This is a genomic window from Erwinia wuhanensis, from assembly GCF_030484085.1.
Taxonomy (GTDB): domain Bacteria; phylum Pseudomonadota; class Gammaproteobacteria; order Enterobacterales; family Enterobacteriaceae; genus Erwinia; species Erwinia aeris.
Map to the genome: position 1 here is coordinate 57,672 of NZ_JAUJUH010000003.1, position 114,761 is coordinate 172,432.

The window sequence follows — 114,761 nt, forward strand, 5'->3', positions numbered from 1 at the left end:
GCAGCATGAGGCCGAGCAGCCTGCGGACGATATGCCGCTACCGGCGCTGCACGTCCTGCTGGTTGAGGATATCGAGCTGAACGTGGTCGTAGCGCGTTCGGTACTGGAGAAGCTGGGCAACAGCGTTGAAGTGGCCATGACGGGCGCAGAAGCGCTGACGATGTTCGATCCCGAAGAGTTTGACCTGGTGCTGCTGGATATTCAGCTGCCGGATATGACCGGCCTTGACGTGGCGAGGGAAATCCATCGGCGCTACGGCCATCAACAGCTGCCGCCGCTGGTGGCGCTCACCGCTAACGTGCTTAAAGATAAAAAAGAGTATCTGGACGCGGGCATGGACGACGTGCTGAGTAAACCGCTGGCGGTACCGGCGCTGACCGCCATTATCCAGAAGTACTGGGACTACCAGGAGCAGGAGGACGAGCCGGCGGAAGCTTCTCACTCTGACGCGCCCGTGCTGCTGGATATCACCATGCTGGAGCAGTATATCGAGCTGGTTGGGCCGCAGCTGATTGTGCAGAGTCTGGAAATGTTTGAAAAGATGATGCCAGGTTATCTGGAAGTATTGGATTTGAACATGACCGCGCGCGATCAAAAAGGCATTGCGGAAGAAGGGCACAAGATCAAGGGCGCGGCGGGATCGGTTGGTCTGGTCCATTTACAGCAGCTGGCGAAACAGATCCAAAGCCCTGAGCTACCGGCGTGGTGGGACAATGTGCAGGAGTGGATTGACGAGCTGAAACACGAGTGGCGTAACGACGTTGCGGTACTGCGGGAATGGGTATCAAAGGCCCAAAAAAAATGACCCCGACCGAGGCCGGGGTGCGCGAATACTGCGCCAACACCAGGGAAACTTGAGGCCTACGCTGTTCTTAAAGTAAGAGTATCGAAGCGCAGGCGCGGTATTGGGTAAAACGCTCAGGAACTACCTTAGCAAAACTCCCATCACATGTTACAAGATTCATTAAAATGTGTGATGTGGAGCAGCGTTTCCAGACAGAAAACATTAATTTGATGATACAGTCAAGCACGGAATGAATTTATTCGCGATCTTGCGCAAAAATTGTACAATTGTGCCAGTTTTTGTCCGGTTTTGATTGACGTATTCAGGTAACCGGTTCCATTGATCGCTAGCAGTGATGCTAAAAGAATTTCACCTCGCCTGGCAAATATTTAACTCCATGTAAAACATGTTCTTTTTGTGAGATTGGTGTCTCTCTTGTGAAACCGCACGGTACAACAAAATGGAAAGTGATATTGGAAGGAATTAACGATTGATAAACATGTTTTTATCGTAATCCTTTTAACTTAAGGCGCAATTTTCGCTCACCAACCGAAAAGCATAACCTGGGCCCACAGCCATTCTGAGGGGCCTTTAAGATAAAATTAGCAAAAGCTAACTCACGCAATTTATAAGGTTCATGAATGAATTGGCTGGCATTGCGCGGACGGACCGCGTTGATTGTTTCTTCATCGCTACAGGTTCGTTTACGGCATGGAACCGATTCCTAATGCGCGGAAGTGATTGAAGCACTTAATACATTTACAAAGTGCTTCAAGTTGTAAGCGCATGCAAACGTTTACATTAAGTCAAATGCGTTGCGCCCCGCATCGCTTTTTTACATTGTACGAACGGGTTCCTGTTACAGGAATTCATAAGATCATTATGGATAAATGTTAATGAAGCAGCGCAAAAAAACCAGCGGACAGCGGCTAAAAACCTGGGCGTTACGAGTGACGATCGGCCTGGCCGGGATCGCGATCGCCGGGATCCTACTTTTTTCTTTTTTGCCCGTCCCTTTCTCTGCCGTGATGGCAGAAAGGCAGATTGGCGCCTGGCTGAGCGGCGATTTCCGTTATGTCGCGCATTCAGACTGGGTAGAGATGAAAAATATCTCTCCCTGGATGCCGCTGGCGGTTATCGCCTCAGAGGATCAAAAATTTCCCGACCACTGGGGATTTGACGTACAGGCGATCCAGTCGGTGCTGGATGGTGAAGAGACCCGCATGCGCGGCGCTTCTACGCTATCGCAGCAGACCGCAAAGAACGTTTTTTTATGGGACGGGCGCAGCTGGATACGTAAGGGACTGGAAGCGGGCCTGACGGTTGCGATCGAAACCGTGTGGACAAAACGGCGCATTTTGACGGTCTATCTGAACGTAGCGGAGTTCGGCGAGGGCGTATTTGGCGTGGAAGCGGCATCGCAACGCTATTTTCATAAGCCCGCCAGTCGCCTGACAATGGCGGAAGCGGCATTGCTGGCGGCCGTGTTGCCGAACCCGATCCGTTTTCGCGCCGACGCGCCGTCGGCCTATGTGCGCCAGCGGCAGCAGTGGATCTTACGCCAGATGCGCCAGCTGGGCGGAGAAGGTTTTCTGAACGCGCATAAGCTACGCTGACAGAAAGGTAGCCTGAAAGAAATAACCATGCTCAGGGGCGCATAAGTGTGTGCAGAGCATCACGAGCAAGGACAGCGCTCAGGGGAGTAATAAGCCATGCCAAGAGGAAAAGGTACGCTGTGGAGAAAGCACCGTGCTTAGAGGTGCATAAGTGTGTGCAGAGCATCACGAGCAAGGACAGCGCTCAGGGGCGTAATAAGCGCCGCCGAGAGGAACGGTACGCTTGAGGGTCAAGAACCGCGCTCTGGGGCGCTGAGCGCGTCTGAGCGGCTGATTAATCCTCGTCGAAGCCAGCGTTAAAGAGTTCGATCACCGCCGCCAGCGCTTTTTCTTCTTCCGGCCCGCTGGCTTCAATCTCAATCTGTCCGCCTTTCGCCGAATCCAGCATCAGCAGTGCAATAACGCTGCTGGCTTCCGCTTCCGTGCCGCTCTCGTTGCGCAGCAGCACCTCGGCATCAAAGCTTTGCACCAGTTCAAACAGCTTCATCGCCGGTCTGGCGTGCATACCCAGCTTGTTTTTGATCTCAACCACTTGTTTGACGGTCATGATTTGCGCTTTTCCAGAGTACGATGACGGGACTGCACGTTCTTGCCGCGCGAGCGGAAATAGTCAGCAAGCTGTTCGGCAATATAAACCGAGCGATGCTTGCCGCCGGTACAGCCAATCGCCACGGTAAGATAGCTGCGGTTGTTGGTTTCCAGCATCGGTAGCCAGAGTTCAAGATAGCTGCGCGTCTGATAGATAAAATTGTGCACTTCGGTATGACGATCCAGGAAAGCGGCCACCGGACGATCCAGCCCCGTCATCGGCCGCAGTTTCGGATCCCAGTGCGGGTTCGGCAGAAAGCGGACGTCGAACACGTAATCGGCATCGATCGGAATACCGTGCTTGAAGCCGAAGGATTCAAACACCATCGTCAGTTCACGTTCCCGCTTGCCTAACAGGCGCGTGCGCAGCATTTCGGCCAGCTCGTGCACCGACATCTCCGAGGTATCGACGATCAGATCCGCACGCGAGCGCAGCGGCTCCAGCAGATCGCTCTCTTCATCGATGGCGCTTTCCAGCGAAAGATTTTTACTGGAAAGCGGATGCAGGCGTCGGGTATCGCTGTAGCGCCGGATCAGCGTATTGCGATCGGCATCCAGGAACAGCAGCTGCGGCGAAAAGCTGTCGGGCAGGCCGGTCAGCGCTTTCTCAAAGATTTCCGGCGACTCTGGCATATTGCGCACGTCGATACTGACGGCCGCCGAGATGTTACGATCCGCCAGTGACCTGGCCAGCTCCGGCAGCAGCACCACGGGCAGATTATCCACGCAGTAGAAGCCCATATCCTCCAGCGCCCTCAACGCGACGGACTTACCGGAACCAGAACGCCCGCTGACGATCATCAGCACCATGACTTATTCTCCTGATTTGAAGCCTTTCCAAAGGGACGGGGAACTTCCCTGTGCATACGCTCGGGCCGACAGACCGGCCCACTAAAGGCTTAAGAGGCGGCTTGTGGTTCCTCTGCCATGATAGCAAACAGCTCTTCATCGCTTTGCGCAGCGCGCAGTCGGCGGCAGACCGTTTTATCGGCCAGACGTTTTGCGACCAGCGAGAGCGTGTGCAGATGCGTTTTACACTGATCGGCAGGCACCAGCAGGGCGAAAAGCAGATCGACCGGTTGATTATCGATAGCGTCGAAGGCTACCGGCTGATCGAGACGGATAAACACGCCTACCGCGCGCAGCGTATCTTCCACCAGCTTGCCGTGTGGGATCGCGATGCCGTTACCTATGCCGGTACTGCCCATACGTTCACGCGTCAGGATCGCTTCAAAGATCGTCTGATGCGGCAGATTAAGCTGTTTGGCCGCCAGCTCGCTGATAATCTCCAGCGCCCGCTTTTTGCTCTGGCAGTGCACGCCGTTGCGGGTACAGGAAAGGCTCAGGACCGAGCTCAGTTCCAGTGTCAGGTCATTGTTCATCATAGGTTCACTTAGGTATTCACTTCCGCCTGGCAAAACGGCGCTGCCCGATCGTTCGGCAGGCCATCAGTCGAATGCATTATGCCCGTTGATTAACGGCCCGCCTTCTGCAATCAGAAGACGAGCCGGTTAGTTTACACCACATTCTTATCAGATAAGGGTGGCGAAAAAATAATCAATGCTGCAAGGGTAATTAATGCTGCTTCAGCTTGTCTTTATGTTTATTCAGCTGGCGTGTCAGCTTGTCAATCAGGCCGTCAATCGCCGCATACATATCTTTTTCTTCCGAGGTGGCGTGCAACTCACCACCGCTGACGTGCAGCGTCGCATCGGCGACCTGCGTCACCTTTTCCACCTTCAGCACAATATAAACCTGCCCGATACGGTCAGTGTATTGCTCCAGCTTGGCGAATTTAGCCACCACGAATTCACGTAAAGGCTCGGTAATTTCAACATTCTGCCCGGTAATATTGAGTTGCATAAGCTCTTCCTTATCTGTTCGTTCAGACCAGCTGCTTGCGCTGATTTGAGGGCGGGATGGATAAAGACTCTCGGTACTTCGCGACGGTGCGGCGGGCCACGATGATCCCCTGGTCGGAGAGCAGGGTGGTCAGCTTGCTGTCGCTAAGAGGCTTGGCGGGATTCTCCGCCGAGATCAATTTCTTCACCAGCGCGCGAATGGCCGTGGAAGAGGCTTCGCCGCCGCTTTCGGTGTTCACGTGACTGGAGAAGAAATATTTCAGTTCAAAAATACCGCGTGGGCTGTGCAGGTATTTTTGCGTGGTAACGCGTGAAATCGTCGATTCGTGCATCTCTACGGCGGAGGCGATATCCGCCAGCACCATAGGACGCATAAATTCTTCACCCTGCTCGAAGAAAGCCTGCTGCTGGTCGACGATGCAGCGCGTGACCTTCAGTAGCGTATCGTTGCGGCTCTCCAGACTTTTTATCAGCCAGCGGGCTTCCTGCAAATTGCTGCGAATAAACTGGCTGTCGCTGTCGCTGCGAGAGCTGCCGCCCAGCGAAGCATAGTGCTGGTTAATCTTCAGGCGCGGCACGCTGTCGGCATTCAGTTCCACCACCCAGCGGGCGCCGATTTTACGCACCAGCACGTCCGGGATGACATATTCCGGTTCGCTGGTATTAATCGACTGACCGGGACGCGGGTCAAGTGACTGGATCAGCTGCATGGCGTTTTTCAGCACGTCCTCTTTCAGCCGCGTGACGCGCATCAGGCTGCGGAAGTCGTGGTTAGCCAGCAGATCCAGATGGTCGCTGACAATAAGCCTGGCCTCTTTCAGCCAGGGCGTGTCATCCACGAACTGCGACAGCTGCACCAGCAGGCAGTCGCGCAGATCGCGTGCGCAGACGCCGATCGGATCGAACCGCTGAACGCGCTTCAGTACCGCTTCGACTTCTTCCGCAGAAAGCTCTTCGTTGCCGATACTCTCCTGGATCTCCTGAAGAGAAACGGTCAGATAGCCGGTCGGATCCACGGCGTCGACAATGGCGGTGGCGATGGCGCGATCGGTATCGGTAAAAGGCGTCAGCTCTACCTGCCACATCAGGTAGTCCTGCAACGACTGGGTGGTTTCGCCCTGATAAACAGGCAGCTCGTCGTCGTGGTAGTCGGTGCCGGTGCCCGACGGCGTGCCGGCGGTGTAGATTTCGTCCCAGGTGGCGTCGAGCGGCAGCTCTTCCGGCATATCTTTTTGTTCCAGCGCCTCGCGGGTATCCAGCGCCTCTTTTTCCTGATATTCGCGGCTGTCGACTTCTTCGTGAAGATCGGTTTGTTCAAGCAGCGGGTTGCTTTCCAGCGCCAGCTGAATTTCCTGCTGGAGTTCAAGCGTAGAGAGTTGCAGCAGACGTATCGCCTGCTGCAGTTGTGGCGTCATGGCAAGCTGTTGGCTAAGCCTGAGCTGCAAACCTTGCTTCATATTCAGGATACTTATTCCTTAAAAATCTTGACCGGTCTGAACACCTTATCAGAGTCTGAACTCTTCGCCCAAATAGACGCGCTTAACTTGTTCATCCTGGAGGATTTGCTCAGGCGAGCCGTGAGCGATCAGGTGTCCCTGACTGACGATATAGGCTCGTTCGCAGACGGCCAGCGTTTCACGGACGTTGTGATCGGTGATAAGCACGCCCAGGCCGCTGTCGCGCAGGTGTTCGATAATCTTTTTGATATCGATAACCGAAATCGGATCGACGCCTGCGAAAGGCTCATCCAGCAGGATGAATTTAGGGTTCGCCGCCAGCGCGCGGGCGATCTCTACGCGACGGCGTTCACCGCCGGAAAGCGCCTGACCCATGCTGTCGCGCAGGTGCGCGATATGGAACTCTTCCATCAGCTCGTTGGCGCGATCGGTTCGCTGTTCCGCCGTTAAATCTTCACGGATTTGCAGCACCGCCATCAGGTTGTCGTACACGCTCAGGCGGCGGAAAATAGAGGCTTCCTGCGGCAGATAGCCGATGCCCCGACGCGCGCGCGCGTGCAGCGGCAGAATACTGATATCTTCATCGTCGATAACGATGCGGCCCGCGTCGCGCGGCACAATGCCCACCACCATATAAAACGTGGTGGTCTTACCGGCGCCGTTCGGGCCCAGCAGGCCGACGATCTCACCGGATTTTACCTCCAGGCTGACATCTTCCACCACGCGTCGGCCTTTGTAGGCCTTCGCCAGATTTTGCGCAATTAAAGTCGCCATGGCTTAGTTACTCTTCTTGGGGGAGGAGGCGTTTTTATCCTGCAGCTGCGAAGGCACCAGCACGGTAGTGACGCGCTTGCCGGTATTGCCATAGGCCTGCATTTTCTGCTCTTTCACCAGATAGGTGATGCGATCGCCTTTGACGTTGCTGTCCAGCTGCTCCAGATAAGCGCTGCCCGTCAGCTCGACGAAGTCCTTCGCCAGCTCGTAGTGCATTTTCTGCGCATGGCCTTTAACGGGCTTGCCGTTGTCCTGCATCTGATAAAACGTCGCCAGATTGCCCCAGGCATCCACGATGGTTTTGTTGCTGTCGCCGTTCGGACGCGTGACCACAACCTTATCCGCGGTGATTTTGATCGAGCCTTGGGTCACGATGACGTTGCCGGTAAAGGTCGCCACGTTGCCCTGCATATCCAGCGCCTGATTTTCGGAGTCCACGTTGACCGGCTTATCCGAATCGCCCGTCAGGGCAAGAGCGGGCAGGCTGGCAGTCAGCAGCAGGCCGAGCGTCAAAAACTTAAGGTTGGTTCGCATTCTGAATTTCATAGGAGGTTTTGACCTTTTCAATCAACTCGGCGGTTTTCTTCCGTAAATTGCCACGCATCTTCATGCCGCTAGAGCTGAAGCTGTTGCCGTATAAGGTTACCCGATCTTCTGAGGTAACGTCCTGCGTGACAAGGTTCACTACGGCGTTATCGGTTTTAATTCGTTGTAGCTGGGCGTCCTGGGCCAGACTGTTGACCTCGACGTGGCCGTAAAGATAGAGCATACGGTCATTGGTTAGTTTGGCCTTGTCTGCCCGTACCGACCAGGTGGGCACTTTGTTTTCGTCATAGGTGGTCATGACCGGATTATCGAACCAGCTTACCGCGTCGGCGGAAAAGTAGGTTACTTTCTCGGACACCAGCTTGTAGCTCAGTCCACCTTCCGGGTTATACACCACCGTATTGGACGACTGGCTCGTATAGGTCGGCTCCAGCGCGTTGCTGGCCGCGGGCGCAGGCTTATCCGTATCGGCCAGGTTCCAGCCAATCAGCACGATCGCTACCAGCGCCAGCAGGAGCGTAATCCAACGCCTTGTTTTACTCATACAGACTGCCCTTTGGCCTTATCAAACTTATCCTGCGCGATTAGGATCAGATCGCAAATTTCACGTACGGCGCCGCGTCCGCCCGCGAGGCGGGTAACGTAGTCGGCACGAGGAAGCAGCACGGGATGCGCATCGGCTACGGTCACGCTCAGGCCGACTTCCGCCATTACCGGCCAGTCAATCAGGTCATCGCCAATGTAGGCGACCTGCTCCGGCATCAGCGACAGTTTATCCAGAAGTTCGCGGAAGGCCAAAAGCTTATCCGACTGGCCCTGGTAAAGATGCGTAATGCCCAGCGTGGCGCAGCGATCTTCCAGCAGCTTTGCCTTGCGACCGGTGATAATAGCGACTTCCACGTCCGAGGTCAGCAGGCAGCGAATGCCGTAGCCGTCCCGCACGTTGAAGGCTTTTAGCTCCTCGCCGTTATTGCCCTGGTAAATCACACCGTCGGACATCACGCCATCTACGTCACAAATCAACAGCTTAATTTCACGCGCGCGGGCCATCACGGTCTCGCTCACGTCGCCATAACAGGTACTTATCCAGCTTGCGCCAGCCATTTTTTATTCCTTGTTAAACCACGCCGGCACGCAGCATGTCGTGCATATGCACTACGCCAAGCAGCCGATCGCCGTCGGCTACCATTAAAACGGTAATATTACGGCTCTGCATCAGATTCAGGGCATCGACCGCCAGCGTATGGGGCCGCACTCGTACGCCGCCCGAGGTCATAACGCTGGCGATACTGGCATGTTGAATATCAATGCCCATATCAAAGACGCGTCGCAGATCGCCATCGGTGAAAATCCCTTCGATCTTCATCAAATCGTCACAGATTACCGTCATACCTAAATTCTTACGGGTGATTTCCAGCAGGGCGTCACGCAGCGAGGCGTCACGGCCGACGCGAGGAATTTCATCGCCGCTATGCATAATATCGTCAACGGTCAGCAGCAGCTTGCGGCCCAGTGCGCCACCCGGATGGGAGAGGGCGAAATCCTCAGCCGTAAAGCCGCGCGCCTTCAGCAGCGCTACCGCCAGCGCGTCGCCCATCACCAGCGTTGCCGTGGTGCTGGTGGTCGGCGCCAGCCCCAGCGGACAGGCTTCCTGCGGTACTTTAACACAGAGATGGATATCTGCCGCGCGGCCCATCGCGCTGTCGGGACGGCCGGTCATACAGATAAGCGAGACGCGCAGCCGCTTCAGCACCGGGATCAGCGCCAGGATCTCGGAGGATTCGCCGGAGTTGGAAATGGCGATAACAATATCGCCCGAGCTGACCATGCCAAGATCGCCGTGGCTGGCCTCTGCCGGATGCACGAAAAACGCCGGGGTGCCGGTGCTGGCGAAGGTGGCCGCCATCTTTTTGCCGATGTGGCCCGATTTCCCCATGCCCATCACCACCACTTTGCCGTGGCAGTTGTAAATTTGCTTACAGGCTTCGGTAAAGTCTTCGTTAATGTACCGATCGAGCTGTTCCAGTCCCTGACGTTCAATCGTCAGAACATCTTTCCCCGCCTGCTGAAAATCAAAGTCGGGCCGTAGAGTAACAGGTGACATAGGTTCTAATCCTTTTACCAAAAGGTGGCCGAAGGAAGCCAGTAGAGTAACGCGACCCAGGCAACAAAGCCTGTCAGCAGCAGCGCGCCCGCCACTCTGCCGATACAGCGGCTACGGCGCAGGCAGATAAGCGTAAACAGCGCGCTGACGCCCAGCATGATCCAGTAGTCGCGGGCAAAAGCATGCATATCCACCGCGCCCGGATGCAGCAGCGCCGGAATGCCAAGTACAATGGCAATATTGTAGATGTTAGAGCCGATCAGATTGCCGATGGCGATATCATCTTCGCCTTTCAGCGCGCCGGCAATCACCGTAGCCAGCTCCGGCAGGCTGGTGCCGACAGCGATCACCGTCAGGCCGATCACCAGTTGGCTGACGCCAAAAAAATTGGCGATAACCGTTGCGTTGTCGATAACCATACGGGTCGACATCGGTAAAATAATCAGCGCCACGCCCAGCCAGAGAAACGCCACCGTGTTGCCTGTATCGTCACGCGGCAGTTCGGCAAGCTGTTCGCGCGTCAGCGAATCCGTATCGCCACGCTCCGCTTTGCGGGCAATGTTGATAATAAACAACAGGTAGCCTGCCGCAAAGGCAATCAGGATCAGGCCGTCATTGCGGCTTAGCATATTATCAAACAGCAGCAGGCCGCTGATTAATGTAATCAGCAGCATCAACGGCAGCTCGCGCGCCAGCAGCCTGGAATACAGCCTTAAGGGATGCAGCAGCGCCGCGCCGCCGAGGATCAGCAGAATATTGGTGATATTGGAGCCGACCGCCGTGCCAACCGCTAAATCCATCTGGCCGTGCAGGGAAGCGGAGAAAGAGACGATCAGTTCAGGCAGCGAGGTGCCTATGCTGACCACGGTCATGCCGATAATCAGCGGAGGAACGCCAATTGCGCGGCACAGGATAGCCGCGCTGAACACCAGACGATCTGCACCATATACCAGCAGGACCAGGCCGATAATCAATAGTGCGGTAGCTACAAGCATGAAATGTCCTTTGATCGGGTATAATCGTCGGCTTGCCTTGCACGACGAGCAAAACGGGCCGGTAAAATGGCCGCGAACGCGCTGATTTTGACGGTCTGAAAGCAAAAAGTAAAACTTATGCCAACTTTCGCTACGTCAGACGGATAAGTTTCTGTAAAAGTGTCCAGTTCCGCTGGTTATACGTTACCATCGGTAGAGGATGAAATGCCTGGAAAAGAGGATAAGAGGTCACAATGAGCCAGACGGAGACGAATTTGGTGGACGTTCGGGGCGTCAGCTTCGCTCGCGGCGATCGCCCGGTTTTCGATAACATCTCGCTTACGGTGCCGAAAGGGAAAGTCACAGCCATTATGGGCCCTTCAGGCATTGGTAAAACCACGCTGCTGCGTCTGATCGGCGGTCAGCTGCGTCCCGATGCCGGCGAAATCTGGTTTAACGGGGAAAATATCCCCGCGCTTTCGCGCTCGCGTCTCTACGAAGCGCGTAAAAAAATGAGCATGTTATTTCAGTCCGGCGCGTTGTTTACCGATCTGACGGTGTTTGACAACGTCGCCTGGCCGCTGCGCGAACATACGCAGCTGCCGCCCGCGCTGCTGCACAGCACGGTGATGATGAAGCTGGAAGCCGTCGGCCTGCGCGGCGCGGCTCAGCTAAAGCCTTCCGAGCTGTCCGGCGGCATGGCGCGGCGCGCGGCGCTGGCCAGAGCTATCGCGCTGGAGCCGGATCTGATTATGTTCGACGAACCTTTCGTCGGGCAGGACCCGATCACCATGGGCGTGCTGGTCAAGCTGATTGACGAGCTGAACCACTCGCTGGGCATGACCTGCATTGTGGTTTCACACGACGTGCCGGAAGTGCTGAGCATTGCCGACTACGCCTACATTATCGCCGGACAGAAAGTTATCGCTCAGGGAACGGCCAGCGCGCTGCATGAAAATGAAGATGCCCGGGTTCGCCAGTTTATCGACGGCATCGCCGACGGCCCGGTTCCTTTTCGTTTTCCCGCAGGCGACTATCTGCAGGATCTAACCGGCTCAGGGAGTTAATCTGATGTTACTACGTGCACTGGCGTCCGTCGGACGTCAGGGGATCAATATTTGCGCCTCGTTTGGCCGCGCCGGGCTGATGCTTTTTCACGCGCTGATAGGCATTCCCCGCTTCCGCAAACATGCGCCGCTGGTGATCAAGCAGCTGTACAGCATTGGCGTGCTGTCGCTGCTGATTATCGTGGTTTCCGGCCTGTTTATCGGCATGGTGCTGGGTTTGCAGGGCTACCTGGTGCTGAATACCTACGGGGCCGACAGCAGCCTGGGGATGCTGGTGGCGCTGTCGCTGCTGCGCGAACTGGGGCCGGTCGTCACGGCGCTGCTGTTTGCCGGCAGGGCAGGCTCGGCGCTTACGGCGGAAATCGGTCTGATGAAGGCGACCGAGCAGCTCTCCAGCATGGAGATGATGGCGGTCGATCCGCTGCGCAGGATTATCTCTCCTCGCTTCTGGGCCGGTTTTATCAGTGTGCCGCTGCTGACGCTGATTTTCGTCGCGGTAGGTATTCTGGGCGGCGCTATCGTGGGCGTCAGCTGGAAAGGCATCGACGGCGGCTTTTTCTGGTCGGCGATGCAAAACGCCGTGGATATCCGTACCGATATCGTCAACTGCGTGATCAAAAGCGCCGTTTTCGCCTTTACCGTCACCTGGATTGCCCTGTTTAACGGCTACGATGCCGTGCCGACTTCTGAAGGCATTAGCCGGGCGACGACGCGTACTGTAGTACATGCTTCTCTGGCTGTGCTCGGTTTGGATTTTGTGCTGACAGCACTGATGTTTGGGAACTGATTCGATGCAAACGAAAAAAAGCGAAATTTGGGTAGGGGTCTTTTTACTGCTGGCGCTTTGCGCGGCGCTGTTTCTCTGCCTGCGCGTGGCGGATCTGAAATCCCTGGGCAGCGAACCCACCTGGCGGCTCTACGCTACCTTTGACAATATCGGCGGGCTGAAAAGCGGTTCGCCGGTGAAAATCGGCGGCGTGGTGATTGGCCGCGTGACGGATATCGGCCTGGATGAGAAAACCTATCTGCCGCGCGTCTCGATGGATATCGAAGACAAATATAATCAGCTGCCGGATACCAGCTCGCTGGCGGTCAGAACCTCTGGCCTGCTGGGCGAACAGTATCTGGCGCTCAACGTCGGTTTTGACGATCCGGAGATGGGAACGGCTATGCTTAAGGATGGCAGCACCATTCAGGACACCAAGTCGGCAATGGTGCTGGAAGATCTGATAGGCCAGTTCCTGTATAAGAGCGGCAACGGTAACGAGAGTAAAAACGCGGCGCCGGAGAACGGCGGCGAGCCTGCCCCGGCCGCAGCGACTAACCCTTAAGAGGAGCAGTAATGTTTAAACGTTTCCTGATGGTGGCCATGTTAATCATCGCCCCGGTCGCGGCTAACGCTGCCGCCGACCAGACCAACCCTTACAAGCTGATGAACGAGGCGGCGGAGAAAACCTTTACCCGTCTTAAAAACGAGCAGCCTAAAATCAAGCAGGATCCCAACTACCTGCGCCAAATCGTGCGTGAAGAGCTGCTGCCCTATGTGCAGATTAAATATGCCGGCGCGTTAGTGCTGGGACGTTACTACAAAGAAGCGACGCCTGCCCAGCGCGAAGCCTATTTCAAAGCCTTTAGCGACTACCTGGCGCAGGCTTACGGCCAGGCGCTGGCGCTCTACCACGGTCAGACTTACCAGATCGCACCTGAGCAGCCCTATGGCGATGCCAATATTATTGCCATCCGCGTCTCCATCATCGATCCTAACGGCCGCCCGCCGGTTCGCCTGGACTTCCAGTGGCGTAAGAACAGCCGCACCGGCGACTGGCAGGCCTACGATATGATCGCGGAAGGCGTCAGCATGATCTCCACCAAGCAGAACGAGTGGGCGGGCATTCTGCGTCAGAAAGGCGTCGACGGCCTGACTGACGTGCTGAAAAACGCGGCCAGCCAGCCGATTACGCTGGACAAGCAGCAGTAATGGATCAGCTTAACTGGCGCATCGAGGGCAACCGCCTGCATCTGGCGGGCGAGCTGGAGCGGGAAACGCTGGCCGCACTGTGGCAGCAGCGCGAAACGGTCATGAAACAGATTGATACCATTGATGTCTCCGCGCTGGACAGAGTCGATTCAGCCGGGCTGGCGCTGCTGGTGCACCTGCGTCAGATCGCGCTGGGGCAGGGGAAAGCGCCGGGATTTACCGGTATTACCGACAAACTGCGTTCGCTGATCGCGCTGTATAATCTGCAGCAGTTTATTACCGCCGAACGCTGACGGCCCGCGCCCGTTCCTGATGAAAAAGCCTCTGCACACGCGGAGGCTTTTTTGCCTGTTTAAGATAGCTCCGCTTTCCACTACTATGTAGGCCTGTTTATCCTCAACCGAATTTAGAAAATCCCATGGAAACTAGTGAAATCCAATCCGTGCTGATGGCCGCGCTGCCGCTGCAGGAAGCCATTGTAACCGGCGACGGCAGCCACTTTCAGGTGATCGCCGTAGGCGAGATGTTTGGTGAACTGAGCCGCGTGAAAAAGCAGCAGGCGATTTACGCGCCGCTGGCGGCCTATCTTGCCGACAACCGTATTCACGCGCTGTCCATCAAAACCTATACGCCGGAAGAATGGGCACGTGACCGTAAGCTGAACGGTTTTTAAGTCGCCGTTTTCATCGCTTCGGGCGGTGAAGCGGCCGTACTCTATTGCTGATTAATTGAGAGCAGGTTTAATGGATAAATTTCGTGTGCAGGGCCCGACCCGTTTAAGCGGGGAAGTGACCATTTCCGGTGCTAAAAACGCTGCGCTGCCGATTCTTTTCGCTGCTCTGCTGGCGTCCGATCCCGTAGAAATTCAGAATGTCCCGAAGCTTAAGGACATCGATACTACCATGAAGCTGTTGAGCCAGCTGGGCGTAAAAGCGGAGCGTAACGGCTCGGTGCACCTGGATGCCAGCAACGTCAATATTTTTTGCGCGCCTTACGATTTGGTAAAGACCATGCGCGCTTCGATTTGGGCGCTTGGCCCGCTGGTGGCGCGTTTCGGTCAGGGGCAGGTTTCTCTGCCTGGCGGCTGCGCTATCGGCGCGCGTCCTGTCGATCTGCACATTACCGGCCTTGAGCAGCTGGGTGCCGAGATCAAGCTGGAAGAAGGCTATGTTAAAGCGTCCGTCGACGGCCGCCTGAAAGGCGCGCACATCGTGATGGATAAGGTCAGCGTAGGCGCAACCGTCACCATCATGAGCGCCGCCACGCTGGCTACCGGCACCACCGTGATTGAAAACGCCGCCCGCGAGCCGGAAATCGTCGATACGGCGAACTTCCTGAATACGCTGGGCGCGAAAATCACCGGTGCCGGCAGCGATCGCATTACTATCGAAGGCGTTGAGCGCCTGGGCGGCGGCGTTTATCGCGTATTGCCGGATCGTATTGAAACCGGCACCTTCTTGATCGCCGCCGCGATTTCCGGCGGTAAAGTTGTCTGCCGCGACACGCAGCCGGCTACGCTGGACGCGGTGCTGGCCAAGCTGCGTGAAGCGGGAGCAGATATCGAAACCGGCGAGGACTGGATCAGTCTGGATATGCACGGCAAGCGGCCAAAAGCGGTCAACTTCCGCACCGCGCCGCATCCTGGCTTCCCAACCGATATGCAGGCGCAGTTCAGCCTGCTGAATCTGGTGGCGGAAGGCACGGGCGTGATCACCGAAACCATCTTCGAAAACCGCTTTATGCACATACCGGAGCTGATCCGTATGGGCGCGCATGCGGAAATTGAAAGTAATACGGCGATCTGCCACGGCGTGGAGAAACTGTCCGGCGCTCAGGTCATGGCCACCGATCTGCGCGCTTCCGCAAGCCTGGTGCTGGCTGGCTGCATCGCGGAAGGCACCACGATTGTGGATCGTATTTACCATATCGATCGCGGTTATGAGCACATCGAAGACAAGCTGAAAGCGTTAGGCGCTAATATCGAGCGCGTAAGCGGCGACGAATAACGCCGTTTGAAGCTGACTGGCAACGGGGCGGTAGAAATCTACCGCCTTTTCTTTATGAGCGAATAAGCTTTTTACGGTCGAGCAGGGCATGGGTGACAGGATCGTAATAGCGGCTGGGCCAGATCTCGGCCGGATGGATGTTCAGGGCATTGGCGATAATCCATTCGCCTTTAGGCCACGGCCTGAACAGCGCGTTAGCAAGCGTGGACGAGCTTAATCCGGCCTCTCGTGATACCTCGGCCAGCGTGGTGCCTTTCTTTTTCAGACCTGCAATAATATCCGCGTTATGCCAGTCCGCTTTCTTCTCTAGCATCTGCTTTTTCCTCCATGGACGCATCGCTATTTCTGGAAACATCAGGACGCAACATTGCCGTCTCTACGGCAGGGATTGCGAACATGATGTGAATATTTAAGGCGTTAGCCTTTAAATATCGCAGTCAGATTTATAACAATAATCGCTAAGATATTTCCAATAAAATTTAAGCAGCGTTTTGTTTTTGAGGCGTAATGCGCAAAAGTTACGTAACAGCGTGATGCATTACATTACAAAAAGGGATCCAGGAGGCGTTGTACAGAAGGGAAAAAGCGCGGCTGACCGCGCTCAGGGATTAAAATTCGCGCTGCACCGACATATGCGCCAGCGCTTCCAGCGCGCTGCGCCACGGCGATTCCGGTAGGGCATTCAGACAGGCGATGGCCTTGTCTGCTTCGCGTTCTGCCGATTCCCGTGTCCAGGCCAGCGAGCCGCACTGTTGCATGGTTTCCAGTACGGGTTCCAGCAGATGGCGACCGTTACCTTGCTCAATCGCGCTGCGGATCATCGCTGCCTGCTCCGGCGTGCCGTTACGCATGGCGTGCAGCAGCGGTAAGGTTGGTTTGCCTTCGCTAAGGTCGTCACCAACGTTTTTACCCAGCGTTTTACCGTCGGCGCTGTAATCAAGAAGATCGTCGATAAGCTGGAAAGCGGTGCCGATATAGCGGCCATAATCCTGCAACGCCTTTTCCTGCTCCGGCGTGGCCTCGGCCAGGATAGCGGAAGATTGGGCGGCGGCTTCAAACAGGCGAGCAGTTTTACTGTAGATCACCCGCATATAGCTCTCTTCGGTAATATCGGGATCGTTACAGTTCATCAGCTGCAGCACTTCGCCTTCCGCTATCACGTTAACCGCTTCCGACATCAGCTCCAGCACGCGCAGCGAACCAATGCTGGTCATCATCTGAAAAGCGCGCGTGTAGATAAAATCGCCGACCAGCACGCTGGCCGCATTGCCGAAAGCAGCGTTGGCGGTGGCTTTGCCGCGGCGCATATCCGATTCGTCCACCACGTCATCGTGCAGAAGGGTGGCAGTGTGAATGAATTCTATCAGGGCTGCTACGGTAACATGTTGTTTACCGGAGTAATTCAGCGCGCGCGCGGCCAAAACGGCGATCGTTGGGCGGATGCGTTTGCCTCCACCGCTGATGATGTAGTAACCCAGCTGATTGATGAGGGAAACCTCAGAATTCAACTGCTCGAGTATGGTTGCATTGACGTCCGCCATGTCCTGCGCGGTGAGTTCGTTTATCTGTTCTAAGTTCATCAGTCTTTTCAGCTATTGCCCACTTTGCGGCTATGATAAGCGTCTTTACCCGTGCCTGCGGCATGTAATGTATAACAGATTGTACTTGAAAATGGCGACTGTGAAACATTTGGCTGTGCTTTGCGTTTTTTTTCTGCAATACCCGCTACCTGGCACTTGTCATCGCGTGCGAAGTTGCGTAGAATTCGCGCCCTATTGTGAATATTTATAGCGCAGCCTGAACTCAAGACGGCAAGCGCGAGAGCGGAGTTTATATGTACGCGGTTTTCCAAAGTGGTGGTAAACAACACCGAGTGAGCGAAGGTCAGACCGTTCGCCTGGAAAAGCTGGACATCGCAACCGGCGAAACGATTGAATTCGACCAGGTTCTGATGATTGCCAACGGCGAAGAAGTAACGATCGGCGCACCTTTAGTTTCAGGCGGCGTGATCAAAGCAGAAATTATTGCTCACGGTCGTGGCGACAAAATTAAGATTGTTAAGTTTCGTCGTCGTAAACACTACCGTAAGCAGCAGGGTCACCGTCAGTGGTTCACTGATGTGAAGATCACTGGCATCAGCGCCTAAGAGGAGATCTGACAAATGGCACATAAAAAGGCTGGCGGTTCCACTCGAAATGGCCGCGATTCCAACGCAAAACGCCTGGGCGTTAAGCGTTTCGGTGGCGAAAGCGTTCTGGCAGGTAGCATCATCGTTCGTCAGCGTGGCACCAAATTCCACGCGGGCACCAACGTAGGCTGCGGCCGTGACCACACCCTGTTTGCTACGGCAAACGGCAAGGTCCTGTTTGAAGTGAAAGGCCCGAACAACCGTAAATACATCAGCATCGTTGCTGAGTAAGGTTTTCGTGCCTGAAGGCGGTACCTGATACCGCTTTCAGCAGCGAATCAAAAAGCCCCGCTATGATTGCGGGGCTTTTTACATTCTGCATCTGGCGCGCCAATCAGGTTGCCAGTAAAACCCTTTGCTGTACACTTTGTATTCAGCTGCATGATGTCTTAAGGCGGATCCCCTGTCTGGAAATGACGCGAGGGCTGCGCCCCCGGACAGCCGTCATAAGGCCTGCGAGCCACGACGGATCATCCTGCCAGCAGCGGGCAAATGATTTACGGAGAAGTAACATGAAGTTTGTTGATGAAGCGACGATCCTCGTTGCTGCGGGTGATGGCGGCAATGGCTGCGTCAGTTTCCGTCGTGAGAAATATATTCCCAGAGGCGGCCCGGACGGCGGCGATGGTGGTGATGGCGGCGACGTCTATATGCAGGCCGACGAGAACCTGAACACCCTTATCGATTATCGCTTTGAAAAATCTTTCCGTGCCGAGCGCGGGCAGAACGGTCAGAGCCGCGACTGCACCGGTAAACGCGGTAAAGACATTATTATTAAAGTGCCGGTCGGCACCCGTATCATCGATCAGGGCACTGGCGAAACGCTGGGCGATATGATGAAGCACGGTCAGCTGCAAATGGTCGCGAAAGGCGGCTGGCACGGCCTGGGGAACACCCGCTTTAAATCTTCCGTTAACCGTACGCCTCGTCAGAAAACTATGGGAACGCCGGGCGAGAAGCGCGATCTGCAGCTGGAGCTGATGCTGCTGGCCGACGTCGGAATGCTGGGCCTGCCGAACGCGGGTAAATCCACCTTTATCCGCGCCGTTTCCGCCGCGAAGCCTAAAGTAGCCGACTATCCGTTTACCACCCTGGTACCTAGCCTGGGCGTGGTGCGTATGGACAGCGAGCAAAGCTTTGTGATCGCCGACATTCCGGGCCTGATTGAAGGCGCTTCTGACGGCGCAGGTCTGGGTATTCGTTTCCTTAAGCACCTTGAGCGCTGCCGCGTGCTGCTGCACACCATCGACCTGGCGCCAATTGATGAAACCGATCCGGTAGAAAACGCCCGCATCATTCTGGGCGAGCTGGAAAAATACAGCGAGAAGCTTTTTAATAAGCCTCGCTGGCTGGTTTTCAACAAGGTCGACCTGCTGGATCAGGAAGAAGCGGAATCCCGTGCGAAATCCATTGCCGATGCGCTGGGCTGGACGGATAAATACTATCTGATTTCTGCCGCCAACCGCGTTGGCGTAACGCCGCTTTGCTGGGACGTGATGTCCTTCCTGAACGCCAATCCAAAAGAGGCGGAAGTGGAAGAGAAGCAGCCGGAAAAAGTGGAGTTCATGTGGGACGACTATCATCGCCAGCAGCTGGAAGAAGCTGAAACGGCGGTAGAAGAAGACGATGACTGGGACGACGACTGGGATGACGAAGACGACGAAGGCGTCGAAATCATCTACCAGCGTTAATCCCTGAAGGGCGCCAATTGGCGCCCTTTCTGTTATGGGAACCGCACGGAGTACCGATGGCAGTCTCACTGAGCAGGAACCCAGCTTCATGAGCGTTGACCTTCGCAGCAGTAATTATTTCTTCCCGCTAATAAAGATAATCATTATCATCTGCTCTATCCGATCCTTCGCGAAGCCCCGCGCTTTGCCCCGTCTGAATGAGTTGATCCATGCGTACTCCCATCCGAATGTTTCCCCTGATAATTTTTGCTCTCTCGCTGCTGTCGAGCGGTGCAGCGCGTGCCGAAGAAGGCTGGCCACGGCATATCACCAGCGTTAAGGGCGAAATGGTGCTAAAGAAGCAGCCTGAACGGATTGTCTCTACCAGCGTGACGCTGACCGGCTCGCTGCTGGCGATAGACGCGCCGGTTATCGCCAGCGGTGCCACCATGCCAGGCCATCGTATCGCCGACGGCCAGGGATTTTTCCGTCAGTGGGGGAACGTGGCGGCGGCGAAGGGCGTTAAGCGCCTTTACAGCGGCGAACCTAACCTTGAAGCGATTGCCGCAGAAAATCCGGATCTGATTATCGTCAGCGCGACGGGGAACGACTCCGCGCTGCCGTTTTACGATCGTCTGGCCGCGCTGGCGCCGACGCTGGTCGTTAACTACGACGATAAAAGCTGGCAGGAAGTAGAGCGCGTGCTGGCGCAGGCCACAGGCAAAGAAACCGAGGCGGAGGCATCGATTCAACGCTACGCGCAGCGGGAGAAAGAGGTCAAAGCGAAGCTGCAACTGCCGCCGCAGCCCGTCTCCGCGCTGGTTTATAATCCTCATATCCATCTGGTCAATCTCTGGACGCCGGAATCTGCCCAGGGAAAACTACTGGGATCGCTGGGCTTTACCCTGGCTGAGCCGACGGCCGTGGTACGCCAGGCCAGCCAGCGCCTTAAGCGTCGTGATATTATTCCCATAAGCGGAGAAAATCTGGTCACCGGCCTGACGGGGCGGTCCGTGCTGATGTTTGCCGCAGGTGATAAAGAGCAGGCGGCGCTGCTGGCCGAGCCGCTGGTCGCCAACTCCCCGGCGGTAAAAAACAGGCAGGTTTATGCGCTGGGCGAAGACAGCTTCCGGCTGGACTACTACAGCGCCAACAATGTCCTGACCCGCCTGGAACAGCTGTTTTCCGGCAAATAGTTTTTCATGCCTTCGCGTCCGCGAAGGCATCCGCTCTCCGCTGCGTTTTCCTGCCTGCTCACAAAATCATCACGCTAATAAGAATACGACAAACAATCGAATTGATAATTGTTTGCATTTGAAATAATGTATGGCCGCCTGGTCAGAGACGCCCGTGCGTACCGCAAACCAGGCGTGGGCGGACAGCAACGCCTGTTTATTTATCTACTTGCCTCTGTAGAGACTGGCGGAGGCGGATCTACAGGGAATGAGAACGTTGAACACATTATCAAGACTCTCACTGGCAATTTTGCTTGGCCTGGGCGCAATGGCAGGCGCAACGGCGGACGATAGCACCCAAACTAACGCTGAAGCAGGGGCGCCCGCGGCGGCGGCCTCCGGCGGACATGTCGATGCGGAAGGCGGCACCCTGATGGTCACGGCGGAGCAGCAGAACTTGCAGGCGCCGGGCGTATCCACCATCACCGCCGAGGAAATCAAAAAACGTCCGCCTTCACGCGATCTTTCTGAAATCATCCGTACCATGCCGGGCGTTAACCTTACCGGCAACTCCACCAGCGGCCAGCGCGGCAATAATCGTCAGATCGACATTCGCGGTATGGGGCCAGAAAATACGCTGATCCTGATCGACGGAATGCCGGTCGCCAGCCGCAACTCGGTACGTCTGGGCTGGCGCGGCGAACGCGACACGCGTGGCGATACCAACTGGGTGCCGCCGGAAATGGTTGACCATATCGAAGTGATCCGCGGCCCGGCGGCGGCACGCTATGGCAACGGCGCGGCGGGCGGCGTGGTGAATATCATCACCAAACAGACCGGCAACGAGTGGCACGGCAGCTGGAACACCTACCTGAATATGCCGGAGCATAAATCCGAAGGCTCCACCAAACGCTCTAACTTCTCTTTGAGCGGCCCGATGGGCGATGATGTCAGCTTCTCGCTGTGGGGCAACCTGAGCAAGACGCAGGCGGACGCGCAGTTTATTAACGAAGGTCATCAGTCGCTGCGCACCGGCACCTATGCCGATACCGTTCCGGCGGGACGCGAAGGCGTGGTGAATAAAGATATACACGGTAAGCTGCGCTGGGAGTTTGCGACCAATCAGAACCTGGAGTTCAGCGCGGGCTACAGCCGTCAGGGTAATCTCTATGCAGGCGATACCCAAAACACCAATACCAGCGCGCTGGTGCAGAGCAAATACGGCGACGAAACCAACCGCCTTTATCGTCAGGACTATGCGGTCACCTGGACCGGCGTCTGGGATAATGGCGTCAGCACGCGCAGCTATGCTCAGTATGAGAATACGCGCAACTCGCGGATGAACGAAGGACTGGCAGGCGGTACGGAAGGGATCTTCTCAGACAGCGGGTTCTCCACTATCGAGCTCAACGACGTGCTGCTGCACAGCGAAGTCAGCGTGCCCTTTGAGTTTCTGGTTAACCAGACCGCGACGTTTGGCGCCGAATGGAACCAGCAGCATATGAAGGATGGCGCCTCTAATACTCAGGCGCTCTCTGGCGGCGCTATCGACGGCATCAGCAGCAGCAACCGCAGCCCTTACTCCTCGGCAGAAATCTTCTCGCTGTTTGCGGAAGACAATATGGAACTGACCGACAGCACCACGCTGGTGCCGGGGCTGCGCTTCGATCATCACAGCATCGTCGGCAATAACTGGAGCCCGTCGCTGAATCTTTCGCAGATCCTGGCGGACGACTTTACGCTGAAGCTGGGGATCGCCAGAGCCTATAAAGCGCCGAGCCTCTACCAAACCAACCCGAACTACGTGCTTTACAGCCGTGGTCAGGGCTGTGCCGACAGCGCTGGCGCCTGCTACCTGATGGGTAACGACGACCTTAAAGCCGAAACCAGCATCAATAAAGAAGTGGGCGTGGAGTATAAGCATGAGGGCTATCAGGCCGGTTTGACCTGGTTCCGCAACGACTACCGCGACAAGATCGAATCGGGTTACGTGCCGACAGGCTCTACCGGCAGCACCGACATCTACAAATGGGAAAACGTGCCAAAAGCCGTGGTGGAAGGGCTGGAAGGAACGGTGAACCTGCCGGTGACGGAAGCCATCAGCTGGAACAATAACCTGACCTATATGCTGCAAAGCAAAAACAAAACCACGGGCGATCGCCTGTCTGTTATCCCGGAATATACGCTGAATTCGACGCTCTCCTGGCAGGCGACGCAGGATCTGTCGCTGCAAACCACCTTTACCTGGTACGGTCGGCAGACGCCGAAGAAGTATAACTACAAGGGAGAAGCGGTAAGCGGAACAGAAAAATCCACGGTCAGCCCGTATTCCATTTTGGGACTTAGCGGCACCTATGATGTGAATAAGTACGCCAGCGTGACCGTCGGTATCGATAACCTGTTTGATAAGCGTCACTTCCGCGAAGGCAATGCGCAAACCACAGGTAATTCGACGACCGGCGCCTATATGTATGGCGCAGGCGCCAATACCTTTAACGAGTCAGGCAGGACTTATTATATGAGTCTGAATACGCATTTTTGATAAAAAGGGCGGGAGATAATCCCGCCCTTAATCTTAGTAATTCTGATAAATATCTTTATAAAGGCGGCTTTCAAAGCGAACCAGCGGAATGCGACGCTGCTTGAAATTCTGCGGCGGCACCGCATAGCCCGAAAGATATTGCACAAAGGCGACCCGCTTGCCGCTGGCGGTGGTAATAAAGCCCGCCAGGTTATACACGCCCTGTAACGATCCCGTTTTCGCCGAGACTTTGCCGTCCACGCCCGCCTCATGCAGACCGCCGCGATAGCGCAGCGTACCGTCGTAGCCTGCCAGCGGCAGCATAGAAATATAGTTCAGCTGCTGATCGTTTTGCGCAATGTATTGCAGCACCTGCATCATGGTATCGGGCGAAATCAGGTCGTGACGTGACAGGCCGGAACCATCCACCTGAATGCTGTTGCCCATATCGATATTGGCTTTTTGCCGCAGGATCTGACGGATAGCATCAGAACCCGCTCGCCACGTGCCGGGAACGCCGAAACGCTCATGACCAATGGTGCGGAACACCGTATCGGCAATCATATTGTCCGACTTCTTCAGCATAATCCTCAGCAGATCGTGCAGCGGTGCGGACTGCGTCTCAGCCAGTACGGTAGCTGGCGGCGTCGCCAGCGTCTGCCGCACCAGATGCCCGGAATAGTCGATACCGGCCTGTTGCAGTTCTCCTTTCAGGATCGCACCGGCGTAGCTGGCACCATCCTGAATAGCAAAGGCCAGCGGCAGAGGTTCAGCGCGCTGGCTCATGCAGCCGGTCAGCGTAAAGCGGTTCAGCTCGCCAGGCACTACGTCCAGCTCACAATATTGCGCTTCCGACGAACCGCGCGCCAGCGTGCGTACCTGGCTGAACATATTGACCGGATAGAACGAAGCCACGCGAATAAAGGCTTTTTCGCCCGGCGTCTGCGCGCTGTAGAGCGAAACGGAGAAACAGTTACGATCCACGATAGCGGCCGCGGGCGGCGCGCTGAAGCACTGCGTCATATCGTTCCACGGCCAGCCCGGCGCTTTATCATGGCTGGCGAACACCGAGGTGTCGATCACCAGGTTACCCTGAATATGGTCGACGCCCTGCTTTTTTAAGACGGCAACCATATTGCGCAGACCCTGACGCGTTAACGTCGGATCGCCGCCGAATCGCGCCACAAGGTCGCCTTTTAGCGTCCCGTTGCTGATGGAGCCTTTACTTTCCAGCTGCGTATGAAAACGGTATTCCGGCCCAAGCTGGAGCAGGGCGGCCAGCGCGGTAATGACTTTCATCGTACTGGCGGGCAGCGCCATCTGCTTGCTGTGATAATCAATAGAAGGCGTATCCGCGCCGACTTTTTGCACAATCAGCGCCAGATTCGCGCCATCGGGCAGATACTGCATATAGTCTTCGACCGTGGCCGCGTTGGCATTCAGCATAAATGCGCAAGCTAAGCCGGTAACAATTCGTGAAAATCGCATAATCTCGCGTTTACTGGCAGGTGATGTTGCCATACTACGGTGCATCATGGTGGAAAGTAAACGATGACCCATAGGGAACTCTGGGGTAAAATACGTATCAAAATGCAAAACCACCAGGCCCTGGGTTTCCTCCGGGCCAGGTTTCTTTCGTTTGTAAATCAGTGGCAAGCGCCGCAGAACGCTTTTTCTGCACTTACCTGTCAGGATGACGAAAATTTTGCACAGGATCAGTTGACGAGGTATTGAGATGAATCAGATTCCGATGACGCTAAGGGGCGCCGAGAGACTGCGCGAAGAGCTTGAAGAGCTGAAAACCGTTAAACGCCCCAGAATTATTGCTTCTATCGCGGAAGCACGCGAGCATGGCGACCTGAAAGAAAATGCAGAGTACCACGCCGCACGCGAAGAGCAGGGCTTCTGTGAAGGTCGTATTCAGGAAATCGAAGCCAAGCTGTCCAACGCTCAGGTGATTGACGTCACTAAAATGAATGCGAATGGTCGCGTGATCTTTGGCGCTACCGTTACCGTATTGAACGTGGACACGGATGAGGAGTCGACCTACCGTATCGTGGGCGATGACGAAGCGGACTTTAAACAAAATCTGATTTCTGTTAACTCGCCGATGGCGCGCGGTTTGATCGGCAAAGAAGTGGATGATGTGGCCATCATCAAAACGCCGGGCGGCGACGTTGAGTATGAAATTCTGAAAATAGAGTATATCTGATTTACTCTTAAGCTATTTTTCAGACATAGTGTAAAGAAAAGAAAAAGGCCGCTTTGCGGCCTTTTCCTGACATCACGAGCGTGTCACTTTCTTCTGCGGCTAGCTTTTAGCGAGGAAGAGCGATTTTACGTTCCTTCGTCGGACGGTACAGCACCAGCGTCTTGCCGATAACCTGCACGTTTGCGGCTTTGGTTTCGCGCACGATAGCCTCTACCACCAGGGTTTTTGTCTCACGGTCTTCCGTCGCGATTTTTACCTTGATGAGCTCATGGTGCTCCAGTGCCTGTTCGATTTCGGCCAGCACCCCTTCGGTCAGACCGTTGTTGCCTAACATCACGACAGGCTTCAGCGGATGGGCCAGTCCTTTCAGGTGCTGTTTTTGTTTGGTACTCAGATTCATCGTATTTTTTACTTACATTGGGATTGAAAACGGGTCATTCTACCGCCATCTCGGGTATATCACCAAATCGGCATGCTGATTTGTGCGGTTTATTTATCGCATACGTTGAATCATAGTTGGAAATTGTATGACTGGTAAAAAGCGTTCGGCCAGTTCCAGCCGCTGGCTACAGGAACACTTTAGCGATAAATATGTGCTGCAGGCGCAGAAAAAAGGGCTGCGTTCGCGCGCCTGGTTTAAACTTGATGAAATACAGCAGGGTGACAAGCTGTTTAAGCCGGGGATGACGGTTGTCGATCTCGGTGCGGCGCCAGGCGGATGGTCTCAATATGTGGTGACGCAAATTGGATCAAAAGGTCGCGTGATTGCCTGTGATATCCTGCCGATGGATCCTATCGTCGGCGTCGATTTCCTTCAGGGCGATTTTCGTGATGAACTGGTGCTGAAAGCGCTTATGGATCGCGTTGGCGATACCAAAGTGCAGGTAGTAATGTCCGATATGGCGCCCAACATGACGGGAACGCCGGCGGTAGATATTCCAAGGTCAATGTATCTGGTTGAGCTTGCGCTGGAGATGTGCCGGGACGTTCTGGCACCCGGCGGCAGTTTTTTAGTGAAGGTGTTTCAGGGAGATGGCTTTGAAGATTACCTCCGGGAAATTCGCTCCCTGTTTACGAAAGTGAAAATTCGTAAGCCGGACGCTTCACGTTCTCGTTCACGTGAAGTGTACATTGTAGCGACAGGGCGCAAACTATAGTACCCTACGCTGTCTGTTAACACAGTTGTAATAAGAGGTTAATCCCTTGAGTGACATGGCGAAAAACCTGATTCTCTGGCTAGTCATCGCAGTCGTGCTGATGTCGGTCTTCCAGAGCTTTGGGCCCAGCGAGTCAAATGGCCGTAGGGTTGATTACTCAACCTTCCTGTCGGAAGTGAACCAGGATCAGGTCCGCGAGGCACGTATTAACGGGCGTGAAATCAACGTTGTCAAAAAAGACAGCAACAAATACACCACCTACATCCCCGTCAACGATCCTAAGTTGCTCGATAACCTGTTGACCAAAAATGTCAAAGTGGTAGGCGAACCGCCTGAAGAGCCAAGCCTGCTGGCTTCCATCTTCATTTCATGGTTCCCGATGCTGCTATTGATCGGCGTGTGGATTTTCTTTATGCGTCAGATGCAGGGCGGCGGCGGCAAGGGCGCGATGTCCTTCGGCAAAAGCAAAGCCCGTATGCTGACGGAAGATCAGATCAAGACGACGTTTTCGGACGTTGCAGGCTGTGACGAAGCGAAAGAGGAAGTCGCCGAGCTGGTGGAATACCTGCGCGAGCCGAGCCGTTTCCAAAAGCTGGGCGGTAAAATTCCAAAAGGCGTGCTGATGGTCGGTCCTCCGGGTACCGGTAAAACCCTGCTGGCGAAAGCCATCGCGGGTGAAGCGAAAGTGCCTTTCTTTACTATCTCCGGTTCTGACTTCGTTGAAATGTTTGTCGGCGTGGGCGCATCCCGCGTACGCGATATGTTTGAACAAGCCAAGAAGGCGGCGCCGTGCATCATCTTTATCGATGAGATCGATGCGGTAGGTCGTCAGCGCGGCGCGGGTCTGGGCGGTGGTCACGATGAACGTGAGCAAACGCTGAACCAGATGCTGGTTGAGATGGACGGCTTTGAAGGCAATGAAGGCATTATCGTCATCGCGGCAACTAACCGTCCTGACGTGCTTGACCCTGCGCTGCTGCGTCCGGGCCGTTTCGACCGTCAGGTTGTGGTCGGTCTGCCAGACGTGCGTGGCCGTGAGCAGATCCTGAAAGTGCATATGCGTCGCGTGCCGCTGGCTACCGACATTGATGCGCTGGTTATCGCACGCGGTACGCCGGGCTTCTCCGGTGCCGATCTGGCGAACCTGGTGAACGAAGCCGCTCTGTTTGCCGCCCGCGGCAACAAGCGCGTGGTTTCAATGGTTGAGTTCGAGAAAGCGAAAGACAAAATCATGATGGGTGCGGAACGTCGCTCCATGGTGATGACGGAAGCGCAGAAAGAATCTACCGCTTATCACGAAGCGGGCCATGCCATTATCGGCCGTCTGGTGCCAGAACACGATCCGGTACACAAAGTCACGATTATTCCACGTGGCCGTGCGCTGGGCGTGACCTTCTTCCTGCCGGAAGGCGATGCTATCAGCGCCAGCCGTCAGAAGCTGGAAAGCCAGATCTCCACGCTTTACGGCGGCCGCCTGGCGGAAGAGATCATCTATGGCGTAGAGCATGTGTCTACCGGCGCGTCTAACGACATCAAAGTAGCGACCTCCATTGCACGTAACATGGTTACGCAATGGGGCTTCTCCGAGAAGCTGGGTCCGCTGCTTTATGCGGAAGAAGAGGGCGAAGTGTTCCTGGGACGTTCCGTCGCGAAAGCGAAGCATATGTCTGATGAAACGGCACGCATTATCGATCAGGAAGTGAAAGCGCTGATCGAAGGCAACTACCAGCGCGCCCGCCGTATCCTGAACGAGAATATGGACATCCTTCACGCGATGAAAGACGCGCTGATGAAGTATGAAACCATTGATGCGCCTCAGATCGACGACCTGATGGCTCGCCGCGAAGTGCGTCCGCCAGCCGGTTGGGAAGATCCGGGCAGCAGCAGCTCTGACAACGGTACGCCTAAGGCGCCGCGTCCGGTCGACGAACCGCGTACGCCAAACCCTGGTAACACCATGTAAGCGTGACCGAGCAACAACAAACCCCGGCGATGACCGGGGTTTTTTTTTATGATTATCTCACCACACTGAAGGAGAACCGCCGCCATGAAGCTTCACGCCCGAGATTCCGTGCTCGATATGACTCATCCTCACGTTATGGGCATTCTGAACGTGACGCCGGACTCTTTTTCGGACGGCGGCAAGCATAACGATTTAGTGCAGGCCCTGACGCACGCTAACGGCATGATTAACGCTGGCGCGACCATCATTGATATCGGCGGCGAATCTACGCGTCCTGGAGCGGATGAGGTCAGCGTTGAACAGGAGCTGGCGCGCGTTATCCCCGTTGTGGAAGCTATCTCGCAGCGCTTTGAGGTATGGATCTCTGTGGATACCTCCAGCCCGGAGGTTATCCGGGAAGCCGCAAAGGCTGGCGCGCATATCATTAACGATATCCGCTCCCTGCAGAAACCCGGCGCGCTGGAAGCGGCGGCAGAGACGGGGCTGCCGGTCTGCCTGATGCATATGCAGGGCGATCCTAAAACGATGCAGCAGTCCCCGCAGTATCGTCATTTGTTGCAGGAAGTGGACGCCTTCTTCGTGGAGCAGATCGCTCGCTGCGAGGCGGCGGGGATCAAAAAAACGCAGCTGCTGCTCGACCCGGGATTCGGTTTCGGTAAGAATCTCTCCCACAATTACCAACTGTTAGCGCACCTGGCCGATTTTCACCGCTTTGGGCTGCCGCTGCTGGTCGGCATGTCACGCAAAAGTATGATTGGGCAGCTGTTGAACGTCGGGCCGACGCAGCGGCTGACGGGCAGCCTGGCCTGCGCGGTTATTGCCGCTATGCAGGGCGCGCATATTTTGCGCGTTCACGATGTTAAAGAAACCGTTGAGGCGATGCGCGTCGTCGAGGCGACACTGTCAGCGAAGGAAAAGTAGCATGAGCAACCGTAAATATTTTGGTACAGATGGCATTCGTGGCAAGGTCGGCGAAACGCCGATTACCCCAGACTTCGTTCTGAAGCTGGGCTGGGCGGCAGGCAAAGTGCTGGCGCGCAACGGCTCAAAAAAAATTATTATTGGTAAGGACACGCGTATTTCCGGCTACATGCTGGAATCCGCGCTGGAAGCAGGCCTGGCGGCGGCAGGTTTGTCAGCCGCTTTTACCGGCCCAATGCCGACGCCCGCTATCGCCTATTTGACCCGCACTTTCCGCGCGGAAGCGGGTATTGTGATTTCCGCGTCGCATAACCCTTTCGACGACAACGGCATCAAATTCTTTTCGATCGACGGCACCAAGCTGCCGGATGAGGTCGAAGAAGCGATTGAAGCGGAAATGGAAAAGCCCATTACCTGCGTTGACTCTGCCGAGCTGGGACGCGCCAGCCGTATTGTGGATGCCGCAGGCCGCTATATCGAATTCTGTAAAGGCACCTTCCCCAGCGAGCTGAGCCTGAACGGCCTGAAAATCGTGGTGGACTGCGCCAACGGCGCCACCTATCACATTGCGCCAAACGTGCTGCGCGAGCTGGGGGCGGAAGTTATTACCCTTGGCGTCAATCCGGACGGAATGAACATCAACAAGGAATGCGGCGCAACCGATCTTCGCCAGCTGCAGGCTCGCGTACTGGCTGAAAAAGCCGATATCGGGCTGGCCTATGACGGCGACGGCGACCGTATCATGATGGTCGATCACCTGGGTGAAAAGGTCGACGGCGATCAGATCCTCTATATCGTGGCTCGCGAAGGCTTGCGCCAGGGCCAGCTGCGCGGCGGCGTGGTAGGCACGCTGATGAGCAATATGGGGCTTGAGCTGGCGCTGAAACAGCTGGGCATTCCTTTCGCCAGGGCGAAAGTGGGCGACCGCTACGTGCTGGAGAAGCTGCAGGAGAAAGGCTGGCGGCTGGGCGCGGAAAACTCCGGTCACGTTATCCTGCTGGACAAGACCACTACCGGCGACGGCATTGTGGCAGGTTTGCAGGTACTCACTGCCATGGTACGCAACCATATGAGCCTGCACGACCTGTGCAGCGGCATGAAGCTGCTGCCGCAGATCCTGGTGAACGTGCGCTTTAGCGGCGCAACCGATCCGCTGGAAGATGCGCAGGTGAAAGCGGTGACGGCCGAAGCGGAAAAAGAACTGAAAGGGCGTGGTCGCGTCCTGCTGCGTAAATCGGGCACCGAGCCGCTGATCCGCGTGATGGTGGAAGGCGAAGACGAAGCGCAGGTCACGTCGCTGGCACACCGCATTGCCGATGCGGTCAAGGCTGTCTGAGGCAAATAATAACCGGGCCGGGCACGACAGGGTGCCCGGCTGAAAGCGTCGTAGCCGTGTGATAGTTGGCGCTTTTTTCAGCTTTGTCGTCGCTTTTGCCGCTTTTTTCTGCAATTGACGTGGCCGTGCTAAATTGCCCTTGCGCAATCAGGCCGCTTTGGTTAGTATTCACACCCGCTTCTGATGGGTAGCGACAACGCTATCTGCTCACTGGTTTTGAAGCTTAAATGCGCGATAACGCGCAAGGAAACAGGTTGATTATGTACGAAGCTCTTTTGGTAGTTTTCCTTATTGTGGCAATCGGCCTTGTAGGTCTGATCATGCTGCAGCAAGGTAAAGGCGCTGATATGGGCGCATCGTTCGGTGCAGGTTCTTCAGCAACGCTGTTCGGCTCTAACGGTTCTGGCAACTTTATGACCCGTATGACCGCAGTGCTGGCGACGCTGTTCTTTGTAATCAGTCTGATCCTGGGCAACCTGAACAGCAACAAAACGCAGAAAGGAAGCGAGTGGGAAAATCTGTCTCAGCCTGCACAGCAGCAGAGTCAGCCAGCGAAACCGGCCGCGCCGGGTAGCGATATCCCACAGTAAGCTGTAAATTTCGACGCGACAGAAAAGAAAAAGTCGCAACCTTTTAGTGCCGTGGTGGTGGAATTGGTAGACACGCTACCTTGAGGTGGTAGTGCCCGCATGGGCTTACGGGTTCAAGTCCCGTCCTCGGTACCAAATCTCAGTTTTGCTTGCATTTTATGCAAGATCGGCGTAGTATTTGCCACGTTTTCGGACGCGGGGTGGAGCAGCCTGGTAGCTCGTCGGGCTCATAACCCGAAGGTCGTCGGTTCAAATCCGGCCCCCGCAACCACTTTCCCTTAGAGTTCTTTTTCAAATATACTGTATGCATTGCACGGCGCTAACAGCGAATTTTGAAAAAAATTCTATGGATTGTGCCGAACCGCCATTTATGGCGTACAGGGTCCAGTCGCATAAAGCCCCGATTTATCGGGGTTTTTTGTTATCAGGAAACAGCATACTGGGCTATTAAGCCCTTTTTTTATGTCTTGGGGGTGGGATTGTCCACATTAGAGCAAAAATTAACAGAGCTGATTACGGCACCGGTAGAAGCGCTGGGCTACGAGCTGGTTGGCATTGAGTTCGTTCGCGGTCGCACATCTACGCTGCGCATCTATATTGATAGTGAAGATGGCATCAATGTTGATGATTGTGCTGATGTCAGCCACCAGGTCAGCGCGGTGTTTGATGTTGAAGATCCCATCACCGTGGCTTATAACCTTGAAGTCTCCTCGCCAGGCCTTGAGCGCCCACTCTTTACCGCAGAGCACTACGCGCGATTCACCGGCGAGGAAGTAAGCCTGGTGCTGCGTATGGCCGTACAGAACCGCCGCAAGTGGCAGGGAATCATTAAATCCGTAGATGGTGAAATGGTAACCGTTGCCGTTGAGGGTAACGACGAAGTGTTCGCGCTGAGTAACATCCAGAAGGCGAACCTGGTTCCCCACTTTTAAAAGTCCGGATTGAGGCATACCAGGATGAACAAAGAAATCTTAGCTGTAGTCGAGGCAGTATCGAACGAGAAATCCCTCCCGCGCGAGAAGATTTTCGAAGCGCTGGAGAGCGCGCTGTCCACGGCTACCAAGAAAAAGTACGAGCAGGAAATCGACGTCCGCGTCAGCATCGATCGCAAAAGCGGCGATTTTGACACGTTTCGCCGCTGGGTCATTGTTGACGAAGTCACCATGCCAACGCGTGAAATCACCCTGGATGCCGCGCGATTCGAAGACGAATCGCTGAATCTGGGCGATTATGTTGAAGATCAAATCGAATCTGTCACCTTTGACCGTATCACCACGCAGACGGCAAAACAGGTTATCGTGCAGAAAGTGCGCGAGGCAGAACGCGCGATGGTCGTTGACCAGTTCCGCGAGCAGGAAGGTGAGATCATCACCGGCGTCGTGAAGAAAGTGAACCGCGACAACATCTCTCTCGAAGTGCGCCCAACCGATGGTTCTAATACCAATGCGGAAGCGGTAATCATTCGTGAAGATATGCTGCCGCGTGAAAACTTCCGTCCGGGCGACCGCATCCGCGGCGTACTCTATGCAGTACGGCCGGAAGCGCGTGGTGCACAGCTGTTCGTTACGCGCTCCAAACCGGAGATGCTAATCGAACTGTTCCGCATTGAAGTGCCGGAAATTGCTGAAGAAGTGATTGAGATTAAAGCTGCCGCGCGCGATCCAGGCTCCCGTGCCAAGATCGCCGTAAAAACCAACGACAAGCGTATCGACCCGGTCGGCGCCTGCGTGGGTATGCGCGGTGCGCGAGTTCAGGCGGTGTCCAGCGAGCTGGGTGGCGAACGTATTGATATCGTGCTGTGGGATGACAATCCTGCGCAGTTCGTGATCAATGCGATGGCCCCGGCGGACGTCGCCTCTATCGTGGTGGATGAAGATAATCACACCATGGATATCGCCGTAGAAGCCGGAAATCTGGCTCAGGCGATTGGCCGTAACGGCCAAAACGTGCGTCTGGCTTCGCAGCTGAGTGGCTGGGAGCTGAACGTGATGACGGTCGACGATCTGCAGGCCAAGCACCAGGCTGAAGCCCACGCTGCCATCGACGTCTTTACCAAACATCTCGATATTGATGAAGATTTCGCAACCGTGCTGGTTGAAGAAGGCTTCTCTTCTCTGGAAGAGCTGGCATACGTGCCTATCAACGAGCTGTTGGAAATCGACGGTCTGGATGAAGAGACAGTAGAAGCGCTGCGCGATCGTGCGAAAAATGCGTTAACCACCCTTGCTCTGGAAAAAGCCGAGAGTCTGGGCGACAAACAGCCGGCAGAAGATCTGCTGAACCTGGAAGGTCTTGACCGTGAGCTGGCATTTAAGCTGGCAGCGATTGGCGTTTGCACGCTGGAAGATCTTGCCGAGCAGGGTGTTGACGATCTGACAGATATTGAAGGCCTGAACGACGAAAGGGCCGGCGAGCTGATTATGGCTGCACGAAATATCTGCTGGTTCGGCGACGACGCGTAATAAACTGTAGCAGGAAGGAACAGCATGACAGATGTAACTGTAAAATCGCTGGCGGCAGAGATTCAGACACCGGTAGAACGCCTGGTACAGCAATTTGCTGATGCAGGGATCCGCAAGTCTGAAACCGACTCTGTGACCCAGCAGGAAAAAGAGACGCTCCTGACGCACCTGAATCGCGACAACAATGGCGGTTCTGGTAAACTGACCTTACAGCGCAAAACGCGCAGCACCTTGAATATTCCGGGCACCGGCGGTAAAAGTAAATCGGTGCAAATCGAAGTCCGCAAAAAACGCACCTATGTAAAAGGCGATCCTGCAGAAGCCGCTCAGGCAGAAGCAGAAGAGCAGGCACAGCGCGAAGCGGAAGAAATGGCTCGTCGCGAGGCTGAAGAAAAAGCCCAGCGCGAAGCTCAAGAAAAAGCGCAGCGTGAAGCCGAGGAGCAGGCTAAACGTGAGGCGGCAGAGAAAGCCAGGCGTGAAGCAGCGGAAAAAGACAAAGTGAGCAACCAACAAACCGACGATATGACCCGCAATCAACAGTCTGATAAAGCCCGTCGTGAAGCGGAAGCCGCTGAACTGAAGCGTAAAGCTGAAGAAGAAGCGCGTCGCAAGATCGAAGAAGAAGCGAAGCGCGTAGCGGAAGAGGCCCGTAAAATGGCGGAAGAAAAAGGTTCAGAATGGGCGGAAGCGGAGAAAGAAGTGGAAGACACTTCTGACTATCACGTGACCACCTCTACCCACGCCCGTGCGGCAGAAGACGAGAACGATGCGCAGGTTGAAGGCGATCGCCGCACTCGCGCTGCTCGTCCGGCTAAAGCCCCACAGCGTAAGAAAGGCAACAAGCATTCCGAAGCGAAAACCGACCGTGAAGAAGCGCGTGCGCAATTCCGTGGCGGTAAAGGCGGCAAGCGTAAGAGTACGCTGCAGCAGGGCTTCAACAAGCCGGCTCAGGCTGTTAACCGTGACGTGGTTATCGGTGAAACCATCACCGTAGCGGAACTGGCTAACAAGATGGCGGTGAAAGGCTCCCAGGTCATCAAAGCGATGATGAAAATGGGCGCTATGGCCACCATCAACCAGGTTATCGATCAGGAAACTGCCCAGATGGTCGCGGAAGAGATGGGTCACAAAGTGACGCTGCGCCGCGAGAACGAGCTGGAAGAAGCGGTAATGAGCGATCGTGATACCGATGCGGCCATGGAATCCCGTGCGCCGGTCGTGACCATCATGGGCCACGTTGACCACGGTAAAACCTCACTGCTGGACTACATTCGCTCCACTAAAGTCGCCTCTGGCGAAGCGGGCGGCATTACCCAGCACATCGGTGCTTACCACGTCGAAACCGACAACGGTATGGTGACCTTCCTGGATACCCCTGGCCACGCCGCGTTTACCGCAATGCGTGCTCGTGGTGCTCAGGCAACGGATATCGTTATCCTGGTTGTCGCCGCCGATGACGGCGTGATGCCACAGACCATCGAAGCTATCCAGCACGCCAAAGCGGCGAAAGTGCCGGTTGTGGTTGCGGTGAACAAGTGCGATAAGCCAGAAGCCGATCCGGATCGCGTTAAAAACGAACTGACTCAGTACGGTATCATTCCGGAAGAGTGGGGCGGCGAGAACATGTTCGTTAACGTTTCCGCGAAAGCCGGAACCGGTATCGACGACCTGCTGAACGCTATCCTGCTGCAGGCTGAAGTCCTGGAGCTGACCGCTGTTCGTCAGGGTATGGCCAGCGGCGTCGTGATCGAATCCTTCCTGGATAAAGGTCGCGGCCCTGTTGCTACCGTGCTGGTACGTGAAGGTACGCTGAACAAAGGCGATATCGTGCTGTGCGGCTTCGAGTATGGCCGTGTGCGTGCGATGCGTGACGAGCTGGGCCGCGAAGTGCTGACTGCGGGTCCTTCGATCCCGGTCGAAATCCTGGGCCTGTCAGGCGTGCCTGCTGCCGGTGATGAAGCGACCGTGGTGCGTGACGAGAAGAAAGCGCGTGAAGTGGCGCTCTATCGTCAGGGCAAATTCCGTGAAGTTAAGCTGGCGCGTCAGCAGAAATCCAAGCTGGAGAACATGTTTGCTAACATGACCGAAGGCGAAGTTTCCGAGCTGAACATCGTGCTGAAAGCGGACGTACAGGGTTCTGTCGAAGCTATCGCCGACTCGCTGATGAAGCTTTCCACTGACGAAGTGAAAGTGAAAATCGTTGGCTCCGGCGTAGGTGGTATCACCGAGACCGACGCCACGCTGGCTGCGGCTTCCAACGCCATCCTGGTAGGCTTTAACGTTCGTGCCGACGCGTCCGCGCGCCGCGTGATCGATTCAGAAAGCCTGGATCTGCGTTACTACTCCGTCATCTATAACCTGATTGACGAAGTGAAGCAGGCGATGAGCGGTATGCTGGCGCCGGAATACAAGCACCAGATCACCGGCCTGGCCGAAGTGCGTGACGTGTTCAAATCACCTAAGTTTGGCGCGGTTGCCGGCTGTATGGTGACGGAAGGCAACATTAAGCGTCACAACCCAATCCGCGTGCTGCGCGACAACGTGGTTATCTATGAAGGCGAGCTGGAATCCCTGCGCCGCTTCAAGGATGACGTTAACGAAGTCCGTAACGGCATGGAATGTGGTATCGGCGTGAAGAACTACAACGATGTGCGTGTTGGCGATATGATCGAAGTCTTCGAGATCATCGAAATCCAGCGTACCATCGCTTAATGGTTGCCTGACCAACCTGTTCGGGAGGCCTTTGCGCCTCCCGTATTTATTTGGAGAGAATAATTATGGCGAAAGAATTCGGTCGCCCGCAGCGCGTCTCCCAGGAACTGCAGAAAGAGATCGCGATTATTTTACAGCGTGAGATCAAAGATCCGCGTCTGGGCATGATGGTCACGGTTTCCGGCGTGGAAGTCTCCCGCGACCTGGCCTATGCAAAAGTGTTCGTTACCTTTTTAAACGATAAAGACGAAGACGCCATCAAAGGCGGCCTGCGCGCGCTGGGCGACGCTTCCGGCTATATCCGCTCCCTGCTGGGCAAAGCGATGCGCCTGCGTATCGTGCCTGAACTGACCTTCTTCTACGACAACTCGCTGGTTGAAGGGATGCGCATGTCTAACCTTGTCACTAACGTGGTTCGCAACGACGCCGAGCGCCGTGGCCCTGCGGAAGACGACAAGGAGGAGTAATGAGTCGTCCTCGTCGTCGCGGACGCGATATTCACGGTGTCCTGCTGCTGGACAAGCCCGGCGGCCTGTCGTCTAACGACGCGCTGCAAAAAGTTAAGCGGCTGTTTAACGCCAACCGCGCGGGCCATACGGGCGCGCTCGATCCGCTGGCGACCGGTATGCTGCCAATATGCCTGGGCGAAGCGACGAAGTTTTCCCGCTATCTGCTCGATTCCGACAAGCGCTATCGCGTGATCGCGCGGTTAGGCCAGCGTACCGATACTTCGGATGCGGACGGTCAGATCATCAGCGAACGGCCGGTGAACTTCACGCAGGCGCAGCTTGACGCCGCGCTGGATAGCTTTCGTGGCGAAACGCAGCAGGTGCCGTCAATGTATTCGGCGCTCAAGTATCAGGGGCGCAAGCTCTATGAATATGCGCGTGAAGGCATTGAAGTTCCGCGTGAAGCACGCAGCATTACCGTTTACGAACTAAAATTTATTCGCCTTGAAGGCGACGAGCTGGAGCTGGAAATCCACTGCTCAAAAGGCACTTACATCCGCACCATTACGGACGATTTAGGCGAAATGCTGGGCTGCGGTGCGCACGTGATTTTCCTGCGTCGTTTGCAGGTCGCGACCTATCCGATCGACGCAATGGTCACGCTGGAGCAGCTGCAGGCACTTAGCGAAGAGGCCGTGCGTAACGAGCGTCCGGCGGCAGAGCTGCTCGACCCGTTGCTGATGCCGATGGACAGCCCGGCGGCGGCTTATCCTGAGGTAAACCTGCCTGTCAGCGCGGCGGCTTACTTTAAACAGGGCATGCCGGTGCATGCGGCGAACGTGCCGGACTCGGGGCTGGTGCGCGTCACGGAAGGCGAGGCGCGTCAGTTTATCGGCATGGCGGAAGTGGCGGAAGATGGCCGCGTTGCGCCGCGTCGGCTGGTTGTAGAATATTCCGATGCATCATTTGCGAAAGCCTCAGGCTCAGAGTAGAATGGCGCGGCTTTACATTGGGTGGCTGAATTAGAGATCGGCGCCTGTACATTTATCTTAAAATTTGGAGTAGTAAAATGTCTCTAAGTGCAGAAAACAAAGCGCAGATCGTTGCTGATTACGGCCGTGATGCTAACGACAGTGGTTCTACCGAAGTTCAGGTTGCTCTGCTGACCGCTCAGATTAACCATCTGCAGGGTCACTTCTCTGAGCACAAAAAAGACCACCACAGCCGTCGCGGTCTGCTGCGCATGGTTTCACAGCGTCGTAAGCTGCTGGATTACCTGAAGCGTAAAGACGTTGCACGTTACACCAGCCTGATCGAGCGTCTGGGTCTGCGTCGCTAAGTCTTACAGTCTGCTCTCCTCGCTTTCGTCGTCCGACGAAGGAAAAGGGGGAAAAAGGCAGATTTGTGCGAGTTTCGCTAAAAAGGGGCCTTTATGGCCCCTTTTTTCAGTCGGGCGGCAGCAATCCAGGCCAAACTATTGTATTGTTGCTGAGTGTGATCTTCAGTTGCAGAGATTCGCGCGGCTAATGAGAGGCTTTGTCCCATAAGGGATTAGGGTTGTCATTAGTCGCGAGGATGCAATGAAGATTTAAGAGTCACGGCAGGAGAAAGCTCTTGCCAGGAACGTTAAGGACATTATTTTGCTGAATCCGATCGTAAAAAAATTCCAGTATGGTCAGCATACCGTCACGCTTGAAACCGGTATGATGGCTCGTCAGGCCACCGCTGCCGTTATGGTCAGCATGGACGACACCGCTGTATTTGTAACCGTAGTTGGCCAGAAAAAAGCCAAGCCGGGTCAGGACTTTTTCCCTCTGACCATCAACTATCAGGAGCGTACCTACGCTGCTGGTCGTATCCCGGGCAGCTTCTTCCGTCGTGAAGGCCGTCCAAGCGAAGGCGAAACGCTGATTGCGCGTCTGATTGACCGCCCGCTTCGCCCGCTGTTCCCGGAAGGTTTTGTTAACGAAGTCCAGGTGATTGCCACCGTGGTTTCCGTTAACCCACAGGTTAACCCTGATATCGTAGCGATGATCGGCGCTTCTGCCGCGCTGAGCCTGTCCGGTATTCCTTTCAACGGCCCAATCGGCTCTGCCCGCGTGGGTTACATCAACGACCAGTACGTGCTGAACCCAACCACCGACGAGCTGAAAGAAAGCAAGCTGGATCTGGTTGTTGCCGGTACCGAAGGTGCCGTGCTGATGGTGGAATCCGAAGCGGAACTGCTGAGCGAAGATCAGATGCTGGGCGCCGTGGTATTTGGCCACGAGCAGCAGCAGGTTGTTATCGAAAACATTAAGGCACTGGTTGCCGAAGCGGGCAAACCTCGCTGGGAATGGCAGCCGGAAGCGGTTAACGAAGCGCTGAACAGCCGCATCGCCGCGCTGGCCGAATCCCGTCTGAGCGACGCTTACCGCATCACCGAAAAACAGGAGCGTTACGCTCAGGTTGACGTGATCAAATCTGAAACCACAGCGGCGCTGCTGGCGGAAGACGCAAGCCTGGACGAAGGCGAAATCAGCGATATCCTGCACGGTCTGGAAAAGAACGTGGTGCGTAGCCGCATTCTGCGTGGTGAGCCGCGTATCGACGGTCGTGAAAAAGATATGATCCGTGGTCTGGACGTGCGCACCGGCGTGCTGCCGCGTACTCACGGCTCCGCGCTGTTTACCCGTGGCGAAACTCAGGCGCTGGTAACGGCGACGCTGGGCACCGCGCGTGACGCACAGAACCTGGACGAGTTGATGGGTGAACGCACCGACAACTTCCTGTTCCACTACAACTTCCCTCCGTACTCCGTGGGTGAAACCGGTATGGTTGGCTCGCCTAAGCGTCGTGAAATTGGTCACGGTCGTCTGGCGAAGCGCGGCGTGCTGGCCGTAATGCCGAAAGGCGACGCGTTCCCGTACACCGTACGTGTAGTGTCAGAAATCACCGAATCCAACGGTTCATCGTCTATGGCTTCCGTATGCGGCGCTTCACTGGCGCTGATGGACGCGGGCGTGCCGATCAAAGCGGCCGTAGCCGGTATCGCGATGGGTCTGGTTAAAGACAACGATAACTTTGTTGTGCTGTCAGATATCCTGGGCGATGAAGATCACCTGGGCGACATGGACTTCAAAGTAGCCGGTAGCCGTGAAGGCATCACCGCGCTGCAGATGGACATCAAAATCGAAGGCATCACCCGCGAAATCATGCAGGTGGCGCTGAACCAGGCTAAAGGCGCGCGTCTGCATATCCTGGGCGTAATGGAACAGGCTATCAGCACGCCACGCGGCGATATCTCGCAGTTTGCTCCGCGCATCCATACCATCAAGATCAGCCCGGACAAGATCAAAGACGTGATCGGTAAAGGCGGTTCTGTTATTCGTGCGCTGACCGAAGAGACCGGCACCACCATCGAAATCGAAGATGACGGTACCGTGAAAATCGCTGCGACCGACGGTGACAAAGCGAAGTTCGCTATCCGCCGTATCGAAGAGATCACGGCAGAAATCGAAGTGGGCCGCATTTACAACGGTAAAGTGACCCGCATCGTCGACTTCGGCGCCTTCGTCGCTATCGGCGGCGGTAAAGAAGGTCTGGTGCACATTTCTCAAATCGCCGACAAGCGCGTTGAGAAAGTCACTGACTATCTGCAGATGGGCCAGGAAGTCCCGGTGAAAGTTCTGGAAGTTGATCGTCAGGGCCGCGTGCGCCTGAGCATCAAGGAAGCGGCCGAGCCGGAAGCGGCTGCGGCGCCTGCGCCAGAAGCTTCAGCAGAATAAGCAGCACACTAAGCTCTTCGCGGCGACGCGAAGAGCTGTTCCATCGCGAGGACAGGACGACACCTTGTGCACGGCAGGCGGATGAAAGGATGATCATCCCATTGTTTGTATTTGGGAGTGGTGAATGAAGCCTTTTTTGCGCTGGTGTTTCGTTGCGACAGCTTTAACGCTGGCAGGATGCAGCAACCCGGATTGGCGTAACAACGAGGTTTTGGCTGTTCCGCTACAGCCTACGTTGCAGCAGGAAGTGATCCTGGCGCGCATGGAACAAATACTTGCCAGTCGGGCATTAACCGATGATGAACGCGCACAGCTGTTATATGAGCGCGGAGTGTTGTATGATAGTTTAGGTTTGAGAGCACTGGCGCGAAATGATTTTTCACAAGCGCTGTCTGTCAGACCGGATATGCCGGAAGTATTCAATTACTTAGGCATATATCTGACGCAGGCAGGCAATTTTGATGCTGCCTACGAAGCGTTTGATTCTGTACTTGAGCTTGATCCAACTTACAATTACGCGCGTTTAAATCGCGGAATCGCACTCTACTACGGTGGAAGATTTAAACTAGCGCAAGATGATCTGCTGGCGTTTTATCAAGACGATCCTAACGATCCTTTCCGCAGCCTGTGGCTCTATCTCGATGAACGTGAGATGAGCGCCGACAAGGCAGAAGTGGCGCTGAAGCAGCGTTACGATAAGGCGGACAGAGACCAATGGGGATGGAATATTGTCGAGTTCTACCTGGGCCGTATCAGCGAAAAAACGCTGATGGAGAGGCTCAAGGCGGACGCAACGGATAACACCTCGCTCGCTGAACATCTCAGTGAAACCAACTTCTATTTAGGTAAGCACTACCTAAGTCTGGGGGAGAAGGACAACGCAGAAGCGTTGTTCAAGCTGACGGTTGCCAACAACGTCCATAACTTTGTTGAGCACCGATATGCATTGTTGGAGCTGGCGCTACTCGGCCAGACACAAGACGATTTATCAGAATCTGACCAGCAATAGCTGACGAACTTTTTTTGCCTGATTTTTGAAATGTCATCATCTTCACGGGTGAGGGCTTTCTTGTTCGTCGAAACCACTAATTTGAGCCGGTTCACACTTTTTGATGAAAATGACTGAATGTTTTCACGACGAGTTATGTAGACTGGCCGCCGCAATCTAAGAGGCACGTGTACTACATGACTGAAATTGAAACCACTTTTGCTGACCTGGGTCTGAACGAATCCATCCTCGAATCACTTAACGGCATGGGCTATGTTAAGCCATCTCCGATCCAGGCAGAGTGTATCCCACATCTGCTGGCGGGCCGTGACGTATTGGGTATGGCACAGACCGGTAGCGGCAAAACCGCAGCGTTCTCGCTGCCACTGCTACACAACATTGACAGCAACCTGAAAGCGCCACAAATCCTGGTGCTGGCACCAACTCGTGAGTTGGCGGTTCAGGTTGCGGAAGCCGTAACTGAATTCTCTAAACACATGCGCGGTCTTAACGTAGTGGCCCTTTACGGCGGCCAGCGTTACGACGTACAGCTGCGTGCGCTGCGCCAGGGTCCACAGGTTGTTGTGGGTACGCCTGGTCGTCTGCTGGACCACCTGAAACGCGGCACGTTAGACCTTTCTAACCTGCGCGGCCTGGTGCTGGACGAAGCCGATGAAATGCTGCGTATGGGCTTCATCGAAGACGTTGAAACGATTATGGCGCAGATCCCGGCCGATCATCAGACCGCGCTGTTCTCTGCCACCATGCCAGAAGCGATTCGTCGTATCACCAAACGCTTCATGAAAGATCCACAGGAAGTGCGTATTCAGTCAAGCCTGACCACGCGTCCTGATATCAGCCAGAGCTACTGGACCGCTTACGGTCGTAAGACCGACGCGCTGGTACGCTTCCTGGAGTCGGAAGATTTTGATGCGGCGATTATCTTCGTGCGCACCAAAAACGCCACGCTGGAAGTGGCCGAAGCGCTGGAGCGCAGCGGTTATAACAGTGCGGCCCTGAACGGCGATATGAATCAGGCGCTGCGTGAGCAGACCCTGGAGCGTCTGAAAGACGGCCGTCTGGATATTCTGATCGCTACCGACGTAGCGGCACGTGGTCTGGACGTTGAGCGTATCAGCTTGGTTGTGAACTACGACATCCCAATGGATGCCGAATCTTACGTTCACCGTATCGGCCGTACCGGTCGTGCAGGTCGTGCCGGCCGTGCGCTGTTGTTCGTTGAGAACCGCGAGCGTCGTCTGCTGCGTAACATCGAACGCACCATGAAGCTGACTATTCCTGAAGTAGAGCTGCCAAATGCAGAGCTGCTGGGTCAGCGTCGTCTGGCCAAGTTCGCTGCTAAAGTTCAGCAGCAGCTGGAAAGCAGCGATCTGGAACAGTACCGTGCGCTGCTGAGCAAAATGCAGCCTGCGGAAGAAGAGCTGGATATCGAAACGCTGGCTGCCGCGCTGCTGAAAATGGCGCAGGGCGAACGTCCGCTGATCGTACCGGCAGATCCGGCTCCACGTCCGCGTCGTGAGTTCAAAGAGCGTGACGATCGTCGCGGCGACCGTCCGGACCGTGGTCCTCGCGAAGCCCGTGATGGCGATCGTCCACGTCGTGAACGTCGTGACGTTGGCGATATGGAAGTTTACCGTATCGAAGTGGGTCGTGATGACGGCGTTGAAGTTCGTCATATCGTTGGCGCTATCGCTAACGAAGGCGATATCAGCAGCCGCTACATCGGCAACATCAAGCTGTTTGGTACGCACTCAACTATCGAACTGCCAAAAGGCATGCCGGGCGACATTCTGTCTCATTTCACCCGCACGCGTATTCTGAACAAGCCGATGAATATGCAGCTGATTGGTGATGCGCAGCCTCGCAGCAACGATCGTGGCGGTGAGCGTCGCGGTAGCGGTGCGCCAGGTCGCGGCGGTTTCGGCGGCGCGCGTAGCGAAGGCGGACGTAGCGAAGGCGGTCGTCGTTTCAGCAACGAGCGCAGCGGTAGCGGCGAGCGTCGTCCGGGCGGCTTCAGCCGTGACGGTCGTGCACCACGTCGTGAAGACGGCGCAGCGCCGACTCGTCGTCGTGATGCCTAATCACTGCTAGCCAGTCTGATGCCGGTCACTGAAAAGTGACCGGCATTTTTTTTGCCTTTAAGAAAGCGAATAGTTGCAGCGGGGCGAGTACGTCAGGCGGGAATCGTTTTAACAGCGGGCGAGGGAATGGCTTCCCCCGCCATTTTTGTTACAGCGAGCGGTAGGCTTCCATGGCCAGCGCAAACGAGCGCAGCCGCGCCTCTTTATCAAAAATCTGGCCGTTTACCATGATTTCATCCGCCTGGGTTTCCCGCATCAGTGCAGACAGGCCGTGACGCACTTTATCCAGATCGCCGACAATCGACATGCTTAACGCCTGCTGCACGCCATACTGCTCGGAAGGCGACCACAGGTTATCCATATTTTCCACCGGCGCAGGCAGCGGGCCCGGCTGACCGCGACGCAGATTGACGAACTGCTGCTGCATGGAGGTAAACAGGAAACGGGCATCGCGCTCGCTGTCGGCGGCGACCACGTTAACGCAAACCATCGCGTGCGGCTGCGCCAGGCGAGCCGAAGGCTTAAAGTTTTCGCGATAAAGGTGAAGCGCCTGGAACAGCATCTCGGGCGCAAAATGCGAGGCGAAAGCGAACGGCAGGCCCAGCTTCGCCGCGAGTTGGGCGCTGTAAAGGCTGGAGCCAAGCAGCCAGACGGGGATTTTCAGGCCCAGGCCCGGCACCGGCTGAACGGCAGGCGCCTCGCCCTGTTCAGCGTCGAACCAGCCGACTATCTCCGCCACGTCGGCCGGGAAGTTATCCACGTGACCGCCCATATGCCGACGCAGCGCCATCATGGTGCGCTGATCGGAGCCGGGCGCGCGTCCCAGGCCTAAATCAATGCGTCCCGGATAGAGAGATTCCAGCGTACCGAACTGCTCGGCAATCACCAGCGGTGCGTGGTTTGGCAGCATCACGCCGCCAGAGCCGAGCCGTAGCGTGCTGGTATTAGCGGCAAGATAGCCGATCAGCACCGACGTCGCCGCGCTGGCGATGCCGGTCATATTGTGGTGTTCAGCCAGCCAGTAGCGGTTGAAACCCAGTTGTTCCGCCTGCTGCGCCATCGCCAGCGAGGTATGAAAAGCGTCACGCGCGGTCGCGCCCTGAGGGATCGGGGCCAGATCGAGCACGGACAGAGAGGCAGTTTTTTTATCAGACATAATCGCTCACTTTATTTCCAGGCTACGCGCCTGCGCAAATACACAGCCTAAGCGATCTTCAGGAAAGCGGATTGGCAATTTGCAGCACTTTACGCGAGCCCGGGACGTGAAGAAAGATAAGTGTGCCTCTACTGCGCTAAACGAAATGGCGGCTGGCCGACGGCGCGTTACTCCACCAGCGTCAGACCGGCCATTTGCCGCCAGTAGCCGTTGCAGTGCTGCTGGTCAATCAGCGTTAACGGCGCATGGCCCGTTTCATTAGCGTGAAAGGCATTTATCACTTCCAGCGTGTCGGTTCCCTGCGGTGAGAAACGGACAATGTCCACCAATCCCTGCATGGAAACCAGATCGTTCCCCAAATTATAGCAGTAGCCGCTCATGGTCTGGATACCGTTCAGCACAAACACCTGCTGATCTTCCTGAGAGCGCACCGCTCTGCCGTGAGGGTAGTTAATACAACAGGTCTGGCAATCGTCTTTGCTGCGATCTTCTGCGCGGGCGGTAAAGCAGCGGGCGGAGAGCGCCAGCGGCAGATAGCCGTACCCCAGCACCTCTACGTCGAACCGGCCGCGGATCCCCAGCTCTTCGCACTGGGCTAACAGCGCGCAGAGCCAGTCGCGCGAAAGCTCGACCGGCATACACCAGCGCACCATACCCAGCTTATGCAGCAGGCGCAGCGTCATGGCGTTATAACAGTTCAGCGCATGACCGGCGACAAAAGGCAGGCCCGCTTCCGCGGCCATATGCACCGTGCCCATATCGTTGGCTTCAATCAGAAATTCGCCGTTATCGACATAGCGCTTCAGCTCGGTCAGCTCGGAAGGCGACTCAACCAGCGCCAGCGTGCTTAGCGCAACCTGCTTGCCCGCGCCGACCAGTTCTTTCGCCAGCGCCATCCAGTCGGCAAATTTAACGGCGCGGCGTTTGCTGCACACCGCCTCGCCCACATAGATAATGTCCGCCTGGCTGGCGGCGGCGGCCTGGTAGAAAGCGAACAGATCTTCTTTCGGCCAGTACCAAAGCACCGGCCCTAACGCATACTTCATGATTTTTCCTACTGCCATTGACGATGATAAGCACCCAGCGTGGTTTGCGTCCCTTCGCTCAGGGCGCTGAGCGCGGCCATCCAGTGCTGCTGCACGGCAAAATTCTGCGGATCGGCCTTGCAGCGATCGATTGCCTGTCGCCAGATTTGCGTCACCTGCTGCACATAGGCCGGGCTGCGCTGACGGCCTTCGATTTTCACCGAGGCGATATTCATGCCCAGCAGCGTGGGAAGCAGCTCAAGCGTGTTCAGGCTGGTCGGCTCCTCCAGCGTGTGGTAAGCCGTCTGCTCCACCTTATAACGGCCTTTGCACAGCGTAGGGTAGCCGGCGTTTTCCTGAGCGCCGTAGCGGTCAATCAGCACGTTATTCAGGCGGGATTCCAGCCCGTCTGGCGTTTGCTGCCAGCGAACAAAACGGGCGGGCGAGCAGGCGCCTACGGTATTAGGCGACTCGCCGGTCAGCCAGGAAGAGAGGTAGCAGCGACCTTCGGCCATAATGCACAGGCTGCCGAAAGCGAACACTTCCAGCGGCACGGGCGACGTGCGGGCAAGCTGGCGAACCTGATGCACGGAAAGCACGCGCGGCAGCACTACGCGCGCAACGTCAAAATGGCGCTGATAGAATTTTATCGCTTCGCTGTTGGTGGCCGAAGCCTGCACGGAAACGTGTCGCTCGATGTGAGGATAGCGGCTTGCTGCGTATTCCAGCATGGCGATATCGGCCAGGATCAGTGCGTCCACGCCCGCGTCGGCCGCGCTGTCTATGGCATTTTCCCAGCGGGCATAGCCGGATGGATGGGCGAAAGTATTAATCGCAACATGCAGTTTGCGTCTATGCTGATGAACGTAGCGAGCGGCCTCTTCCAGCCGTTTTGCCGTGAAGTTAAGGCCGGCGAAATGACGGGCGTTGGTATCATCTTTCAGCCCAACGTAGACAGCATCTGCGCCGCTGGCGATGGCCGCCTTCAGGGCCGGTAGATTGCCGGCAGGACAAAGCAGTTCCATATAAGATCCCGTAAGCAAGAGAACAAAGAAGTTTACGCTTCTCCACCGTGCCATTTTTTGATGCAGGGCAGTGAAAAGCGTAACGATCGCCATAATTTTTATGACGAAGCCGGCAAGGTTTGCGCACTTTGTTGATCCATCTGCCTTACAGGATCCTGCAATATGGCAAAATAGCTGAAATTTTATCTGAAGGAGTGATAATGGTGCTTAACCCGTTACGCGCGCAGCTGGTTCGCAAAGGCCCGCAGTGGCTGCGTCTGCCGCTACAATTTGCCCCCTTTGCCGCTAAAAAACATTTTTTGCAGCAGCTGCTGAGCTGGCAATTTCACTATGCACTGGCGGAAGGTGAGTTAAACTTTTTGCAGGGGCACTGGTTAGGTGTTGAAATCCGCGATCTGGGGCTGAGTTGGGCAACCACCGTTGAGCAGGGCGCGTTACGGGTGGCCGATCGGGCCGAGGCGGATGTGTGGTTTCGCGGCGACGTCAACGACCTGCTGCTGGTGGCGGCGCGTCGGCGCGATCCGGATACGCTATTTTTTCAGCGTCGGCTGGTGATTGAAGGCGATACCGAGCTGGGGCTGGAAGTCAAAAATCTGATGGATGCTATCGAGCTTGAGACTATGCCGAAGCCGCTGCGAATCGGATTGATGCAGCTGGCTGATTTTATTGAGGCAGGACTGACTGAGGACGCGGCTGCGACAGCAGATCGCGCAGGTGTAACATGTTAATTCGTACGGAAATCGGCGTCGATGCGGCCAGCATAGACAGTTTGTTGCGCCGCAGCTTTCCCACCTCCGCAGAGGCGGAGCTGGTACAGCAGCTGCGTGAAGATGGCTTACTGACGCTGGGCATTGTGGCGACCGATGATGAAGGACAGGTGCTGGGCTATGCAGCCTTCAGCCCGGTCACCCTGAATGGCGAAGACAAGCAGTGGGTAGGCCTGGCGCCGCTGGTGGTGGATGAAAGCGTACGCGACCAGCCGTTAGACAAGCAGCTGATTTACGAGGGGCTGGATACGCTTAACGAGTTCGGCTACGCCGCCGTAGTGGTGGTGGGCGATCCCGACTATTACGGGCGCTACGGTTTTGAACCGGCCGCCCGCCATCAGCTACGCTGCCGCTGGCAGGGCGGTGAAGCCGCTTTCCAGGTCTACAAGCTGGCGGATGATGCTTTTAGCGGCGTGGAAGGCCAGATCGATTTCGCGGCGCCGTTTAACCGCCAGTAAGATCGGTCAGCCAGGCTTCAAGTGAAACAGGCTGGTGCGTCACCAGCCTGATTTTTTCCTGCCGTTTCAGCTGCTTTATCCGGTATTCCAGCCTGGAGGCGCTGGCGCGGTCGCCCGCTTCGCAGTGAAACAGCAGCGTCAGCGGCCCTTTGCCGCGCAGCGCCTTCGCGCCCGTGCCCGCCTGATGCTGCTTAAAGCGTCGCGGCACATCATTAGTAATGCCGGTATAGAGCGCGCCGCCTGCTGTCTGCACGATATAAAGGTGCCATGGCGCTGTTGCCTGTGTTGCCATCCGTTATTGCCCGTCGCCAGTCGTGGCCGAAAGTTTATCAGCTCGCGCACGGCGCGAAAGGTTTTTTGCGTAGTTTTCAGGGAGTCATCATGTCCGAACCAGAGCCGTTACAGGCCATCACCCGCTATTTACAAAAGCAGCATGTGCTGTCGGTGTGCGGCGGTAGCCCCGTCTGGTGCGCCAACTGTTTTTATGTCTTTGATGCAGAGAACGTTGCGTTCTGGCTGATGACGGAGGAGAAAACGCGTCACGGCAGCCAGTTTGTCCGCGATCCGCAGGTTGCAGGCACGATTAACGGCCAGCCGAAGTCGGTGATGTTAATCAAAGGCGTGCAGTATACGGGGCAGGTCAGCCTGTTGACGGGGGCGGCAGAAGAGAAAGCACGTAGGGCCTATATCAAACGATTTCCGGTCGCGGCGGCAGCTTCAGCGCCCCTTTGGGAAATTGCCGTCAGCGAGCTGAAAATGGTGGATAACGCGTTGGGATTTGGCAAAAAGCTGAGCTGGCGGCGGGAATAAAAGAACGGCCAGGCGAACCTGGCCGCTACTCTCAAACGGTTTCGAGAATGCGCAGCGATTCACGGTTGAACGCAGGCAGGTCGTCCGGCGTACGGCTGGTGACCAGCTTGTCGTTGTCCACCACCACTTCTTTGTCGTAGAAGTCGGCACCGGCATTTTTCAGATCGATAGCGATAGCCTTCACCGAGGTCATTTTGCGGCCTCGCGTGGCGTTGGCGCTAATCAGCAGCTGTGGGCCGTGGCAGATAGCGAAGATCGGCTTACCGGCATCCACAAAGGCTTTGGTGAAGTTTACAAAGCGATCGTCGCCGCGCAGGCTATCCGGCGAATGACCGCCCGGCAGCAGCAGCGCGTCGAAGTCGTCCACGTTTACATGGTCGATATCTTTATCGATCTTCACCTGGGCTTTACCCTGCTTGCCGGTGACGGTGACGCCCGCTTTTTTATCAATAGTCACAACCTGGTGGCCAGCTTTGGTATAGGCTTCGGCTGGCGAAGTAAATTCGGAGTCTTCGAATTCATCAGTGATCAGGACAGCAATCTTCTTGCTCATCTTTTCCTCCGGTTATTATTGTGAAGTCAGTTAAGCCTGGTTGAAAACACTGAAAAATCAAGCCGCGTCGAAGTAATGCGCTGCATGTTACTGATTACAGGGGGGAGTTAGCTGCCGCTAACCGCTTTGGGAGGCGAAGGCTACACTCAGTAAAAAGGAGAAACGGATGAGAGTACTGATTACCGGTGCGACCGGCCTGGTGGGACAACATCTTCTGCGCCTGCTGATTGACGATCCGCGCGTCAGCGAGATCGTGGCGCCAACAAGACGTAAGCTGCCGGAGATGAACAAGGTAACTAACCTGGTGGAGGCCGATCTCACCGACGTGCTGGGCCCGCTGCAAACGCCGCTGGATATTGTCTTTTGCTGTCTGGGCACCACGCGGCGCGAGGCGGGCAGCAAGGCGGCCTTTATCCACGTCGACTATGCGCTGGTGGTGGATACGGCCATTGCCGGTCAGCGGCTCGGCGCCAAACATCTGCTGGTGGTCAGCGCGCATGGCGCAAATATGCATTCGCCTTTCTTCTACAATCGGGTGAAGGGCGAGATGGAGAACGCGCTGCAAAAGCAGGGCTGGCCGCGCCTGACCTTAATCCGGCCGTCGCTGCTGCTGGGCGAAAGAGAAAACAGCCGCGCGGGCGAGTCGCTGATGGCGCCGCTGTTTCGTCTGCTGCCGGGCAACTGGCGCGCCGTTGCCGCCAGAGACGTCGCCGCCGTGATGCTGCGCGAAGCTTTTGCGCCAGCACGGCAGGAGGTCACCGTCATCGAGTCGTCAGCGATCCCGCACGCGCGGTAAGCGCGACCGAAACGGCATAGTAATGTGACCGCTGCGTCAGCGATCTGCAAACACTGTGAGTAGCTGCTCCGCATGGAGCGGTCAGTTCGATATTTACAGCGTCCCGCCCGCGTCGGTAAATAAGATTTAGCCGTGCCGGGAAAGGCGAACGGGATAAGCAAGCCGCGCCGTCCTTAGCGCAGATAGTGGATAACCTGATTGCTGCTGCCTCGCCAGCGCAGCGCCGGATCGCGCAGCGCCTCAATAAATTTACCGTCCACCAGCACGTCGAGCAGCTCTACCACACGGCGCTGCTCTGCGCTCAGCTCCGCCAGACAGTAGCCCGTCCACAGCCAGATATCTTTTCCCGCACAGTCGCGACGCACCCGTTGTACCAGCCGGTAAATATCGGCCACGTTAGCCGGATGCAGCGGATCGCCGCCCGACAGCGACAGACCCTGGCGCGGGATGCGCGTATCGTTCAGATCGGCAATCAGCTGCTCTTCCATTTGCACGGTAAAGGGATAGCCGGAATAGAGCCGCCAGGTGCTTTTGTTATAGCAGCCGACGCACTGGTGCTCGCAGCCGGCCACGAACAGCGTGCAGCGCGTACCCGGCCCGTTAACGATATCGACCGGGTAATATTGATGAATATTCACCCCAGCTGGCCTGCGGCCAGATGCTTAACGCGGCGCTTCACTTCCTCCTGCTTGCCGGCGTTGAACGGCCGCGCGTCCGGGCTGCCCAGATAGCCGCAGACGCGCCGGGTGACGGAAACGCGTTCAGGATCGTGGTTGCCGCATTTGGGGCAGGTAAAGCCCTTGCTGGTGCAGTCAAACTCTCCGGTAAAGCCGCACTCGTAGCATTCGTCGATCGGGGTATTGGTGCCGTAATAGGGCACGCGGCTGTAGCTGTAGTCCCAGACATCCTCCAGCGCCTTCAGGTTATGCTGGATATTGGGATATTCGCCGTAACAGATAAAACCGCCGTTGGCGAGCGGCGGATAGGCCGCTTCGAAATCGATTTTGTCGTAGGGGTTAACCTTCTTCTCGACGTCAAGATGAAAGCTGTTGGTATAGTAGCCTTTGTCGGTCACGCCTTTGACGATGCCGAACTGCGCGCGATCCAGACGGCAGAAGCGGTCGCACAGGTTCTCGCTTGGCGTGCTGTAAAGGCTGAAGCCGTAGCCGGTTTCCTCTTTCCAGGCCTCGACCGTTTCGCGCAGGCGGCTGACGATAGCCAGCGCCTTGCGCCGCAGCTCCGCATCATCGTAAAGATGGGTTTTGCCGCCGCTCAGGGCGTTAATGGTTTCATGAATGCCGATATAGCCCAGCGAGATCGAAGCGCGTCCGTGTCTGAAAATTTCCGCCACGTTATCGTCTGCCTTCAGCCGCACGCCGCAGGCGCCTTCCATATAGAGGATCGGTGCCACGCGCGCTTTGACGTTTTCCAGCCTGGCGATACGGGTCATCAGCGCTTTTTTCGCCAGCCGCAGACGGCTGTCCAGCAGATCCCAAAAGCGAGCTTCATCACCTGCCGCCTCCAGCGCGATGCGCGGCAGATTCAGGCTAATCACGCCGATATTATTACGCCCTTCATGCACCTGTTCGCCGTTCTCTTCCCACACGCCCAGGAAGCTGCGGCAGCCCATCGGCGTTTTAAACGAGCCGGTCACTTTCACCACCTGCTCATAATTAAGGATATCGGGATACATGCGCTTGCTGGCGCACTCCAGCGCCAGCTGTTTGATATCGTAATTGGCGTCGCCCGGCGAGCGGTTCAGCCCCTCTTTGATGGCGAAGACCAGCTTGGGGAACACCGCCGTTTTATGGTTTTTCCCCAGTCCGGCAATGCGGTTGCGCAGAATGGACTGCTGCACCAGCCGCGCCGCCCAGCTGGTGCCAAGGCCGAAGCCAAAGGTCACAAAAGGCGTCTGGCCGTTGGCGGTATGCAGCGTATTCACCTCATACTCCAGCGACTGGAAGGCGTCGAAGCACTCCTTCTCCGTGCAGCTCTGCGCGTAGGCTTCCACATCGGCAATTTGCCATTTACGCGCCGCCTGCCGATGTTTTTCCCGGCTTGCCTCGACAAAAGGCGCCAGCACCTCGTCAATCCGGTTAATAGTGGTGCCGCCATAAATATGGCTGGCAACCTGAGCGATAATCTGCGCGGTCACGGCGGTAGCGGTCGAGATCGATTTAGGCGGCTCTATCTCGGCGTTGCCCATCTTAAAGCCCTGGGTCAGCATGCCTTTAAGATCGATCAGCATGCAGTTGAACATCGGGAAGAAGGGCGAGTAGTCCAGGTCGTGATAGTGAATTTCGCCGTGCTCGTGAGCCAGCACCACGTCGCGCGGCAGGATATGCTGGGTGGCATAGTGTTTGGCTACGATACCGGCCAGCAGATCGCGCTGCGTGGGGATCACCTTACTGTCTTTATTGGCGTTTTCGTTCAGCAGCGCCGGGTTGCTTTGCTCGACCAGCCCACGGATCGCCTTATTCAGCTTGCCGCGCAGCTCGCGGGCAATATCGCGGTCGTGACGATATTCTATATAGGTTCGGGCCAGCGCGGGATAGGGGCCGGGCATCAGCGCGTTTTCGACGGTGTTCTGAATAACATGGATATCCACTTCTTCCTGCGTCAGCTGCCGACAGATGTGTTCGGTCACCTGCGCGCAGTAATCATCATCATGAATAGCCGCCGCGCTGGCCGCGCCTTTTATCGCCTCCAGAATGCGTGCTTGCTCAAAAGGCGCGCGGCAGCCGTCCCGTTTAATCACTAATGAAGCCATAGCGTATCCCTGTTTCAATATCTACATATAGGTATAGTGTGGCATGATAGTATCTATATGTTGTGCTTTCCTGCGATTTAACCGCCTGGTTTTTGATTTGGAACAAAGATCGCAAAAGGGTGACGCAATGTCAGACACTTAAGCCGCTGGCCATTTTTCCGAACGCGCAAAAATCGTTCTGTGCAGGATGAAGGCAGCGTGATTAATCGATTTTCGCACGTTCAGCGCCTTTCCGGAGTTGCAATCACCCGCCCGGACTTCATATTATTGCCTGTTACGCAAAGCGGTTATCTGCTCAGGCCATTCCGGGATACAGACTGATGTCTTCTGTAACGTACAACGAAAAACAGGTGAGCCGCTGGCTGGGCGCGCGCACCGTGGCCAGAGCAAAAGAGCTGGTGGATAAAGCGCAGCACCTGCAATGGCAGAACAATCTGTTGACCGGCGAGGTGCCCGGCAGAAAAATCGAACCTTTTCAGGTTATGGTGCATTTCAGCCGGCCACAGGGCAAACTGCACGCCAGCGGCGAATGCACCTGTCCGGTTAAAAACAACTGCCGCCATGCGGCTGCGGTCATGCTGGCCTGGCTGCAACGTCAGCCCGTCAACAAGGCCGCCTCCGCGCCCGCGCTGGTGACTGCCGAGCCGCAGCCCATGCTACGGCTGGAATCGCGCGCGAAATTTATCAGCGGTTTTGGCCGTTACGGACATCGACAGAAACGGCTCGATTTTGCCGCGGTGCATTTTGACTACGCCGGTATTCTTGTGCCAGCTGGCAGCAGCGGCGAAGACTTTCCCGATCGTCACGGCAGGCTTTTCCGCGTCAGCCGCCGGATGGAGCAGGAGCAGCGCTGGCTAAGCGAGCTTAACGCCGCCGGGCTGAAGACCATTCCTTCCGGCCATATCTATACGCCGCATTCAGCGCCGCTGCCGCCTGCTATTTTCGCCCCGGACATGCCCGAACAGTGGCGCGATGTTATCCATCATGTGCTTCCCGACCTGCGCAAGCGCGGCTGGCAAACCAGCGTGGACGATGATTTTACCTGGAACATTACGGAAATTGCGGCCATCGATGGCCGCGCCGTGCAGCAGCAGGATGGCTGGTATGCGCTGGAGATAGAGGCCAACACCGGTGCGTATAAGGTGAATATGCGGCCGCTGCTGGCGGGGCTGTTCCGTCAGGATCGCCGCTGGCTGTCCAGCGACCTTTCGGTAATAGCCGATAACGAAACGGTAGAGCTGCGCAGCGAACGTAACGAACGACTGCATATTGGCGCCGGTCGCCTGAAAACGCTGGTGGGCAGCCTGGCCGATCTGCTGGCGCAGGATGAAGCCGCACCGCTGCGTATCGCGCCTTACGAGGCCGGCAGGCTGACGGCGCTAAGCGAAACGGGCCGCTGGCAGTTTAACGGCGACAACGGCGTCCTGCAGCTGGCGGAGAGCCTGAGGGCGGGGAAAGGGATCCAGCCCGTTGCGCCGCCTGCCGGTCTTGAGGCCCGGCTGCGCGACTATCAGCTCCAGGGCATCAGCTGGATGCAGTTCCTGCGCGCCAATAATCTGTCCGGCGTGCTGGCCGACGATATGGGGCTGGGAAAAACCATTCAGACGCTGGCGCACCTGCTGCTGGAGAAAGAAGCGGGCAGGCTGGATCGTCCGGCGCTGATCGTGGTGCCGACCACGCTGGTGTATAACTGGATGCAGGAAGCCAGCCGCTTTGCGCCGACGTTAAAAATGCTGGCGCTGACCGGGCCGCAGCGAAAATCCTTTTACGATCGCATTGAGCACTATGACGTGGTGCTGACCACCTATTCGCTGCTGTGGCGCGATCAGCCGCAGCTGCTGGGCCACAGCTATCATCTGCTGATCCTGGACGAGGCGCAGTACGTGAAAAACAGCGCGTCGCGGGCCGCCTCGGTGATCCGCACGTTAAAGTCGCGCTACCGGCTTTGCCTGACCGGCACGCCGCTGGAAAACCACCTGGGTGAACTTTGGTCGCAGTTTGATTTCCTGCTGCCCGGTTTTCTGGGCAGCGAAAAAGCTTTTACCCAGGAGTGGCGTATTCCCATTGAGCGCGACGGCGATCGGGTCAGGCGCGAGCTGCTGGCTAAGCGCGTGCGGCCTTTTATGCTGCGTCGTCGCAAGCAGGAAGTGGCGAAAGAGCTGCCGCCGAAGAACACCATTGTGCGCTCGGTAGAGCTGGAAGGCGCGCAGCGCGAGCTTTACGAAAAAGTACGCGGCGCAATGCAGGATCGCGTAAAGCTGGCGGTAGAGCAGCAGGGCGCGGGACGCAGCCATCTGCTGGTGCTGGATGCGCTGCTGAAGCTGCGGCAGATCTGCTGCGATCCACGGCTGATCGACAGCGACAAAACGACCAGAGTTAAACAGTCGGCCAAGCTGGCGCTGCTGCGGGAGATGCTCAGCGATCTGCTGGCGGAAGATCGCCGTATCCTGATCTTCTCTCAGTTCACCACCATGCTGTCGCTGATTGCGGAAGAGTTACAGAAGGCGCGTATTCCCTACGTGATCCTGACCGGCAGCACGCGCGATCGCAGCGAGCCGGTACGCCGCTTCCAGAACGGCGAAGTCCCGGTGTTTTTAATCAGCCTGAAGGCGGGCGGCGTGGGCCTGAACCTGACGGCGGCCGATACGGTGATCCATTACGATCCCTGGTGGAATCCGGCGGCAGAGAATCAGGCTACGGATCGCGCCTATCGTCTGGGCCAGGACAAGCCGGTATTTGTCTATAAGCTGATCGCCGCAGGCAGTATTGAAGAAAAGATCGTTGCGCTACAGCAGCGTAAAGCGGAGCTGGCCGAAGGGATTTTGGAAAACGACCTGAGCGAAACAACAAGTTTTACCAGCGAAGACCTGACCGCGCTGTTTGCGCCGCTGTAAATGCGGCATCTGCTAACGTCAGCCGTGCCTGATCTGAACGTGGCGTTACGTTTGTAGATGCCATGTCCGATAACGTCAGTCATGACTGTGCCGAACGCGGCGCTACGTATGTAGTCGCCGCAGCCTGCTTGCCACCGAAGCGGTTTACGCCTTGTTGGCGCCGCCGTCCCAGCGCTTCTGATACCACCACACCGCTTCCCACGGACGCAGCATCACCTCGCCAGGGGTAACGTGCGTATCAGGATAGTTACTGATCAGCACATCCCAGTGACCGCTGTAGGCCGGCGGGTGCCAGACCTGCGTTTCGCCGCTGAAGTTAGCAGCCACCACCAGCACCTCTTTCTCGAAGCGGCGGCAGTAGCACCACAGATAAGCGTGATCCGGCAGCAGATCGAGGTAATCGCCCCAGGTCAGGATCGGATAGGCTTTCCTGAGTTGGATCAGCTTCTGATAGGCGTAAAACACCGAGTTTTCATCAGCCAGCGCCGCTTCTGCGTTTATCGTTTCCATATTGTCACACATGCCGATCCACGGCGTGCCGCTGGTGAAGCCGCCGTTTTCTCCCGCGTGCCACGGGATCGGCGTTCTGCCGTTGTCGCGCGATTTGCTGGCGAGGATCTCCAGCAGGTTATCGCTGTCGCGTCCCTGCGAGCGCAGTTCGGCGTACATGTTGTGGCTTTCGATATCGCGATAGTCCAGGATGCGGGTGAAATGCGGGTTGGTCATACCCAGCTCTTCGCCCTGGAAAATATAAGGCGTGCCCTGCATCCCGTGCAGCACCAGCGCCAGCATCTTCGCCGACTGAACGCGATATTGCCCCTCGTCGCCCCAGCGCGAAACCACGCGCGGCTGGTCATGATTACACCAGAACAGCGCGTTCCAGGCCTTGTTATGCATGCCATGCTGCCAGTGGGTGAAGATAGCCTTCTGCGCCACCAGATCCAGCGGCGTCAGCGTCCATTTCTGGCCGTTAAAGAAATCGACCTCGACGTGATCGAAGCTGAACACCATCGACAGCTCTTCGCCCTCCAGCGAACCGTACTGCTGGCAGTGCTCCAGCGTGGCGGAAGACATTTCGCCTACCGTCATCAATTCACGCGGACGGAACACGTCGCGGCTCATTTCGCGCATATATTCGTGGATGCGCGGCCCGTCGGTATAGAACCGCAGCCCGTCGCCGTTGGGATCGTTGGGAAAATCCTGGTCCTTGGAAACCAGGTTCACCACGTCCAGCCGCAGCCCGTCGATGCCGCGATCGGCCCAGAAATTAACGATCTGCTTCAGCTCGGCGCGCAGATTATCGTTTTCCCAGTTGAGATCGGCCTGTTCCGGCGCCCACAGGTGCATATAGTACTGGTTGCTCTCCGGGTGCCAGCGCCAGGCATGGCCGCCAAACTTCGACTGCCAGTTGTTTGGCGGCTCGGCCGGCGTGCCGTCGCGCCAGATGTAGTAGGAGCGATAGGGGCTTTCGGGATCCAGCGCTTCGTGAAACCAGTGGTGCTGGGTGGAGCTGTGGTTAAACACCATATCCAGGATCAGCCGCATCCCGCGCCGGTGGGTTTCTTCCACCAGGTTATCAAAGTCGTTAAGCGTGCCAAATAACGGATCGATGGCGGTGTAGTTCGCCACGTCGTAGCCGTTGTCTACCTGCGGCGAGATATAAAACGGCGTCAGCCAGATGGCGTCCACGCCCAGCTTTTTCAGGTAGTCCAGATGTTGGATCACGCCGGCCAGATCGCCCGTTCCGCTGCCGGTAGTGTCCTGGAAACTCTTGGGATAAATTTGATAGATAACGCCGTTCTGCCACCACGGTGGATTTTTAGTCATTGCTCAATCCCGATATAAAAGGTCCGTTTGCGCTGTTATCGCCTTTTTGTTCTTTCCTAAGGTTAGCTATTAACTGGCAAGTGGAGATACGGGCGCAGTGAAAATTTTTTAGGCGAGGCCGAAAGGCGCACAAAGAGAGAATAAAAACTGACGGCCGGGGAAAACTTTCCTCTCCCGACGGGAGAGGAAAAGGCTTTAGCGACGTACGGCGATCGCTTCGATCTCGATTTTGACATCTTTTGGCAGGCGGGCCACTTCTACGCAGGAGCGTGCCGGGAAGCTGGCCTGGTGCTCGGTAAAGAAAGCTTCATAGGCCGCGTTCACGGTAGCAAAATCGTTAAGATCCTTCACAAATACCGTGGTTTTAACGATGTCGCCTACCTTGAGGCCTGCCGCTTCCACGATGGCCTTGACGTTTTCCAACGACTGACGAGCCTGCGCGGTAACGTCTTCTGCCACGCTGCCGGTTTTAGGATCGACCGGGATCTGGCCAGAAGTGATGATCATGCTGCCCAGATCGACGCCCTGCACGTAGGGGCCGATAGCCGCCGGTGCGTTTTCGGTGCTGATTTCGCGAGACATAATTTCTCCATATTAAATGAGGCCGGTAAAAGCCCGGATCCGCCCCATTATAAGCCGCCCGAAGCTGATTACCAGTTCGCCATGACCACGTGACGCGCGAACTCTTTCTCGCAGTATTTGCACTTTAACTGCACGTTATCGTTACGTTTTTTCACCGCAAAGCTGGAGTTGACCGGCTCGCTGCGGCTGATGCAGTTGCTGTTGGGACAGATCAGCACGCGTTCGATGGTGTCCGGCAGCGTCGGCGAAATTTTGCCGACCACGTCGTAGTTATCGATGCGGTTCACCGTAGCATGCGGCGCGTAAACCGCCAGCTGGTTGATTTGATCGTCCGTCAGAAACGTGTTTTCAATTTTGATCAGATCTTTGCGGCCCATCTCGCCGGAGGGCAGGTTCAGGCCGATGGTGATGCGCTGATCGGTTTCCGTCAGGCGAAACAGCGACAGCAGCTTAAAACCAATCTGCGCCGGGATATGATCGATTACCGTGCCGCGCTTAATTGCTTCAACCTGTAATTTATTATCTTGTGTCATCGTCAGTTCCTCTTACAGAGCCAGTTCGCTGTTCAACACCAGCGCCAGCAGCGCCTGGCGGGCAAAAATACCATTGCCCGCCTGTTGGAAATACCAGGCGTGCGGCGTGGCATCGACATCCGTCGTAATCTCATCAATACGCGGCAGCGGGTGCAGCACCTTCATGGTTTCGCGCGCGCCGACCAGGTCGGAAGCCCGCAGCACGAACTGCGCTTTGACGTTGGCGTACTCTGACGGATCCAGACGCTCTTTCTGCACGCGCGTCATATACAGAATATCCACCTGCGGCACCACTTCCTCAATGCTGTCGTGGCGGCTCCACGCAATGCCTTTCTCATCCAGCATATCGGTGATATAGGCGGGCATCGCCAGCGCGTCGGGTGCGATAAACAAAAAACGATTGCCTTCGAACTTCGCCAGCGCCTGCGTCAGTGAATGCACGGTACGGCCATATTTCAGGTCGCCGACCATGGCGACATTCAGATTGCTCAGGCGGCCCTGAGTTTCCTGAATAGTAAAGAGATCCAGCAGCGTTTGCGTTGGATGCTGGTTAGCGCCGTCGCCCGCGTTGAGGATCGGTACGCCGCCGGAAAACTCCGTGCCCAGACGCGCCGCGCCTTCCTGCGGATGCCGCATGACAATGGCGTCCACGTAGGTGCTGATAACGGAAAGCGTATCCGCCAGCGTTTCGCCTTTTTTACCCAGCGAGGTATTGCTGCCGTCGGCAAACCCCACCACGGACGCGCCCAGACGATGCATGGCGCTTTCAAACGACAGGCGCGTGCGGGTAGAGGCCTCGAAAAAGCAGCTGGCGATAACCTTATGCTTCAGCAGCTCCGGCTGCGGCTTCGCCTTCAGGCTGGCGGCGGTACGCAGCACCAGCTCCAGCTCTTCACGACTGAGATCGTTAATTGAAATGATATGTTTATGATACAGCGGGTTAGCCATGTTCATTCTCCTCTACGCGTGCCGATAAGCGGAAAAACGGGCAAAAAAAAGCCCCTCAATGAGGGGCTTTTTCTACAGATCGGGAAGGAGGAAAAACGGCACTGCCGGCCTGCATTCAGGCGCGTCATTTTTACTCTGTCAGCAGTGGTCAGTTTCATGCATCCTCCAGACAAACGGGGGGCATTATACGCATTCGGTCAGCGGCGGCAAGCAAAAGTAATCGATTGCCTGGCGCTGATTCAGGGTAACCGGGCCAGCGTGGCCACCATCACCGCCTTGATGGTATGCAGCCGGTTTTCCGCCTGGTCGAACACCACGCTGTGCCTGGATTCAAACACCTCATTGGTGACTTCCATGCCGCCGTGCAGATCGTATTGCTCAGCCATCTGCCGGCCCAGCGTGGTTTGATCGTCGTGAAAAGCGGGCAGGCAATGCAGGAATTTCACCGCAGGATTGCCGGTAAGCGCCAGCATCGCGCTGTTGACCTGGTAATCCCGCAGCAGGGCGATACGCTCTTCCCACACCGCTTTTGGTTCGCCCATCGACACCCAGACGTCAGTATAGATAAAATCCGCACCGTTCACGCCTTCGGCAATATCTTCCGTCAGCGTGATTTTTCCGCCGCTTGCCTGCGCCACCTGGCGGCACTCGCTTACCAGCGCCTCGTCCGGCCAGCAGCCTTTCGGCGCGACCAGGCGCAGATCCAGGCCCGTCAGCGCGGCGGCCTCCATCATGCTATTACCCATATTATTACGCGCGTCGCCCACGTAGGCGAAAACCATCTCGCTGAAGGGTTTTTCCGGCAGATGTTCTTCCATAGTCAGCAAATCCGCCAGCAGCTGCGTCGGGTGGAACTCGTCGGTCAGGCCGTTCCACACCGGCACGCCCGCATGTTCCGCCAGCGATTCCACCAGCGACTGCCCGTGACCGCGATACTGAATGCCGTCATACATGCGTCCCAGCACGCGCGCGGTATCCTTCATTGATTCTTTATGGCCGATCTGGCTGCCGCTTGGGCCAAGATAAGTGACGTTGGCGCCCTGATCGTAAGCGGCAACTTCGAAAGAGCATCGGGTACGGGTCGAGTCTTTTTCGAAGATGAGCGCGATGTTTTTGCCTTTCAGGTGCTGCACTTCCTCGCCATTTTTCTTATCGGTTTTAAGCCGTGCGGCCAGCGCGAGTAAAGCGGTAATTTCAGCCTGCGTAAAATCAAGCAGCCTGAGAAAGTGGCGTTGATATAACTGACTCATAAAGCGCTCCAGAGGATATTTAATGAATTTAAATTCAACTTAACTGTATTAATATGCATTTTCAACCCTGGCGTGCAGAAACTTTTGTATAAAGGTAGTGGCGCAGAGGACAGTGTGGGAAAATACTTAACAGATATGCCACACACAGAGGAACGGATCATGGCAAATGAAGCATTGCTGGAAGAGCAGCGTGAAGAGACGCGGCTGATTATTGAAGAGCTGTTGGATGATGGCAGCGACCCGGATGCGCTCTACACCATCGAACACCACCTCTCCTGCGACAGCTTCGACGCGCTGGAAAAGGCGGCGGTTGATGCGTTTAAGCTGGGCTACGAAGTTACCGAGCCGGAAGAACTGGAGCTGGAGGACGGCACGAAAGTGATGTGCTGCGATATTCTGAGCGAAGGCGCGTTGAATGCCGAACTGATCGACGCCCAGGTCGAACAGCTGATCGATCTGGCCGCGAAGTACAACGTGGACTACGACGGCTGGGGCACCTACTTTGAGGATCCGGACGCTGAGGACGAAGACGAAGGCGACGACGACGACCTTATCGACGAAGAAGACAACGGCACGCGTCACTGATGCCCGTGGGCGGACGCCGTTCCGCCCGTTTGCGCCGGTCTGCTCCCCGCAGAGCGGCGCAATGTTTTTAACCTGATTTTTACGGATTGTTTGCCCGCATGATCACCGAAGACCTCCTTGCTCCCGTTCACGCTTTTCTGCACTGCCGCACGCCGCAAAAGTGGATCGACGAAGCCCGCAAGCCGGAAAACCTGCCGCTGCTGCTCACCGACCATCTTGTTTGCGAGCTGAAGGCCGCCCAGACCGCCATGTGGCTGATCCGCAAATACGTGGCGGATAAAGAGAGCGGCGACGCGCTGCTGGCCTGGCTGAAACCGTGGGAGCAGTTTGTGCACAGCGAAAACGCGGATTTAGCCTTTCTGGAACAGCATAAAGGGCTGTCGAAAACGATTATCAGCCGTACGGATGTGCCCTACGGTGATACGCTGGTAGACAAAATGGTGCTGCTGATTAAAGAAGAGCTGCATCATTTTTATCAGGTACTGGAAATTATGCAGGCGCGCGCCATTCCCTACGTCAAAATTACCGCCAGCCGCTATGCCAAAGGGTTACTGCGAGAGGTGACCACGCACGAGCCGCAGACGCTGGTGGACAAGCTGATTTGCGGCGCCTATATCGAAGCGCGCTCCTGCGAACGCTTTGCCAGCCTGGCGCCTTATCTGGATAAGGAGCTGGCCGCGTTCTATCTTTCGCTGCTGCGTTCGGAAGCGCGCCATTATCAGGACTATCTGGCGCTGGCCGCCGAGATATCAGCCACGGATATTACTTCCCGCGTGCGTAAAATAGGCGAAACGGAAGCAAAGCTAATTAGCGAACCGGATAGCGAGCTGCGTTTTCACAGCGGGCTGCCTGCGTGGTGATAATATTGACAGCTTTATTCTGGCGTTATTATTTCAGGAAGCCGTTTATTAGCGTTGGCACCTTTAATAAATAATATTAATGGCGCTAATGGTTTAAAGGGAATAATAACGCCTACGCGTAACCTGTTTTTTTTCAATCTCCCCTCTTTTTTATTTTGCGGCGCGCTTCACATAACCTGATTTTTATTATGGCTGAAAAGATTTTCAGGCGTATATTCCTGCAATTATCAGGATTGTTACCAACCGGCAAAACCTGATCCCACTTGCGATATTATTACCGCAACGGGATCGGGTTTTTTTGTTTCTTTTAGATGGAGTCATTTATTTAACGGCTGACAAGGAAGGCTATAATGAAAAACAGGAACGTTTTTTTACTGGCGCTGCTCGCCGCCGTGGCCGCCCATGCTGAAGAAAGCGGCGGCGATTTCCAGCGATTTTTAAAGGAGACGCAGCTCGATCTTACGTTGCGCAGCCACTGGAAATACCTGAAAGAGAATGAGGCGCAGCCCAAAGCGGTGCACAACGCCTGGGGGGCCGCAACCACGCTGGATTTCCGCTCCGGCTGGCTGGGTGATACCCTGGGCTTCGACGCCAGCTACACCAGAGCCGCTAAGCTGGCGGCCAGCGACTACTTCGCCACGCGCGGCATCCTTTACAATCACGGCGCAGGCTTCGATAAAAGCAACGCCGGCGGCTTCAGCCGCTTCGGGCAGCGCTACCTTAAGCTAAAGCTGGGTGACGACGCGTTCGGGCTGAAAGCAAAAGGCGGCTGGCACCAGTTGAAAAACGTGGGCGTGCTGACCAACACTTACCGCCTGTCGCGCAACAGCTATCAGGGCTACAGCGGCTCGCTGCGCTGGCAGAACCTGCAGTTGGATATGGCCTGGGTAACGCGCTCCATCATGTATGATTCACCCGATAGCGTGCATTTTCTTACCCTTGATGGCAAAGAGATCGACAGTATCCTGACCGGCGGCCTGAGCTGGGAAAAACAAAATGCTGTGTTCTCCTGGGCATGGGGCGAGTCGAAGGATTATCTGCGCCGTCATCTGGTGGAAATTACGTATCCGCTGACGCCGAAATGGGCGCTGGCGTCACAGATTTACGGCAGCCAGGCGTTGGAAAAATATAAAGCGATGCCGCAAAGTAAAAAACAGTTTAACGACAGCGCCTGGCACTATGCCGGAGAAGTACGCTGGCAGGATGACAGCTGGATACAGAAAGTCGGTGTTGCCTGGACACGGGCAGAAAAGCGCAACGGGGTGGGCTATTACGATCGCTATATAGGGAAAAATACCCGTGGCCGGTTTAATGCCTTAACCTCCGCCGGAAAAGATTATCTGCGCGACGGCGAACTGGCGCTGACCTCTTTTACCGAATATCAGTTTACTGAAAGTTTAGCCAGCGGTATTCAGGTTAACTACGGCCAGTTTTCTTATAAAAATAATAAAATCCGCACCGGGGAAATTACCTGGCTGAACCGCTGGCAGCCACGTGAGGGTCAGCTAAAAGATTTAACGCTGGCCGCACAGTTAGGCTATGGCTGGTCATATAAAAATATTAACGCCACGCCGATCCTTAATTCTGCGGGCGAGTATCAGCGCTCGCCGAGCCTTTCTGCTGAAGTCGGTGTGACCTGGAAGTTCGGTCTTTTATAATCAGGGGGAAATATGAAAGGAATAACACAGGCGATGCTCTTTGCTTTTTTACTGTTAAGCAGCTGGGCCAGCTTTGCTGCTGACGTTGAGCTCTATGTGGTGCGCCACGGCAAAACCTTGTTTAACACCGTGCATCGCGCGCAGGGCTGGAGCGATACGCCCTTAACGGCGGAAGGCGTGGAGGTAGCCAAAAAAGCGGGGCGCGGGCTGAAGCCGGTAGACTTTATTGCCGCATGGAGCAGCGATTCGGGCCGGGCCAGGGAAACCGCAAAGCTGATTCTGGCAGAGCGTGATAAGTCGTTACCTCTTCAGGAGCGTGAGGCGTTAAGAGAAGTCTTTTTTGGCTCTTTTGAAGGCGACACCAATGAAAATATGCTGACGGTGGCGGGGAAAAAGAGCGGTTACGCCTCGTCAGCCCAGCTGATGGCGGCTTTCAACAGCAAGAAAGTCGACATTGTGGAGATCGTGCAGATGATCCATGCGGCCGATCCTTCCGGTCAGGCAGAAAGCTATCAGCAGGTGGCGCAGCGGGTTAACAAGGTAATTAAGGAAATTGCCCGACAGGCGCAGCAGCAGGGCGGCGGCAACGTGCTGATCGTCACGCACGGTATGACCATCATGACGCTGCTGCACGAGCTGGGCGATAAAGCGAAGACGCACTCGCTCAGCAATGCCAGCGTCACCCGTATCCGCTATACCGATGCCGGGAAGTTTATTATTGAAGCGATCGACGACCTAAGCTACGTGAAAAAAGGCTCGCAGCTGGCCGTGACGCAGTAGTCTGCGTCCGCTGTGCTACAGCGAACGAATAGCCTACATCTGGTGTGATACAGCGATGCCGCGAACGAATAGCCTGCGTCCGCTGTGATACAGCGATACAGCGAACGCAGTAGCCTGGATCCACTATGCTACAGCGAACGCAGCATAGTAACTTCGCAGTCCACGTGGCCGGTGTTGCCCATCGGCCCGTCAATATGCTGAAAGCCCAGATGCTCATAAAGGCGCACGGCGCGGGTCAACGACGCGGTAGTCTCCAGGTAGCAGCGCTTAAAGCCCAGCTCACGCGCATGTTCCATGGCCCGTAGCGCCAACGCTTTCGCCACGCCCAGACCGCGCAGCTCGGGCATAAAATACATTTTTTGCAGCTCGCAAACGTCCGCTTCGCTACCCTGGAGGGGAGCCACGCCGCCGCCGCCCATAATTTTTCCGTCCAGCTCAATCACCCAGTAGGCGCTGTTGGGCTGGCGATAGAGTTCGCAAAGCTGGTCAAGATTGGGATCGGCGACCGTAAAGCCTTTGTCGGCGGTCAGGCCAAATTCCGCCGAAACCTGACGGATAACGTGAGCGATATGCGGATTATCAGCGGGTTGAATAAGCCGAACCCGGATATCGGCTGAAGAGGTGCTGGTCATAACCTGGGGCCGTTTTTTAGATAGTTTGGCAGTGTAATACCATCCGTTGGCCGAGGATGCAATCTTCCGCTTCCATGCAAAAGGGAAACCTGGCCGGGAAAATAAGAGTGGGAAAGCAGGCGGTGATGGCGGCAGCGCAGGCCAAAGCCGCCTTTACGGCTTTGTGGCGCGCCGCGCGGGCATCATGCGCGCCAGCGTATCATCTTTCAGAAAATAGTGATGGAAGAGGGCGGCCAGCGCGTGCAGGCCAATCAGCCAGTAGCCAAGCGGCGCCAGCGTCTCGTGCCAGTGGATAAGCGTTCGCGCCAGCGCCGGATCGGGATTTGCAGATACCGGCATAGTCGCGCCAAACAGCCACCACTGCCGTCCGGAGAGATAGCGCGAAGAGAGGCCCAGCAGCGGCAGCACGATAAACAAGGCGTACAGCGTGGCGTGCACCAGGTGTGAAAGCCCTTTTTGCCAGCTCGCTATCGGCGGCGCAATAGCCGGGCTGCGATGGCGAAAGCGCAGAAAGATACGTGCCAGCATCACCAGCAGTACGCCAAACCCTGCGCTGAAGTGCGTAATAATCATGGCGAACCCTTGCCAGGAACCGCGCTGGGCAAAGCCCCGCAGTTCAATGGTGGCGTAGGCAACGGTGAGCAGGAGCACGGTCAGCCAGTGGAGCGCGATCTGCGGCCTGGCGTAGTTGTCAGACATGGTTTTATCCGTAAAAAATAACAGACCGTTAATGTATCACCGCTTTCTTAAAGATTTGTTTGGCTGCGTTTTTTAACGCATAAAAAAACGCTCCGTAAACAGGCTACGGAGCGTTCAGTATTAACGGCGCGGTTAACGCCGTCCGGCTGGCATGGTTACAGCGCGGCGATAACGGCCTGCTGCTCGATCAGCTTGAGCTTAGCCTGCTCGAACTCGGCCATGCGCTCACGCTCTTTCGCCACCACGGCTTCCGGCGCGCGCGAGACAAAGCCTTCGTTGGAAAGCTTGCCTTCGATCTTGCCGATTTCCACTTCCAGCTTGCTGACTTCTTTCGCCAGACGCTCCAGCTCGGCGGTTTTATCCACCAGGCCAGCCATTGGGATCAGCAGCTCCGCGCCGTCGATGATCTTGGTGACCGATACCGGTCCTTTCTCGCCGGCGGTCAGGCAGGTCAGGCTGTCCAGACGCGCCAGCGATTTCAGGAAGTTATGGTTGTCGGTCACGCGACGTACCACGTCAGCGCTTGCGCCGCGCAGCAGCACATCCAGCGGTTTGGACGGCGACAGGTTCATCTCGGCGCGAATATTACGCACCGCGACAATCGCCTGCTTCAGCCATTCGGTATCGCTCAGCGCCGCCTCATCCACCTTCGCCTCTTCAAATTCCGGCATCGGTTGCAGCATGATAGTGTCGTCGCTGATGTTCTTCAGCACTTTCACCTGCTGCCAGATGGTTTCGGTAATAAACGGAATAATCGGGTGCGCCAGGCGCAGCAGCGCTTCCAGAACCACCACCAGCGTATTGCGGGTGCCGCGCAGCTGGGCTTCAGAACCGCCGTTCATCACCGGCTTGGTCAGCTCCAGATACCAGTCGCAGAACTGGTTCCAGGTGAACTCATACAGGATGTTGGCGGCGATATCGAAGCGGTAGCTGTCCAGCGCGCCACGGTAAGCCTTCACCGTCTGGTTGAATTCGGCAAGGATCCAGCGATCCGCCAGCGACAGCTCCAGCTCGCCGCCGTTAAAGCCGCAGTCCTGCTCCTGAGTGTTCATCAGCACAAAACGGCTGGCGTTCCACAGCTTGTTACAGAAGTTGCGGTAGCCTTCCAGGCGCTTCATATCCCAGTTGATATCACGACCGGTAGAGGCCAGCGCCGCCAGCGTAAAGCGCAACGCGTCGGTGCCGTGCGGTTCGATACCGTTCGGGAACTGCTTCTCGGTGCGCTTGCGGATTTTCTCCGCCAGCTGCGGCTGCATCATATTGCCGGTGCGTTTCTCCAGCAGATCTTCCAGCGAAATGCCGTCAACCATATCCAGCGGATCGATGACGTTGCCTTTCGACTTGGACATCTTCTGGCCTTCTTCGTCGCGGATCAGACCCGTCATATAAACGGTCTTGAACGGCACCTGCGGCTTGCCGTCTTCATCTTTGATAAAGTGCATGGTCAGCATGATCATGCGGGCAATCCAGAAGAAGATGATGTCGAAGCCGCTGACCAGCACGCTGGTCGGATGGAAGGTGCTCAGATCCGGCGTTTTTTCCGGCCAGCCCAGCGTGGAGAACGTCCACAGCCCGGATGAGAACCAGGTATCCAGCACGTCTTCGTCCTGGTTCAGCGCTACATCCGCGCCCAGGTTGTTTTCCGCGCGCACTTCTTCTTCGGTGCGGCCGACGTAGACGTTGCCTTCGGCATCGTACCAGGCCGGAATACGGTGTCCCCACCACAGCTGACGGGAAATACACCAGTCCTGAATATCACGCATCCAGGAGAAGTACATGTTCTCGTACTGCTTAGGCACAAACTGAATATCGCCCTGCTCAACGGCTTCCACCGCGACTTTTGCCAGCGGCGCGGTACGCACGTACCACTGGTCGGTCAGCATTGGCTCGATCACCACGCCGCCGCGATCGCCGTAAGGCACGGTCAGGTCGTGCGGTTTGATTTCTTCGAGCAGGCCAAGCGCATCTACGGCGGCAACAATGGCTTTACGCGCGGCAAAACGCTCCAGCTTCTGGAACTCTGCCGGAATGTCGCTGCTGTAAACGTCAGACTCTTCGCCGTTGGTGTCATAAACCTGAGCGGCTTCACGGATGTCGCCATCAAAGGTCAGGATGTTGATCATCGGCAGCTGGTGACGACGGCCCACTTCATAGTCGTTGAAATCGTGCGCTGGCGTGATTTTCACGCAGCCGGTGCCTTTTTCCATGTCGGCGTGCTCGTCGCCCACGATCGGAATGCGGCGGTTGACCAGCGGCAGCACGACAAATTTACCAATCAGATCTTTATAGCGTGGATCTTCCGGGTTAACGGCTACGCCGGTATCGCCCAGCACCGTTTCAGGACGGGTCGTGGCCACCACCAGGTAATCTTTGCCGTCAGCGGTTTTCGCGCCGTCCGCCAGCGGATAGCGGATATGCCACATAGAGCCTTTGGACTCGCGGTTTTCCACTTCCAGATCGGAGATAGCGGTGCGCAGTTTCGGATCCCAGTTCACCAGGCGTTTGCCACGGTAAATCAGGTTCTCTTTGTAGAGGCGCACAAATACTTCTTTGACCGCGTTGGAAAGGCCGTCGTCCATGGTGAAGCGCTCGCGCTCCCAGTCCACGGAGTTGCCCAGACGGCGCATCTGACGGGTAATGGTGCCGCCGGATTCCGCCTTCCACTGCCAGATTTTTTCGATAAAGGCGTCGCGACCGTAGTCTTTACGCGTTTTCCCTTCTTCAGCGGCGATTTTGCGCTCCACTACCATCTGCGTGGCGATGCCCGCGTGGTCCGTGCCCGCCTGCCACAGGGTGTTTTTTCCCTGCATACGCTGGTAGCGGATCATGGTATCCATGATGGTTTGCTGAAACGCATGACCCATATGCAAGCTACCGGTGACGTTCGGCGGCGGGATCATGATGCAGAAGCTTTCCTGGCTGGTGTCGCCGTTTGGCTTAAAGTAGCCCTGCTGTTCCCAGTGCTCGTAGAGCGGCTGTTCGATATCTTGCGGGTTATATGTCTTTTCCATTTCTGCTATGTCGTTGGGGGCACGGGCGGCGTGGCCGTATTCAAGTGGAATCCGACGCTGCGATAGGCTTTATAGCGATCGCGCGCCAGCTGTTTCAATTCTTCTTCGTAAGGCACGAAGTCTATCACTTCCTGGAAAGCGGTGGCAAAATCTGCGAACTGCGGCAGCAGGCTGATCAGCAGATCTCTTGGCGCGTTGCCGCGGCGCTGCGGCCAGGCCAGCTCGACCGGCGCGCCGTATTTCGGCCCTTCGCCCGCCAGATTGTGCGGCACAAAGGCGCTGGCCGGACGGCGCCACAGCGCTTCATCCAGGCGGATCGCCTGCGCTTCATCTTCGCAGGCGACCAGCACGCGCTTTCCCTCGCGCCAGCGCGTTTCCGCCAGCTCGCAGACCAGCGCTTCCAGCGCGCTGAGCCCGTCAACCGGCGTATCGCTTTCCAGCAAATAGAAGGTGGCGTTTTTCATGATTTAGTCGTCGCCGTTCAGACCGGCGCGGTTCAGCAGGAACTGCGACAGCAGGGCGACCGGACGACCGGTAGCGCCTTTGGCCTTGCCGGAGCGCCATGCCGTACCGGCGATATCCAGATGTGCCCAGTTATATTTGCGCGTAAAGCGAGCCAGGAAGCAGGCTGCGGTGATTGCGCCGCCGGGACGGCCGCCGATGTTTGCCATATCCGCAAAGTTAGAATCCAGCTGCTCCTGATATTCGTCGGCCATCGGCAGACGCCAGGCGCGGTCGCCCGCCTGTTCAGAAGCGCCGATCAGCTCGTGCGCCAGCGGGTTATGGTTCGACAGCAGGCCGCTGACGTGATGGCCCAGCGCAATCACGCAGGCGCCGGTCAGCGTCGCCACGTCGATAACCACGTCCGGATCGAAACGTTCGACGTAGGTCAGCGCGTCGCACAGCACCAGACGGCCTTCCGCATCGGTATTCAGCACTTCAACGGTCTGGCCGGACATGGTGGTCAGCACGTCGCCGGGACGATAGGCGCGGCCGCCAGGCATGTTTTCACAGCCCGCCAGCACGCCAACCACGTTCAGCGGTAGTTTCAGCTCGGCCACCATGCGCATCACGCCGTAAACGGAGGCCGCGCCGCACATATCATATTTCATCTCGTCCATGGCTTCGCCAGGCTTAATCGAGATGCCGCCTGAGTCAAAGGTCACGCCTTTGCCGACCAGCACGATAGGACGGCTGTCCGCGTCCGGGTTACCTTTGTATTCGATCACCGACATCAGCGATTCGTTCTGCGAACCGGCGCCGACGGCGAGATAGGCATTCATGCCCAGCTCTTTCATTTGCTGTTCGCCAATCACGCGCGTGGTGACGTTGCTCCAGCCGTCCGCCAGCTGGCGCGCCTGAGAGGCAAGATAGGCGGCGTTGCAGATGTTCGGCGGCATATTGCCGAGATCCTTGGCGGCTTTGACGCCGGCGGCCACGGCCAGGCCGTGCTGGATGGCGCGCTCGCCGCTGGTCAGCTCGCGACGGGTCGGCACATTAAACACCATTTTACGCAGCGGGCGACGCGGTTCGACTTTGTTGCTTTTCAGCTGATCGAAGCTGTAAAGCGTCTCTTTCGAGGTTTCCACCGCCTGGCGGACTTTCCAGTAAGTGTTGCGGCCTTTCACGTGCAGTTCAGTCAGGAAGCAGACCGCTTCCATCGAGCCGGTATCGTTCAGGGTGTTAATTGTCTTCTGGATCACCTGCTTGTACTGACGTTCGTCCAGCTCGCGCTCTTTGCCGCAGCCGATCAGTAAAATGCGCTCGGAGAGAATATTCGGCACATGATGCAGCAGCAGCGTCTGGCCGACTTTTCCTTCCAGCTCGCCGCGACGCAGCAGGGCGCTGATGTAGCCGTCGCTGATTTTATCCAGCTGTTCAGCAATGGGTGACAGCCTGCGCGGCTCAAACACGCCTACCACAATGCAGGCACTGCGCTGCTTTTCCGGGCTACCGCTTTTTACACTGAACTCCATGCACTCTCCTGAATCTTAAAGACAACGGCGCTTGCTGCGGCTAGAATATAGCGCTTGTTAACCGCATAATGCCGGGGCAACGCGCCGTGTAGCGTTACGGGCGTCAGATTTTGTTCGGGTGATGCCCCTTAGGAATAATCGGGTAAACGTTTTTTTTTGCATCACCGGAACGCGATTATTGTCATACTAGTTTAGCTACGACCGAGGCCATTGATGAGAAAAAATGGCGTATAAGCGATGAAACTATCGATTTTCCTGCAAAAAGACAAGTTTTCACAGGCGTATTCAGCGTGATTATCATTAGATATCTGGTAAGAGAGACGCTCAAAAGCCAGCTGGCTATCCTCTTTATTCTGCTACTGATCTTCTTTTGTCAGAAGTTAGTCAGGATCCTGGGAGCCGCGGCGGATGGCGAAATTCCCACAAATTTAGTTCTGACACTGTTAGGCCTTGGCGTTTCAGAGATGGCGCAGCTCATTTTGCCGTTAAGCCTCTTTTTAGCCATTTTGATGACGCTTGGCCGTCTGTACACCGAGAGTGAAATCACCGTGATGCACGCCTGCGGCCTGAGCAAGGCCGTATTGGTGAAGGCGGCGATGGTGCTGATGCTGTTTACCGCAGTGGTCGCCGCGGCGAACGTCGCCTGGCTTGGCCCGTGGTCGGCGCGCTATCAGAATGAGGTGACGAAGAACGCTAAGGCTAACCCTGGCGCGGCGGCGCTGGCTGCCGGGCAGTTCCAGCAGTCGGGCGACGGTCAGTCGGTGCTGTTTATCGAAAACGTGAAGGGCAACAATTTCGGTAACGTCTTCCTGGCGCAGCTGCGGCCTAAAGGCAACGCGCGTCCTTCTGTCGTGATGGCGGATAAAGGCCATATGACGCAGCGCGCCGACGGCTCGCAGATAGTGACGCTGGATAAAGGCACGCGCTTTGAAGGCACGGCGCTGCTGCGTGACTTCCGCATTACCGATTTCCAGAACTATCAGGCCATCGTCGGGCATCAGGAAGTGCTGCTGGATCCCAACGACGCCGAGCAGATGAACTTCAGCGCGCTGCGCCATTCCGACAGGCCGGAGTTCCGCAGCGAGCTGCACTGGCGCTTTACGCTGGTGTTCTCGGTGCTGGTGATGGCGCTGATGGTGGTGCCGCTCAGCGTGGTGAACCCGCGCCAGGGCCGCGTGCTTTCTATGCTTCCCGCGATGCTGCTGTATCTGGTGTTCTTCCTGCTGCAAAGCTCGCTGCGCTCCAGCGGCTCGAAAGGACGTCTCGATCCGGCTATCTGGATGTGGGTGGTGAACCTCTCCTATCTGGCGCTGGCGATCCTTCTTAACCTGTGGGATACGGTGCCGATGCGCCGTCTGCGCGCCCGCTTCACCCGGGGAGGATCGGTCTGATGTTTGGCGTTCTCGACAGATATATCGGTAAAACGATTTTCAACACCATTATGGCGACGCTGTTTATGCTGGTGTCGCTCTCCGGCATCATTAAGTTTGTCGATCAGCTGCGCAAAACCGGACAGGGCGACTACACCGTGGTCGGCGCCGGGCTTTACACTATCCTCAGCGTGCCAAAAGATATTGAGATCTTCTTCCCTATGGCCGCGCTGCTGGGCGCGCTGCTGGGCCTGGGCACGCTGGCGCAGCGCAGCGAGCTGGTGGTGATGCAGGCTTCCGGCTTCACCCGGATGCAGATTGCCGCTTCGGTGATGAAAACGGCGATCCCGCTGGTGCTGCTGACCATGGCTATCGGCGAGTTCGTGGCGCCGCAGGGCGAGCAGATGGCGCGTAACTATCGTGCGCAGCAGCTGCTGGGCGGTTCGCTGCTCTCCACGCAGAACGGGCTGTGGGCGAAGGATGGCGATAACTTTATCTTTATCGAACGCCTGAAGGACAACAGCGAGCTGGGCGGCATCAGTATCTACAACTTTAACAAGGAGCGTCGTTTACAGACGGTGCGCTATGCGGCTTCTGCCAAATACAACACGGACAAAAAGCAGTGGGATCTGTCGGAAGTGGACGAGTCTAATCTGACCAATCCGCAGCAGGTTACGGGCAGCCAGACGCTGACCGGCGAATGGAAAACCTCGCTGACGCCGGACAAGCTGGGCGTGGTGGCGCTGGATCCGGACGCGTTGTCGATTAGCGGGCTGTATAACTACACCAAATACCTTAAGCAGAGCGGACAGGTTGCGGGCCGCTATCAGCTGAATATGTGGAGCAAGATCTTCCAGCCGCTGTCGGTGGCGGTGATGATGCTGATGGCGCTGTCGTTTATTTTTGGGCCGCTGCGCAGCGTCTCGATGGGGATGCGCGTGGTCACGGGCATCAGCTTCGGCTTCCTGTTTTACGTGCTGGATCAGATCTTCGGGCCGCTCAGCCTGGTATATAACATTCCGCCAGTGCTTGGCGCGCTGCTGCCAAGCGCCGCCTTTATGGCTATCAGCGTCTATATGCTGCTGAAGCGCCGTTAACGCTCCCGGCCGCAGGTGCTCCGCCTGCGGCCACGGTTCAGCCCCGCTTTTTATCCGCTTTTCTGCCTGCCAGCCGTCGTAGCTATCCAGTGGACTTTTCTTTGCACCAGCCGTCGTAGCCTTTTAGCCTCTTTTATCTGCACGACAGATATCCTGGCTCTTCCGCCGCCTTATCCTTTCTGGCAGCCGTCGTAGCTTTCCTGGCGGTTTTTCTTCACAGCAGCCGTCGTGGCTCTTCGGCCGCTTTATCCTTTCTGTCAGCTGTCGCATCTTTCCTGGCGATTTTTTTCACACCAGCCGTCGTGGCTGTTCAGCCGCTTTTTCAGTGCGTCAGCCGTTGTGGCTTTGTGGCTGTTTTTTCCTTTCAACGGGCGCCATCGCTGCTCGCTTTCGCTGGCCTTAACGCTTTACCGGCTGCTTTCTGCCTGCCGTTTTGCGCTTTCCGCTGGCAGCGTGCTGCGCCTTTCGTCAGTTTTGTCATCTCTGCGCGGCCCGTGGTCCATAAACATTGCCCAGACAGCGGCGTGCAGCAGCCTTCAGTACCGGCACCGCAAAAGAGAGGCGTACGTATTATTTACCAGTATTTTTATGCTGTTAGAAAGAAGGGGTTGCCACTTATATAAGTAGCGTGCGCGCAAGGCAATATAAAGCAGAAAAAGTTCAATCAATATTTAAAAATAGTTAATGTATATATAATTAAATCGCTTACAAAATCTGTTACATTTTGCCGCTTAATTGGGGAGGCAGTCTTGAAACAGTCTACTACTATTAATGGCGTGTGCAACAAAACGTGGCGCCGGATAAGAAGATTTTTTAGTCTGTGGGGCTTTAAATCTCAGGAGTTAATTTTATGGGAAATAAAAACGCGCCGCTTACTGAAAAAGTCAAAGAGGCCGTCTCGATGCCGCTTGCTGAAGAGCAGGCTACCATCTCTAAGCAGCGCAAGGTTCACAGTCGGATTAGTCTGACGCGCTCTACGCAACAGGTAGAGAAATTACTGGAAACCGAGCTAACGCATGAGCATGTTGAAATCGAGCACGTTCCTATGAATTATCAGGTTGCCGATGATTATTCTGCTGAGATCCGTCAGGAAGGGGATGTTTTTATTATTCCCGTGATTGAAGAGCAGGTAGAAATAATCACTAAGCGGGTGCTTAAGGAAGAAATTCATATTCATAAGCATACCAGTAAAGAAGAGTTTCAGCAGAAAGTCACTCTGCGTAACCAGGAAGTAAAAATTACGAAGCAGAAACTTTAAACCTATTAACGAGGATCTATTTATGTCACATGAAAAAATCGTCACCGCATTTAATGAAGTTTCACAGGCGGAAGCGGCAAAACAGAAATTGATCGTCGAAGGTATTGCAGAGAAAAACATCGATATCATCTCCGGGGAAAGATTACGCGTAGAAGATAAAGAAATCCGTCATCCAAGCTTCTGGCAGCGCCTGTTTGGCGATGACGTTGATGATGATTACGCAAGCGAATACAGCAAGGCTATCCGTTCAGGCGGTGTGCTGCTGACGGTTCGCGCTCCGAAAGATGAAGCTGACCACATTGAACAGGAGTTGAGCGCCTTTGCCGCCGACTACTCTTCACTGAGCCATACGGATCGCGACCCGATTAACCGTAACTATGCGGGTGAAACCAACGATCGCGGCCTGCTTACCGGTGACCAGACGGGTGCGCTGAATACCACCACCGCGCCGCTGTCCAATACCGGCACCACCGGCACGCTGGCAGACGATACGCTGCTTAACGAACGCGATTCGCTGCGTAACGAACAGGATTCACTGCTTAATCGTGACCGTACCGACCTTGCCGTTTCTGAAACCGACCGCGATTCGCTGAAGCTGGCGGAAGAGCAGGTGGATATCGGCAAACGCCAGATTAATGATGGTTCCGTACGCCTGCGTCGTTTCACCGTAGAAGATGAAGTCTCGGAAGATGTTTCGCTGTACGACCAGCACGCAGAAGTCTTCCGTCACGCGGTGGATGAGCCAGCCTATCTGAACGACGTGGACTGGTCAGAAAAAACCATCGAAGTTGAGGAATCTCATGAGATCCCAACCGTTGCGAAAACCGCGCGTATTAAAGAAGAAGTGGGCCTGCGCGGCGAAGAGACCGCTCGCGTCGAAACCGTGAAAGACAGCGTGCGTCGTCAGGAAGTGGAGGTTGAGCATACCAATGAAAATCGTACGCACAACACCAACGCCCTTAAAAACGACGTAACCCGCACCGAGACCAACCTGCGGGAAAACGAGCTGACCGACGACAAGCTGGCACCGAATAAACTGACCGATGCCGACAAGAAGTACTAATCGCTAAACTGACAACGTTTTAGTGAAAGGCATGTAAGCCCGCGTCGAAAGACGCGGGCTTTGTCGTTATAGCAGCGCCGGAAGCTGCGACAGCAGCCACAGCAGCAGGCCAATTACGCCGCCCACCACCGTGCCGTTGATACGGATGCGCTGCAAATCCTTGCCGATATTTAACTCTACCTGGTGCGACATATCTTTCGCATCCCAGCTTTTCACCGTATCGCTGATATGACGGCTTAAAAAGTCCGAGAACTCTGGTGCAACGCTTATCGCCGCCTCTTCCATATGCTGATTCAGCGACGCCCGCAGCTGCGCATCCTGGGTTAAGGTTTCGCCCAGCCACTGTGCGGAAGCGCTGACTTTGCCGTGCAGCACCGAGTCTTCTTTATCCAGATCCTGCTTCAGCCAGCTGCGTAAATCGCCCCATAGCTGCGCGATATAGCTGTTCAGCGTCTCGTCCTGCTTCAGATAGGTTTTGATCTCTTCCGCTTTCAGCTGCATCTCCGGATCGCTGCGCAGCCGCTCGATCAGACGCTGTACCGCACGATTGAAGCCCTGACGCAGCTCGTGCGCGCCGTCCTGCTCTATATCGTTAAGGATCGATTTCACCGCGTTGGCCGCCAGCTCGGCACTTTTTTCACCTACCCATTCCGTCGGCAGCATCTTCTCTTTAATAGGATGCTCGCGCTTCAGCCAGCGCATCACCTGCTGCGCAATAAACTCGTGCGTGCCTGGCTTGTTGATCAGATGCAGCAGCTGGCTGATAGCGTCGTCCAGCAGTGCCTGATGACGATTGTTTTTGGTCAGGCTCTCCAGCACCAGCGCCGCCGACTGCGTCAGATCGACCTTATCAATAGCCTTGTGGATAGCGCGCCGCATAAACGCCTGGATACGCGAGTCGTCAGCCAGATCGAGAAAGCCGCGCACGACTTTCAGCAAATAGCCGCTGATGCGGGCGGCGTTAGCCGGTTCGCTCAGCCAGCGGGCGATGATCTGCGCCGGATCGTGACGGCGGATTAACGTCAGCAGCGAATCGGTGTTCAGGAACTTATCCTGCACGAACAGCGCCAAATTATCGGCAATGCGATCCTTGTTGCGCGGCACAATCGCGGTATGGCGGCCAACCAGCGGGATCGGCACGCGCCTGAACAGCGCACTGACCGCGAACCAGTCCGCCAGCGCGCCGACCATCGCCGCTTCCGACACGGCTTTTAAAGCGCCGATCCACAGGTTCGTCGGTCGCCAGAGGGGATAAAGCACGGTGGCGATAAACAGCAGCGCCGCGAAGCATAACAGCAGCAGCGGCAGACGTTTGGCTTGCGCCAGTTCGGTTTCTTTATTCATAAAAGCTTGCCTGCTCCCGGGCGGATTTAGCAAAAATTAAACGAGGCGGTTCTGGTCGGGCCTCAGTATAGCTCTTCAATGGGATCGGTTTTCCAGGTGTAGTTGCTTAACTGCCAGCTGTTAAAATCGACGAGGAAATGCGCCTGTTCGCCGTTGACGATATCGGTGACGATGCCTTCGTGTACGCTACCGGTTTTCTCCCGCCAGCTGGCAATCAGCGCCGGCTGGCCCGCTTTTTCCTCCACGCGCAGCCAGACGCGATCCAGAATCTCATCACCCTGCGCTTTGCGGCCGTCGGCGAGGATCAGTTGGGTGGTGGCCGCTGGCGTCATCATCAGCGTGGTTACCCACAGGCCGCGATCGGTTGTCTGGAAAAAATCACTGACTTTTTGCAGGCGGCCCGCGGTCAGCGGCTGCGCTTTGACGATGGCGTCCACCAGCGCAGCGTTGCCGAACAGACTTTCCGGCTGCTTAACGGCGCTGCTGGTTTTATCCAGAGAGAAGTGGAGATAGGGTTTGCCGTTGCTAAAATCGGAAAGGGCCAGCTGCAAACCCTTATCCATTTGCGTGGAGATAAATCGCGCCAGCGCGGGAACATCCGGCGCGGCAGCTTTCAGCCCGTGTTCGATGCGGGCGAAAATCAGCGAAGGATAATAACCAGACCAAACATAGCTTTCCTGCTGCTGCTGTGCCTGCTGCTGCCGACGCAGCTCGGCGATCAGCTTATCGATCTCAGGGCCGTCGGCGCCGATATCGATCAGGTAGCTGGCCAGCTCAACACGGTTACGGGGTGACTTAAAGGTGTTCAGGTTCGCTTCGGCAAACTGGCGCGCGCGTTGCTCGTCAAACTGCCGCACGTTGGTGAAAGCATCGGTCAGAATACTTTCGTCATAGCGGCCACTGCGATCGTCCAGCATTTGCAGCGTCAACGGATAAAGCGAGCGTTCCGCTTTCATCGCCTCCAGCACAGCCACTTTTTTATCATTGTTGAATGCATTGTTACCGAGGATATCGGCAATCTTTTTGCCCGTGTCATCCGCCATTACCCGACCAAATATGCCCCGGCTGGCGATAATCAGATGCAACGCGTCTCTGAACTGATAGTCGTCGGAGGCGGGATTGAGGATGATGGCCATCAGGCGCTGTGTTTCAGCCGCGTTAAGATGGGGCTGGCTGCCGCCGCCACGGGCATTGTCTCTGGCAAAGCGCAGCGTCAGCGAGTCGAGCAGGGCGCTGGTGCGCAGCTCATCCATAACCCGATAACCGCCGCTGTTTTCATCGTCAAAGCGCAGCCAGCCGTTCACTTTATCGGTAACGATAGCCGTCATTTTGCTGCTTACGCCGGAGATACCGACAAAGCCCGCCAGCGTCAGCACGGTAGCGAAAACGGCGAACATGCCCAAAATCCATTTGCGGGTGTTATCCAGCACCGACAGGGTTTTGTTGATGGCGCTTTCGGTGATTTTTGCTTCAGCGTTATCAATTTTGTCGCTGACCTGTTGCAGCAGGCGAAGGTTTTCTTCGCGCAGCTTTTCCAGCTCGGCCTTGTGCTGCTGCGTATCCCGCTCTATCAGCAGCTTCGTTAGATCATGCATCGTTTTCTCACTACAGAAAAAGTTAACTGTTGGCGGTTAACGATAATGCAGGCTGGTGCCCGGAGATGCAAACCGTCGCGCTGTGGAGAAAAGTACATAGCGAAGGTGGCAGCCGCAGCAAACTTCTGTAATTTATTAATTTTGCGGCGAGGAAAAAAGATGGATGCGAACATTATTGCAGTAGCCACGATTGGCGGCGCGCTGGCGCTGGGTGCCATGAGCCCTGGCCCGAGTTTTATTATGGTGGCACGTACGGCGGTGGCGTCTTCGCGACGTGCAGGCATGGGCGCGGCGCTGGGAATGGGCACCGGCTCGATAGTGATTTCATTAATTGCGCTAATGGGCCTGCATACGCTGCTGGCGGCGGTGCCGTGGCTGTGGCTGGTGCTGAAGACCGGCGGAGGGCTTTATCTACTGTGGATGGCGTTTAAGATGTTCCGCCACGCGCGTGAGCCGCTGCATATGGAGAACAGCGGCAGCATGGGAAAAGCTTCCGCCGTGCCTTTTTAACTGCTTTTATTACGCAAATCAGTAACCCTAAAACGGCGGTGGTGTTTGCCGGGATTTTTGCCGCGCTGCTGCCGAGCCACATTACGCCAGCGATGTACGTGGCGCTGCCGGTGGTGTCGATGCTGGTGGATGGCCTGTGGTATGCCTTTGTGGCCTGGGCGCTGTCCTCCAGCGGGCCGCGTAATACCTATTTGCGCTATAAGGCGACGTTCGACCGTATCGGCGGCAGCGTGATGGCCGCGCTGGGCATTAAGCTGATAGTGAAATAGGCAAGGCGGGGACTTCGAAGGCCGGAGGCGTGTATGGAAGAAGCGGTTTGCTGTGGGCCGCGTTTTTGTGTGAGGAGTTTGTGTGGGGAGCGTGTTTAGAAACGGAGACGGGGCGAATTTTTGTGGCGCGGAGAGTGCGTCAGGAAAAGGGGCGGATTTCTGTAGTGCACAGAGCGCTCTGTAAGAAAAGGGCCTGCTTTCTGTAGTGCCTGGAGCGCTCTGTAAGAAAAGGGCCTGCTTTCTGCGGTGTATGGAGCGCTCTGTAAGAAAAGAGCCTGTTTTCTGTGAAATCGGGGAATGTGCCGGGAACCCGATCGGATCGTAAAGACGCAAAAAGCGTCGTCCCTGACAGCTCGGCCTGCGCCGTCCATGGCGCAGGACGCTTTACTAACCCGCTCGTGTTCCCGCCACTTCAGGTTTTAGCGTGGCCTGTAGGATTGATCGGGGGACGGCTGTGGCTTTGGTGTGGTTTATAAGTTTGGTCAGTGGGCTGTTGTGGCTTTGACGTGGTTTATAAGCCTGGTCTTTGGGCTATTGTGACTTTGACGCGGCCTGAAAGTCTGGCTGGTGAACGGTTGTGGGTTTGATGTGGTTTATAAGTGAGGCCGCTTTGGCTTTTGGCATTGTCTGCAAGCGGGAACGTTCGGCATTGTCTGCAAGGGTAGCTAGTGTTCTGCTGTAGCTTCGGTCTGGTTTACGAGCGTAACCAGGGGACGGCTGTGATTTTGGCGTGGTGAATGAGTCGCTGTAGCTTTTGGGCTGAAGTAAGGAGCAGCTTCTGCTTTGAGCACGACAGGACGCTTTCGCTAATCGGTTGATCTGTCTGTGCAGAGAGTGGAGGCATCTGCACCGTCCTTGGCGCAGAGGCTTGGTGATAATGGCCTAGGAGATAAACTGCTTGCTTTGTTTCAACACCAGATCGCAGGCTTTGGTTTTCACCTTCTTGCCTAATTCGGTGTTACCCAGGCTTTTCAGGTTTACCTGCTGATCGCTGCCGGTATTCAGCAAGCCCATCAGACCTTGTTTATAGTCGGTGGTTTCCTGTGCTTTCGCCGTGTCGGTCAGGCCCAGCTTGCTCAGCAGCTGATCCTTTACGGAACTCACATTGTTATTTACCACGTTGTTCTGCACGCAGTACTGCAACACGCCTGCGGCATTGGTCATGCTGTTAGCGCTGAGCTGCTGATTGCCGCCGTTCAGCAGGCCGGCCAGTGCACCCAGCGACATACCGTTATTCTGCGTGGTAGTTGATGCAGAGTTAGCATTGTTCTGGCTCAGCGTGTTGGCAGCATTGCTGAGCTGATCCTGCCAGCTTGCGGCCGAAGCCACGCCAGCGAACAGGGAAGATGAAACCGTTAATGCCAACGCTATCTTGGTTGTTGCTTTCATTTTTATACCTTCTTTAAATTGTCCGGCACGACCTGTTCCCGGCGCGCGCCGATCTCCACAGTGGGACTGTGGGATTAGCCTGGAGTTCCGTATCGGGCGACAGCCCGGCTCGGCAAACCCGGCTTTAAGAGTAGTCCTGGAGCTGCTTATTCAGTAAGGCGCTCCGTCTTTATGTTGAAACTGCGGTTTGCCATCTTCTGTCATGACTAACTGTAGGTCGTCATCAGGATAGCTGACGCTGTCGCCAGCGGAACCTCCAGATAATGTACTTCCTCGCTGCCTGGATTCATCATCTGATGCGCATTGCCCGTTCCCGCTTTAAAACAGTACACATACCGGGTGCCAGTTTCGTTTCGCCAGCGATCGGCACCGGGTGCCCGGAAAGGATATAGATAAACTCATCCTGCTTTGTATGCGAATGCCGCAGCGCCGACAGCCGCCAGGCAAAATGCGCGTAAGGTTAACGCCAAAGTTGCTAAGGCCAATCGCCAGGGCGATGCTTGATGTGTTGGTCGGCAAGTGCCGCAAAAGGCTGCGGATAAAGGGAAGGGCTGGTTACGGGAGTAGCTTCTGCTGCGGTGACAGCTGTGGGTAGGCTAAGAAAGGAGGAGTCGTGAGGTCGGAAGATTTGGAAGCGGCGGTCATAAAGTTTCCTTGTGACGATGATAAAAGCCAGGATAGACGTCAATACCGATAAGCCGCTTTCAGAAAGGTGAGGATGTCAGATAAATAGTGGTCGAGTAGCTGGCCACGTTAGTGAAACGATAGACGTCTCCCTTAACAGAGAGATGGATGGCGCTGCTGTTTATCTGCATTTTGACGCTTTCGTCAGAGGTAGACAAAAATGACTTATATTTATCGCCCGCCTGTTTTAAGAAATCGCTTTCCGCTACCTCAGAAGGAACGAGATAATATTGATAAACGTTTTTTGTAGTAGCGCCAGCGCTGCCTTCCGTTACGTACAGCGTAGTAGTAGAGTTGATCTGTTGCCGCTGTATAACTGACTCTTCGAAAGGCGAAAAATTCGCTACCTTCAGAATGCCGTATGCGACGATCGCCAGTAGTAATACCGCTATAACATACCGCTTCTTAAAATCCCGTGCGCTTCGCATAGTCTATCCCTGCTCTTATCCATGTTTGATCCTGGGGCTTCGCCGTATAGGGCGGGGCGGGGCGGGTAGTCCCGTTTCCTTGTATGAACGTGCGGTTAAAATCATAAGGAGAGTGTATTTATTGTGCCGTGGTGAGTAAATGAGCAGTTGTGGCAAAATACGTGATATAGCCTGAACGTTGCTTGAACGGCAAGGAAAGGGTAGCGCGACGTTTTTTTAAGCAGTTGCGCATTTGCCTGCTGATAGGGGTTGCGGAAACAGGGGGTAAAGGTATAATCCACAACGTTTTCCGCATACCCTTCAGTGCCGAAGTGGCGAAATCGGTAGACGCAGTTGATTCAAAATCAACCGCCGCAAGGCGTGCCGGTTCGATTCCGGCCTTCGGCACCATCGGAACATCAATAGACGTCAACGGACGTCTTTTTTTGTGCCTGAAATCCAGTATTTACCCATCATTCCCGCTATATTAACTCTCTCAAGGTCAACCGACTTCAAAGTACATCTACCAACAGATGTTGGTACAGATGATGGTATTTTCGGTTCGATAATGCTTGTACCAACAGGGAGGGGATAAGCATGGCTCTAACAGATATCAAAGTCAGAACAGCCAAGCCAATGGATAAGCAATATAAGCTGACCGATGGCAACGGTATGCATCTTCTCGTCCATCCTAATGGTTCTAAGTACTGGCGTTTGCAGTACCGTTTTGACGGCAAGCAAAAGATGCTGGCACTTGGGGTATATCCTGAAATCACATTGGCGGATGCTAGATCACGCCGCGACGAAGCGCGTAAGCTGTTGGCGAATGGCGTCGATCCAGGAGACAAAAAGAAAAGTGATAAGGTTGAGCAGAGAAAAGCCCATACTTTTAAAGAGGTGGCGATTGAGTGGCATAGCACCAATAAAAAGTGGTCTGAAGATCATGCCCATCGTGTGCTAAAAAGCCTGGAAGATAATCTCTTCGCAGAGCTCGGGGAGCGTAATATCACGGAATTAAAGACTCGCGATTTATTAGCACCTATTAAAGCCGTGGAGATGTCTGGACGTCTTGAGGTTGCTGCCCGTCTTCAACAGCGAACCACAGCAATCATGCGTTATTCTGTGCAGAGTGGATTGATTGATTATAACCCCGCTCAGGAGATGGCTGGGGCAGTTGCTTCTGGAAACAGGCAACATCGTCCGGCACTGGAGTTAAAGCGCATCCCTGAGTTACTTGAGAAAATAGATGGCTATACCGGCAGGCCGCTAACCTGCTGGGCAACAGAACTTACTTTGCTTATCTTTATTCGCTCCAGTGAGCTGCGTTTTGCTCGCTGGTCAGAGATAGATTTTAAAACGTCAATGTGGACAATCCCGCCGGAACGAGAGCCTATTCCTGGAGTGAAACATTCTCATCGCGGTTCAAAAATGCGCACACCGCATCTGGTTCCGCTTTCTAAGCAGGCATTGGCGATCCTGAAACAGATAAAACAGTTTTGTGGGGAGCACGAGCTGATTTTCATTGGCGATCACGACCCGCGTAAACCCATGAGTGAAAACACGGTTAACAGTGCCCTACGGGTTATGGGTTACGACACTAAAGCTGAGGTTTGCGGTCACGGCTTTCGTACAATGGCCTGTAGTTCGTTAATTGAGTCAGGGCTATGGTCGAAGGATGCGGTTGAAAGGCAGATGAGCCATATGGAACGCAATTCGGTGCGGGCGGCGTATATCCATAAAGCGGAACATCTGGATGAGCGCAAGTTGATGTTGCAGTGGTGGGCTGATTTTCTGGATACGAACCGGGAGAAAGGGATTACGCCGTTTGACTATGCGAAGATCAACCGGGGAGCAGGTCACTGGAGGAACATATCAAAAACAGGCAGATACACAATTTAAATTACAGTCTCTTTCATCGATTTTTGTCCATTATGATGACACTCTATATTCGTATTGAAATCACAGTAATACAGTGCATTTTTTAGTAATATTTAACCTATTGATTATTTCAAGGAATAATGACCGTTGAAATTTGCACAAGCTCTCAGCATTCTCTCAAAGTCTTCACCGTATGCGGTCAGTACCGAGAGAGAGCACTATCAAGATCACCTCGTTGGATTCAAGAGATACATATACATCACGACAGATATAGAAGCGGATTTTAAAAAAGCACTCCTATCTGCTAAGTCCAATCAAGTCATCTTCCTATGCGGAAGTAGTGGTGATGGCAAGTCTGAGATCTTGACGCAGTACAGCCAAAAGCACAAAGTGACTCATGACTTCCATTTGGATGCGACTCACAGCTTCAATCCAAGCCAGACAGCCATTCAAGCTCTTGATCAAAGATTCACCCAGTTCAAGCAAAGTCATAAACCACTTGTTGTGGGTATTAACGTTGGTATGCTCGGCAATTATGCAGAAGAAGGTTCCAAAGAGCATTGCGACATCAAAAAGGTGCTCAGAGACTTTCTCTCTCGTAAGCGATCAGCAATTCCAAAGCAGTACGTATTCTTGGATTTTGAAGACTATCCAAAATTCACCTTCAATGCTGAGGGCTGTGCATCAGACTTTGCAGAAAAATTTCTAAAAAGATTGACAGCACAAACGCTTGAGAATCCTTTCTATGCGCTTTATGACAAAGAGCTCAAATCTCTAGGTCATACTCGCCTGACGGCAAACTATGCGCTGCTGAGTCGCCCTTCAGTTCAGGAATCTCTGATCGGCTTATTACTCAAAGCCCGTCTTATCAAAGATCAGTTCCTCACGGCCCGAGCGTTACTGGATTTCATTTTCCAGTTGCTCGCGGCGGATGGCTACTTGTTCGACAACTTGTTTGCAGGCAGTGATAACGAGCTGTTATCCCGTATACAGGGTTTTGACCCAAGTAATCTGCACACGCGCACTGTCGATGAGTTTGTGCTTCAGCATGAGCTGGGCATTGAAGATGAGCGTTTCAATGCGTTTAGATCTAAAATTAACGAGCTTGGTTTTTACGAGGTAACCAAAGCAACGTCTTTTCTTCGCCTTTTCTATTTGCTTCGGGGTGACAAAGAGCTCAGCAATGAGTTTGTAACGCCTATCCAAAACGAGTTCACAAACAATCTGGTAGAAACCTATGCATCTGTCTGGATGCGACATCGTGATTTCGATGGTTCAGGAAAGATGCGCAAACTGCTTGGCAGTTTCTACAAAGAAACGCTGATCGCAGCGCTTCACCGCTATTGTAATCGTCATGCCCCAACACTCGACAAAGACGAGTATTTAGTTTCTGAGCTTAATGGCTACAAAACGGCGGTGTCTCTTGAAGTTAAGGCCGATTTTTCAGCAATACAAAACAGTACACTCGAAAAAATAGGCACCTTCAATGTGTATCTGAAAGTCGATGAACAATCGCTTAAGCCAATGCCAATTAGCGTCAAACTACTTGAGCTTTTGGTCAAGATTGGGCAGGGGTATCGCCCTAACAAGCACGACAAAAATGCTGTTTTGTTACTTGATGAAGCATTGGAACAGATGCTGACAGTAGCTAAGCAAAAAGAGACCTTTTTTATTCTCAAGGGTGATAAGCGCTACAAAATCGTGAAAGAAGAAAGTGACTATTTTGAAGTGAGTGGTATGCACTAATGACGACCGATAATTTCACATTACCGATAAAGGCCGGTTTGCCACAAACGGTAGCTGATAAGTTCCAAAATAAGAATACGTTGAGCAGTTACATTCCCATTCGTACGCAAGGCAATGATTTTGACTGGTCATCAGTCGTGGGCTTAGTCCTGCGTGGATTACTTTGTAAAAAAATAGAAAAATACAATTACCAAGATTTTACTGCGGATTGCAAAAACAACTTACAAAACAAATTGGGTGAAGAGGAATTTTGGAGTGTACTTGAAGATATGTATTTCACTAATGAAAATATATTCTCGGTAACCCCTGAGTTTCTGTTGTTTAAGAGCCAGAAGAGTCAAGATAACAAGTACACGCGCGACATGCGAATGGCATCCTTGTTTATTAACTTACTTCAAGGACAGCAAATTGAACGATTTGAATCTAACTTGAACTTCCTCGAAGAGGAGTTTCTTAAAACGCTTTTAGACAAAACAAAGTCAGATCGTGACAAGGACTTCCAAGTGACCGAGTCACCATATTTGCCCTATATAGCAGAGGCGTTTAAACGTGACCTCGAGTTTTTAACTGGTTATCCGAAATACCTGTTGGATGAGTTCGAGCGTTTCTTGGCATTCTATGGCTTTGCTTACACGGCTCAATTAAGCCTATCGTTGTCGGATTGGAAAACAGGTGAAGCCCCAACCGCGAAACCGCTGTATTTCATCATGGATCATGAGCGCGCCAGCAGTGAACGTATCCATATCAAAAAGCACGGTTACAAGCTTTTTAGCGAATCGTCTTTCAAGCTGTTTCCCTTCCTCTCTATGCTGGAAAATCTTCAACCAAACCCAGAAAAATTAAAAAAACCTTTGTGGCAATTGGCAAAGGATATTAAGAGTTCAGAGCGGAGTGATCTAGCTGGGTATATTGAAAATTACGCAAAAATGTTTCGCCACAACAGAAAACTTGAAACAGCAATACCTGAAAAAGCAGAAACCGCAATTGATTGGTTGGAATATGCTTTGAAGCTTGCTGAAGAACAGTTCAGAGACCCTAAAACCGACCGTCCGGGGACTATCAAAAAATATATTAAAGCGGTTGAAGAAAACATGGCTACTGGCTTCGTGCAAGCTCGTGGTCGCTCTGGTCGGGTGTTAGTACTCACTCAAGACCACATTATTTTGCTTACTAACCTGGTGGTGGGTAAGGAAGAAAAGCTTCGCTTCCATGAGCTGATAATTGGCTTACAGCAAAGGGGGATTTTTGTTGATAAGCAGACAGAACAAGAGCTTATTAAGTTCTATGAGCGAATTGGCAACGTTGAACGCATGAGTGATAGTGGAGATGCAGTGTATGTGCGCAAAACAATTTGAATCGTTTCTGGTTGAGCAGTTTTTACTGCACGCGAAAGGAAACATCCGCGCAGGCTATCGCTACCAGTTTAACTCTCCTGACCATGCTAATAGTCAGCGACTTTTCGATGCGCTCTTAGCGCGAAAAGGAGGAGAGAGCGAAGCTCGCAATGGTGTAGCGCTGAGCTATTTAGACCTAGAAGACTGCAAAGTGGTGCCAGTGCTTCATAGCGAAGATGCGTGTGAAACGGGCTTTACCGAAAACTACATCTCTAATTTGCGTGACGAAATAGCAAGCCAGGAAGGTCCGTTGAAGGGCTGTGCACTGGTGGTGATTCACAATAGTCGCCTAGATACTCTCATCAACTCGGCGGAAGATCTTGGCCAGTCTGGCCAGGTGTGGAGTCCAGGGAAAATCAAATTCGCTCTTAGTGGCTTTATTGAGCAAGCTGACAAATCTCGAGACGTTTCGCTTTGCCTTTTGGACGACCAATTTGACGCGATTTTGGAAGATGGTGCGACCATGTTCGGTTTCGAGTCTTTATACAAGGCAGTTGAGGATGGCGAGCTGTGTTTCAGCGAGCTAGGCATGTTTGAGGATCCTTTTGTTGCTGAGTTATCGGGCAATAAAAAACAGATCAAACAGCGCCTAGAAGAAAACCGTACGCTTTACCAAGAGTTGTCGTTTGAAGTAGAGCATTTTGGTCAGCAACTCGAAGAAAGGCTGAAAGGCTTTAGTAGTAGGTTTATCAAAGAACATTTTTCTGACGATGGTTGGAAAGATGTGGAGTTTGAAACTTATCGAGAAGAGATCAAAAGGAATAAGATTCAGAACCTTAAGCATGAAGGTGAAGACGAGACCAATAATGCGCAAGTGATTGGTCGCTACCCAAAAGAAACTAAAGCAGGATTGCGTGACCGTCACTTGATTATTGCACTGGAAGAAGGGCAAAGTGAGTTTGAACTTAAACTGAGCTTTTCTGGCATCAGCGATTTAAGAAAAGAGCAGTTTAAAGTCTCGCCAGCGAATGCACTTGGCAAACAAGAAGTCATCAGCACGCGCCTAACTAGTAAAGGGGCAAACGCTACTCTAGCAGCTAGTTATGCCAATGAGCCTTTGTTTTTCACGCTAGCATTGAAGCGTGACAATACCTCTGAACACCATAACTTCCGTTGCTTGGTTGTCAGAAAAGGCGAGTTTCACCTCGAGGCATTCAAAAACATTTTCGCCGTTGAGCCTTCAAAAAAACGCCTTACCTTGAAAACGGTAGACAACAGCTTGGTTATTAACCCGGCGCTAACTGCAAACCGAAGCCTAGATGATGTCGGTGAAGTGGTTGACCGCGCAGAATTTGGTGTTGTCGATTTTGAATCTTTGGCCAACGAGTCAGAAGAAATCAGCTTTGTGGTGAAATCAGGTGATAATTCCCTGACATTTTATATTGAGGGTGAACAGGTAGAAAGCAGCCTGTCCTTGCCATTGCTGCTTAACCAATCTCGCTTCCACAAATTGTTTGACGATCACGTGTTTGGCGAGCTTTATCCGAGTAAAGACGTTGTCGCGATCGATCATAGTGAATTTCGCGTCATGGAGCCGCGCATTAGCCTACTTCGTTGGGAAGAGTGTTTCGTTCAGCAAAAGCAAGTCTACCTAGCGGAATCCAACAGCATGGCGTTGGAACAGTTAAGGTCTATTGATGACGGTCTTCACTCAGCATACCAAGCACTGTTTGACTATCTAGCGAGCCGACGAACAACTATTTCGTTGGTTTCGTGGGGGCCTATATTTAAGGCACTCGTGAAAGCGACCGTGGATGCATTCCTTGATTATTTCAACGCGATCCCAACTGGTGGCATGCTTACCAAAGAGCAAAAGCTTGTGATGCAAATCGGTTTGGTTCGCGAGAATGGTGAAGAATATTACTCGCCATTCCACCCAATGGTGTTGGCTTACTACTTAAATCTTTGTAATGAAATGCAAAAAGATGACAGCTTTGCTGACTTGCCAACTGTCACGTTCAATCGCTTGGGGCCAAGTGGACTGCTTCCGTATGTCTATCATCCCAAGCATGGGTTTGCCTACAACCAGCAAGTAACAGAAAACGGGTTTTGGGTTAAAAGTGTCCCTCACCAGAAAAGTTGTCTGAAGTTCGTTCGCAAGCTGGTTAAAGAAAAGATCAACGAGTTCCAAAAAGCGTTTCGCCACTTGTTTACCGGCTCAGAGAAGAGTGTGTTGGTGAATGCCGTGAATCAAGATCGTGCAGAAGAGTTATTCCTCGGTTTGGTTGACTATGTAAAAGATAACCTCGATAAAGCGGCATCAATTCATGTCAACCTCTACGATGATGAGCTGGTTTTCAATGCATTTGACCAGTTTGCAGAAACGTTCAATTACGAAGAATTAAAGTCTTGGTTGGAATTGGACCGAGAGAAAGTGCGAGAAAATGCCGACACCATTATCGATATTCTGCGAACCCGGCTAACTTACAGCAAGTTTACCAATGCTCAAAGTGAACGCGAAGGGCAAGCCTACTCGCACCTGTCTTTTTTCAGAAACAACGACAACGTGAAGTTAACGACCTTGAGCGTTGACGACATGCCTAGTGGTATTGCGTGTGATGGTCTGCTGACGGGCGACGCTTCTAAAAGTGATGAAGGCTCATACTTCACTGCATTTGGTTTGCAAAACGTTCAATATAGTAACCAACCACACTTGGAAATAGCGAAGTATGTTGGCTCGTTAATAGAACCAGCATTTAAGCCCAGCACACAATACACGGGGGCCAATGCTCCTGCTCTTGCGGTCAGTGAAGACTTTAAATCTCTGCTAACGCGCTCTTATGACAGCTCGATTTGGACCACCATCATCGACCCGAAAGTGACGCTAGACTTCTTCCACGCCAATCAATGTATCGTGCTTATTCATTATTCTGATCAGTACACCAGCTCAGCCAGCTACGATGCGATAACCGTGACGGCACAGCGTGGTTTGTTCGAAAGGGTGGTTGCACAAAGTGGCGGCAAGCAGATTAACGAGTTCAATGCCTTCAATGGTGATTGGCTACTGAAGATGTTGACTTGCAACGACACCATTCGCAAAGAGCGAACTGGCATTATCGGCGCCTATAAATTTGCGACGTGTCTGGTGCACCAATCTGATATCACCTGGGTTCCGCTCTCAGTTGGTGAAATGATCCGCGTGTCGGGTAACATCGGCCTGAAAATGACCGACAGTGACTTCTCACGCAATGTGCAGAGATATAAAAAAGGCGCGATTTCAGATGATATACTGCTGGTGGGCTTTAAAGAGGGTAACCTTTATTTGCTTCCTGTCGAAGTGAAAACAGGCTCCACGCCAGACTACAAAAAAGCAGTACAGCAAGCGAATGAGCTTCGCCGCTATCTAACAGAGCTTTTGAGCGACGAGACACTGGCGTCGAAGCTATACCGAGGCTTGTTTATCCGCCAAGTGTTGATGCAAATCGACAAATACCGTCTGTACAACGTATTCAGCAATGACTATTTCGAAGCCCTGCTGGCAGAGAAAGAAGAGTGGCTACGCGGTAACTACGCGATTGCGGAGCTTGAGAACTATCCAGCAGGTCTAGTGGTTAGCCACCTTGAAAGCGGAAGCTGTTTCGAACCTGGCTATAACATGCAGGATGGCGTGTTGAAGGTTGACCTTCCTATGTCTTTGCTGCCTTCACTGGTGCAACACCCACTTCAAGTATTAATGAACGAAAAGGACATCGCACAGATCTGCCATGTGCCGGCGGAGTATATGTTGGTGGGGCAGACAGCTTTGAAAAAAAGAGAGTCGCTCGTTCCATTAGACGTTGTGGTCGATAAGCCAGAGGATTTAAAACCGAACCTCCAAACAGAGGTGCCGTCAAAGTTAGCTGCAGAGCCAACCCCAGATTATGCGAGTGAATGCCGAGTTGAAATTGGTCAGAATACGCTTACCGGCGAAAAAGTTTTCTGGGAGTACGGGCACAAGGATTTAGCAAACCGTCACCTGATCATTTTTGGTAGCTCAGGGCAGGGTAAGACCTACTGTATACAAGGTTTGTTGATGAGCTTGGCCGATGCTCAAATTCGGTCGCTGGTGATTGATTATACAAACGGATTCTTGCCGAATCACCTTGAGCCGGAGTTTATTGAACGAACAAATCCTAAATCCAATATTCTTTGTAATGAGCCATTTGGTATGTCGCCATTTAGAGCTCAAAAGCAAGATTTTGGCGGGATTTTTCTCGAAGAGAAGCCTCATATGGTGGCTGGAAGGGTAGCCTCTGTTTTTAACAAGGTATATTCGACAATTGGCGAGCGCCAGATCGCAGTGCTCAATGAAGTGATTGAATCTGGTGTCCAACGATATGGTAGTGCTTATAGCTTACAGAATATGTTGGATGACCTAAACGAGGAAGAAACTGCAGGACCAGCACTTGCAAGCAAGCTGGCTCCTCTTGTTAAGTCTAACTTGTTTTCATCTGACAGTGATAAAAGTTGGAATGATGTGTTTGAGAGTGAACATCACCGCTCAACAATTATGCAACTTGCGTCGCTTAACCACGATATTTCAATGCTTTGTACTGAGTTTTTACTTTGGGATCTATACTCCTACGCATGTAGTTACGGTAGTAAGGAAAAACCGATTCCTATTGTATTGGATGAAGTGCAGAACCTCGATCATCGCCTGGAGAGCCCATTGGGCAAAATGTTAACGGAAGGACGCAAGTTTGGGGTATCCCTAATTCTGGCGACTCAAACGCTAAGTATGCTGCGTAAAGATGAGCAAGATCGTTTATTCCAGGCGTGTCACAAGCTGATTTTTGCACCAGCAAAAACAGAGACAAAGACGTACGCGAAAATTCTTGAACTGAGCATGCCAGGTACAAAGCAGGCTGAGTGGGAAAAGCAACTAGGAGACCTATCCAAAGGACAGTGTTTATCAGTTGGCTACCATTTGGATAACGGTCAGTTGAAGATGAGTGTTAAGAAAGTGAAGGTTTCCTCCATGTTATCCCGCCTGAACAATTCTAAGGGTTGAGCCTGGTAGGTCTATGGATCTTAGCTTTCTGAAAAATTTAGTTAATTTCGTGCTGGCGGCGAGGGGACTAAAGGGCCCCTCATAATCCTTTGATGTTGTTATATGCACTGGTAATCCCCCCTGCATTCAGGTTAGGAGAAAATTCTACTTATGCCTGCATCGATTTTTCGGGGGGATTACCATATGTCAGATCAAGTCGCGACTAATACAGATTACCGTTGTTAGTGTGCCATTTTCATGCTTTGTTAGCAAAGATGGGGTGAATATCGACTTATTATTTTCCATTATTTGTATACTCCATATACAAAATCTTTTACCGAGCGATAGTTTCTTAACCCCGCAATCCCATCCTCAACATGTGCTGCCCAGGCTTTAATCATATCCTTCTGCGTCATCTGTGGATAAAGCATCTTCAACACCAATTCTGTAGTCTGTAATGTCTCCCCCAGCCACGTAATTTTATCCAGTACCAGCGAGCCATCCAGCTTCTTGGTATCCCGCTCAGGCGAATAACGGAACTCGCTCTCTACCGAACGGAAAAATGCCAGTCGAGCAGCGACATTGGGCGTAATCCCTGTATATCCTTTCAATTTTTTAAGCTGCTCTTCAGTCTGGCGACTAAGCACCATTCGATTCGGGAGCATCAGATCGCCTCCTTAGTTAATTCCCAGAAATAGCCAGGTTTCAGTGCAGACGATTTGGTATGTGCATTAAACACAATCTCATAAGCATGAGAGATATCATCACGCAATTGATCAACAAAATAACGCTCATCCACTTCCGTATCAGTAGATAGCAGCACTACCTGATGGCTGGCAAACGGGAAATAGTGGTTAATCAGTTTATCCCGATGCTGAGAATCCAGACGTCCTAATGGCGTATCGATAATCACCGGTAAATCACGGCCTGAGGTTTTTGCTAAAGCCTCAAGAATAGCAATTGCATAAATTTGCTTTTCACCGGCAGAAAGCAGCTTACGTTTTATGACGGATCCTTGTTCATCAATCAGCTCTACGTCAAACGTCTCTGGGTTAATGTGCGCACTAAGTTGTAAATCTTCTTTACGGGCCAGTTTGCGATAGGCTATTTCGAAATTCGCTGACAGTGTTTTCACTCTTGCCTGCGTTAATACATCACTGTATCGATCGAGTAAATTAATCGTTTCTTGAGCGTTTTTAAAGGCGCAACTCAAGCCATGCTGACTTCGGGCAACATCATGCATTTTTTGTACCTGACGAACGCAATCCAGTTGCTGTTGCTTAATTCGTTTAGCATCTTCCAGCAATGAAAGATATTTTTGCCGCTGTTTTTCACGTTGCTTATCCAGTTCGCGTAGCTTCTCAAAGAGCTCCATTAACTGGTCGTCTTCCGGGGCGCGGGCAATATTTGCAGCAGCCTGCTCTAACTGCTGTTCAGTCTCTGATAACTGGGTACGGTAAAGATCGAAGCGTTGCCATGCCTTTTTGCTGTCTTGTTCAATCGACTGTTGGAGCATACCGGCTTCACGTTCAGAGATATCAAACAGCAAATCGCCTTTAGGCTTAGTTGCCATATACTCTTTTAGATTATCGGTAATCGCTTCAGCTGCTATTTTGCCAGTTCCCTCAGAACGAAATGCAATATCATTTCTGAGTTGCGTTAAAAACTGGCTCAGCTCTTTTTCAAAGCTTTTTGCCTGTTTAATCTGCGTTTCATCAGTAATTTGTTGCAGTAAACGAGACAAAATAGTGGGCGCAAGCGCATAAGGTAGCGGCCCATCACATTCCTGACGCAGTGCTTTTTCCAGACGTTCCTTATCTTTCAATAACGCATCAACTTTCTGCTTTTCCTGCGCTTTTGTCTGGGCAAAAGCCCCCCCCTGAGCATTTAGCAAACCTTCATAACGGATAATATCTTTAGAAATAAACTCAATCCGCGATTTGGCAAAATCGGCTCTTTCCAGTATCTCTTCAGTCTGGCAGGCCAATTCTTTACTTTGTTTTTCAAGCTCTGCAATCTGCTGTTGTTGAGAACCCACCAACTGGCTGGATTGCTGGCGCTTAACAAAAATCATTAAGTCATTACGCAGTTTGGATATCAGATCCAGACCTAATAAACGGCGCACTGCGGTACGCAAAATATTGCCGGATTCATCTTCCGCCAGCTCCGCAATTTTCTCGCCATCAAAAAAGAACAGATCGGCAATGCCATGCGGGATTAATTCATTAAGAAACCCCTGGCACTGATCGTAATCCAGCTCACTGAGTGGCTGTCCATCCTGTTGCAGAGATAGGCGATCTTTCTTACCTTTTTTCCAGGTTCGCGTAACGGTAAATTCCGCTTCATGGCCGCCCTTATTATAGGTAAAGGTCAATTCGACAGCGGCTTCCTCAGGTTGTTCAATATCGTACGCACCGTTGTGAATTAACGAACTAAGTTGCTCGACATATTCCTGTTGTTGAGTGGCAAGGCCAAACGCCAGCCGACCATATAGTGCTAGACGGATCGCTGATAGGATCGACGTTTTCCCTGCACCGTTTAAACCACCAAACAGTACAATAGGTCGTGGATTCAAATCGTGTGGGCGCTTTCTGGGGGCCAGATCAATGGTATGAGTACCGTTAAATACCCGAAAATTATGTAACACTAGTTGTTTAATGAGCACGTTCGTTTTCCTCCTCGACTAAAACAGAGGATTCACTGGCATCGACAATTCTTCGCTGCAGAACCTGAAGTTCAGCTTCCAGCCTGGTGACTTCTTCCTGGTGAATATCCCGGTCGTTACGTTTTTGTAGTGCTGCTTGTTGCTGCTGGATCTCTTCGAGACTACCCCAGTCCTGTTTTAGAATGGTACCGAGTTTGTCAAAAATCCCCTGACGACGGCTTAGCCCTTCCATTGACACTTCCAGTTCAATCAGCTTCATGACCATCTCGGGTGCAACGTCAAATCCCTGAGCTATCTGTATCAACAAATCTGCATCGCTGGCGTCAAAGCGCGACTGATCGTCCACTACCCAGTCTAAATCCTGCTGATACACTTCTCGGTAAATACCCGGTAGCGTGTCATACCAGTCTGGTTCATTAGGATCTTTCAACCATTCCTGACGGATAGCATGCAGCTCCGGTTGGGTAATTAACGTAATCGTATGGCCTTGAGCATTTAAATCACGCTCGATTACCAGCAGCTCTTTTAGCCACTGCTGGCGATACTTAAGCCAGTAGGGGCCAGGAACATGTTTACGCTCGGCACTAATTTCTTCGCCATCTTTGGCATACTGATAACTGACCTTGCCAGTACGACGTTTATAGTTGCGAAACGTGTCTTTATTTACTGGATCGGTGGTAAATGCCAGCAGATCGCGGTATTTCAGCAGCGGAGACATCCATTCTTCGCCATTCTTGATCAGGCTCTCCATCGCTTTATCTTTGGTGACCACGGTACAGGTCCAGCAGCCAAAGCGGGAGTTACCACAAGAAGGGGTACTTTCATCGATCACTAGGGGACATTCACCCTGAGCGGAAGAGTCCATATATAGCGTCCACAGAGGACGGTTGTTTCCACCCCACGGGCTTTCCCACTCATCAATATCGTCCGGGGCATAGCGGAACGCGCCGCGCAGCAGTTTCCAGACGTCTTCGACATCCCAGGTATCAATAGGGGTATAGATAAACGCATTTGCCAGCGTGGTATGCCGGGCCAGGCGGGAGCCATCAATTTTGTGCTTTGCAATGACCTGCGCACGTGAGGCACTCTCGCTACTACGTGAGCCGAGGACAACAACCACTTCATCAAACTGGCTAACCTTATCTTTAATAAAGTCGCTCACCGGATTGATTTTCATACGCTCGGTACACCAGCGAAAACTACGGGTTGGGGCCGGATAACCTTTCCCTAGTAAATTGACCCAGAAGGTTTCATTAGTTTTAGGCATCACAGCATGTTGAGTGATCGGTAGGCCATTACGTTTTGCGCCTGCCTCAATCTGCAACATTGTTTTCTTAATCAGATCCACGACCACTGGTGTTTCCACCAGTGTATCTGATGACACCAGAAAAACATCTTTGCTGCGCATTTCCGGGGGCAGGCCGAGCAGGGCCAGATACACCAGCGTGATCACGGCGGAAGAATCTTTCCCGCCGCTATAGCCAATTACCCACGGACGCTTATCCGCACAATAAATTCTTTGAACCTCAGCAACATATTCGGCCAGAGGGCGTCCAGCGAACTGCTCCTGATTAATAAAATCTTCGTATTCGGCCAAATCGTAGGCCTGAACTAATTTACTCATGAGACAACCATTTGAGCTTCAAGCTCCTGTTCTTCAGGAGTGAGGGGAATTGAGAGCGCGGTTTTTAGTGCATTGCAGGTAAGCTGGATCGCCGTACTGGTTTTGCTCAGCTTGCCGTGCTGCATCGCGCGTTTGATCAGATCCGGATTGTTTCTGCGCCAATTAAAGGTTTTGAGTGCAGCAATTTTCTCCGGCCACTGCTCCGGGAAGTCTGTCAGCAGGGCATATCCTAGTTGTCCGAGTGCCTGCAAACCAATGCCGTGAGCGTGAACATAATCCTGCCTTAGCTGAACCGGTGAAACCTCTTTTTTTACCGCTAACTGCCAGTCAGGCATAACGTGAAAAATAGCCTGCCAGTAGCGGGTAGCTGTTTGAGTGCATTCTTCAAAATTGCCTTCTTTGGGATCTTTGCCCAACAATGCACGGGTGGCTTGTTTGATGCTGCTTAACGTAAATAATTTATTTGACCGCTGACTGATGCCAGATTTTTCCAGCTCCGTCATCCCGATGAACGGCTCTACAGACATTGCCAGATAACGCGCCAGATTTGAACAGGCATCACGATGATCGTACAGTGATGCCAGCGACGGGCTGGGACGAATGGCGTATTTATTTAGATCGGCGAACATCTGCTGACTACGTTTTAACCCTTCATCGACAAAAAACAGCACTGGAATGTTATCCTGCCCCAGCTCTGGGCGTGCGTCTAAAGCGTCTTCAATTGCTTTACGACGATGCTGGCCGTCATTGATGAGTATTTGTGCGTCCATTGGTACACATAACGTCCCTAGGTTATTAGAACCAGCAAATTCATCAAACTGGACGTCAACGGCAATGGAGGCCGTCAGCGCTGAAAAAACATAATCTTTCGGATTTTCCAGAAGATATCGCACCATTTCTGGGATACGTGATTTATTCAACGTGCGCTGCGCGCGTAGCTCAGGCGGTACGTCATTTTCATCAAAGCTGAATATTTTGGGGATGATGCGCATCGGGCACGTGGCGATGTAGAAAGGACGACCAGCCTGAATGCCACGTATAGCTGGAAAAGAGTAGCAGTAATCTGCATCGACACTAGCCATGATGTAATCCATAAAAAATTTAGTTACGTGATATTTTACGTAACATCGGATAGAAATTACAGTCTTTTTTACGTAAAAAAATGCGTACCATCTTCCGATATACCAGCAATTTTGCTCTATAACCAAAACGTTCTTACAGATGCGGTCTATTCCATAGAACTCTGCCTTTTCCTTGGGATCCATGACCTGTAAAAACCACATACTCATCCAGCAATTTTGTCTGCACCATATTGTCCCTTAGCAGTTGCCTCTATCTCCCTGATGCGTCAACACCAATTCCATAAAGTTCTAGCCCAGTTCATTGAAATGAGCGGTAAGGTCAGGTAGGGGAAGAAATTAGTTTTGGATATTACGCCACTGGATTTGATGGTTGCTACCGCTTCACTGGCGCTGTTCACCGATGAGAATGGTTCCGTTAGGTTGAGGCTCTTTGTCAGGTCAGTTCATAGCCTTGGGGGAATGCAATCTAGGGCATAGGCACACTCTGACAAGCAGCGGCGTATCCGGCTGCGTCGTCATAAATATACTGCACACGGTTGCATACTCGCGAGTTCTTTTGCACACAGTTTTTTCTTCGTGAAGAAGAACGGAAGTCATGTCATTGCCGCTACCAGCAGACATGTGCGGTAGACTTTTCTTATCCGGCAAGGGCGCTACTACAGTAGCTTATTCGCCATTTCGCTTCTTCGATGCTGTAAATGCGGTTCCGGCTCGCGGGCGGTCACTACCAGGCAGCCCGGCATTACCCTTACATCAACCGGCGTGCCTGTCGCAAACCCTGCCGCATCCAACCATTTGCCTTCAAAGACGAGTAAAGGAATACGTTCGTAATCCGGAAAGGTGCTCGCATAACTCACCGTATAGTGGCGCAGCGTAGTCTCCGTCACTTCTTTTGCAGCCACAACTGCATTACAAATTACAATCCTGTCCAGCCATAATAACTAGCTCCCATAGTTGTTGTGGTCAGCAGACTGAATGTGTTCCCGCACATTCAGTCTGCGCTAAATAACCCTGTTATTATATCGCTTCGCTGATTACTTTCCTGATTTATTAGAGGTGAAAATTAAAAGGCGGAACACGCCTCTGATAATTAATGTAATCTGTAAACCGTTTGCATTATTGCTATGGATTGTTGTTTTTTTTAGGCCTGCCTTACAGGTTGGGATTGTAATTCTCTTAATTAACATACTAAATTAATCGTTTCCTTATTATCGCATTCAGCCACACTTGAACGACGCGTCCAATAAGTAACCTGCTGGTCTGGGAGATGTTTTTATTAATAGCAGTGTTATTCTCTTTGTTATGCTTTGATGTGACTTTTCTTTTTTTTATGTCTTTAATTTAAATTTCGAGTAATAATAATGTTGGTTGCATTATCAATAATATACCTGATTACCATTTTTAAAAATGGTAAATGGTAAATGGTAAATGGTAAATGGGAAATGGGAAATAGGAAGTGCTCTCGTAAGCTCTGTTACAGATTATATTAAGCCTGGTCAGCTTTGTAAGGTCTATTTTTACTTTGAGCAGAGATAACTGGAAGGGAAATATAAAATATCCCTTCCTCGTTTTACCCAATGACTACCAGTCAGATCCGTCTTCTTTTTTCTGTAAGGCATCTCTGTAGCGTTTTTTCTCAATAACGCTAAGGCTGGTATCGTTTAAAATATCTTTCCCCTTCATGTTAACATCATAATCTATGTCTGACTGAGGCGCGTAACTTTTATCAACGCGCGACGATGATGGGCTGTCAGATAACGGATTATAAGCCGCCGATGTATCCCTGGGGTTTGACGTTCCTATATAGGCAAGGAAACAGGCAAAAAAGAATAATGCTGACCACACCATACCGAAAGACGTTATTTCGTAACCTGCCCCTGTATCAATAAACGTAGCTTTAAACCTGACGGCATAGATTATCAAAAAAGAAGCCAGAACAACGGATCTCCTTTGCCACTTTGAGATATGCTGGTGCATATATCTCGCACAATTAATCAAAGTGATAATAAAAGCGACAACGGATGCGATGGAGAGCCAGACCGGGAAGGGTGAGTATTTGCTGATAAAACCGGATGTTAGTATTGTCAGTGCCATTACCAGGAAAAACCCCAGCAAATAGAGACGAGCGGCTATCGCTATCTTTATCTTTTTATCTGCTTGCAATAATAACACAGGGATCGCTGCTGGTATGTTCATCAGCAATGTCATTGTAATCAGTGTTATCCACATATTCATATTTTTACCTTTATTTTAGGGAGCGATAAAGCTCCCCTTTAGCAATTATCTTACAACGGTATCAATAATTATTTCACCATTATCAGAGTCGACTACTTTAACCTCATCCCTGACCAGAGTGGCATGTATAGTGTTTGTATTACCATCAACATTATCGATGTGGATATAAGATTTCACAAAGGTGCTGACACCAACCCTTTTGCTGTGTAGATCTGCAAGCTTAGCGGATACCTCACGCGCTTTATCATCCGGCACACCAACAGTACAGCCACGTAGTGCCTGATCTATAGTAAAGTTAATGCCGCGGTTTTCTGTCATCAGACCGCCAGTCATTGCGCAAAAGGCAGCGTTATATTTAAAACCTTTTTTAGACATATCATAACTGTCGCTTGCAGATACCCAGCCATCTGTTGATGGTAAAGGTTTTTCGCCATCCGCTGTTTTAACACCGTACTTTTCATTTAGTTGGTTATTAGAACTAAAGGAGGAATAACCCAATATGTTTTTAAGGTCTTTATACTGGGATATTTTCTCTTTAATTTTTTGCAGTTCTTCTTTTTTTATGTCTTCTTTAGCAAAGACATCTGTTGTACTGTTCCACTTGGTGCTAAAAAAGCCCATTAGTTCGTCATCGCTAAATGTACGCGGTGATTGTGAGAAATAAATATAATATAAGTCGTTCTGAGTAACGTTTTTAAATTCCGAATCAGGAATGTCCCTTATAACGTTCTCGTTAGCGTTAAGTTTTTCCTCGTATTTATCGCGCCAGGATTTTTGTGATGCAGTAGGCTCGATTTTATGAGCTAAAAGGTCATCGAAAGAAATTGAGGTGTCAGTAACATACTTACCATTATCTTTTTTTACGTTATATATGATATCGTTTGCGAACGTTAATCCATACATTTCATCAGAGCTAAACTGAACTTTAGCACTGCATTTGAGGCTGTCAGTGCCGGTGCCATTTATAGTCGGGTTGGTGATGGTAAGTTTATCTGTAGTCCCAAAACCTTTAGAAAAGTCTTCTGATGTATAACTATAGTTAACATCAATGCGGGATGTTCTTCTCTCATTAGTGTCTGGTAATATGCCGCGCTTATATCTGTCGCTGAAAGGGGAATAGTTTCGCGGGTTTTTCTTTAAGTCATCGATCGTTTCTTTTTTGAAACTGTTTTCCAACTGAGTCAAAATTTCAGGTGATTTGCAGATGCCATCAGCTTCTTCACTTGTAAGCTCTGGAATAGGTTTATCCTCAACTGATTTATCACAGCCAACCAGTAAGGTTGATAAACAAGCAATAAAAACAACTTTTTTCATTGTAAACATCCCAATCTTTCATTAAAAGGTTTATTTAATTTAAATTATGCTTTTTCAAGCCCAACATCGTCGATGGCTATGTCACTCTCTGTTCACTTGACGTTATCTACTTCCCTGATTTCAGGAAGCACACAAACTGTACAATTTTGACATCCTTGCCAGCCTTCGCGATGCTATAGCCAAATATTTGCCCACAAAAAAGACGCTTTCCCAACGATCCAGGTAGTAAGCTTTCGTGGTGGAGCTACGTACATAATATGACTGTTACGATTATCAGAGGTCACAGCCATAAGGCATACAGCCAGGGCAGAAAGAATGTGTATATGTCCTTGAGCCTTTGGTCGCTGAGTTCATTCGTATTGCATAACGCATCTACATAATTTAACAGTAATCAGGCTATATCAATAGCTACGGTTTTTAGTAACAGACGCTTTAGGTTTTATTGAATGATGAGGGTAAAGACCTGGCTTTCAGGCGGGCTGTTCGCTTGTTAATATGCTGTTTTGTATGGAAAATAAAGCATATGTAACGTGTCTGGCTGTTTTGTTTTTCAAGCTGAAAAAAGTAGCGAACCTGTTTTATTTCACGAAAAGATATTTTTTGTGATGTCGCGTTTGGGCTTTAATGCTAAGGGGCAAAATCCACCTTTGATAGTTTTAAGCTATCGATTTTAACTTTAATACTGAAGAAAACTAACAGGTCATTCGTTAAGCGATGGGTAATTGCATTAGCCTGACAATAATTGTTATTTCTTTCGCTTATCTCATTTTGTGTAGCCAGGCCTTCAGGCTTAAATAAGACAGTACGACCTGATATTTTCCAGACTAAGCGGTCTGGCACAGGGATTTTCACAAAAAAAGGTCTTATCATGGCCCGGTTTTCTCCCTCTCACCTAATCCAACAGCAAGGAATAGCTATGTTGCAAAAGGAAGTTTTCCCTCACCGTACTAAATGGGCCATTATCGTTATCGGGATGATAGCCGGGTTGCTCTGGGCTTTGCCGGATGGTTTTAACCTGCATGAACGTTATTCTCTGTATCTGCCGCCGCTCTCGTTAGCGATGGCCAGCATTCTGGCCTTCACGCTTTATCGTCTCCGCGCCGTCAGGCCCTGGCTCTGCGCCCTGCTGATATTGCCGGTTATTGCCTTAATGACGGGGTGGTATCGCTGGAATTTTCCCACGCTGCCGCTGGGCGAATTTCACTTTAAAAATATCTGCGCCGTAATAGTTATGCTCAGCCTGGTTATGCCCATGCTGGTCGCCTTCTGCACTAAATCGCAGCAGGAACAGGATGGGTCACAGTGGAGCAGAGCAGTCGCCGAAACGCTGTGGCGCAACACTTTTACCCTGGCGGTCACTGGCTTAATGACCGGGCTGTTCTGGCTGGTATTGATGCTGTGGAGCAATCTCTTCAGCATCATCGGCATCACGCTCTTTGAGCAGCTTTTCTTTGATAACCGTTTTTTCCCGCCGATAGCGACCGGCGCGGTCATCGCTGCGGGCATTGTGTTTTGTCGACGCCTGCCGGGCGCTGCCGGTCTGTACAGGCATCTGGTTACGCGGGCTGTAAGCGTGCTGCTGCCTTTGCACGCGGTCGCCTTACTGCTGTTTCTGGCCTGTTCGCCGTTTACCGGGCTGGCTATCATTCCCAAAGCTTTTTCAGCCACCACGCTGTTATTGACCATGACGCTGCTGATGCTGGCGTTCAGCGCCATCGCTGGCGAAAGCGCGCCTGACCTGTCGCGCTGGCAGCATGTTATTGCGCGCGTGGTGCTGGTTGCGCAGGCTCTTACTCCGCTATTGGCCGGGCTGGCTGTCTGGGCGCTATGGCTGCGCGTCGCGGAGTATGGCTGGACGGTGGAGAGGATCTACGCCGCTATGATTGCACTGCTGGCGGTGGCTGGCTCGCTGCTGCTGTCAGGGTTCCAGCGCCGCGCCTGGTCACAGGGCGCGGGCAGCATGAACATTTTTATCGCGCTGATGCTGTCTCTGACGGCCTGCGGCTGGTTTTTACTGCATACGCCGGTAGCCGATCCGTGGCGCATTGTCGTGAAAAATCAGCTGGCGCGTTTTGCGCAGGGCAAAGCAAAAGTGGATGACATGGATCTCTATTTATTCAGTGATGCGGGACGTCGGGGAAAACAGGCGTTGCAGAAGATAAGCCATCATCCGCAGTGGCTCGACGAGCCTGTCCGGCAAAAAGCCGTGCTGGTGCGGCTGCTGGCAGAACGCGACACCAATAATGCTAACCCAACCGTTAGCGACCTTCAGCGCAGCATCCCGCTGCGAGCAGGCAGCGAAGCGCCGCCGGAAAGCTGGTGGCAGATGCAACACCTTGAGCCGGAGTCGGACATCTGCCTGGTGGATACCGGTTCCTGCCTGGTGTGGATGCAGGATGTGAATAACGACGGCACGCCGGAAGTGCTGCTCTATAACCGCAATCAGCAGAGCATTACTCTCTATGCCCATCAGGCCACAGGCTGGAATCAGATTGGCAGCGTGACGCTATCGGCAAGGCTGGAGCAGGCTCTTCGGGATAAAATACCTGAAACTGTAGTTAAGCCGTGGCGCGATCTGGAAGTGAACGGCCAGCAGCTTCCAGTGCAATACTACGGTTTCGAAGGACAATAGCGCATTACCCGCTTTTGCAGCCGCGCAGCATCGGGGCCGGCTGCAAAAGCGTTACGGCTGTCGTCGGCTGCGTTATCCTTTAACCTCCTCCCAGTTCAGCCCAAATCGTGCCAGATACTTACGCAGGCGATCGGCGTCGTTGGGCTGTTTCTTCCCCTGGCGGGAGACGGCAAACAGGCGTCGGCCCGCTTCGGAAAGCGAATCCGCCGCGCGGCAGACGCTCAGCACCGTCTGTAGCTGGCACTCGTCAAAGAGATCGTACTGCGCCCCGGAGCGCTCAGGCAGGGCAGCTTGCGATGCCGTAGTACGCCAGCTGGCGCGCAGCCGGGCGATCTCTTCTTCCGCCAGCTCCAGCGAAATTCTTCCCTGTTCCGCCAGCGTTGCCATCCGCGTGACGGCAGCACCCAGCTCGCGGAAATTGCCTCGCCAGCTGGCTTCTGTCGAGCAGGCGAAGCGCAGAAAATGGCTTCTCGCTTCTTTATCAAAGCGCACCTGGGTCTGCTGTTCCCGGGCGTAACGTTCCAGCTCAAAATCCAGGTTGGGTTCGATATCCTCGCGGCGTTCGGCCAGGCCCGGCAGCTGAAACGTCCACATATTGATGCGGGCAAACAGATCTTCGCGAAAGCGGCCTTCGGCAACCCACTGCGGCATATCCCGGTGCGTGCCGGCAATCAGCTGGAAATCGCTGCTGACCTCTTTATCAGAGCCGTACGGGAAGAAGCGTTTCTCCTCGATGGCGCGCAGCAGCATCGCTTGCTCATCCAGCCCCAGCTCGGCTATCTCGTCCAGAAACAGCATGCCGCCGTCGGCTTCCCGCAGCAGCCCGCCGCGCGCCTGCTGTGCGCCGGTAAAAGCGCCCTTAACGTGGCCGAACAGCGTGGACATCGCGTTGTCGCCGCGCAGCGTGGCGCAGTTAACTGCCACGAATTTACCGGCCAGCCGGTGGCGGGCATGGCGCAGCTGATAGATGCGCTCCGCAAGAAAAGATTTGCCCGCGCCGGTGGGGCCGGTCAGCAGCATTGGGGCGTCCGAGCGCAGCGCCACGCGCTCAATCTGCTCGATCAGGCTGTTAAAGGTGGGATTGCGCGTCTCGATGCCGGATTTTAAAAACGAGGTGGAGTGCTGCTGCTCGCGCTGAAAACGGCTGGTCAGCGTGGCGTATCGGTTCAGATCGAGATCGATAATGGAATAGTGGCCGAGCGCGGTTGGCGTCTCCGAGCCCTTGCTGGCTGGCGAGGTCTGCAAAATGCGCGCGGGCAGATAGCGGGCTTCGGTCAGCAAAAACCAGCAGATTTGCGCCACGTGCGTGCCGGTAGTGATATGCACCAGATACTCTTCGGCGTCGGTATTAAAAGGATAGCGGCTGACAAAATCCAGCAAGCTGCCGTAGACCTCTTCAAAATCCCAGGGATCTTCCAGCTTCACGCTGTGCAGCACCACCTGGGTGGCGGGCGAGGCCTGAATGATATCTTCCGCCACCTGCTGCGCCATACTGAGATCACGCGGTTGATGCAGCAGCTCCAGCCTGTCGATCTGTAAGCCTTCCTGCTGGCAAAGCGCGACGGTTGGCCGCCACTTGCTCCAGCGGTTTGCCCGCTTGCCGCGTTTATCCAGCACCGTGCCCAGCACGCCGATGACTACGTTAGCTTTCATGTTTATCTCATAAGATAAATAACTTATCCGCTAAGATAAATTGCTCTGTTGGTAATGGCAATACGCAGGTGTGATACAACAATAAATATGTTTAATAATCAAATAGATAAATTTTATTATGCAGCGTAGCGGTCTTCTGGCACGGCATTCGCAATAGTCAGGTCACAGCAATGAGGAAAATGATTATGAAAAACAGCTATCAGACTCTGCAGCAGGCGAAAGGCGTGCCGGTAAAAATGTGGACCAACGGCGTACCGGTGGAGCCGGAAGCGCGCGAGCAGCTGCTGAACACGGCAAAAATGCCGTTTATTTTTCGCCATCTGGCGGTGATGCCGGACGTGCATCTGGGCAAAGGCTCTACCATCGGCAGCGTGATCCCGACCAAAGGCGCAATTATCCCGGCAGCGGTCGGCGTAGATATCGGCTGCGGCATGATTGCGGTGCGCACCTCGCTGATGGCCAGCGATCTGCCGGACAATCTGTCGGGCGTGCGCAGCGCCATCGAACAGGCGGTGCCGCACGGCCGCACCAATACCCGTTCCGGTCGCGATAAGGGCGCCTGGCAGACGCCGCCGCAGGAGGTGGATCGCCACTGGGCCAAACTGGCGCCGCGCTTCAAGACGCTGACGCAAAAGCATCCGTCGCTGTTCAAAACCAACAACTATCAGCATCTGGGAACGTTGGGAACGGGCAACCACTTTATTGAAGTCTGCCTGGACGAAAGCCAACAGGTCTGGGTCATGCTGCACAGCGGGTCGCGTGGCGTAGGGAACGCCATCGGCAATCTGTTTATCGCGCTGGCGCAAAAGGATATGCAGCGGCATATCGCCAATTTGCCGGATCGCAACCTCGCTTATTTTGAAGAGGGCAGCAGGCATTTTAACGACTACGTGGAAGCGGTGAGCTGGGCGCAGGATTACGCTCGTCACAATCGCGAAGCCATGATGGAGCGCGTGCTGGCGGCGATGTCGCGCGTTATCAGCAAGCCTTTTACCACGCATCTGGAAGCGGTGAACTGCCACCACAACTACGTGGAGCGGGAAACGCACTTTGGCGAGTCGGTGCTGGTGACGCGCAAAGGCGCGGTCTCGGCGCAAAAAGGGCAGATGGGCATAATCCCCGGTTCGATGGGCGCGAAGAGCTTTATCGTGCGCGGTCTGGGTAACGAAGAGAGCTTCTGCTCCTGTAGCCATGGCGCGGGGCGCACCATGAGCCGCACGGCGGCGAAAGCCCGCTTTACCGTGGAAGATCAGCGACGCGCTACGGCGCACGTGGAGTGCCGAAAAGACAAAGAGGTCATCGACGAAATCCCGATGGCTTACAAAGACATTGATGCCGTCATGGCCGCCCAGTCTTCGCTGGTGGAAGTAGTGCATACGCTGTCGCAGGTTGTTTGCGTAAAAGGATAAAAAAATGAGAACAGGATTGCATGGTGTGAATAGCGCAATGCGCGAGCGCGTACGGGGCGTGCTGCGCCAGATAGAAGAAGAGCACTCGGTAAAAGTGCTGTATGCCTGCGAGTCGGGCAGCCGCGGCTGGGGTTTTGCCTCGCCGGACAGCGATTACGATGTGCGTTTTCTCTATGTACATCAACCTGAGTGGTATCTGCGTGTCGAGCCGCCGCGCGACGTTATCGAGCTGCCGATCGACGATACGCTGGACGTCTGCGGCTGGGAGTGGCGAAAAGCGTTGGGCCTGTTGAAGCGAGCCAATCCAACGCTGATTGAATGGCTGGATTCGCCGGTGATCTATCAGCAGGAAGCGGCCATCGTCGCCGATTTACGGGAAAGGATACCGGACTGGTTTTCGCCGCTGCGGGCGCGCTGGCACTATCTCTCAATGGCGAAAAAGAACTTTCGTGGTTATCTGCAGGGCGACAGCGTGCGGCTGAAAAAGTACTTCTACGTATTGCGCCCGCTGCTGGCGGTGCAATGGATAGAGGCCGGAAAAGGCGTGCCGCCGATGCGTTTTGAAGCGCTGCTGGCAGGGACGGTGACGGATCCCTTGCTGCTGGCCGAAATTGAACAGCTGCTGGCGCGCAAGCAGCGTGCAGGCGAAGCGGAATATGGCGAGCGTCTGGAGCGCATCCATGCGTTTATCCGCCAGCAGCTGGACGAGAACCGCGTCAGCGAAGAGCTGCCGGATAGCGAGCGGCGCGACTGCCGCGATCTGGACGCGTTGCTGATGAAAACCGTGCTGAGCATGGCGTAACTTACCAAAAAGGGAATACAAAAATGAAAGAGTGGATCGCCAACATTTTCCGTCAGCCTGATGAACAGCGTTTTCCGGTGGTGTGGCCGACAGAGCAGCGCGCCATCTATGGCTGGCTGGCGCCGTGGTCGCAGGAAACGGGCGTGCTGCCTGAAGCGGCACAGACGCTGCCGGACGAGCCTGCGCCGCAAGAAGATGGGCCAACGCTGCGCTGGGCACCCGGTGCGCTGGACGGCGCCTTCGGTCATCATATCGCGTACGGCAGCGATCGAGATAAAGCGGCTCAGGTGACGCAGGCGATCGTACGCGTGCTGCGGCGGAGCAGCAGTAAAAATATGCAGGCGCTTTATCAGCTGGCAAAACAGGATACGCCGCTGAATTTTATCGACGATCTGCTGAAGACGATGGCCGCTTCTGAGGCTATTGACGCCCGCCGCCTGAGGGCACTGGCGGTGTTTCTGGCGACGCGGGCGCCGGACCGTCAGGTGGTGAAATTAGCGATGGCGCTGCTGGCTTTTTTCCCGTACCAGCAAAGCGTTGACCTGCTGCGCACATTAGGCAGCCACGATGAATTTACCCTGTATGCCGTGGTGGCGATGCGGGCTATCCTGCTGCCGGAGGAGTTCGCGCAGGAATGGCTGGCGCTGGCAAAGCGTACGACAGGCTGGGGACGTATCCAACTGATCGAGCGGCTGCCGGACGCGCCGGATCGGGCCATTCGTCAGTGGCTGTTAAGGGAAGGCTATAACAATGCCGTGATGGTGGAATATACCGCCTGGCACTGCGCCGAGCAGGGACGGCTGCACGAAGCATTAGAGGGCGAGGTTGATGCTGAGCTGCTTAACGGCGCCGCTGAAATCCTGCGCGGCATGATTAGCGGTCAGCCCGGCCCCGCTATTGATGAATATTCCTTTGCCGCGCTGGCCTGCGAGCGTTACCTCACGCATATCCAGCCTGGCACAGTGGCCGACCTGCTGCATTATGAGGTGGCAGGCGACATCGGCAGGCTGGCGCGTGAAGAAGCGTTTGCTGACGAGACGGAGCGGCAACGGCTGACAGCGCTGTACGAGCAGATCCGTGCCTTACCCGAGTGGCCCGCGCTGATTGAGGCCGGGCTGCATCATGATGACGCCATGATTTTTCATACGGCGCTTCAGCTTTGCAGAGAGCAGGGCGGCGATCCGTGGCCAGCCATTTATCATCGGCACCGTGAACGGCCGGAAGGGGGCCTCTGGTATCAGCTGATGCAAACCGACAACCCGGATTATATCGCGCAGGTTATCGCACTGGCGGAAAGCGAGCTGGATCTGACCGCCATCGCCTCCGGACCGCAAAAATCTCTGGGGATGGGGCCGCAGTATCAACAGCATTCGGCGCTCGACTTTATCCTGCAGGATTTAAAAGGTTTTCCCGGTCAGGGCTGGACGCTGATCCGGACAGGTTTAAAAAGCCCGGTGACGCGTAACCGTCATATGGCGCTGAATGCGCTGGAAGCCTGGCCGCAGGCTTTGCTGCCGGTGGAAGCCGTTGCGATGCTGGCAGAGGCCAAAAGCAAAGAGCCGGAAGAAGAGGTCCGGCAGAGGCTGACGCAGCTGCTCGGGCAGCTGGCGGAAAATCCGTAACTTCTGAGCTTTCGCTTACGAAATTCGTGTGAGGCGAGGCCAGCTCCTGTGGATATGGGCGGCTGGCTGATCCGTGCACGGTGCAGGCGAAAGCGCTGGCCAGGGCGGTAAAAACGGATAACGGCGACCTGTCTTCTTCGATATAATTAAAAAATATCCGCGTAGCCCGAGTCATTTATATGCATCATATCTTGCTATTTATTGCCAACCTGCTGCCGTTAGCTTTTATCATTTTGCTTATCAGATATTTCTTCTGGCCGATGTTCAATAAAGAAGCGTTCTTTCCTGCTAAAGGCGAGATAAAAAAGATATTGGCCAACGCGCTAATTTTAAAAAATTTGGGCATGAACACGGAAGATTATTACTATGACAGCGCTTCCCTGTATCAGCAGCGTGAAGGCGTAACGCTTTGCAAAGTTCCGCTGGAAAATATTATCAGGATAAAAGTCAGCGGAGCCAGGGTCAGTAATCGCAGAGTATGGCTGGTTTGTTACGTCACCAGGCCTTATAAAACGGAAAAGGCGTTCAGATTCCTTAATAACTATACTCTTTTTAATCGGGATTTCGCCGGCTTTCTTGCTGCCGTGAGGGCGGCCAACCCGGCGGCTAACGTACAGGAAATGACGCTGGGGCGAGTATAAAATTGACGGCGCGGAGCGCTTTAACAGGAGCAGAGATATGGAACCCTCATTAGCGGAAGTTATCGCTTTTGTTCGCGAGTTTTCAGGATGGAAACGTAAAACAATCGATGAAAATACATGGCTGGAAGAAGATTTGCATATTACCGGCGATGATGGTGTGGAACTGCTGGAAGAAGCGGAAAAAGTTTTCGGCGTGAGTTTTCCTACAGAAGAAGATGATTTCCGTAAGGTATTTTCCCTCAAAGAAAACGAATATCTTTTCGATAGTGAAGGCATCGATTTTTTTTGCATTGCTTACCTTTGCAGACGGCTGCGCGGCATTCCATCTCCTGTTATCCGCGATCTCTCCGTTGGCCAGCTGCATAGCGTGCTGGTTGAAGCGCGTAATAAAAAAGAGGCGGTTACACGATAGCTTCCATCGTTAAGCCTCATCCAAACTCTCGCAATCGGCTTATCAGCAAATTGTGATTTCACCCACCCGACATTCAGGAAGCAGCGTGAATCTTCTTCGAAAGCTGATAGTGATTATGACTATGTTTGCCGCCCCGGTTATCGCCCAGGAAAGCGGCGTATTCTTTTATCATAAGGCGTGGTCAGTGGCCTGCGATAACACTTTAACCTGCCGTATCGGCGGCCATAGCGTACAGGAGAATGTGGGCGGCGTGCTGCTGACGCGGGCACCTGGTGAGCATACGGCTACCGCTGGCGAAATTATCCTGCCGGAAGACAGGGAAAACGAGGCGCCGGTAAAAAAACTGACGCTGTGGCTGAACGGCCAGCCTGCGGGCGAAGCGACGCAGAAGGCTAACCGCTGGTGGTTGTCAGAAGCGCAAACGCTGGCGCTGATCGATGCCGTTAAAGGCAGCGGCACGGTCGGGTTCAAAAGCGATCGCGAAAGCTTCCAGCTTTCCGGCGAGGGCGCCTATGCGGCGCTGCTGAAAGTGGATGACGTGCAGGGCCGTATCGGTACGCAAGGTGCCTGGGTTAAAAAAGGCGACAGGCCCGAAAGCGGCGTCGCTAAGGCCGTGGCTATGCCAGTGATCCAGGCGATAAAAGTCAGCCCCGCTCAACCCTCTGTATTAACCAAAAAAGAGGCTGAAGCGCTCAGGCCGCAGCTGCTTGCCGTCTTAACCAGCGAGCAGCAGTGCGATTATCTGACCTCGGTTGGGGAAAAGGACGTCAACGGCAATATTATCAGCGGCGATATTACCGCCACGCCGCTGGATGATACGCACACGCTGCTTTCCACCCAGTGCTGGGGCGCGGCCTATAACCAGGGATACGGTTACTGGGTCACCGACAGCCAGCTAAAAGCGAAGCCTGTTGCCGTGACCACTGACGCGCAAACCTGGCACGATGGCGTGATTACCAATGTCTTTATGGGAAGCAGTGCCGGCAGCTGCGCGTCTAAGGAAGAATGGATCTGGGATGGCGCAGCGTTTCGTCAAAGCCTGGCAACCATCAACGATGGCTGCTGGTTTCCCCGCACCCTGGGCAACAGAGAGATACCTGGGCTGGTATCAGAAATAAAACGTGAGGGAATAAAGTGAATCGTAAACTGATGTTTTTTGCGCTGGCGACGCTCTCCCTGTCGGCACTGGCCAGTCATAGCGGCGTAACCTTTGAACACAAAGACTGGGAAGTAGCCTGCGACAACACGCTGACCTGCCGCGTTGCGGGCTATGCCAAAGAAGACGATCCGTCCGGTTCCGTCTTGCTTACCCGTACCGCCGGCCCCGGAACGGTGCCGACGGGCGAAGTGACGCTGGCCGACAGCGCAGAAGACAGCGCGCCGGTACAAAAGCTGACGCTGTGGATCGACGGGAAACCCGCGGGCGATCTCGTGGCGGCTGACGACAACTGGCGGCTGTCGGCTGGCCAGACGTCAGCGTTAATCAACGCCGTCAAAGGCAGTGGTAAAGTCGAATTTAAAGGCGGCGCGACGCCTTTTCTGCTTTCCGGCGAGGGCGCTTATGCCGTGCTGCTGAAAGCTGACGACGTGCAGGGCCGCATCGGCACGCCTGGCGCGCTCATCAAAAAGGGCGATAAGCCGGAAAGTGGCGTAGCTCAGGCGGTGCCGGCGCCGGTTATTCAGGCAGCAAAAACCCGCAGCGGCGAACCTCGTTCGCTGACCGCGTCAGAAATCGCCGCGCTGAAAACCCGACTGCTTGCAACGGTCAATCAAAATGACGATGACATGTGCGACAGCCTGGTTTCACCGGCAGAAAATGCTATTCCGGAAAATGACGGGCTGACCCTTACGCCACTGGATGACGGCCACGCTTTGCTTTCGGCGCTCTGCTGGCGCGCGGCTTATAACGAAGGGTATGGCTACTGGGTTATCGATAACCAACTAAAAGGTAAGCCGGTGCTGGTGACCATTTCCGGCTCGGATTATGAAAAAGGCGTGATTACCGATGTGCAGAAAGGCCGGGGTATCGCAGACTGCATGAGCCTGAAAAGCTGGGTGTGGGATGGCCAGGCTTTCCGCAAAAGCCGCGACGCCATGACCGGCATGTGTCGTTATATCCATGCGGGCGGCACCTGGGATCTGCCCACGCTGGTAACGGACGTGAAGCCCTGAAAGCGAACTCACTAAAAAACTGTCAATATCGTGCATACCCGGCCTGAAGCCGGGTTTTCTTTGCAGGCGGAAAGGTAAAGATTATTTTTAATTCCTTCCGCTTCTCCGCAAAAATTTCCCGTATCCGGACAAACTAATCCAGAGCCGCTCAGCCGCCGTCGTTGCTAATCTGTCGCCCTTAAATGGCGGACGTTTTGTTAAGGATAAGGGCGTGGCGAAGATTTTCTCTGTCCCGAATATTTACCATGGTGAAAATGCGCTGGCAGCGCTGAGTCAGCTTGGGCTGAAAAAAGTCGCCATCGTCACCGACGAATTTATGCTCTCATCCGGCAAAGTAAATCAGCTGATCGCCTTGATGCCCCAGGCTTCGATCATCATCTATAGCGAGGTCAAAGCCGATCCCACTACCACGCTGCTACAGGCAGGCGCGGAAAAATGTAAAGTCTTCAGGCCGGATACGATTATCGCGCTTGGCGGCGGTTCCGCGTTGGATGCGGCCAAAGGCATTAAGGCCACCCTTGAAGAGTACGATCCTCTTTATCACATCAGGCTGATTGCCGTTCCCACGACCAGCGGCTCCGGGTCAGAGGCGACAACCTACGCCGTTTTTTCCGACCCATACAGCGGCAGCAAATATCCGTTGGTCGCTGACGCGCTGCTGCCGGATATCACCCTTCTCGACGCCCGGCTGGTGGCCAGCGTCCCCGCGAGCGTCACGGCGGATACCGGTATGGACGTGCTGACCCACGCGATTGAAGCGCTGGTTTCCACAGAAGCAAACGACTTCAGCGATGCGCTGGCGGAAAAAGTCATTGCGCTGACCGCCCGCTATTTACCCCAGGCTTACCGTGAACCGCACGACCTCAGCGCGCGGACGCATATGCATCACGCTTCCTGCATGGCGGGCATGGCGTTCAACTCGGCGGGGCTGGGGCTGGTTCACGGCATGGCCCATGCCGTCGGCGGCAGGCTGCATCTTGCGCATGGCAGGATCAACGCCATGCTGCTGCCATTAGTGATTGAATTTAATAGCGAAATGCAAGGGGCGCAGGCTCGCTACCAGCAGTGCGCGCGGTTGATGGATGCCGACAGCCTGGCGCAGGCCGTTCGTGCGCTTAACCAGCAGTTTGCCATTCCGGCAACGCTAAAAGAGATGGGCGCGGATCTGGCTCGGTTTGCCACCTTGCGCGGCGAACTGATCCAGGCGGCGCTGGCCGATGGCTGTACCGCAACCAATCCTCGCCGTGCCAGCGAGCAGGATATCGATCGCCTGCTATCGCGCCTGGCGGGCGAGTAAACAGCAAGGAAGAGAGGATGAAGACGGATACGCAACGGCAGGCCAGAAGTATCACGCAGCAGATTTTACAGGAGCTGGCGGCAGGACGAAAAAGCCAGCCGCTGACTATTGCCGTCGGCGTCTCCAACCGGCACGTGCACCTGAGCCGTAAAGAGATGGACATGCTGTTCGGCTACGGTTCGTCGCTGACCCGGATGAAAGCGTTAAAGCAGCCCGGTCAGTTCGCCGCACAGGAAACCGTCACGCTGCGCGGGCCGAAAGGCGAGCTACAGCGCGTGCGGGTGCTGGGGCCGCTGCGTAACGTCACGCAGGTTGAGATTTCAGTGGCGGACGGCTTTGTCCTTGGCATCGGCGCGCCGGTAAGAATGTCCGGCGAGCTGCAGGGATCCCCTGGCATCACGCTGGTAGGGCCGCATGGCGAAGTGGCGATAGCGGAGGGCGTTATCGTCGCATGGCGGCATCTCCATATTTCGCCTGAGGAAGCGGCGCGGCACGGCCTGACGGACGGCGCGGAAATAGCGGTAGAAACCCAGGGGCCGCGTGCGGGCGTATTGCGCCATGTGAAGGTGCGCGTCAGTGCAGAAGCGCTGGCGGAGATCCACCTGGATCAGGAAGAGGCCAACGCGCTTGGGCTGCGTAATGGCGATCGGGTGCAGATCAAAAG

At 54.2% G+C, this 114,761-nt stretch carries 104 protein-coding genes and 3 tRNA genes (2 of these 107 cut by a window edge); 62 read left to right on the top strand and 45 right to left on the bottom strand.

Going from position 1 to position 114,761, the window contains the following annotated elements; genetic code table 11:
- Together arcB and mtgA are read left to right on the top strand one after the other, a co-directional pair.
- On the top strand, positions 1–805 hold the 3' end of the coding sequence (gene arcB / locus QZH36_RS08020; protein WP_253457859.1) for an aerobic respiration two-component sensor histidine kinase ArcB. Its footprint begins 1,529 nt before the window's first position; only the last 805 of its 2,334 coding nucleotides appear in the window; its start codon lies off the left edge, out of view; the stop codon is at positions 803–805.
- Positions 806–1,680: 875 nt separating this feature from the next.
- Positions 1,681–2,400: a monofunctional biosynthetic peptidoglycan transglycosylase gene (gene mtgA, locus QZH36_RS08025; RefSeq protein ID WP_301729949.1), complete on the top strand. Its 720-nt coding sequence runs from the start codon at positions 1,681–1,683 to the stop codon at positions 2,398–2,400.
- Between the two features lie 274 nt (positions 2,401–2,674).
- Here mtgA and npr read toward each other — a convergent pair whose 3' ends face one another.
- From npr to QZH36_RS08080, 11 genes are all read right to left on the bottom strand, one after another.
- Positions 2,675–2,947, bottom strand: coding sequence for a PTS phosphocarrier protein NPr (gene npr, locus QZH36_RS08030; protein WP_125287082.1), 273 nt, complete (start codon positions 2,945–2,947; stop codon positions 2,675–2,677).
- Positions 2,944–3,798 carry an RNase adapter RapZ gene (gene rapZ / locus QZH36_RS08035; RefSeq protein WP_125287083.1) on the bottom strand — a complete coding sequence of 285 codons (855 nt, stop codon included), beginning with the start codon at positions 3,796–3,798 and terminating at the stop codon, positions 2,944–2,946. The genes npr and rapZ overlap by 4 nt, the downstream gene beginning before the upstream one ends.
- Before the next feature lie 89 nt (positions 3,799–3,887).
- Positions 3,888–4,370, bottom strand: a complete 483-nt coding sequence (ptsN, locus tag QZH36_RS08040) for a PTS IIA-like nitrogen regulatory protein PtsN (protein WP_199746329.1) — start codon at positions 4,368–4,370, stop codon at positions 3,888–3,890.
- A 193-nt stretch (positions 4,371–4,563) separates the two neighbouring features.
- Entirely contained in the window at positions 4,564–4,851 is a 288-nt protein-coding gene (hpf, locus tag QZH36_RS08045) for a ribosome hibernation promoting factor (protein WP_125287085.1), read from the bottom strand.
- Between the two features lie 22 nt (positions 4,852–4,873).
- Complete coding sequence (rpoN, locus tag QZH36_RS08050; RefSeq protein WP_253457865.1) at positions 4,874–6,307, bottom strand: RNA polymerase factor sigma-54; 1,434 nt, start codon at positions 6,305–6,307, stop codon at positions 4,874–4,876.
- 48 nt (positions 6,308–6,355) lie between these two features.
- A complete protein-coding gene (gene lptB / locus QZH36_RS08055; protein WP_253457868.1) occupies positions 6,356–7,081 on the bottom strand; it encodes an LPS export ABC transporter ATP-binding protein in 726 nt (241 codons plus the stop codon).
- A gap of 3 nt (positions 7,082–7,084) precedes the next feature.
- Positions 7,085–7,627, bottom strand: a complete 543-nt coding sequence (gene lptA / locus QZH36_RS08060; RefSeq protein ID WP_301729950.1) for a lipopolysaccharide ABC transporter substrate-binding protein LptA — start codon at positions 7,625–7,627, stop codon at positions 7,085–7,087.
- Positions 7,599–8,171 (bottom strand): LPS export ABC transporter periplasmic protein LptC, encoded by a 573-nt coding sequence (lptC, locus tag QZH36_RS08065; RefSeq protein WP_253457871.1) that lies wholly within the window; start codon positions 8,169–8,171, stop codon positions 7,599–7,601. The genes lptA and lptC overlap by 29 nt, the downstream gene beginning before the upstream one ends.
- Positions 8,168–8,731, bottom strand: coding sequence for a 3-deoxy-manno-octulosonate-8-phosphatase KdsC (kdsC, locus tag QZH36_RS08070; RefSeq protein WP_253457874.1), 564 nt, complete (start codon positions 8,729–8,731; stop codon positions 8,168–8,170). Before kdsC ends, lptC begins: the two co-directional genes overlap by 4 nt.
- 13 nt (positions 8,732–8,744) lie before the next feature.
- On the bottom strand, positions 8,745–9,731 hold the full coding sequence (kdsD, locus tag QZH36_RS08075) for an arabinose-5-phosphate isomerase KdsD (protein ID WP_253457877.1): 987 nt from the start codon (positions 9,729–9,731) through the stop codon (positions 8,745–8,747).
- 14 nt (positions 9,732–9,745) lie between these two features.
- Entirely contained in the window at positions 9,746–10,726 is a 981-nt protein-coding gene (locus tag QZH36_RS08080; RefSeq protein ID WP_301250723.1) for a calcium/sodium antiporter, read from the bottom strand.
- A gap of 233 nt (positions 10,727–10,959) precedes the next feature.
- Here QZH36_RS08080 and mlaF point away from each other — a divergent pair, with 233 nt between their 5' ends.
- The 7 genes from mlaF (at position 10,960) to murA (ending at position 15,756) form a co-directional block, all read left to right on the top strand.
- Entirely contained in the window at positions 10,960–11,772 is an 813-nt protein-coding gene (mlaF, locus tag QZH36_RS08085) for a phospholipid ABC transporter ATP-binding protein MlaF (protein WP_125287093.1), read from the top strand.
- Positions 11,773–11,776: 4 nt separating this feature from the next.
- Positions 11,777–12,559: a lipid asymmetry maintenance ABC transporter permease subunit MlaE gene (mlaE, locus tag QZH36_RS08090; protein WP_301729951.1), complete on the top strand. Its 783-nt coding sequence runs from the start codon at positions 11,777–11,779 to the stop codon at positions 12,557–12,559.
- A 4-nt stretch (positions 12,560–12,563) separates the two neighbouring features.
- Positions 12,564–13,103, top strand: coding sequence for an outer membrane lipid asymmetry maintenance protein MlaD (gene mlaD / locus QZH36_RS08095; RefSeq protein ID WP_125287095.1), 540 nt, complete (start codon positions 12,564–12,566; stop codon positions 13,101–13,103).
- A gap of 11 nt (positions 13,104–13,114) precedes the next feature.
- Positions 13,115–13,750 (top strand): phospholipid-binding protein MlaC, encoded by a 636-nt coding sequence (gene mlaC / locus QZH36_RS08100; RefSeq protein WP_253457885.1) that lies wholly within the window; start codon positions 13,115–13,117, stop codon positions 13,748–13,750.
- A complete protein-coding gene (mlaB, locus tag QZH36_RS08105; RefSeq protein ID WP_253457888.1) occupies positions 13,750–14,043 on the top strand; it encodes a lipid asymmetry maintenance protein MlaB in 294 nt (97 codons plus the stop codon). The genes mlaC and mlaB overlap by 1 nt, the downstream gene beginning before the upstream one ends.
- A gap of 125 nt (positions 14,044–14,168) precedes the next feature.
- Complete coding sequence (gene ibaG, locus QZH36_RS08110; protein WP_125287098.1) at positions 14,169–14,423, top strand: BolA family iron metabolism protein IbaG; 255 nt, start codon at positions 14,169–14,171, stop codon at positions 14,421–14,423.
- A gap of 70 nt (positions 14,424–14,493) precedes the next feature.
- The gene (murA, locus tag QZH36_RS08115) at positions 14,494–15,756 is read left to right on the top strand and encodes a UDP-N-acetylglucosamine 1-carboxyvinyltransferase (RefSeq protein ID WP_253457891.1); all 1,263 of its coding nucleotides are present in this window, start codon (positions 14,494–14,496) and stop codon (positions 15,754–15,756) included.
- A gap of 52 nt (positions 15,757–15,808) precedes the next feature.
- Here the strand turns inward: murA and QZH36_RS08120 are convergent, their stop codons facing one another.
- Both QZH36_RS08120 and ispB read right to left on the bottom strand, forming a co-directional pair.
- A complete protein-coding gene (locus QZH36_RS08120) occupies positions 15,809–16,069 on the bottom strand; it encodes a helix-turn-helix domain-containing protein (RefSeq protein ID WP_253457894.1) in 261 nt (86 codons plus the stop codon).
- 295 nt (positions 16,070–16,364) lie between these two features.
- Positions 16,365–17,336, bottom strand: a complete 972-nt coding sequence (ispB, locus tag QZH36_RS08125) for an octaprenyl diphosphate synthase (RefSeq protein ID WP_253457897.1) — start codon at positions 17,334–17,336, stop codon at positions 16,365–16,367.
- Positions 17,337–17,590: 254 nt separating this feature from the next.
- Here ispB and rplU point away from each other — a divergent pair, with 254 nt between their 5' ends.
- From rplU to QZH36_RS08150, 5 genes are all read left to right on the top strand, one after another.
- Positions 17,591–17,902: a 50S ribosomal protein L21 gene (gene rplU, locus QZH36_RS08130; RefSeq protein WP_125287102.1), complete on the top strand. Its 312-nt coding sequence runs from the start codon at positions 17,591–17,593 to the stop codon at positions 17,900–17,902.
- Between the two features lie 15 nt (positions 17,903–17,917).
- Positions 17,918–18,175: a 50S ribosomal protein L27 gene (gene rpmA / locus QZH36_RS08135; RefSeq protein WP_012666719.1), complete on the top strand. Its 258-nt coding sequence runs from the start codon at positions 17,918–17,920 to the stop codon at positions 18,173–18,175.
- Between the two features lie 281 nt (positions 18,176–18,456).
- On the top strand, positions 18,457–19,635 hold the full coding sequence (cgtA, locus tag QZH36_RS08140) for an Obg family GTPase CgtA (protein ID WP_301729952.1): 1,179 nt from the start codon (positions 18,457–18,459) through the stop codon (positions 19,633–19,635).
- Between the two features lie 209 nt (positions 19,636–19,844).
- Entirely contained in the window at positions 19,845–20,810 is a 966-nt protein-coding gene (gene fepB / locus QZH36_RS08145; RefSeq protein ID WP_301729953.1) for a Fe2+-enterobactin ABC transporter substrate-binding protein, read from the top strand.
- Positions 20,811–21,066: 256 nt separating this feature from the next.
- Complete coding sequence (locus QZH36_RS08150; protein ID WP_301729954.1) at positions 21,067–23,331, top strand: TonB-dependent siderophore receptor; 2,265 nt, start codon at positions 21,067–21,069, stop codon at positions 23,329–23,331.
- A 33-nt stretch (positions 23,332–23,364) separates the two neighbouring features.
- On the opposite strand, the gene dacB is transcribed toward QZH36_RS08150, so the two are convergent.
- The gene (gene dacB, locus QZH36_RS08155) at positions 23,365–24,798 is read right to left on the bottom strand and encodes a serine-type D-Ala-D-Ala carboxypeptidase (RefSeq protein ID WP_301730152.1); all 1,434 of its coding nucleotides are present in this window, start codon (positions 24,796–24,798) and stop codon (positions 23,365–23,367) included.
- Positions 24,799–25,045: 247 nt separating this feature from the next.
- Between dacB and greA the strand changes: the two genes are divergently transcribed.
- On the top strand, positions 25,046–25,522 hold the full coding sequence (gene greA / locus QZH36_RS08160; protein ID WP_125287106.1) for a transcription elongation factor GreA: 477 nt from the start codon (positions 25,046–25,048) through the stop codon (positions 25,520–25,522).
- Between the two features lie 106 nt (positions 25,523–25,628).
- Here the strand turns inward: greA and yhbY are convergent, their stop codons facing one another.
- Positions 25,629–25,922, bottom strand: coding sequence for a ribosome assembly RNA-binding protein YhbY (gene yhbY / locus QZH36_RS08165; protein WP_125287107.1), 294 nt, complete (start codon positions 25,920–25,922; stop codon positions 25,629–25,631).
- 127 nt (positions 25,923–26,049) lie between these two features.
- Here yhbY and rlmE point away from each other — a divergent pair, with 127 nt between their 5' ends.
- The 17 genes from rlmE (at position 26,050) to QZH36_RS08245 (ending at position 43,969) form a co-directional block, all read left to right on the top strand.
- Positions 26,050–26,679 (top strand): 23S rRNA (uridine(2552)-2'-O)-methyltransferase RlmE, encoded by a 630-nt coding sequence (gene rlmE, locus QZH36_RS08170; protein ID WP_125287108.1) that lies wholly within the window; start codon positions 26,050–26,052, stop codon positions 26,677–26,679.
- 55 nt (positions 26,680–26,734) lie between these two features.
- Positions 26,735–28,642, top strand: coding sequence for an ATP-dependent zinc metalloprotease FtsH (gene ftsH, locus QZH36_RS08175; protein WP_253457909.1), 1,908 nt, complete (start codon positions 26,735–26,737; stop codon positions 28,640–28,642).
- An 84-nt stretch (positions 28,643–28,726) separates the two neighbouring features.
- Positions 28,727–29,563 carry a dihydropteroate synthase gene (folP, locus tag QZH36_RS08180; RefSeq protein ID WP_253457912.1) on the top strand — a complete coding sequence of 279 codons (837 nt, stop codon included), beginning with the start codon at positions 28,727–28,729 and terminating at the stop codon, positions 29,561–29,563.
- 1 nt (position 29,564) lies between these two features.
- Entirely contained in the window at positions 29,565–30,899 is a 1,335-nt protein-coding gene (gene glmM, locus QZH36_RS08185) for a phosphoglucosamine mutase (RefSeq protein WP_253457915.1), read from the top strand.
- A 260-nt stretch (positions 30,900–31,159) separates the two neighbouring features.
- Positions 31,160–31,489: a preprotein translocase subunit SecG gene (gene secG, locus QZH36_RS08190; RefSeq protein ID WP_253457917.1), complete on the top strand. Its 330-nt coding sequence runs from the start codon at positions 31,160–31,162 to the stop codon at positions 31,487–31,489.
- 48 nt (positions 31,490–31,537) lie between these two features.
- Positions 31,538–31,624, top strand: a tRNA-Leu gene (locus QZH36_RS08195).
- Positions 31,625–31,683: 59 nt separating this feature from the next.
- Positions 31,684–31,760: transfer RNA gene (locus tag QZH36_RS08200), tRNA-Met, on the top strand.
- A 208-nt stretch (positions 31,761–31,968) separates the two neighbouring features.
- Positions 31,969–32,421 (top strand): ribosome maturation factor RimP, encoded by a 453-nt coding sequence (gene rimP / locus QZH36_RS08205; protein WP_148101243.1) that lies wholly within the window; start codon positions 31,969–31,971, stop codon positions 32,419–32,421.
- A gap of 24 nt (positions 32,422–32,445) precedes the next feature.
- Positions 32,446–33,951, top strand: coding sequence for a transcription termination factor NusA (gene nusA, locus QZH36_RS08210; RefSeq protein WP_253457920.1), 1,506 nt, complete (start codon positions 32,446–32,448; stop codon positions 33,949–33,951).
- Positions 33,952–33,975: 24 nt separating this feature from the next.
- Positions 33,976–36,663: a translation initiation factor IF-2 gene (gene infB, locus QZH36_RS08215; protein WP_253457923.1), complete on the top strand. Its 2,688-nt coding sequence runs from the start codon at positions 33,976–33,978 to the stop codon at positions 36,661–36,663.
- Positions 36,664–36,728: 65 nt separating this feature from the next.
- Entirely contained in the window at positions 36,729–37,130 is a 402-nt protein-coding gene (gene rbfA, locus QZH36_RS08220) for a 30S ribosome-binding factor RbfA (protein WP_125287116.1), read from the top strand.
- The gene (gene truB / locus QZH36_RS08225; RefSeq protein ID WP_301729956.1) at positions 37,130–38,104 is read left to right on the top strand and encodes a tRNA pseudouridine(55) synthase TruB; all 975 of its coding nucleotides are present in this window, start codon (positions 37,130–37,132) and stop codon (positions 38,102–38,104) included. The genes rbfA and truB overlap by 1 nt, the downstream gene beginning before the upstream one ends.
- 77 nt (positions 38,105–38,181) lie before the next feature.
- A complete protein-coding gene (gene rpsO / locus QZH36_RS08230) occupies positions 38,182–38,451 on the top strand; it encodes a 30S ribosomal protein S15 (protein ID WP_125287118.1) in 270 nt (89 codons plus the stop codon).
- A gap of 301 nt (positions 38,452–38,752) precedes the next feature.
- On the top strand, positions 38,753–40,879 hold the full coding sequence (gene pnp, locus QZH36_RS08235; protein WP_253457929.1) for a polyribonucleotide nucleotidyltransferase: 2,127 nt from the start codon (positions 38,753–38,755) through the stop codon (positions 40,877–40,879).
- 124 nt (positions 40,880–41,003) lie between these two features.
- Positions 41,004–41,888 (top strand): lipoprotein NlpI, encoded by an 885-nt coding sequence (gene nlpI, locus QZH36_RS08240; protein ID WP_253457932.1) that lies wholly within the window; start codon positions 41,004–41,006, stop codon positions 41,886–41,888.
- Positions 41,889–41,991: 103 nt separating this feature from the next.
- The gene (gene yrbN / locus QZH36_RS21375) at positions 41,992–42,048 is read left to right on the top strand and encodes a protein YrbN (RefSeq protein ID WP_106382000.1); all 57 of its coding nucleotides are present in this window, start codon (positions 41,992–41,994) and stop codon (positions 42,046–42,048) included.
- 16 nt (positions 42,049–42,064) lie between these two features.
- The gene (locus tag QZH36_RS08245; protein WP_253457935.1) at positions 42,065–43,969 is read left to right on the top strand and encodes a DEAD/DEAH family ATP-dependent RNA helicase; all 1,905 of its coding nucleotides are present in this window, start codon (positions 42,065–42,067) and stop codon (positions 43,967–43,969) included.
- A gap of 148 nt (positions 43,970–44,117) precedes the next feature.
- On the opposite strand, the gene QZH36_RS08250 is transcribed toward QZH36_RS08245, so the two are convergent.
- The 3 genes from QZH36_RS08250 to ubiU form a co-directional block, all read right to left on the bottom strand.
- Positions 44,118–45,125, bottom strand: coding sequence for a luciferase-like monooxygenase (locus QZH36_RS08250; protein ID WP_253457938.1), 1,008 nt, complete (start codon positions 45,123–45,125; stop codon positions 44,118–44,120).
- Between the two features lie 167 nt (positions 45,126–45,292).
- Positions 45,293–46,171, bottom strand: a complete 879-nt coding sequence (locus tag QZH36_RS08255) for a U32 family peptidase (protein WP_301729957.1) — start codon at positions 46,169–46,171, stop codon at positions 45,293–45,295.
- An 8-nt stretch (positions 46,172–46,179) separates the two neighbouring features.
- On the bottom strand, positions 46,180–47,175 hold the full coding sequence (gene ubiU / locus QZH36_RS08260) for a ubiquinone anaerobic biosynthesis protein UbiU (protein ID WP_253457943.1): 996 nt from the start codon (positions 47,173–47,175) through the stop codon (positions 46,180–46,182).
- Positions 47,176–47,378: 203 nt separating this feature from the next.
- Between ubiU and ubiT the strand changes: the two genes are divergently transcribed.
- Positions 47,379–47,903 (top strand): ubiquinone anaerobic biosynthesis accessory factor UbiT, encoded by a 525-nt coding sequence (gene ubiT / locus QZH36_RS08265; RefSeq protein WP_508825609.1) that lies wholly within the window; start codon positions 47,379–47,381, stop codon positions 47,901–47,903.
- Positions 47,897–48,400 carry a GNAT family N-acetyltransferase gene (locus QZH36_RS08270; RefSeq protein ID WP_253457949.1) on the top strand — a complete coding sequence of 168 codons (504 nt, stop codon included), beginning with the start codon at positions 47,897–47,899 and terminating at the stop codon, positions 48,398–48,400. Before ubiT ends, QZH36_RS08270 begins: the two co-directional genes overlap by 7 nt.
- Here QZH36_RS08270 and QZH36_RS08275 read toward each other — a convergent pair.
- The gene (locus QZH36_RS08275; protein ID WP_253457952.1) at positions 48,387–48,692 is read right to left on the bottom strand and encodes a GIY-YIG nuclease family protein; all 306 of its coding nucleotides are present in this window, start codon (positions 48,690–48,692) and stop codon (positions 48,387–48,389) included. The genes QZH36_RS08270 and QZH36_RS08275 overlap by 14 nt on opposite strands.
- Before the next feature lie 89 nt (positions 48,693–48,781).
- On the opposite strand from QZH36_RS08275, the gene QZH36_RS08280 reads away from it, so the two are divergent.
- Positions 48,782–49,210 (top strand): YhbP family protein, encoded by a 429-nt coding sequence (locus QZH36_RS08280; protein ID WP_253457955.1) that lies wholly within the window; start codon positions 48,782–48,784, stop codon positions 49,208–49,210.
- A 31-nt stretch (positions 49,211–49,241) separates the two neighbouring features.
- Here QZH36_RS08280 and QZH36_RS08285 read toward each other — a convergent pair whose 3' ends face one another.
- Entirely contained in the window at positions 49,242–49,763 is a 522-nt protein-coding gene (locus tag QZH36_RS08285) for a type 1 glutamine amidotransferase domain-containing protein (RefSeq protein ID WP_125287129.1), read from the bottom strand.
- 166 nt (positions 49,764–49,929) lie between these two features.
- Here QZH36_RS08285 and QZH36_RS08290 point away from each other — a divergent pair, with 166 nt between their 5' ends.
- A complete protein-coding gene (locus tag QZH36_RS08290) occupies positions 49,930–50,559 on the top strand; it encodes an NAD(P)H-binding protein (protein WP_301729959.1) in 630 nt (209 codons plus the stop codon).
- Positions 50,560–50,732: 173 nt separating this feature from the next.
- Here the strand turns inward: QZH36_RS08290 and nrdG are convergent, their stop codons facing one another.
- Together nrdG and nrdD are read right to left on the bottom strand one after the other, a co-directional pair.
- Complete coding sequence (gene nrdG, locus QZH36_RS08295; RefSeq protein ID WP_253457959.1) at positions 50,733–51,197, bottom strand: anaerobic ribonucleoside-triphosphate reductase-activating protein; 465 nt, start codon at positions 51,195–51,197, stop codon at positions 50,733–50,735.
- A complete protein-coding gene (gene nrdD / locus QZH36_RS08300) occupies positions 51,194–53,329 on the bottom strand; it encodes an anaerobic ribonucleoside-triphosphate reductase (protein ID WP_301729960.1) in 2,136 nt (711 codons plus the stop codon). The genes nrdG and nrdD overlap by 4 nt, the downstream gene beginning before the upstream one ends.
- Before the next feature lie 320 nt (positions 53,330–53,649).
- Here nrdD and QZH36_RS08305 point away from each other — a divergent pair, with 320 nt between their 5' ends.
- Positions 53,650–56,223 (top strand): DEAD/DEAH box helicase, encoded by a 2,574-nt coding sequence (locus QZH36_RS08305; RefSeq protein WP_253457965.1) that lies wholly within the window; start codon positions 53,650–53,652, stop codon positions 56,221–56,223.
- 144 nt (positions 56,224–56,367) lie between these two features.
- Here the strand turns inward: QZH36_RS08305 and treC are convergent, their stop codons facing one another.
- The 5 genes from treC to argF form a co-directional block, all read right to left on the bottom strand.
- Complete coding sequence (gene treC / locus QZH36_RS08310) at positions 56,368–58,050, bottom strand: alpha,alpha-phosphotrehalase (RefSeq protein ID WP_253457968.1); 1,683 nt, start codon at positions 58,048–58,050, stop codon at positions 56,368–56,370.
- Between the two features lie 195 nt (positions 58,051–58,245).
- Complete coding sequence (gene ridA / locus QZH36_RS08315) at positions 58,246–58,632, bottom strand: 2-iminobutanoate/2-iminopropanoate deaminase (RefSeq protein ID WP_301729962.1); 387 nt, start codon at positions 58,630–58,632, stop codon at positions 58,246–58,248.
- Between the two features lie 68 nt (positions 58,633–58,700).
- A complete protein-coding gene (pyrI, locus tag QZH36_RS08320; protein WP_125287136.1) occupies positions 58,701–59,165 on the bottom strand; it encodes an aspartate carbamoyltransferase regulatory subunit in 465 nt (154 codons plus the stop codon).
- A gap of 12 nt (positions 59,166–59,177) precedes the next feature.
- On the bottom strand, positions 59,178–60,113 hold the full coding sequence (gene pyrB / locus QZH36_RS08325) for an aspartate carbamoyltransferase (RefSeq protein ID WP_253457974.1): 936 nt from the start codon (positions 60,111–60,113) through the stop codon (positions 59,178–59,180).
- Positions 60,114–60,352: 239 nt separating this feature from the next.
- A complete protein-coding gene (argF, locus tag QZH36_RS08330) occupies positions 60,353–61,363 on the bottom strand; it encodes an ornithine carbamoyltransferase (protein ID WP_301729963.1) in 1,011 nt (336 codons plus the stop codon).
- Between the two features lie 159 nt (positions 61,364–61,522).
- Between argF and rraB the strand changes: the two genes are divergently transcribed.
- From rraB to QZH36_RS08350, 4 genes are all read left to right on the top strand, one after another.
- On the top strand, positions 61,523–61,948 hold the full coding sequence (gene rraB / locus QZH36_RS08335; protein WP_253457981.1) for a ribonuclease E inhibitor RraB: 426 nt from the start codon (positions 61,523–61,525) through the stop codon (positions 61,946–61,948).
- Between the two features lie 98 nt (positions 61,949–62,046).
- Complete coding sequence (miaE, locus tag QZH36_RS08340) at positions 62,047–62,808, top strand: tRNA isopentenyl-2-thiomethyl-A-37 hydroxylase MiaE (RefSeq protein ID WP_253457984.1); 762 nt, start codon at positions 62,047–62,049, stop codon at positions 62,806–62,808.
- 350 nt (positions 62,809–63,158) lie between these two features.
- Positions 63,159–64,466 (top strand): OprD family porin, encoded by a 1,308-nt coding sequence (locus QZH36_RS08345; protein ID WP_301250703.1) that lies wholly within the window; start codon positions 63,159–63,161, stop codon positions 64,464–64,466.
- Positions 64,467–64,478: 12 nt separating this feature from the next.
- On the top strand, positions 64,479–65,246 hold the full coding sequence (locus tag QZH36_RS08350) for a histidine phosphatase family protein (protein ID WP_253457989.1): 768 nt from the start codon (positions 64,479–64,481) through the stop codon (positions 65,244–65,246).
- 128 nt (positions 65,247–65,374) lie between these two features.
- Here the strand turns inward: QZH36_RS08350 and QZH36_RS08355 are convergent, their stop codons facing one another.
- From QZH36_RS08355 to pepA, 5 genes are all read right to left on the bottom strand, one after another.
- Positions 65,375–65,878, bottom strand: coding sequence for a GNAT family N-acetyltransferase (locus QZH36_RS08355; RefSeq protein ID WP_301250701.1), 504 nt, complete (start codon positions 65,876–65,878; stop codon positions 65,375–65,377).
- A 153-nt stretch (positions 65,879–66,031) separates the two neighbouring features.
- A complete protein-coding gene (gene cybB / locus QZH36_RS08360) occupies positions 66,032–66,577 on the bottom strand; it encodes a cytochrome b561 (protein ID WP_253457995.1) in 546 nt (181 codons plus the stop codon).
- Positions 66,578–66,732: 155 nt separating this feature from the next.
- Positions 66,733–69,588, bottom strand: a complete 2,856-nt coding sequence (locus tag QZH36_RS08365; RefSeq protein ID WP_301729965.1) for a valine--tRNA ligase — start codon at positions 69,586–69,588, stop codon at positions 66,733–66,735.
- 5 nt (positions 69,589–69,593) lie between these two features.
- Complete coding sequence (locus tag QZH36_RS08370; RefSeq protein WP_253458001.1) at positions 69,594–70,052, bottom strand: DNA polymerase III subunit chi; 459 nt, start codon at positions 70,050–70,052, stop codon at positions 69,594–69,596.
- Between the two features lie 3 nt (positions 70,053–70,055).
- On the bottom strand, positions 70,056–71,564 hold the full coding sequence (gene pepA, locus QZH36_RS08375; protein WP_253458004.1) for a leucyl aminopeptidase: 1,509 nt from the start codon (positions 71,562–71,564) through the stop codon (positions 70,056–70,058).
- A gap of 290 nt (positions 71,565–71,854) precedes the next feature.
- Here pepA and lptF point away from each other — a divergent pair, with 290 nt between their 5' ends.
- The 4 genes from lptF to QZH36_RS08395 all read left to right on the top strand — a co-directional run bounded on the left by lptF (position 71,855) and on the right by QZH36_RS08395 (position 76,352).
- Entirely contained in the window at positions 71,855–72,955 is a 1,101-nt protein-coding gene (lptF, locus tag QZH36_RS08380; protein ID WP_253458008.1) for an LPS export ABC transporter permease LptF, read from the top strand.
- Positions 72,955–74,031 carry an LPS export ABC transporter permease LptG gene (lptG, locus tag QZH36_RS08385; RefSeq protein ID WP_301729966.1) on the top strand — a complete coding sequence of 359 codons (1,077 nt, stop codon included), beginning with the start codon at positions 72,955–72,957 and terminating at the stop codon, positions 74,029–74,031. The genes lptF and lptG overlap by 1 nt, the downstream gene beginning before the upstream one ends.
- A gap of 850 nt (positions 74,032–74,881) precedes the next feature.
- On the top strand, positions 74,882–75,289 hold the full coding sequence (locus tag QZH36_RS08390) for a YsnF/AvaK domain-containing protein (protein WP_253458017.1): 408 nt from the start codon (positions 74,882–74,884) through the stop codon (positions 75,287–75,289).
- 22 nt (positions 75,290–75,311) lie between these two features.
- On the top strand, positions 75,312–76,352 hold the full coding sequence (locus QZH36_RS08395; RefSeq protein ID WP_253458032.1) for a YsnF/AvaK domain-containing protein: 1,041 nt from the start codon (positions 75,312–75,314) through the stop codon (positions 76,350–76,352).
- A 66-nt stretch (positions 76,353–76,418) separates the two neighbouring features.
- Here QZH36_RS08395 and QZH36_RS08400 read toward each other — a convergent pair whose 3' ends face one another.
- Positions 76,419–77,696 carry a DUF445 domain-containing protein gene (locus QZH36_RS08400; protein WP_253458035.1) on the bottom strand — a complete coding sequence of 426 codons (1,278 nt, stop codon included), beginning with the start codon at positions 77,694–77,696 and terminating at the stop codon, positions 76,419–76,421.
- 62 nt (positions 77,697–77,758) lie between these two features.
- Positions 77,759–79,291: a hypothetical protein gene (locus QZH36_RS08405; protein ID WP_253458038.1), complete on the bottom strand. Its 1,533-nt coding sequence runs from the start codon at positions 79,289–79,291 to the stop codon at positions 77,759–77,761.
- 159 nt (positions 79,292–79,450) lie between these two features.
- Between QZH36_RS08405 and QZH36_RS21380 the strand changes: the two genes are divergently transcribed.
- Positions 79,451–79,801: a LysE family transporter gene (locus QZH36_RS21380; protein ID WP_367652767.1), complete on the top strand. Its 351-nt coding sequence runs from the start codon at positions 79,451–79,453 to the stop codon at positions 79,799–79,801.
- Positions 79,802–79,818: 17 nt separating this feature from the next.
- Positions 79,819–80,070, top strand: coding sequence for a LysE family transporter (locus QZH36_RS21385; RefSeq protein ID WP_367652769.1), 252 nt, complete (start codon positions 79,819–79,821; stop codon positions 80,068–80,070).
- A gap of 882 nt (positions 80,071–80,952) precedes the next feature.
- Here QZH36_RS21385 and QZH36_RS08415 read toward each other — a convergent pair.
- Both QZH36_RS08415 and QZH36_RS08420 read right to left on the bottom strand, forming a co-directional pair.
- Complete coding sequence (locus QZH36_RS08415) at positions 80,953–81,459, bottom strand: YjjA family protein (protein WP_253458044.1); 507 nt, start codon at positions 81,457–81,459, stop codon at positions 80,953–80,955.
- A gap of 704 nt (positions 81,460–82,163) precedes the next feature.
- Positions 82,164–82,571 carry a hypothetical protein gene (locus QZH36_RS08420; protein WP_253458047.1) on the bottom strand — a complete coding sequence of 136 codons (408 nt, stop codon included), beginning with the start codon at positions 82,569–82,571 and terminating at the stop codon, positions 82,164–82,166.
- Between the two features lie 305 nt (positions 82,572–82,876).
- Between QZH36_RS08420 and QZH36_RS08425 the strand changes: the two genes are divergently transcribed.
- The 5 genes from QZH36_RS08425 to dptH all read left to right on the top strand — a co-directional run bounded on the left by QZH36_RS08425 (position 82,877) and on the right by dptH (position 92,558).
- Positions 82,877–82,961 (top strand) — tRNA-Leu (locus QZH36_RS08425).
- Positions 82,962–83,147: 186 nt separating this feature from the next.
- On the top strand, positions 83,148–84,449 hold the full coding sequence (locus tag QZH36_RS08430) for a tyrosine-type recombinase/integrase (RefSeq protein WP_301729967.1): 1,302 nt from the start codon (positions 83,148–83,150) through the stop codon (positions 84,447–84,449).
- 126 nt (positions 84,450–84,575) lie between these two features.
- Positions 84,576–86,174: a DNA phosphorothioation-dependent restriction protein DptF gene (dptF, locus tag QZH36_RS08435; protein WP_301729968.1), complete on the top strand. Its 1,599-nt coding sequence runs from the start codon at positions 84,576–84,578 to the stop codon at positions 86,172–86,174.
- Positions 86,174–87,529, top strand: coding sequence for a DNA phosphorothioation-dependent restriction protein DptG (gene dptG / locus QZH36_RS08440; protein WP_160832649.1), 1,356 nt, complete (start codon positions 86,174–86,176; stop codon positions 87,527–87,529). The genes dptF and dptG overlap by 1 nt, the downstream gene beginning before the upstream one ends.
- A complete protein-coding gene (dptH, locus tag QZH36_RS08445; protein ID WP_301729970.1) occupies positions 87,510–92,558 on the top strand; it encodes a DNA phosphorothioation-dependent restriction protein DptH in 5,049 nt (1,682 codons plus the stop codon). The genes dptG and dptH overlap by 20 nt, the downstream gene beginning before the upstream one ends.
- 284 nt (positions 92,559–92,842) lie before the next feature.
- On the opposite strand, the gene dndE is transcribed toward dptH, so the two are convergent.
- The 8 genes from dndE to QZH36_RS08485 all read right to left on the bottom strand — a co-directional run bounded on the left by dndE (position 92,843) and on the right by QZH36_RS08485 (position 102,327).
- Complete coding sequence (dndE, locus tag QZH36_RS08450) at positions 92,843–93,202, bottom strand: DNA sulfur modification protein DndE (protein WP_058675766.1); 360 nt, start codon at positions 93,200–93,202, stop codon at positions 92,843–92,845.
- Entirely contained in the window at positions 93,202–95,202 is a 2,001-nt protein-coding gene (gene dndD / locus QZH36_RS08455) for a DNA sulfur modification protein DndD (RefSeq protein WP_001577626.1), read from the bottom strand. Before dndD ends, dndE begins: the two co-directional genes overlap by 1 nt.
- Positions 95,192–96,826: a DNA phosphorothioation system sulfurtransferase DndC gene (gene dndC / locus QZH36_RS08460; RefSeq protein WP_301729971.1), complete on the bottom strand. Its 1,635-nt coding sequence runs from the start codon at positions 96,824–96,826 to the stop codon at positions 95,192–95,194. The genes dndD and dndC overlap by 11 nt, the downstream gene beginning before the upstream one ends.
- A complete protein-coding gene (gene dndB / locus QZH36_RS08465) occupies positions 96,823–97,908 on the bottom strand; it encodes a DNA sulfur modification protein DndB (RefSeq protein ID WP_301729972.1) in 1,086 nt (361 codons plus the stop codon). The genes dndC and dndB overlap by 4 nt, the downstream gene beginning before the upstream one ends.
- Positions 97,909–98,564: 656 nt before the next feature.
- A complete protein-coding gene (locus tag QZH36_RS08470; protein ID WP_445235120.1) occupies positions 98,565–98,795 on the bottom strand; it encodes a SymE family type I addiction module toxin in 231 nt (76 codons plus the stop codon).
- A 694-nt stretch (positions 98,796–99,489) separates the two neighbouring features.
- Positions 99,490–100,143, bottom strand: a complete 654-nt coding sequence (locus QZH36_RS08475) for a hypothetical protein (RefSeq protein WP_301729973.1) — start codon at positions 100,141–100,143, stop codon at positions 99,490–99,492.
- A gap of 45 nt (positions 100,144–100,188) precedes the next feature.
- A complete protein-coding gene (locus QZH36_RS08480; RefSeq protein WP_301729974.1) occupies positions 100,189–101,457 on the bottom strand; it encodes a hypothetical protein in 1,269 nt (422 codons plus the stop codon).
- Between the two features lie 627 nt (positions 101,458–102,084).
- Positions 102,085–102,327: a hypothetical protein gene (locus tag QZH36_RS08485; protein ID WP_301729975.1), complete on the bottom strand. Its 243-nt coding sequence runs from the start codon at positions 102,325–102,327 to the stop codon at positions 102,085–102,087.
- Between the two features lie 46 nt (positions 102,328–102,373).
- On the opposite strand from QZH36_RS08485, the gene QZH36_RS08490 reads away from it, so the two are divergent.
- Positions 102,374–104,089: a DUF4153 domain-containing protein gene (locus tag QZH36_RS08490; RefSeq protein ID WP_301729976.1), complete on the top strand. Its 1,716-nt coding sequence runs from the start codon at positions 102,374–102,376 to the stop codon at positions 104,087–104,089.
- A gap of 72 nt (positions 104,090–104,161) precedes the next feature.
- On the opposite strand, the gene rtcR is transcribed toward QZH36_RS08490, so the two are convergent.
- A complete protein-coding gene (gene rtcR, locus QZH36_RS08495) occupies positions 104,162–105,742 on the bottom strand; it encodes an RNA repair transcriptional activator RtcR (protein WP_253458097.1) in 1,581 nt (526 codons plus the stop codon).
- Between the two features lie 182 nt (positions 105,743–105,924).
- Between rtcR and QZH36_RS08500 the strand changes: the two genes are divergently transcribed.
- The 9 genes from QZH36_RS08500 to pduL all read left to right on the top strand — a co-directional run.
- A complete protein-coding gene (locus tag QZH36_RS08500; protein ID WP_301730153.1) occupies positions 105,925–107,151 on the top strand; it encodes an RtcB family protein in 1,227 nt (408 codons plus the stop codon).
- Between the two features lie 4 nt (positions 107,152–107,155).
- Positions 107,156–107,953: a nucleotidyltransferase domain-containing protein gene (locus QZH36_RS08505; protein WP_301729978.1), complete on the top strand. Its 798-nt coding sequence runs from the start codon at positions 107,156–107,158 to the stop codon at positions 107,951–107,953.
- 23 nt (positions 107,954–107,976) lie between these two features.
- On the top strand, positions 107,977–109,575 hold the full coding sequence (locus QZH36_RS08510; RefSeq protein WP_301729979.1) for a hypothetical protein: 1,599 nt from the start codon (positions 107,977–107,979) through the stop codon (positions 109,573–109,575).
- 344 nt (positions 109,576–109,919) lie between these two features.
- Positions 109,920–110,216: a hypothetical protein gene (locus tag QZH36_RS08515; RefSeq protein ID WP_301729980.1), complete on the top strand. Its 297-nt coding sequence runs from the start codon at positions 109,920–109,922 to the stop codon at positions 110,214–110,216.
- Positions 110,217–110,253: 37 nt separating this feature from the next.
- Entirely contained in the window at positions 110,254–110,628 is a 375-nt protein-coding gene (locus tag QZH36_RS08520) for a hypothetical protein (RefSeq protein ID WP_301729981.1), read from the top strand.
- 85 nt (positions 110,629–110,713) lie between these two features.
- Complete coding sequence (locus tag QZH36_RS08525) at positions 110,714–111,766, top strand: DUF1176 domain-containing protein (RefSeq protein WP_301729982.1); 1,053 nt, start codon at positions 110,714–110,716, stop codon at positions 111,764–111,766.
- A gap of 11 nt (positions 111,767–111,777) precedes the next feature.
- On the top strand, positions 111,778–112,800 hold the full coding sequence (locus QZH36_RS08530) for a DUF1176 domain-containing protein (protein ID WP_301730154.1): 1,023 nt from the start codon (positions 111,778–111,780) through the stop codon (positions 112,798–112,800).
- A 211-nt stretch (positions 112,801–113,011) separates the two neighbouring features.
- On the top strand, positions 113,012–114,097 hold the full coding sequence (locus tag QZH36_RS08535) for a 1-propanol dehydrogenase PduQ (RefSeq protein WP_301729983.1): 1,086 nt from the start codon (positions 113,012–113,014) through the stop codon (positions 114,095–114,097).
- A 17-nt stretch (positions 114,098–114,114) separates the two neighbouring features.
- Positions 114,115–114,761: the 5' portion of a phosphate propanoyltransferase gene (gene pduL, locus QZH36_RS08540; RefSeq protein ID WP_301729984.1), read on the top strand. It continues 22 nt past the right edge of the window; the window shows 647 of its 669 coding nt (coding positions 1–647); the start codon lies at positions 114,115–114,117; its stop codon lies off the right edge, out of view.

What these genes read in the sequence shown, in the direction of transcription:
- mtgA (WP_301729949.1), top strand. Translation starts at nt 1,681, where the DNA reads ATGAAGCAGCGCAAAAAAACCAGCGGACAGCGGCTAAAAACCTGGGCG.
- npr (WP_125287082.1), bottom strand. Translation starts at nt 2,947, where the DNA reads ATGACCGTCAAACAAGTGGTTGAGATCAAAAACAAGCTGGGTATGCAC.
- rapZ (WP_125287083.1), bottom strand. Translation starts at nt 3,798, where the DNA reads ATGGTGCTGATGATCGTCAGCGGGCGTTCTGGTTCCGGTAAGTCCGTC.
- ptsN (WP_199746329.1), bottom strand. Translation starts at nt 4,370, where the DNA reads ATGAACAATGACCTGACACTGGAACTGAGCTCGGTCCTGAGCCTTTCC.
- hpf (WP_125287085.1), bottom strand. Translation starts at nt 4,851, where the DNA reads ATGCAACTCAATATTACCGGGCAGAATGTTGAAATTACCGAGCCTTTA.
- rpoN (WP_253457865.1), bottom strand. Translation starts at nt 6,307, where the DNA reads ATGAAGCAAGGTTTGCAGCTCAGGCTTAGCCAACAGCTTGCCATGACG.
- lptB (WP_253457868.1), bottom strand. Translation starts at nt 7,081, where the DNA reads ATGGCGACTTTAATTGCGCAAAATCTGGCGAAGGCCTACAAAGGCCGA.
- lptA (WP_301729950.1), bottom strand. Translation starts at nt 7,627, where the DNA reads ATGAAATTCAGAATGCGAACCAACCTTAAGTTTTTGACGCTCGGCCTG.
- lptC (WP_253457871.1), bottom strand. Translation starts at nt 8,171, where the DNA reads ATGAGTAAAACAAGGCGTTGGATTACGCTCCTGCTGGCGCTGGTAGCG.
- kdsC (WP_253457874.1), bottom strand. Translation starts at nt 8,731, where the DNA reads ATGGCTGGCGCAAGCTGGATAAGTACCTGTTATGGCGACGTGAGCGAG.
- kdsD (WP_253457877.1), bottom strand. Translation starts at nt 9,731, where the DNA reads ATGTCACCTGTTACTCTACGGCCCGACTTTGATTTTCAGCAGGCGGGG.
- QZH36_RS08080 (WP_301250723.1), bottom strand. Translation starts at nt 10,726, where the DNA reads ATGCTTGTAGCTACCGCACTATTGATTATCGGCCTGGTCCTGCTGGTA.
- mlaF (WP_125287093.1), top strand. Translation starts at nt 10,960, where the DNA reads ATGAGCCAGACGGAGACGAATTTGGTGGACGTTCGGGGCGTCAGCTTC.
- mlaE (WP_301729951.1), top strand. Translation starts at nt 11,777, where the DNA reads ATGTTACTACGTGCACTGGCGTCCGTCGGACGTCAGGGGATCAATATT.
- mlaD (WP_125287095.1), top strand. Translation starts at nt 12,564, where the DNA reads ATGCAAACGAAAAAAAGCGAAATTTGGGTAGGGGTCTTTTTACTGCTG.
- mlaC (WP_253457885.1), top strand. Translation starts at nt 13,115, where the DNA reads ATGTTTAAACGTTTCCTGATGGTGGCCATGTTAATCATCGCCCCGGTC.
- mlaB (WP_253457888.1), top strand. Translation starts at nt 13,750, where the DNA reads ATGGATCAGCTTAACTGGCGCATCGAGGGCAACCGCCTGCATCTGGCG.
- ibaG (WP_125287098.1), top strand. Translation starts at nt 14,169, where the DNA reads ATGGAAACTAGTGAAATCCAATCCGTGCTGATGGCCGCGCTGCCGCTG.
- murA (WP_253457891.1), top strand. Translation starts at nt 14,494, where the DNA reads ATGGATAAATTTCGTGTGCAGGGCCCGACCCGTTTAAGCGGGGAAGTG.
- QZH36_RS08120 (WP_253457894.1), bottom strand. Translation starts at nt 16,069, where the DNA reads ATGCTAGAGAAGAAAGCGGACTGGCATAACGCGGATATTATTGCAGGT.
- ispB (WP_253457897.1), bottom strand. Translation starts at nt 17,336, where the DNA reads ATGAACTTAGAACAGATAAACGAACTCACCGCGCAGGACATGGCGGAC.
- rplU (WP_125287102.1), top strand. Translation starts at nt 17,591, where the DNA reads ATGTACGCGGTTTTCCAAAGTGGTGGTAAACAACACCGAGTGAGCGAA.
- rpmA (WP_012666719.1), top strand. Translation starts at nt 17,918, where the DNA reads ATGGCACATAAAAAGGCTGGCGGTTCCACTCGAAATGGCCGCGATTCC.
- cgtA (WP_301729952.1), top strand. Translation starts at nt 18,457, where the DNA reads ATGAAGTTTGTTGATGAAGCGACGATCCTCGTTGCTGCGGGTGATGGC.
- fepB (WP_301729953.1), top strand. Translation starts at nt 19,845, where the DNA reads ATGCGTACTCCCATCCGAATGTTTCCCCTGATAATTTTTGCTCTCTCG.
- dacB (WP_301730152.1), bottom strand. Translation starts at nt 24,798, where the DNA reads ATGCGATTTTCACGAATTGTTACCGGCTTAGCTTGCGCATTTATGCTG.
- greA (WP_125287106.1), top strand. Translation starts at nt 25,046, where the DNA reads ATGAATCAGATTCCGATGACGCTAAGGGGCGCCGAGAGACTGCGCGAA.
- yhbY (WP_125287107.1), bottom strand. Translation starts at nt 25,922, where the DNA reads ATGAATCTGAGTACCAAACAAAAACAGCACCTGAAAGGACTGGCCCAT.
- rlmE (WP_125287108.1), top strand. Translation starts at nt 26,050, where the DNA reads ATGACTGGTAAAAAGCGTTCGGCCAGTTCCAGCCGCTGGCTACAGGAA.
- ftsH (WP_253457909.1), top strand. Translation starts at nt 26,735, where the DNA reads ATGGCGAAAAACCTGATTCTCTGGCTAGTCATCGCAGTCGTGCTGATG.
- folP (WP_253457912.1), top strand. Translation starts at nt 28,727, where the DNA reads ATGAAGCTTCACGCCCGAGATTCCGTGCTCGATATGACTCATCCTCAC.
- glmM (WP_253457915.1), top strand. Translation starts at nt 29,565, where the DNA reads ATGAGCAACCGTAAATATTTTGGTACAGATGGCATTCGTGGCAAGGTC.
- secG (WP_253457917.1), top strand. Translation starts at nt 31,160, where the DNA reads ATGTACGAAGCTCTTTTGGTAGTTTTCCTTATTGTGGCAATCGGCCTT.
- nusA (WP_253457920.1), top strand. Translation starts at nt 32,446, where the DNA reads ATGAACAAAGAAATCTTAGCTGTAGTCGAGGCAGTATCGAACGAGAAA.
- infB (WP_253457923.1), top strand. Translation starts at nt 33,976, where the DNA reads ATGACAGATGTAACTGTAAAATCGCTGGCGGCAGAGATTCAGACACCG.
- rbfA (WP_125287116.1), top strand. Translation starts at nt 36,729, where the DNA reads ATGGCGAAAGAATTCGGTCGCCCGCAGCGCGTCTCCCAGGAACTGCAG.
- truB (WP_301729956.1), top strand. Translation starts at nt 37,130, where the DNA reads ATGAGTCGTCCTCGTCGTCGCGGACGCGATATTCACGGTGTCCTGCTG.
- rpsO (WP_125287118.1), top strand. Translation starts at nt 38,182, where the DNA reads ATGTCTCTAAGTGCAGAAAACAAAGCGCAGATCGTTGCTGATTACGGC.
- nlpI (WP_253457932.1), top strand. Translation starts at nt 41,004, where the DNA reads ATGAAGCCTTTTTTGCGCTGGTGTTTCGTTGCGACAGCTTTAACGCTG.
- QZH36_RS08245 (WP_253457935.1), top strand. Translation starts at nt 42,065, where the DNA reads ATGACTGAAATTGAAACCACTTTTGCTGACCTGGGTCTGAACGAATCC.
- QZH36_RS08250 (WP_253457938.1), bottom strand. Translation starts at nt 45,125, where the DNA reads ATGTCTGATAAAAAAACTGCCTCTCTGTCCGTGCTCGATCTGGCCCCG.
- QZH36_RS08255 (WP_301729957.1), bottom strand. Translation starts at nt 46,171, where the DNA reads ATGAAGTATGCGTTAGGGCCGGTGCTTTGGTACTGGCCGAAAGAAGAT.
- ubiU (WP_253457943.1), bottom strand. Translation starts at nt 47,175, where the DNA reads ATGGAACTGCTTTGTCCTGCCGGCAATCTACCGGCCCTGAAGGCGGCC.
- QZH36_RS08270 (WP_253457949.1), top strand. Translation starts at nt 47,897, where the DNA reads ATGTTAATTCGTACGGAAATCGGCGTCGATGCGGCCAGCATAGACAGT.
- QZH36_RS08275 (WP_253457952.1), bottom strand. Translation starts at nt 48,692, where the DNA reads ATGGCAACACAGGCAACAGCGCCATGGCACCTTTATATCGTGCAGACA.
- QZH36_RS08280 (WP_253457955.1), top strand. Translation starts at nt 48,782, where the DNA reads ATGTCCGAACCAGAGCCGTTACAGGCCATCACCCGCTATTTACAAAAG.
- QZH36_RS08285 (WP_125287129.1), bottom strand. Translation starts at nt 49,763, where the DNA reads ATGAGCAAGAAGATTGCTGTCCTGATCACTGATGAATTCGAAGACTCC.
- QZH36_RS08290 (WP_301729959.1), top strand. Translation starts at nt 49,930, where the DNA reads ATGAGAGTACTGATTACCGGTGCGACCGGCCTGGTGGGACAACATCTT.
- nrdD (WP_301729960.1), bottom strand. Translation starts at nt 53,329, where the DNA reads ATGGCTTCATTAGTGATTAAACGGGACGGCTGCCGCGCGCCTTTTGAG.
- QZH36_RS08305 (WP_253457965.1), top strand. Translation starts at nt 53,650, where the DNA reads ATGTCTTCTGTAACGTACAACGAAAAACAGGTGAGCCGCTGGCTGGGC.
- treC (WP_253457968.1), bottom strand. Translation starts at nt 58,050, where the DNA reads ATGACTAAAAATCCACCGTGGTGGCAGAACGGCGTTATCTATCAAATT.
- ridA (WP_301729962.1), bottom strand. Translation starts at nt 58,632, where the DNA reads ATGTCTCGCGAAATCAGCACCGAAAACGCACCGGCGGCTATCGGCCCC.
- pyrI (WP_125287136.1), bottom strand. Translation starts at nt 59,165, where the DNA reads ATGACACAAGATAATAAATTACAGGTTGAAGCAATTAAGCGCGGCACG.
- pyrB (WP_253457974.1), bottom strand. Translation starts at nt 60,113, where the DNA reads ATGGCTAACCCGCTGTATCATAAACATATCATTTCAATTAACGATCTC.
- argF (WP_301729963.1), bottom strand. Translation starts at nt 61,363, where the DNA reads ATGAGTCAGTTATATCAACGCCACTTTCTCAGGCTGCTTGATTTTACG.
- rraB (WP_253457981.1), top strand. Translation starts at nt 61,523, where the DNA reads ATGGCAAATGAAGCATTGCTGGAAGAGCAGCGTGAAGAGACGCGGCTG.
- miaE (WP_253457984.1), top strand. Translation starts at nt 62,047, where the DNA reads ATGATCACCGAAGACCTCCTTGCTCCCGTTCACGCTTTTCTGCACTGC.
- QZH36_RS08345 (WP_301250703.1), top strand. Translation starts at nt 63,159, where the DNA reads ATGAAAAACAGGAACGTTTTTTTACTGGCGCTGCTCGCCGCCGTGGCC.
- QZH36_RS08350 (WP_253457989.1), top strand. Translation starts at nt 64,479, where the DNA reads ATGAAAGGAATAACACAGGCGATGCTCTTTGCTTTTTTACTGTTAAGC.
- QZH36_RS08355 (WP_301250701.1), bottom strand. Translation starts at nt 65,878, where the DNA reads ATGACCAGCACCTCTTCAGCCGATATCCGGGTTCGGCTTATTCAACCC.
- cybB (WP_253457995.1), bottom strand. Translation starts at nt 66,577, where the DNA reads ATGTCTGACAACTACGCCAGGCCGCAGATCGCGCTCCACTGGCTGACC.
- QZH36_RS08365 (WP_301729965.1), bottom strand. Translation starts at nt 69,588, where the DNA reads ATGGAAAAGACATATAACCCGCAAGATATCGAACAGCCGCTCTACGAG.
- QZH36_RS08370 (WP_253458001.1), bottom strand. Translation starts at nt 70,052, where the DNA reads ATGAAAAACGCCACCTTCTATTTGCTGGAAAGCGATACGCCGGTTGAC.
- pepA (WP_253458004.1), bottom strand. Translation starts at nt 71,564, where the DNA reads ATGGAGTTCAGTGTAAAAAGCGGTAGCCCGGAAAAGCAGCGCAGTGCC.
- lptG (WP_301729966.1), top strand. Translation starts at nt 72,955, where the DNA reads ATGTTTGGCGTTCTCGACAGATATATCGGTAAAACGATTTTCAACACC.
- QZH36_RS08390 (WP_253458017.1), top strand. Translation starts at nt 74,882, where the DNA reads ATGGGAAATAAAAACGCGCCGCTTACTGAAAAAGTCAAAGAGGCCGTC.
- QZH36_RS08395 (WP_253458032.1), top strand. Translation starts at nt 75,312, where the DNA reads ATGTCACATGAAAAAATCGTCACCGCATTTAATGAAGTTTCACAGGCG.
- QZH36_RS08400 (WP_253458035.1), bottom strand. Translation starts at nt 77,696, where the DNA reads ATGAATAAAGAAACCGAACTGGCGCAAGCCAAACGTCTGCCGCTGCTG.
- QZH36_RS08405 (WP_253458038.1), bottom strand. Translation starts at nt 79,291, where the DNA reads ATGCATGATCTAACGAAGCTGCTGATAGAGCGGGATACGCAGCAGCAC.
- QZH36_RS21380 (WP_367652767.1), top strand. Translation starts at nt 79,451, where the DNA reads ATGGATGCGAACATTATTGCAGTAGCCACGATTGGCGGCGCGCTGGCG.
- QZH36_RS08415 (WP_253458044.1), bottom strand. Translation starts at nt 81,459, where the DNA reads ATGAAAGCAACAACCAAGATAGCGTTGGCATTAACGGTTTCATCTTCC.
- QZH36_RS08420 (WP_253458047.1), bottom strand. Translation starts at nt 82,571, where the DNA reads ATGCGAAGCGCACGGGATTTTAAGAAGCGGTATGTTATAGCGGTATTA.
- QZH36_RS08430 (WP_301729967.1), top strand. Translation starts at nt 83,148, where the DNA reads ATGGCTCTAACAGATATCAAAGTCAGAACAGCCAAGCCAATGGATAAG.
- dptG (WP_160832649.1), top strand. Translation starts at nt 86,174, where the DNA reads ATGACGACCGATAATTTCACATTACCGATAAAGGCCGGTTTGCCACAA.
- dptH (WP_301729970.1), top strand. Translation starts at nt 87,510, where the DNA reads ATGTGCGCAAAACAATTTGAATCGTTTCTGGTTGAGCAGTTTTTACTG.
- dndE (WP_058675766.1), bottom strand. Translation starts at nt 93,202, where the DNA reads ATGCTCCCGAATCGAATGGTGCTTAGTCGCCAGACTGAAGAGCAGCTT.
- dndC (WP_301729971.1), bottom strand. Translation starts at nt 96,826, where the DNA reads ATGAGTAAATTAGTTCAGGCCTACGATTTGGCCGAATACGAAGATTTT.
- dndB (WP_301729972.1), bottom strand. Translation starts at nt 97,908, where the DNA reads ATGGCTAGTGTCGATGCAGATTACTGCTACTCTTTTCCAGCTATACGT.
- QZH36_RS08475 (WP_301729973.1), bottom strand. Translation starts at nt 100,143, where the DNA reads ATGAATATGTGGATAACACTGATTACAATGACATTGCTGATGAACATA.
- QZH36_RS08480 (WP_301729974.1), bottom strand. Translation starts at nt 101,457, where the DNA reads ATGAAAAAAGTTGTTTTTATTGCTTGTTTATCAACCTTACTGGTTGGC.
- QZH36_RS08485 (WP_301729975.1), bottom strand. Translation starts at nt 102,327, where the DNA reads ATGATAAGACCTTTTTTTGTGAAAATCCCTGTGCCAGACCGCTTAGTC.
- QZH36_RS08490 (WP_301729976.1), top strand. Translation starts at nt 102,374, where the DNA reads ATGTTGCAAAAGGAAGTTTTCCCTCACCGTACTAAATGGGCCATTATC.
- rtcR (WP_253458097.1), bottom strand. Translation starts at nt 105,742, where the DNA reads ATGAAAGCTAACGTAGTCATCGGCGTGCTGGGCACGGTGCTGGATAAA.
- QZH36_RS08505 (WP_301729978.1), top strand. Translation starts at nt 107,156, where the DNA reads ATGAGAACAGGATTGCATGGTGTGAATAGCGCAATGCGCGAGCGCGTA.
- QZH36_RS08510 (WP_301729979.1), top strand. Translation starts at nt 107,977, where the DNA reads ATGAAAGAGTGGATCGCCAACATTTTCCGTCAGCCTGATGAACAGCGT.
- QZH36_RS08515 (WP_301729980.1), top strand. Translation starts at nt 109,920, where the DNA reads ATGAACACGGAAGATTATTACTATGACAGCGCTTCCCTGTATCAGCAG.
- QZH36_RS08520 (WP_301729981.1), top strand. Translation starts at nt 110,254, where the DNA reads ATGGAACCCTCATTAGCGGAAGTTATCGCTTTTGTTCGCGAGTTTTCA.
- QZH36_RS08530 (WP_301730154.1), top strand. Translation starts at nt 111,778, where the DNA reads ATGTTTTTTGCGCTGGCGACGCTCTCCCTGTCGGCACTGGCCAGTCAT.